This window comes from Sphingomonas sp. G-3-2-10 (assembly GCF_012927115.1).
Lineage (GTDB): Bacteria > Pseudomonadota > Alphaproteobacteria > Sphingomonadales > Sphingomonadaceae > Sphingomonas.
This window is the reverse complement of sequence record NZ_JABBFY010000002.1, coordinates 274,209-384,790: the sequence shown is the minus strand read 5'-3', so window position 1 is coordinate 384,790 and position 110,582 is coordinate 274,209. Positions and strand designations below refer to the sequence as shown.

Here is a 110,582-nt window from a genome sequence, read left to right as displayed (position 1 = left end):
CAGATTGACGATCGCGAGCAGGATGATCGCGCCGACCAGCGACACGATGAACGCCATCGGGTTGGTCGGGGTCTCGTTGATCGAGCCGCCGAACAGCAGCCCGCCGACAAAGGCGCCGATGACGCCGACGACGATGTTCAGGAAGATACCCTGCTGGCCATCGGTGCGCATCACGAGGCTGGCAAGCCAGCCGACCACACCACCGATAACGAGCCAGACAATAAGACCGATCATGTTCCGTCCCTCCGTTTAGCCCGTCACACCGGGCTTGCGGATGGGAAAAGTCGTAACGAGCCCGGTTGGTTCCATGAGGGTTTGTTCGATCTCGCGGCTTATGCGCTGCGCGCATGCCTCGGATGGGGCTGCCTTTCGGCCAGCGCGCTGTCGCGCTTGCGAACCCTGCGGGTTCGACGTTCCTCACATCAGGTAAGGATCGCACCCAACCGCGAAAACCGAAACGGCCCGCCTCCCTCGCGGGAAGCGGGCCGTTCCATTCCCGATGGGAGCGGGAAAATCAGTATTTCTGCTGGCGCTCGTAGAGCGAGCGGTAATGCTGGATGCGCGTCACGCGCAGTCCCGGCATCCCCGAGCGATCGATCGCGCGCTGCCAGCCGGCGAATTCCTCGACGGTCAGGCCGTAGCGGGCGCAAACTTCGTCCACGCTGAGCAGGCCGCCATTGACCGCCGCGACCACTTCCGCCTTGCGCCGCACGACCCAGCGGGTCGTCTCGGGCGGGGGAAGCGAATCCAGCGTCAGCGGTTCGCCGAGCGGGCCAATCACTTTCGCGGGACGGATTTTCTGGTTCTCAATCATCTACCAACCTCGATCGGGGCGGGGGGCCCCCTCTCACTCAACACTGAAACGACCGTAATTCACCTGACTTGAACATCGGCTAAAACGGCACGGTAAACGCGGTCTTCATTCCCGCTGCCAGCTTCTCAGCGCGGCAGCGACGGCACGGTGAAAGGATGCGTGCAGCGGAGCGAGCAGCGCTTCGGCCGGCGTCACCAGATCCAGCCGGGCCTGGGCCCGGGCGGTCGGGGACGACGCCTGCCGCGCGGCTACGCCGACCAGCAGAACCGCCAGCTCGGTGGGCATCGCGGTGACCGCGAAATCCCTGTCCAGCCTGGCGAAGCTCAAATCCACAAACACATCCAATCGAATTTCTATCGGATGGCCATTCCTAACGAGGATCAATGAAGGGCCGGTAAAGGGCATGAAAACGGGGGCTTAACGCTTGGTCCCATTCTGGGGCGGAAGCGTCCCGGACTGGCGCAAAACGCCGCGTGCCCCTATGTGCGCGCCCATGATGACCGGGGATTTCCAGCTGGCGGAGCCGCTCAAGGCACGACGCATCGTCGTTGCCATGTCGGGCGGCGTCGACTCGTCGGTGGTGGCGGGACTCGCTGCGCGGACGGGCGCGGAGACGATCGGCGTCACGCTCCAGCTCTACGATCATGGCGAAGCGGTGGGCCGTGCGGGCAGCTGCTGCGCGGGCCGCGACATTCGCGACGCGCGCGCGGTTTGCGACAAGCTGGGCATCGCGCATTACGTCTTCGACCACGAGAGCAGCTTCCGCGAGACGGTGATCGACGATTTCGCCGACGAATATCTCGCCGGGCGCACCCCGATCCCCTGCGTGAAATGCAATATGGGGCCGAAATTCACCGATCTGTTCAAGCTGGCGCGCGATCTCGGCGCGGATTGCCTCGCGACCGGCCATTATGTGCGGCGGGTGATGGGCGCGCAGGGGGCGGAGCTGCACCGCGCGTACGATCCGGCGCGCGACCAGAGCTATTTCCTGTTCGCCACCACTTCGGCGCAGCTCGATTTCCTGCGCTTTCCGCTGGGCGGCATGCCCAAGGCACAGGTTCGCGAACTGGCGGCCGAGCTGGGGCTGGGCGTGGCGGGCAAGCCCGACAGCCAGGATATCTGCTTCGTCCCCGACGGCGACTACGCCACGCTGGTGAAGAAGCTGCGTCCCGAGGCGGAGACCGGCGGCGCGATCGTCGATGAGGCCGGGCGCAAGCTGGGCGAGCATCGCGGCTTCATCCACTTCACCGTGGGCCAGCGCCGCGGCCTCGAGATCGGCGGCAGCCCCGAGCCGCTCTACGTGCTGCGCCTCGATCCCGCGACGCGCGACGTGATCGTCGGGCCGAAGCGCGCACTGGCGGTCCGCGCCGCGCGAGTCGAGAACGTCAACTGGCTGGGCGGCGACTATTCGGGCGAGATGACCGTGAAGGTCCGCTCGATGGCCAAGCCGGTCCCCGCGCGCTTCGATGGCGAGCGGCTGGTGTTCGACACGCCCGAATATGGCGTTGCGCCGGGACAGGCGGCGGTGCTCTATGCCGGCGAGCGTGTACTGGGCGGTGGCTGGATCGCCGAGACCGAACGGGCGGAGATGGCGGCCGTCTGACAAGGCAGAAGAGAGATCGGCGATGATCGGACCTTTGACGTGGAGCCTTGCGCAAATCGCCCTGTCGTCGGCCGAGATGCCGCCGGACCCTTATTTCCCGCCCGCTCTGGCCACGACCCCCCTCAGCTGCCGTGACAATGGCCGTCCGATGCCCATCCTCAGTGATTTCGAGAATGGCTGGTTCTCGAAGCATCTCCGCGCGGCGCAGGAGCCTTCGCTTTACGTGGCCGCAAGAAAGCCACCATCGGGCGACGACTTCATCCTTCGCTTCACCTGGCTGCGCACGTTCCACGCACCTGTCGTGATTCGCGTCGAGCCGGTGCCCGGCGGCGGCTTTCGTCTCGCCGCAAGGCAATTGTCCGGCGCCGGTGGCTATGATCCGGGGAAGATTGCCAAAAGGGTCGATCGGGCAATGACCGCGGCAGAGGTGCAAGGGCTGCGCGGCGTGATGGCGAGAAATGCGATCTTCGATCAGGCGCCGGCCAACTGCGAACTGGGCATGGATGGCTCCGAGTGGATCATCGAGGGCGTCGATCGCGCAGGCTATCGTTTCTTCAAGCGCTGGAGCCCGGACGATGGTGCCATCCGCGCGGTCGGCCTGCACCTGATCGGCCTGAGCGGCTGGTCGTTCAAGGACGTCTATTGACGCTTCACAGCGTGAACACGCCCTCGATCACCGTGACGCATTTCCCGCGCAGGATCGCGCGGTCGCCTGAGAGTTCGCAGCCGACATGGCCGCCGCGCCTGCTCGCCTGATAGGCCGTGAAGCGGGTGCGGCCCAATCGCGCGGCCCAATAGGGCGTCAGTACCGAATGCGCCGAACCCGTCACCGGATCCTCGTCGATTCCCGCCGCCGGGGCGAAGACGCGGCTGACCACGTCGGTATCGGTGCCCGGCGCAGTGACGATGTTGAGCGTGTCGCCGATCGCCGCCAGCGCCTTGAAATCGGGCTGAAGCGCCAGCACGGCTTCGGCGCTGTCGAGGACGACGAGGTCGTAGCCGTTCGGGTGGCGCAGCGTTTCGCCGCTGGTCACGCCGAGCGCGGCGAGGATCTCGGGCAATTCCGCGGGTTCGGGCGGATAGGCGGGCAAGGCCATCGCATAACCGTCGCCGTCCCGCGCCACTTCGAGGATGCCAGCCTTGCGGGTGCGGAAGGTTACCCGCTCGCGGTCTGGAAACTGGCCGAGGACATAGTGTCCGCTTGCCAGCGTCGCATGGCCGCACAGCGCGACTTCCACCGCAGGGGTGAACCAGCGCAGCTCGTAATCCGCCGCGCCGCTGGCGTCGGGGATGATGAAGGCGGTCTCGGCGAGATTGTTTTCCTCCGCGATTGCCTGAAGCACCGTATCGTCGAGCCACGCGTCGAGCGGCATCACCGCGGCCTGATTGCCGGTGAAGGGCCGGTCGGCGAATGCGTCGATCTGGACGAAGGGCAGCTTCATTGCGGGTCTTTCCTGAGCAACTCGGTCTCGTCGGTTTCGGTCAGCGGGTTGTCGGTATCGCTCTGGCCTTCGGGATCGACATGGATGAGGAATTCGGTGCCGGGGAATTCGGCTTCTAGATGGCGTTCGAGCGAGTCGGTGATGTCATGCGCTTCGGCGACGCTCATCGCCGGGTTGAGCCAGATGTGGAATTGCGCGAAGTCGCTCGATCCGCTGGTGCGGGTGCGCAGATCGTGCAGGCCCTTCAGCTGCGGATGACCCGAGGCGATCTCGACAAGGCGGCGGCGCTTCTCGTCGGGCCATTCGCGGTCCATCAACTGGTCGAGCGCGGCTTCGGAAGCCTTCCACGCGCCAAAGAACAGCCAGAAGGCGATCGCCACACCGAACAGCGCGTCCGCGCCGCGCAGGCCCACCACCGCATCGAGCAGCAGCGCGGCGATCACCGCGCCGTTCAGCAGCAGGTCCGACATGTAATGCACCCGGTCGGTGGTGATCGCGATCGATCCGGTGCGGCTGACGACCATCGCCTGATAGCGGGTGAGCGCCAGAGTGATGAAGATTGCCACCAGCGAAACGCCGATGCCGAACTCAGGCGCTTCGGTCGTGCCGCCGGCCATGAACTGCTCGATCGCGCGAACGAGGATCGCGAAGGCCGAGACCGAAATGACGACGACCTGAAACAGCGCAGCCAGCGCCTCGGCCTTGCCGTGGCCGAAGCGATGTTCCTTGTCCGCGGGCTGCGCGGCCCAGCGCACGCCGCCCAAAGTCACCAGCGAGGCGAACAGGTCGAGCACCGAGTCGGCCAGGCTGGCCAGCACCGCGACCGATCCGGTCATCCATGCCGCCCAGCCCTTGAGCAGGCCAAGGAAGATCGCCGCCGCGACACTGGCGATGGCGGCGCGCTGGGCGAGATTGCTCACGGGTACAGCAGGCCTTCGTTCCAGTCGTTCCCCCCGCGGGTGAAGACGCGGCGTTCGTGCAGACGGTGCGCGCGGTCCTGCCAGAATTCGATGCGGCCCGGCGTCACGCGGTAACCGCCCCAATGCGGCGGGCGCGGCACGTCGCCGCCTTCGAAGCGGGCGCGCATTTCCTCGAACCGCGCTTCGAACGTCTCGCGGTCGGCCAGCGGGCGCGACTGGTCGCTGGCCCAGGCGCCGAGCTGCGAATCGCGGTGGCGCGTGGCGAAATAGGCGTCGCTCTCCGCGTCGGCGGCGCGCGTGATCGTGCCTTCGATGCGAATCTGGCGGCGCAGCGACTTCCAGTGGAACAGCAGGGCGGCCTTGGGCACCGCCTCCAGCTCGCCTGCCTTGCGGCTCTCGCGATTGGTATAGAAGACGAAGCCGTCGGGCCCGTGCCCCTTGAGCAGCACCATCCGCACCGAAGGCTGGCCCGCCGCATCGACTGTCGCCAGCGCCATCGCGTTGGAGTCGTTGGGTTCGGTTTTCCGGGCTTCGGCGTACCAGCTGTCGAACAGGGCGAACGGATCGGTGGTCATGGGCGAGCCTCTACGCTCCCGCCGATTTGGTGTCGAGGAACGACTCCTTGGCTGGCGGCTTGCTCCGCTTCGTCCGGCGGACGCCGACGGCGCATTTCGCGCCGGTGTGACCGATGGGACACTGGGCGGTGTCCGAACCTTGTTGCATGGCAGCATCGTTTCCCCCATCAGCCGGATGGGGACCGAAGGGGCGATATGGCGAGCCAGGCCGCGATGGGATTGTTCGACGCAGGCACGATCGCCGGCCGCTGGATCGCGGATTATTGCGCGCCGGGCCGGGCGAGCGACGTGCTGTGCGCCGGACAGGGCGACGACGCGGCATGGACGGCGGTGTTCGAGGAACTGGCCGGGCTTTCGGGCGACACGCTGGAACATGCCCGTGAGCGCGCGCAGCGCCACGCCGACGATATCGGCACCGGCTTCCGTATCGCAGGCGAAGGCGAGGAGCGCCCCTGGCCGCTCTCGCCCGTGCCGCTGCTGATCGAATCGGACGAGTGGCGCGGAATCTCGGAGGGGATTTGCCAGCGCGCCGAGCTGATGGAGAAGATTCTCGCCGATATCTATGGCGAGGGCGCGCTGGTCCGCGAGGGCAATATCCCGGCCGCGCTCGTCACCGGCAGCCCGTTCTTTCTCCGTCCGCTGACGCATCTCGTCCCACCGGGGGGCTATCACCTCCAGTTCGTCGCGTTCGATCTGTGCCGTGGGCCTTCGGGCGAATGGCGCGTCCTTGCCGATCACCTCCGCGCACCGGCCGGCGCGGGCTATGCGCTGGAGAACCGGCTGGCGATGGCGCGCACGCTGGGCGGGTTGCAGAACCGGCTCAACATCGAACGCCACGCGCCCTTCTTCGCGGCGTTCAAGGCGGGGCTGGCCGAGCTGTGCCGCCGCACCGATCCGCGCATCGCGTTGCTCACGCCGGGTCGGCTCAACCCCAGCTATGCCGAGCAGGCGCATCTGGCGCGCTATCTCGGTTTCCTGCTGGTCGAGGGCGCCGATCTCGCTGTGCTCGACGATCAGCTTTACGTGCGCACGATCGCGGGGCTCAAGCGGATCGACGCGATCTGGCGGCGGCTCGATCCGCGGATGCTGGATCCGCTCGCGCTCGATTCGCATTCGGCGATCGGCGTGCCGGGCGTGGTCGATGCGATGGCGGCGGGCAATGTCGTGATCGCCAACGCGCCGGGCGTGGCGGTGCTCGAGGCGCCGGCCTTCTCTGCCTTCTTCCCAGCGCTGGCGCAGAGCATGCTGGGCGAGGGGCTCAAGCTGCCCAATATCGCGACCTGGTGGTGCGGGCAGGACGATGCGCGCTGCCACGTCGAAGGCGCGCTCGATACGCTGCTGATCTCGCCCGCCTTCGGGCCATCGCCGCTGGGGCTGCCGGACGGGGCGGCGCTCGGTTCGGCGATCACCGGCGATGCGCGCGCGGCGCTGATGGCGGACATGGCCCGCCGGCCGCAGGATTATGTCGGGCAGGAAGTGGTCACGCTTTCGACCATGCCGGTGGTGTCCGAAGATGCGCTGGCGCCGCGGCCCTTCACCGTGCGCGTGTTCGCCGCGCGCGGGGTGGATGGCGAATGGACGGTGATGCCCGGCGGCTTCGCGCGAATCGGCGAGCATCCCGACGTGCGCGCGCCGGTGATGGGCGAAGGCGTCTGGTCGGCCGATGTCTGCATCCACGGCCCCGATCCGGTAGCGCCGGTCTCGCTGCTCCCTTCGGGCGATTCGACCCAGTTGCGGCGCAATCCGGGCACCTTGCCCAGTCGCGTGGCGGACAATCTCTTCTGGCTCGGCCGCTATCTGGAGCGTGGCGAAGCGCAGCTGGCGGCGTTGCGCGTGCTCCTCGGTCATTCGATCAGCGCGGATACCGGCGCGGCGCTCGAGCCCGGAACGGTGCAGAAGCTGGTCAACCTCGTTGTCGCCAATGGCGCGGCGCCCGCGCCCAAATCGCTCCGCCGCGCCGATCTCCAGCAATTCGCGAAGACCGCGCTGGAGGACGAAGCCAGCTGGTATTCGATTCGCGCGATCAATCTTCAGGCGAAGGGCATCGGGGAAGTTTCGCGCGATCGCCTGTCGGCCGACATGATCCAGCTGCTCGATGCGCCCTTCCCGGCCAAGGGCTCGCTGCTCGACAAGGCGGGATCCCTCCAGCGGCGCTATTCGGCGCTGGCCGGGCTGTCCGCCGAGCATATGGGGCGTACCGATGCGTGGCGCTTCCTCGATCTTGGCCGCCGGATCGAGCGCGCCGTGGCCGCGGTGCGCATGGTCCGTGCGTTCGGCGGGGCCGAGGCGACCGCCGACGATCTCTCGACCCTGCTCGACCTTGCCGACAGCCAGATCAGCTATCGCCAGCGCTACCTGACCGGCATCGCGCGCGTACCCGTGCTCGATCTGGTCACGCTCGACAGTTATAATCCGCGCGCCATCGCGTTCCAGATCGGCAAGCTGACCGCGCATCTCAACAAGCTGCCGGTGTTGTCCGACGACGGCCTTGCCGAGCCGCAACAGGAACAGGCGCGCCAGCTTGCCGCGATCATGGTCACCGCGCGCGCGACCAGCATCGACACGCCGATGCTGTGGGATCTGGAGAACCGCCTCGGCGCATTGTCGCAGGAAATCGCGCGGCGATACTTCCTTCAGGGCGCCGAGCCGCTGCGCGAAGCAGGCATGATCCTCGCGTGATGCTTTATGCCATCAAGCATGTGACGCGGTTCGAATATGCCCAGCCTGTGGGTTTCTCGCGCTGCAATCTGCGGCTTCAGCCGATCCTGTGGTCGGGGCAGGAAGTCGAGGACTACAAGCTGACGATCCAGCCGGGCGGCCGCGTCTCGCCGGCCCGCGCCGAGGCGGGGCTGGCCAATGTCGTGCGGCTGGTGGTCGAGGTGCGCACGCGCACGCTGACGATCGAAAGCACCGCGCGGGTGCGGGTCGACCGCCCGATCCCGGTGCCCTCGCCGACCGATCCCACGCTGGCGCAGATCGCGCTATGGGCGCGGCAGAGCCGCGACATGTCGCCGGCCAGCCCCGCCAGCTATATCTTCCCTTCGCCGCTGATCCCGCTCGACCCGCAGATCGCGGCATGGTGCGCGCAGGAGCTGGATCCGTCGCGCGGCGTGCTCGACGCGGCGATCGGCCTTGCGCTGCGCATCCAGCGCGAGTTCGATTTCGATCCGGCCGCGACGCTGGTCGATACGCCGCCGCGTCAGGCGTTCGACAAGCGAAAAGGGGTCTGTCAGGATTTCGCGCAGATCATGATTTCGGGCCTGCGCGCCGCCGGGCTGCCCGCCGCCTATGTCTCGGGCTATCTGCGCACCTTGCCGCCGCCGGGCCAGCCCCGGCTGGTCGGCGCGGACGCCACCCATGCCTGGGTGCTGATCTGGTGCGGCCCCGCTCTCGGCTGGGTCGGCGTCGATCCGACCAACGGCATCTGGATGGCCGAGGATCATGTCGTGGTGGCGATCGGCCGCGACTATGCCGATATCGCGCCGATCGACGGCATCGTGCTCGGCTCCGGCGCGCAGAAGATGGACGTCTCGGTCGATGTGGAACCCTTGGAAGAAGTGACCGGATAGGGTTGCGATATTGCCCGGGCGCGCCGATGTACGGCGCGTCGAAGAGGGAAATAATGGCAGATCCGTACCAGACTTTGGGTGTTCCGCGCGGCGCGGCCGAAGCCGATATCAAAAAGGCTTACCGCAAGCTCGCCAAGGAGCTGCACCCGGACAAGAACAAGGATAATCCCAAGGCGACCGAGCGCTTCAGCACGGTGACGCAGGCCTATGACCTGCTGACCGACAAGGACAAGCGCGCCCGCTTCGATCGCGGCGAGATCGATGGCGACGGCAATCCGACCTCGCCCTTTGGCGGTTTCGGCGGCGGCGGCGGTCCGCAGGGCGGCTTCCGCCAGCAGGATTTCGGCGGCGACAGCGGCGATTTCGGCGACATTTTCGAGGGCCTGTTCGGCGGCGGCGCGCGTCGTGGCGCGCAGCAGCCCGGGGGCGGGTTCAGCGGCGGCTTTGGCGGCTTCGGCCGGCGTCAGCCTCCGCCCAAGGGCGCGAACGTCGCTTATCGCCTGTCGGTCGGTTTCGAGGATGCGGCAAAGCTCGCGCCGCAGCGGATCACGCTGCGCGACGGCAAGACGATCGACCTCAAGCTCCCCGCAGGAGTCGAGAGCGGCACCCAGATGCGGCTGAGCGGCAAGGGCGATCCCGGACAGGGCGGCGCGGGCGACGCGATCGTCACGATCGAGGTCCAGCCGCATGCTTTCTACAAGCGCAGTGGCGACGATATCCGCCTGGACTTGCCGATCACCCTTTCCGAAGCTGTGCTGGGCGAGCAGGTGCGCGTGCCCACTCCGGAAGGCGCGGTGATGCTGACCGTCCCCAAGGGCGCGACTTCGGGCAAGACACTTCGGCTGAAAGGGCGCGGTTTCCACAAGAAGGGCGGCACGCGCGGTGATCTGCTGGTCACGCTGATGGTCGATCTGCCCGCCGACGACGCCGAACTGCGCGCCTTTGTCGAGGGCTGGCAATCGCGCGATCAGGGGAACCCGCGCGCGAAGATGGGCGTCTGACCCCGCGTGGAGCCACAACAACCGCCAGGCATTTCGCCCGAATCTCCGGAGGCACGCCGCCGGGGATTCGGCACGGCGCTGACCGGCGGGCTGAAGTCGCTGGGCGTGAAGGACCGGTTCTTCGTCGTGCTGAAGCGGGTGGCGATCGGCACCTATACCGATGGGTTCACCTATGCCGGGAACCTCGCTTACCTATCGCTGATCACCCTGTTCCCCTTTTTCATCGTCGCGGCGGCGCTCGCCCGGCTGATCGGGCGGACGGGAGAGGGCCTCCACGCGCTCAACGCCTTCCTCCACACCGTGCCCCCCGAAGTCGCCAATGTGCTGCGCCAACCGGTACAGGACGTGCTCGAGGCGCGGACCGGCAATCTGCTGTGGTTCGGCGCGATCGTCGGGCTGTGGACCACCGCCGGCTTCATCGAAACGGTGCGCGGCATCCTGCGCCAGGCCTATGGCACCCAGTCGTCGACGCCCTTCTGGCGATACCGGCTGGGTGCGATCGGCGTGGCGGTGGGGTCGGTGATCCTCGCGATGGTCGCGTTCAGCTTTCAGGTGGTGCTGACCGGTGTCGAGCAGTTCATCTACAAGGTGTTCCCCTTCGCGGTCGAAGCGCAGCGGCTGGTCAGCTATACGCGTTTCGTGCCTGCGCTGGCGCTGTTCGGCGCGCTCTACATGCTGTTCTACTCGCTGACCCCGCGGAAATACCGCAAGGCGAAATGCCCCAAATGGCCCGGTCCCGCCTTCGTCACCGCATGGTGGATGGCGACCACCGCGCTGCTGCCGCGCGCGCTGTCGTCGCTGGGCAGCTACGATCTTACCTATGGCAGCCTGGCGGGGGTGATGATCGCGCTGATCTTCTTCTTCATCATCGGGCTTGGAGTCGTTGTGGGGGCGGAGTTAAACGCGGCACTGGCGGAAACGCCCGAGGAAGCGCTAGAGGGGCCTCAAGAGCAGGAGGTTAAGCCGACGTGACCGGATTGATGCAGGGTAAGCGCGGGCTGATCATGGGTCTGGCCAATGATCGTTCGCTGGCATGGGGCATCGCGAAGAAGCTGCGCGAGCAGGGCGCGGAACTGGCGTTCAGCTATCAGGGCGAGGCGCTGGAAAAGCGCGTGCGTCCGCTCGCCGAAGAGCTGGGCAGCGATTTCCTGATCGATTGCGACGTGTCCGACATGGCCGCGCTGGATACCGCGTTCGCGACGCTCGCCGAACGCTGGCCGACGATCGACTTCGTGGTCCACGCCATCGGCTTCTCGGACAAGAACGAGCTGCGCGGCGGCTATGTCGACACCAGTCTCGACAATTTCCTGATGACGATGAACATCAGCGTCTATTCGTTCGTCGCGGTGTGCAAGCGCGCGTCGGCGATGATGACGCCCTATGATCCGGAGACCGGCAAGGGCGGCGGCAGCCTGCTGACGCTGAGCTATTACGGTGCCGAAAAGGTGATCCCGCACTACAACGTGATGGGCGTCGCCAAGGCCGCGCTGGAGACCAGCGTGAAGTATCTCGCGGTGGATCTGGGCCGCGACAATATCCGCGTCAACGCGATCTCCGCCGGGCCGATCAAGACCCTCGCGGCTTCCGGCATCGGCGACTTCCGCCTGATCCTGAAGTGGAACGAGCTGAACTCGCCGCTCAAGCGCAACGTGACGATTGAGGATGTCGGCGGCGCCGGCCTCTACTTCCTCAGCGACCTGTCGAGCGGCACTACCGGCGAGACCCACCATGTTGACGCCGGCTATCACGTGGTCGGCATGAAGGCCGAGGACGCCCCGGACATCGCGCTGGCGTGAATCTCCCTCTCCCCCTGTGGGAGAGGGAAGGGGCCCGCGCCGCAGGCGTGGGAAGGGTGAGGGCCTTTTTGATTTGGACGCAGCAGAATGACCATCGCCATCCGCGGAGCGACCGGCGGGGATGTCGCGGCGATCGATGCGCTGCTGCGCATCAGCTTCCCCCAGCCCGCCGAAGCGCAACTTGTCCAGCAATTGTGCATCGATGGCGACATGGTGCTCACCCTCGTCGCCGATGACGAGGAAACCGGGATGCTTGCCGGAGTCGCGGTGTTCAGCCGGATGGCGGTGGAGATCGACGGCAAGCCGATCGCCGCGGTTGCGCTGGCCCCGGTGGCGGTCTCGCCGTCGCATCGCCGGCAGGGCGTGGCCGAGGCGCTGATCGGCGCGGGCTTGCGCCATCTCGGCGATGCCGGGGCGATGATCGCCTTCGTGCTGGGCGATCCCGATTATTACGAGCGCTTTGGTTTCTCTACTGAGTGGGCAAGCGGATTTGCGTCGCCCTATGCCGGTGACTATCTCATGGCGATGCCATTGCAGGACGGCAAAATGCCGTGCGGCGTGCGGGGCGAGGCGGTTCATGCCGCGGCCTTTGCGAGACTGGGCGGAGACCAATGAGCTTCAATACCTTCGGACGAGTCTTCCGCTTCACCACCTGGGGGGAGAGCCACGGGCCGGCGCTGGGCGCGGTCGTCGACGGGTGCCCGCCGGGACTGGCGCTGAGCGAAGCCGACCTTCAGCCGTTCCTCGACAAGCGCCGCCCGGGCACCTCGCGCTTCACCACCCAGCGGCAGGAGCCCGATCAGGTCCGCATCCTCTCCGGCGTGTTCGAAGGGCGCACCACCGGCACGCCGATCAGCCTGATGATCGAGAATGTCGACCAGCGTTCGAAGGATTATTCGGAGGTCGCCAAGGCCTATCGCCCCGGCCATGCCGATTATGCCTATGACGCCAAATACGGCTTTCGCGACTATCGCGGCGGCGGGCGTTCCTCGGCGCGCGAAACGGCGGCGCGAGTCGCGGCGGGCGGGGTCGCGCGGCTGGTGATCCCGGAAGTGAAGATCCGCGCATGGGTGGAATCGATCGGCGGCGACCGCATCGATCCGGGCAATTTCGATGCCGCCGAGATCGACCGCAATCCGTTCTTCTGCCCCGATGCCGCAGCGGCGATGCGCTGGGAGGCGCTGGTCGACAAGGCGCGCAAGGCCGGATCGTCGCTCGGCGCGGTGATCGCGTGCGAAGCGACCGGCGTGCCTGCCGGCTGGGGCGCGCCGCTCTATGCCAAGCTGGACAGCGAACTGGCAGCGGCGGCGATGTCGATCAACGCGGTGAAGGGCGTCGAGATCGGCGACGGTTTCGGCGCGGCTTTGCTTTCGGGCGAAGAGAATGCCGACGCGATGCGGCCGGGCACCAACCATCCCGAATTCCTCGCCAACCATGCAGGCGGGATCACCGGCGGGATCTCGACCGGTCAGCCGGTGACGCTGCGCGTGGCGTTCAAGCCGACCAGTTCGATCCTGACGCCGGTCGAGACGATCGACCGCGAGGGTAATGCCGCCGAGATCATGACCAAGGGCCGCCATGATCCGTGCGTTGGCATTCGCGGCGCGCCGGTGGTCGAAGCGATGATGGCGCTGGTTCTGGCCGATCAGAAGCTGCTCCACCGCGCGCAATGTGGCTGATGCGTAGGTGTTCGGTGGCGCAACCGGCCTGCTCGGCTCGATCTTCGCGGGACGGAAGGCACGGTTGAATGCGGACCGCGACCAGCATCACCTCGCTTCGATGCTGATCTCGATCGCCTCGGGCAGCGACGAAGTCTCGCGTGACGATATCCGCGACCTGCTGCGCGCGCGGGCGAAGGGCGCGCAGGTGACCGCGCGGGTCAATCATGCGGTGAAGCTCGCCGGAACGGCGGTGTCGGGCGAGCTCTACGACAAGGTCGTGGCGCTGGCGCGCGAGTTTGCCGCCTGAATACGACCGGGCGCGGCAGGGCTGCGTCGAGGGACGGAACGCTCGGCGCCGCTGCGGGCTTGTCTTCATGGACACCCCGTCCCGGAGGAATCCCATGCGTACCCGGATCATCATCGGCCTGACCGCCCTGTGCGGCGCGAGCGTCGCCATCGCCCAGAACGCGCCGACCCAAGGCCATTCGAACCACGGCGCGACTATCGTTCCCGCGCCCACGCCGACCCCGACCGAAAGCCCCACGCCGGGACCGGGCCCGCTGCCGTCGCCGCTGCCCAGCCCGACGGGCGAGCCCTCGCCCCAACCCGCGCCGCCGGGCCGCTAAGCGGCTTGCAACGTTGGATTTGGACTGATGAAATCGAGCGGCCGGAGATGCCCGGCCGCTCTTTGAAGTCCCGCTGAAGCCATTGCTTCGCTCCGGCGAAGGCAGAAGCCTTGGAAGGTGCGACTCTGCAAGGCCAATGCTCCGGCCTGCGCCGGAGCACGGTCAAGCCAGATCGACTTGGCCTCGCCCCGATAGTGTATAGTTGGTGTCGACTTCCGCCGGTCAGTCGGCGAAGGGATCTCGCACCAGGATCGTGTCGTCGCGCTCCGGGCTGGTCGAAACCAGCGCCACCGGGCACTGGATCAGCTCCTCGATGCGGCGGATATATTTGATCGCCTGCGCCGGCAGATCGGCCCAGCTCCGCGCCCCGGCGGTCGATTCGGACCAGCCCGGCATCGTCTCGTAGATCGGCAGAATCGCGGCCTGATCGGCCGCGTTGGACGGGTAATAGTCCAGCGTCTCGCCGCGCAGGCTGTAGCCGGTGCAGATCGACACTTCCTCGAACCCGTCGAGCACGTCGATCTTGGTCAGCGCGATGCCGGTGATGCCCGATACCGCGGCCGACTGGCGCACCAGCACCGAATCGAACCAGCCGCAACGGCGCTTGCGTCCGGTCACCGTGCCGAATTCGTGCCCGCGCGTGCCCAGCCGCTCGCCGGTTTCATTGTCCTGCTCGGTCGGGAAGGGGCCGGAACCGACGCGGGTGGTGTACGCCTTGGTGATGCCCAGCACGAAGCCGACGGCATTGGGGCCAAGGCCGGTGCCCGACGCGGCGGTGCCAGCGACGGTGTTCGACGAGGTGACGAACGGATAGGTGCCGTGATCGATGTCGAGCAGCACGCCCTGCGCGCCTTCGAACAGGATGCGGCGGCCGCGCGAGCGCGCTTCGTGGAGCATCCGCCATACCGGCTCGGCGAAGGGCAGGACGAAGGCGGCGATCTCCTTGAGCTGTTCGATCAGCGCGGCGCGGTCGATCGGGCCGACGCCGAAGCCGGCGCGCAGCGCGTCGTGATGCGCCAGCAGGCGGTCGAGCTGCGGCTCGAGTTCGTGGAGATGCGCCAGATCGCAAACCCGGATCGCGCGGCGGCCGACCTTGTCTTCATAGGCCGGGCCGATGCCGCGCCGCGTGGTGCCGATCTTGCCCGCGCCGCTGGCATCCTCGCGCAGCCCGTCCAGCTCGCCGTGCAGCGGCAGGATCAGCGGGCAGGTGTCGGCGATCTTGAGCGTGTCCGGAGTCACGTCGACGCCCTGGCCGCGCAATTTCTCGATCTCGGACTTGAGGTGCCACGGATCGAGCACGACGCCGTTGCCGATCACCGAAGGCGTGCCGCGCACAATGCCCGAAGGGAGCAGCGAGAGCTTGTACACCTTCTCGCCCACGACGAGGGTGTGGCCGGCATTGTGCCCGCCCTGGAAGCGGACCACGACATCGGCGCGCTCGGCGAGCCAGTCGACGATCTTGCCCTTGCCCTCGTCGCCCCACTGGGCCCCGATCACTGCGACATTTGCCATGAATACACGTCTCCGCCTGCCGGGCGGACCCAAAGCCGCCCTTCGACAGGACTCGGCGGCATGGGTGGTACGTGGTCGCCAGGGGCACCGCCCGAAGCCGCGGCGCGAATGGCCGCATGACGCGCGCCAGTCAAGAGGGTTTGGTTCAGCCGTCGAGCGCGGCGCGGATGCGGACGGCGAGCTGGTCGAGCGAAAATGGCTTGGCGAGCACCGTATCGGCCTCGGTGCCGGCGGCTTCGCGAGTATAGCCGCTGGTGAAGAGCAGCTTGAGGCCGGGCAGCTTGCGCGCGGCGCGGGCGGCCAGTTCGCGGCCGGTCATCTCGGGCATGACGATATCGGTGAAGAGCAGGGTGACCGGCTGGCCGCTCTCGATGATGCGCAACGCGGCGGGGCCGTCGGCGGCGTCGAGAACGGTGTAGCCAAGCTCGCGCAGCGCCTCGACCGAGTAATTGCGGACGCGTTCCTCGTCCTCCACCACCAGCACGATCTCGTCCGGCGTTCCTCGCGGCAGCTCGACGGGGCCCGCGGCGTGCTCCGATTCGGCGAGGTCGCCGTCATGGACCGGCAGATAGACGCGGACGATCGTCCCTTCGCCGGGTTCCGAATCGATGCGGACATGCCCGCCCGACTGGCGCGCGAAGCCGAAGACCTGGCTGAGCCCCAGACCGGTGCCCTTGCCGACACCCTTGGTGGTGAAGAAAGGATCGAAGGCGCGCGCGGCCACTTCGCTGGCCATGCCGACGCCGGTATCTGCCACCGCGATCATCACATAGTCGCCCGCCGCGATCCCGAACGCGATCGCTTCGCCGCCGTCGATCGTGCAATTGTCGGTCTCGATGATCAGCAGGCCGCCCTCGGGCATCGCGTCGCGTGCATTGACCGCGAGGTTGAGGATCATGTTCTCCAGCTGGTTCGGATCGGCCATCGCATGGCGGAGGCGGCCGGGCAGCCGCGTCTCGATCTTCACATCCTCGCCCAGCGTGCGGACGAGCAGCTCGGTCATTTCCGAGATGGTGCGATTGGCGTCGACCGCGACGGGAGCGAGCGGCTGCTGGCGCGAAAAGGCGAGCAGCCGCTGGGTCAGCGCCGCGGCGCGGGTGGCACCGTCGCGCGCGGCGGTCACATAGCGCTCGATATCGGTGCGGCCCTGCCCGATCCGCCGCTCCATCAGGTCGAGCGCGCCGATCACCACCGCGAGCATATTGTTGAAGTCGTGTGCGATCCCGCCCGTCAGCTGGCCCACCGCTTCCATCTTCTGCGCCTGACGCAATTGCTGCTCGGCGGCCATCAGCTGCCGCGTGCGCTCCTCGACGGCGCGTTCGAGTTCGCCGCGCGACCGGGCGAGCACTTCGCGGGCGTCGACGATATCCTGGATATCGGTGCAGGTGCCGAACCAGCGGGTGATCGTGCCCGCCTCGTCGCGCACCGGCTGGGCGCTGCCCAGCACCCAGCGATAGTCGCCGCTGCGGTGCCGCAGGCGATATTCGATGCGATAATGATCGCCGGTTTCGAGGCACGCGCGCCACACTGCCCAGGCGCGTTCCTGATCCTCGGGGTGGAACATGCCATTCCACGCCTCGCCGTCGGTGCTGCCGGGCGGCACGCCGGTATATTCGTACCAGCGGTCGTTATAATAATCGTGATAGCCGTCGGGCCGGGTCGACCAGACCATCTGGTCGATCGAATTGGCGATCGCGCGGAATTTCTCCTCGCTCTCGCGCAACGCCTGGGTCGCGCCGACGCGCTCCACCGCGTCCCACGAAATCTCGGCGGCGCCTTCGACGAAGCGCACTTCCTCGTCGGTCCAGTTCCGCGGCTCGGCGCTGTTGACGTAGAGGGTCGCCACCCAGATGCCGTTGCGCAGCAGGGGCACGCCGATCCCGGCGGGCGAGATGCGGCGCACGGCTTCGTCGGGATGCTCGACGGCGGTGTCGCGCATCACGACCGTCTGCCCCTTGCGGTAGCGTTGCGAGGTGTAGGCGACCTGCTCGGGGGGCATGGTGCCGGTCAGCGGGGGCAGCTTGCCGCTGACCCAGCTCGGGCCGAACTGGATGATCCCGTCGCCGAACACGCGGTAGAAGCCGACACGGTCGAGGCTCAGCCGCCGGGCCAGCGCCGCGGCGGTGAGGCGCATGATCGCGTCGGGTGTGTCGAGGCTGCGTTGCTGCTCGGCCAGCGAATAGATGAAGGCCTGTGCCTCCGTCGCGCGCCGCAATTCCTCGGCGGTGGCGCGCGCGACTTCCTCGGCATTGCGGCGTTCGGTGACGTCGAAGCTGAGACCGGAGAAGCGCGCCGGCTTGCCGTCCGCGCCGAAATGGCACCGGCCCTGCGCGCTGATCCAGCGGGGTTGGCCGTCGCTGCGCCGGATCCGGTATTCGACCGAATAGGGCGCGGCGTGCTCGACCGACTCGCGGATCGCTTCGCGCACGGCTTCGCGATCGTCGGGATGCACATAGTCGAAGAAGCGGTCCATCGACCCCTGACCGGCCGCGAGCCGCTCGGGCGAGACGCCGAACAGCCGGGAAAAGCTTTCGTCGCCGGTCACCAGTCCGGTGGAGAAATCCCAATCCCATGTGCCGACGCCCAGCGACGCGTCGAGCGCGAGCTTGAGCCGCTCCTGACTGCGGCGCAGTTCTTCCTCCGCGCGGGTGCGTTCGGTGACGTCGGCCGCTTCGACGAAGATGGCAATGGTCGCGCCATCGGCATCGCGGATCGGCTGATAGACGAAATCGAGGAAGCGCGTCTCCGGATCGGCGCCGGGCGTACGCTGGAGCGACACTGCGGTGCCCGACGCGCGAAAGGCTTCACCCGAGCGGAACACCTGATCGAGCAGATCGACGAATCCCTGCGCGACGACTTCGGGCAGGGCGTCAGCCAGCTTCTGCCCCAGCACTTCGCGCCGGCCGATCAGCTCCAGATACGCCGGATTGGCGATCTCGAAGATATGGTCGGGACCCGCGAGCAGGGCGACCGCGGCCGGCGCCTGTTCGAACATCGCGCGCAGCCGGTCGACTTCGGCGCCGCGTTGCCGTTCGGCCAGTACGAAGCGAGTCGTTTCGTTGCCCTGATTAAGCAGGCCGAGCACTGCGCCGTCCTCGTCGCGAATCGGCGTGAAGCTGTAGTTCCACCATGTGTCGCGAAGCTCGCCGCCGCGCGCCATGCGGAGCAGCTGGTCATAGGCCGCGAAGCCCTGTCCGCTCTCCACCGCGTCGCGCATCTGCGGGCCGACCACGTCCCAGATTTCGGGCCAGATCTCCGCGGCGGGCCTGCCCAGTGCTTGCGGATGCCGCTCGGCCGGGATCGGCGCCCAGGCGTCATTGTAGAGCAGATGGAAGTCCGGTCCCCAGTAGATCGCGGTAGGAAAGGTCGATCCCAGCGCCGTATCGAGCGCGAAGCGCAACGGTGTTGGCCAGCTTTCCGGCACACCCAGCGGATGAGCGGACCAGTCCAGCTCGCGGATTCGCCGGGCCATTTCGCCGTGGTGATCGAGAAATACCGGTCCGGAACGCATGGTTCGAGCGTTGCGGGTGACGACGGGGCTGTCAACCGCTCGACATATCGGCGATGCTGGCTATGGAGAGGCGCGAGGAGATCGTAACAAATGAAACTAGCCAGTCTCAAGCAGGGCCGCGACGGAAAGCTCGTGGTTGTATCCAACGACCTCGCCTGGTGCGCCGACGCCACCGCGATCGCGCCGACCTTGCAGGCTGCGCTCGACGACTGGGATCAGGTCGAAGGCGACCTGCGCAACCTCCAGACCGATCTGGAGCATGAGACGATCCCGATGCTGCGTTTCCACGAGCGCCAGGCCGCCGCGCCGCTGCCGCGCGCTTATCAATGGGCCGACGGATCGGCCTATGTGAACCATGTCGCGCTGGTGCGTCAGGCGCGCAATGCCGAGATGCCGGACAGCTTCTGGCACGATCCGCTGATGTATCAGGGCGGTTCGGACGGGTTCCTGGGCCCGCGCGACGCGATCCCGCTGCGCGACGAAGCCTGGGGCTGCGACCTCGAAGCCGAAGTGGTGGTGGTGACCGGCGACGTGCCGCTGGGCGCGACTCGCGACGAGGCGCTGGCGGCGGTGCGGCTGGTGGGCCTGACCAACGACGTGTCGCTGCGCAACCTGATCCCGGGCGAACTGGCCAAGGGCTTCGGCTTCTTCCAGTCCAAGCCGGCGAGCGCCTTCTCGCCGGTGTTCGTGACGCCCGACGCGCTGGGCGATTGGTGGAAGGACGGCAAGCTGCACCGCAAGCTGATGGTCGACCTCAACGGCCAGCCCTTCGGCCGCGCCGAAGCGGGCGAGGACATGACCTTCGATTTCGGCACGCTGATCGCGCACGCCGCCAAGACCCGCGCGCTGGGCGCCGGCACGATCATCGGATCGGGCACGGTCTCGAACCGCGACAGCGACGGCGGCCCGGGCAAGCCGATCGCCGATGGCGGCGTGGGCTATTCGTGCCTCGCCGAAGTCCGCACCGTGGAGACGATCCTGCGCGGCAAGCCCGAGACGCCGTTCCTCAAGGCAGGCGACACCGTCCGAATCTGGGCCGAGGACGACAAGCACCACCCGATCTTCGGCGTGATCGAGCAGACGGTGGTGGTGGGGTGAAACCGGACCGGGAGGATCGGCTTTACGACCGTGCCGAAGCGATCAGCGAAGGTCGCCTTAACGGACTCTATATGCCGATCCTCCGGGGCCTTGCGTTGCGAAAGCATCACCGCGCGATGCTTCGTCTGGCGGGGGTCTTCACGCAGGACAATTCGCGGGCCGATCTGGGATCGGCCGCGCGCGTCGGCGATCCTGCGTGGCTCTATCGGCGGGTATGGCGCTTAGGGGGCGAATATGCCCGTTTCGCGGCGCAAAACATGGCGATGTCGCTGTTCAACATCGGCGATCTGCAGGGCTACCGGTCATGGTTGCACCGCGGGGCTGAACTGGGTGATCAAGATGCCGGGCTCCAACTGGAATGTTTCGAAACGCGCTTGAGCCACGGTGCGGCACGTCAGATCGGCCGTGGACGACCGATGCGGCGTAACGGCAGCTGAGCGGTTAGAAGTCGAATACGCCCTGGCGAGGAGTCAGCCGCCATTCGCGGACCGGCTCGTGGCGGCCTTCGCCATGAATGCTGCGGATCAGCAGCAGGCGATCGGCGTGCCACGCGATCGGCGGAAAGCGAGCACTCCGGTTCGAGCGCTCGCCATAGGTGAGCGACAGGTGCGGGCGCAGGCGATAGTCGGGGAGCGCCATGCCCAGCGCCAGCAGTTGACGGACCAGCCGCTGTTGGACGCGGCACATGTTCGCGGCCCCCTTGCCGACTTGCATCGCGTTGCCGCTCAGCCGGGCGAGTTCGATGGGGAAGGGCTCAAGGTCTGCGGCGCAGATCGCCTGATGAAGCAGTTCGATTGCCGTCTCCGGGACATCGCGCGTATCGCCGAGCGGCAGGAAGGTCAGGTGGAAGCGATCGTCCCCATAGCGCTCATCGATGTCGAGTTGGCGGCGACGTTCGGCAATCGCTCGCGTCTGGCGCGCGGGCGGCTTGATCATCAGGGAGAGTGGCCGGTCCCCGATCATGGGATTCAATGAAAATCGTGCGACCGCACCGGGATGACGTCGTCGTCCCGATTGCCCGATCGCGGCGGCCAGCTTTCCAGTGCGCGCTGGCGGGGCAGGTGTAACCCGTCTCTTTGGCGGTCGCGCGGGTCGATCGTGCCGCCATGCGTCGCGCCGTCGCCGGGCATCGTCATGCGGGGCAGGTCGAGATCGCCGATGGTGCGCAGCATCGGGGTGAGGTCGGTCAGGCTTTCGGCGACGAGATGGATCACCAGCCCTTCCTTCTGCACCCGGCCGCGGATCGCGAGCATCGTCGCGGACATCACCGTCCGGCGGTTTTCCTCGAACCGGTCGCGCCACAATATGGCGTTGGCGATGCCGGTCTCGTCCTCCAGCGTGATGAACACGACGCCATTGGCGCTGCCGGGCCGCTGGCGCACGAGGATCAGTCCGGCGACTTCAATGAGGCTGCCGTCCTTGACCGACGCGAGATCGCCGCAGGGCCGGATGCCCTGCCGCGCGAGCTGGCCGCGCAGGAAGTGGATGGGGTGCGAACGCAGCGTCAGCTGGGTGGCGCGATAATCTTCCACCACTTCGCGGCCGTCGGTGAGCGGTTGCAGGATGACCTGAGGTTCATTTGCCTCCGGCGCGATCACGCCGCTGCGCTGGTCGGTTTCGAACATCAGTTGCAGCGGCGCGTCGCGAAGTCCCTTGATCGCCCATAAGGCCTGACGCCGGTCCAGCCCGAGCGCGTGAAAGGCATCGGCGCGGGCGAGATGCTCAAGCACGACCGGTTTCACCTTCGAACGGCGCCAGACCTGTTCGATCGAGGTGAAGGGGGTGCCGGCAAGGCGCGCTTCGACGATGGCCCCGGCATCCTCCGCGCTCAGCCCCTTAACGGCGCGCATGCCCAGCCGGAGCGGCAGGAGGTTCTGCCAATCCTCGGGCGTGCCGCAGAAGCCGGGATGCTGCCGGGTGCGGGGAAGGGCAGCATCATGCTCGACTGCCATATCCCATTGGCTGGCGTTGATGCAGACCGGGCGGATCTCGACCCCATGTTCGCGCGCATCGCGGACGATCTGCGCGGGGGCGTAGAAGCCCATCGGCTGCGAATTGAGCAGCGCCGCGCAGAAGATGTCGGGATGGCGGCATTTCATCCAGGACGAGGCCAGCGCGATCTTGGCGAAGCTGGCGGCATGGCTTTCGGGGAAGCCGTAATTGCTGAAGCCCTCGATCTGCTTGACGAGACGTTCGGCGAATTCGTCGCTGATCCCGTTGGCGTTCATTCCCGCGAGCAGCTTGGGCCGGAACTCGCCGATCGTGCCGTCGGCCTTGAAGCTGGCCATTGCGCGGCGAAGCTTGTCGGCTTCGTTGGCGGTGAATCCGGCGCCGACGATCGCCACCTGCATCGCCTGTTCCTGAAACAGCGGCACGCCCAGCGTCTTCTTGAGCACATGCTCCAGAGCGGGCGAGGGGTAATCGACCAGCTTCGGATTCTCGCGGCGCTTCAGATAGGGATGGACCATGTTCCCCTGAATCGGACCGGGCCGGACGATCGCGACCTGAATCGCGATGTCGTAGAAATTCAGCGGCTTCATCCGGGGCAGCATCGACATCTGTGCCCGGCTCTCGATCTGGAACACGCCGAGCGTGTCGGCTTTCCGGATCATCTCGAAGGTTGGGACGTCATCGTCCTGCAGGATGGAGGATGACAGGTTGAGCCTGACCTGCTTGCGTGTATCGAGCAGATCGAAGCAGCGCCGCATACAGCCGAGCATCCCGAGGCCGAGGATATCGACCTTCATGAAACCGAGTTCTTCGATGTCGAGCTTTTCCCATTCGACGACGCGCCGGTCGATCATCGCCGCAGGCTCTACCGGGATCAGATCGTGCAGTCGGTCGCGGGTCAGCAAGAAGCCGCCGGGGTGCTGCGACAAATGACGCGGCGTATCGATCAGTTCGCGCGCCAGTTGTAGCATCAGCGCGATGCGATGATCGTCCTTGTCGAGGTTCAGCGCATCGGCATGTTTCTCGTCAACATCGTTCGACCAGCCCCAGACCTGACCGGACAGAGCCGAAGTCAGGTCCTCGGGCAAGCCGAGCGCCTTTCCGACTTCGCGTAGCGCGCCGCGCGACCGGAAGCGGCTGACGACAGCGGTCAGCGCGGCATGATCATGGCCATAGCTCTGATAGATCCACTGGATCACTTCCTCGCGCCGCTCATGCTCGAAATCGACATCGATATCCGGCGGCTCGTGCCGCTCGGTCGAAATGAAGCGTTCGAACAGAAGCTGGTGCTTGATCGGATCGATGGAGGTGATGCCGAGCACGTAGCAGATCACCGAATTCGCGGCGCTGCCCCGGCCCTGACACAGGATCTGCTGGCTCAGTGCGAACTGCACGATCGAGTTCACCGTGAGGAAATAGGGCGCGTATCCCATCTGCTCGACGAGACCGAGTTCGTGGGTCAGCAGATCGCGATAGGGTTGGGGCGGGTTGCCCGCGAACTTCTGCTTGAGGCCGTTCCATGCGAGCGTGTGGAGGGCTTCCTGCGCCGACTTGCCGTTCAAGACATGCTCATCGGGATATTGATGCTTCAGTTCCCTGAGCGAGAAGGTGCATCGTTCCGCGATGGCCTCGACCGCCAGCAGTGCCTCGGGATAGCGCCGCATCCGCCGCGCCATTTCTTCGGGCGGCTTCAGGTGACGATCTGCATTGCGCTCGCGCCGGAAACCCAGTTCGTCGATCGTGCATTTCTCACGGATGGCGGTGACGACGTCCTGCAGCATGCGGTTGTCGGGATCGGCATAGAGCGTGTCGCCGGTGGCGAGCGGTGTCAGGCCGAAACGGATCGCGGCCTGATTGAGCATGTACAGGCGCATCGCGTCGCCGGGACGGCGGTGGTGCGTCAGGCAGAGATGGCCGCGATCGCTGCCGAAGATATCGGCCATCCATTGCAGCGACAGCGGATCGCCCATGTCCGCGATGCCGGGGACAAGGGCGGCGACGAGCCCCTCGGCGTGATCGGCGACATCTTCCCAATGGAGGAAGCATTGTCCTTTCTCGCCCTTTTGCGCATCGGCGCGGGACTTGCCGAGCGTGAGCAGGCGCGTGAGGCGGCTCCATGCCGGACGGTCTTCGGGCCAGACGAGCAGCGAGGTGCCATCGACCAGATCGAGGCGACAACCGGCGATCATCCGGATCGGCATGCCCAATGCGCTGATCGTTTCGGCAGCGACCAACCCGCGCACGACGCCGCCCACGGAGTTGCGATCGGTGATGCCGAGCGCGGGCATGCCCGCCAATGCAGCGGCCTCAAACAGATCCTGTGGCGACGACGCCCCGCGCAGGAACGAATAATGCGTGGTCGTCTGAAGTTCGCACCACGTCATCCGTACACGCCGTGCAGATACCAGCTCTGATCGCCGGTCACCGCGCGCTCGCCATCGCCCTTGCGGAACAGCCAATAGCGGTGACCCTCGTCATCCTCGACGCGGTAATAATCGCGGATGCTGTGCGTCTCGCTGCGGCGTTTCCACCATTCGCCATGAATGCGTTCGGGGCCGTCGGCGCGGACGACGCGGTGGGTGGCGCCGCGCCAGGTGAAGCGGCGCGGGGCATGATCGGGCAGCTCGGCCAGGACATGGTCGATCCGCTCGGGGCGGCGGAGCAGGCGCGCGGGCTTGGGCCAGTGCGGGTGCCACGGCTCGAGTTCGGGCGTGCGCGAAAGGTGGCGGACATCGCCCGGCCTGAGGCGGGGGGCGGCGCGGTCGGGCGGGTCGATCACGGGTGTGCGGACGGCGCTGCGTTCCGGCACATCGCTTTCGGCCGGGCTCATGCGCCACAACCGCGACAGGCCGATGCGAGTGGCGAGCGTATCGACCAGAGGCGCAAGATCGGGGGCCGCTTCCTCGTCGAGCCGTTCGACGAAGGGTTGCGGGCCGAGCACGTCCGATCGGCGGACATGGAGAGCGATGGCATCGATGCCATAGCCGGGCTCGACATCCTCGATCCGGCGGACGAGCAGGCGAAGCAGATGCGCGGGATCGCGGCTGGGGCGGGCGAGGCCGATGCGGATGCGCTGGGGCACGCCGTCGATCCGGTCGGCGACGAATTCGAGCCGCAGTGCGCCTTGCCCGGCCAGCGCGAGCGCTTCGGCGAGTTCGGGAACGAGCTGGCCCAGCCAGTGCCGGATCGCATCTTCGGTCAGGATCGGTTCGGCGAAGCGGCGGACGGCGGCGATCGGCTGGGGCGGGACGACCGGATCGAGCGGCTCGGGCAGCGCGCCCAAGGCCTGGTTGAGCCGCAGCGCGATGTGCGGGCCGAAACGCTTGACCAGCGGCGCGCGGGGAAGGGCGGCAAGCTGGCCGATCCGGTCGATGCCGAGACGCCGGAGCAATTCGACATGCTTTTCCTCGATGCGCAGCGCTGGCGTGGGGAGATCGGCGATGGCTGCGGTGGCGCTTCCGGAGGGGGAGAGGGTCACCCGCGCATCGGTGCAATGCACCAGCGCATAGGCAGCGCCGGGCGTGTCGGCGATGGCGATGCGCGCGGTGAAGCCGAGCCTGGCGAGCAGGCGGACGATGCGCCGGGCCATCGCCGCTTCGCCGCCGAAGAGATGATCGGTCCCGGTGATTTCGAGGAACAGCGTATCGCTGCCTTCAAGCGCGACGATCGGCGCGTAATGGCGCGCGAAGGCGACCGCGAGGCTGTGCAGCGCGGCGAGATCGCCTGCCGGATCCGCGGGGCGGATGTCGAGCCGGCGGACCTGCGCGCGCGCCTGCGTGACTGCCATGCCGGGGACGAGACCGAGCGCGCGGGCGTGCGGGCACGCGGCCGCGATCTGGATGCGGTTGCCTTCATGGATGCTGGTGATGAGGGGGTGAAATTCCTCCCCGGCAGGGGGAGGGGGACCGCGACGCGAAGCGGCGGGGTGGAGGGGGCTCTCCGCACGCGCCGACCTTCGAGGCGGGGCCCCTGCACCAGCTTCGCTGGTCCCCCTTCCCGTGCCGGGGAGGCGCTTTTCATCCCGCGCCCATCGCGCGCCCGGGCGCCAGCCGCCGTTGCGAGGCGCTGCGGCGAGGCCTGCAGCCGCGCGCTCAGGCGGCGCGGCGGTTGGCTCGGCCCGACGCAGCCGTTCGATCGGCCATTGCGGCAGGTAGAGCGCAGCGACCCGTTTCATCGCTGGCCTCCACGATTTGAGTGAAAGGCTCGCCGCCTTTCTGGCGGACAAGGGCGAGGTGCCAGCGCGCGCGACCGATCCCCTCGACCGGCAGCGGCGCCGAAGGGGCGCAGGTGATCCGCCAGCGCGTGACGGCAGCGGAGGGCGCGGCGAGCGGATCGTCGCCTTCGCGGGCATGGCGGCGCAGCAGCAGCGCGATGGTGCGCCCGCCTTCGGCCGCGAGCTGTAGGCGGCGCGTCGCTGTCATGTCGGCGCGCTTGGCTTCGCCGATCACCGCGCCCAGACCGCGATGGCGCAGCCCTTCCTCCATGATCGCCAGCATCTCGGCATCGTCGGCGGCTTCGGCATAGAGCAGCCTTTTGGCGTCAAGGCCTGCCTGCGACAGCCCGGGCGCGAACAGATCGTGGCGACGCACCACCCACAGTACCGGTCCCCAGGCGCGCGCGGCGATCCCGGCCATGAACAGGGTCGCCGCGCAATCGTCGGACATGTCGTGCGAACCGGCGGCGACTTCGTGGAGCGCGTCGAGCCGGAGCCCTTCATTGGCGAGGCGCGAATCGATCTTCTCGATGCCGAAGGGCAAGGCAGGGCGGCGGCGGAATCCGCCGGTTTCGAGACCGCTGAGCGTCTCGCGCAATTGCTTCAGGACGGCAGGATCGGCCATGATACAGCGACTCGTGGGGCGACTCGGGAACAACGCATGTTCCTACTTTGTTCCGAACCAGAATCCAACAGGGGAAAACCCGGCAAGGGGTATCGCCCTGCCTTGCCGCCAATGCGTGTTGGTGCGGGGCAGGGACGAGTTGCGGCAGGTTCGGTTGCCATCACGCGGTCAGGGGCTAAGCTGTGTTATCTCGATATCACGGAGCATTCATGACCCAGTTGACCCGGCGCCAGGCGCTGCTCGCCTCGGCCACCACCTTGGCCGCCGCGCAATTCTCCGGCGCGATCGCCGCGCTGGCCCAGACCGCCGGCGCAGTCGATCCCTCGCCGCTGCTCAAGCCCTGGCCGGGCAATTATGGCGGCACGCCGCCCTGGGACAAGTTCACTCCCGCCATGTTCCCGCCTGCCTTCGAAGCTGCGATGGCGGAGCTGCGCACCGAGATCCACGCGATCCGCGATGCCAAGGACAAGCCGACCTTCAAGAGTGTGTCGGAGAAGATGGAACTGGCCGGCGAAACGATGGACCGGGTCCAGTCGGTATGGGGCGTCTATACCAGCAACCTCGCCGGTAAGGACGTGCAGGCGATCGCCCGCGAATGGAGCCCGAAAATGGCGAAGTTCAACGACGAGCTGTTCCTCGATCCCAAGCTGTTCGCTCGCGTGAAGGGCGCATACGACACGCGCAAGTCGCAGGGGCTGAACGCGCAGCAGAACCGCATGCTCGAACGCAGCTATCGCGGTTTCGTGCGGCGCGGCGCGCTACTCTCGGACGCCCAGCGCGCCGAGGTTTCCAAGATCAACCAGACACTCGCCTCGGCCTATGCCGAATTCAGCCGCAAGGTGCTGGCGGACGAGGAAACCTGGATCGTCCTCGACAAGGAAGCCGATCTCGCTGGCCTGCCCGACAGTTTCAAGGCTTCGCTCAAGTCCGCCGCCGACGAGCGCAAGGTGGCCGGATGGGCGGTGGTCAACACCCGCTCGTCGGTTCAGCCTTTCCTGTCGGCCTCGACCAACCGGGCGCTGCGCGAGAAGGTGTGGCGCGCGTTCGTGAAGCGCGGCGACAATAACGATACGAACGACACCAAGGCAGTGATCGCGCAGATCCTCGCCCTGCGCCAGCAGCGCGCGGTGCTGCTCGGCTTCAAGAACCATGCCCTGTTCCGCATGGACGACACGATGGCCGAGACGCCCGAAAACGCGATGAAGCTGATGATGTCGGTCTGGCCCGCCGCCCGCGCGCGGGTGGCCGAAGAAGTCGCCGACATGCAGGCGATCGCCGATAAGGAAAATGCCGGCATCACCATCGAGCCGTGGGACTATCGCTTCTATGCCGAGAAGGTCCGCAAGGCGAAGTACGACCTCGATGAGAATGAGGTGAAGCCCTATTTCGAGCTGGGCAACATGGTGCAGGCGGCGCTCTATGCCTGCGGCCGGCTCTATGATCTCGACTTCCGCCCGGTGAAGGATGTGCCGGTGTTCGATCCGAACGTGATGACGTTCGAAGTGACCAACCGCGTCACGAAGAAGCATGTCGGCATCTTCTATTTCGACAATTTCGCGCGGTCGGGGAAGCGTTCGGGCGCTTGGGCGACGCGCTATCGCGGGCAGAAGAAGTTCGGCGGCGTCACCAACACGCTGGCGTCGAACAACAATAATTTCGTGAAGGGCGGCGCTGGCGAACCGACGCTGATCAGCCTCGACGACGCAACGACCCTGTTCCACGAATTCGGCCACGGCATCCACAGCCTGCTGCAGAACGTGACCTATTCGGGGCTGTCCGGCACGCCGCGCGACTTCGTCGAATATCCATCCCAAGTGAACGAGAACTGGCTGCTGACCCGCGACGTGCTCGACAAATACGCCAAGCACTACAAGACCGGCGAGCCGATGCCGCAGGCGCTGGTCGACAAGATCCAGAAATCGTCGACCTTCAACCAAGGCTTCGACACGGTCGAATATCTGTCGTGCGCGATCCTCGACATGCAGCTGCACAATCGAGAGACGCCGGTCGCCGATATCGACGCGTTCGAGAAGGAAGCGCTCGGCGCGCTGGGGATGCCGAAGGAAATCGCGCTGCGCCACCGTATGCCGCAGTTCAACCATCTCTTCTCGTCGGACGCCTATTCGGCGGGCTATTATTCGTATCTCTGGTCCGAGACGATGGCCGCCGACACCTGGGAAGCCTTCACCGAGACCGGCGACGTGTGGGACAAGAAGACGGCGGACCGGTTCCGCCTGACCCTGCTCTCCACCGGCAACGAAACCGACCGCAAGGTAGCGTACCGCGCCTTCCGCGGTCGCGATCCGGACGTGAAGGCGCTGTTCAAAACGCGCGGGTTTCCGGTCGCCTGAGACTTCTTAAGCCAGAGGAGGGAGCATCAGGCCGGCCGTCCCCCGGACGGCCTGAAACAGCCGGGGGCTGCTTCACCTGATGCTGGGTGGAGGCTATATTCTGGATACTGGTCGCTGCGAGGCTATGACTGCCCCACCCCAACCCCTCCCCTGAAGGGGAGGGGCTAGACTTTGTTGGACCCGCCCCGCCGTCCGCGCGTTGCCCGCCGAGACAGAAGAAGGATCGATCATGCCCAAGGCCCGCACCCTCCTCCCGGCGCTCGTGTTGCTTGCCGCCTGTACCGAGAGCAACGATGCCGTTGCCCAGTCCGCGAGCGGAGCGCTGCCCTTCACCGTCACCGAAGTCGCCGACTTCGATGCACCCTGGGCGATGACCTTCCTGCCCGACGGGCGGATGCTGGTGACCGAGAAGGCCGGGCCGATCCTGCTCGTTTCCGCGGACGGCAAGGAGCGCAAGGTCGTGGCCGGCACGCCCGCCGTGTCGAGCGCGGGGCAGGGCGCGATGATGGACGTGGTGCTCCATCCGAAGTTCGCACAGAACCGGCTGGTGTATTTCAGCTTCTCCGAAGCCAATGCCGAGGGTCTGAAGGGCGTTGCGCTGGCGCGTGGAACGCTGAAGGACGGCGCCGAACCGGCGCTGGAGAATGTCCAGGTGATCTTCCGCGCATCGCCCTATGTCTCCGGCGACGGGCACTTCTCGGGCCGGATCGCCTTTTCGAAGGACGGCCATCTGTTCTTCACCAATGGCGAGCGGCAGAAATTCGATCCGGCGCACGATCCCAAGGCGACCTTGGGCAAGGTGCTGCGCCTGAACGACGACGGCACTCCGGCGGCGGGCAATCCGCTCGCGGCGAAGGGCTTCCACCCGGCGGTCTGGTCCTACGGCCATCGCAATCTGCTCGGCATCGCCTTCGATGCGAAGGGCAATTTGTGGGAGCAGGAAATGGGTCCCAAGGGCGGGGACGAAGTGAACCTCGTCCTGCCCGGCAAGGATTATGGCTATCCCGCGGTTTCGAACGGCGATCATTATGACGGCCGTGACATCCCCGATCACAAGCCGGGCGACGGCTATGAGCCGCCCAAGGTGTGGTGGAACCCGTCGATCTCGCCGGGCGGTCTGATCGTCTATTCGGGCAAGCTGTGGCCGCAGTGGCGCGGCGACCTGTTCATCGGCGGGCTTTCGAGCAAGGCGCTGATCCGCGTCGATGTGGACGGCACCAATGCGACCAAGGGCGACCAATGGGGCATGGGCGCGCGTATCCGCGAAGTCGAGGAAGGCCCCGACGGCGCGATCTGGGTGCTGGAAGATGGTGGCAGCGGATCGAACGGGCGGCTGCTGAAGATCACGCCGAAGAAGTAAGCGCCAACATTACACCGATGTAACTGGCCCCGCGCTTCGCCACCGATAGCCTTTCGCGGGCGGGCATTCCTGCCCGCATCGCGAAGGGGACAAGGCGATGGGGCTGATCCAGATCGATATTTCGCAGGTGGCCGAACTCGGCACGCAGGTGGCGATGCATGGCGCGGCGCGCGCGGGCGAAGTCGCGGCCGACGATGTGTTCGAACTGATCGTTTCGCTGGTTTCGGTGGTGATCGAGATGGTGCCGGGCGGTTGAGCCTGCCCGAAACGGTCCGCGCCGCGATCCCTGCAGCCCGGGCGGCGTCGCGCGAGGCGGTGGCGCGATGGCGCGGGAGCGACGCCTGGCGGGCGGCGGCGGACGCTTTTACCGGGGACGGCGATGCCGTGGCCGGGGCGGAAGCCCTGTTGCGCGATAGCGGCTGGTGCGCGGCGTTGCTTGCGCCGCTGGTCGAGGCGCTGGCTGCCGACCCGCTGTTCGAGCCGCCTTTCCGGCTGAGCCGCGATGCGGTGCGTACTGGAGCGATACTCTTCGAATGCCCGGCGGTGTCGATCAGCGCGAGCGTGTTCGACGCGGCAGCGCTCGCGGCGATGCCGGTGCCTGCCACGGTCGTGTTCCCGGGTCGCGTGACGGTGACGCGCTATCACAAGGCGGGCGGCGCGACGCTGCGGCGCTGGGAAGTCGATCCGCTGGAGCCGGGTTTCCGCGCGGTGGAAGCTGCGCCTTGCCGATCCGTGGGAGCCATTCGGCTCTGCGATAGCGAAGTGCTGCGGGTCGATGGGCGGGTGCGGGCGCAACGGATCGGCGACGCGGCGTCGGACATCGTGCAACTCACCGCGACGATGCGCGAGGGCGATCCGCTGATCCGCGAATACCGGGCAAGCGACGGCGCGTTCGTTCGCGCGGTCAGCGCCGACGAAGGTGCGTCGCGGACCGAGATGCTGCTGACCTTCCTGCGCGTATCGGGCCGCGCCGATGCGAGCGAGCAGTTCGACGCGGCGACGCGCGATCCGGCCTTTCACTTGCGCTGGGCGGCGATGCGCGAATGGCTGGCGCTGGATGCGCGGGCGGCGCTGCCGCGGCTCGCGGAGATGGCCCGGAATGATCCCGATGGCGAGGTTCGCGACGCGGCGGCGCGGACGCTGGAGCCGGTTCGCGAAAAGGTGGCAGTGTGCCTCGCCTGATCGATCCCGGTGAGGGCGATGCGATCGGCCTCGACGAACTGGCCGAGGCGCTCGATGCGGCGCCGGTCGATGTGCGCGACGAGGATGCGTTCGCCAGCCTTGGGCCGCTGCTGGCGCGGCTCGGGCGCAACCGTGGCTTCCTCGCCGATCTGGCGATCGACGAGCTCAAGACGCGGTGCGCGGGGCAGGTGGCCGCGAACGGCTATGGCGCACAATCCTTCCTCCTGCGGCCGCCCAATGGCCGCTATCTGCTGCGCGCCAATTTCTGGCCGGCGCGGCGCGATCCGGTGGTGCGGGCGAGCGGAACGGCGGCGTTCTTCTACGATCTGCCGCACGACCATAATTTCCCGTTTCTCACCTGGGGCTATCTCGGGCCGGGCTATTGGAGCGACTATTACGAGTATGACGTCGCGCGCGTGACGGGGTTGCCGGGCGAGGATGCCGGACTGAGGTTCGTCGAACGGTCGCGGCTCGAGCCCGGGCGGCTGATGCTCTACCGGATGCGGCGCGACGTGCATGTCCAATTGCCGCCCGACAGCTTCTCGGTGTCGCTCAACATTCTCGGTTCCGATCCTGCCCAGCCCTGGCTGGACCAATATGTGTTCGATGTCGGCGGCGGAGCGATCGAACGGACGATCACCTGCACCGCATCGGAAGCGCTGGTAACGCTTGCGGTGCATTTCGGGGGGAACGGGATCGATCTCGCGGCCGAGTTCGCCGCGCGCCATCCGTGCGAGCGGATGCGGGTGACCGCGCTGGGGGCGCTTGCTTCGGCCCGCCCGGCGGAAGCGGTGCCACTGCTCGAGCGCGGCGCGGCGTCATCCAGCGCCTATGTCGCGGGTCATGCCCGGATGCGGCTGGCGGCGCTGCAGACTGATCCGTAACGGAGGCGGTTGCCTCCGAAACGGCAGGGATCGCGCTAGCCTTGGCAGGTGATCGTCGCCTGCGCGTCCGACGCGCCTCTTCCCTGGCCCGAGCTTGGCGCCGCAGCCCATGCGCGCGGGCTGAGCCTCGTGCCGATGGCCGAGCCGCGCGCGGACGCAGCGGCGCTGCTTGGCTGGCGGCCGGCGGAGGGCGATTGCTCGATCCGGATCGCCGACGCCCGCGCACAGGGCTGGCATGGCCCGCTGATCCTGTTGCTGAGCGAAGGGTGCGCGGCCAGCGTGGCGCGGGCGCTCGACGCCGGGGCGGACGATGCGGTGCTGTTGCCCGCCAGCGCCGGGGAGATCGCCGCGCGGCTCGCCGCCCGGCTGCGTCCGCGCACGATCCGGATCGGCGAACTGGTGATCGACACGGTCGAGCGGCGCGTCACGCGCGCGGGCCGGGCGATCGCGCTGTTGCCGCGCGAATATGCGCTGTTGCTCCACCTCGTCCGCGCCGGCGGGCACTGTGTCGACCGGACCGAGCTGCTCGGCGCGGTGTGGGGCTTGCGCTTCGATCCGGGGACCAATGTGGTCGAGGTCCATATGTCGCGGTTGCGCGCGAAGCTCGACCGGGGGTTCGCCGCGCCGTTGCTCCATACCGAGAAGCGGCGCGGCTATCGGTTCACGGCCTGAAGGCGATATCGGCGATATAGATGTGCGGCGCCTGCTGGCCGCTGTCGTTCATCACCTGCACGCCGTCGATCGTGACATTCTCCGCGCCGATCGCGCCGAGCGGGATCACCACCTTGGTCCAGCCGCCGGGGGCGAGCTTGACCAGCTTCATCTTCGCGACGGGGTGGCCATATTCCACCTTGTCGCCATCCTGGATCGGCTTGCCGCCAACGGTGACCATGATCCGCACCTGCGCCGGCTCGCCGACGACCTGGATCAGCATCTCGAGCGAGCGATAGGGCGCGGTGCTGAAGGGTTCGTGGTGGAGGAACACGCCGCCATAGCCCTGCGCATCCATCAGCAGCGGCTTGCGCGCGCCGGTTTCGGTGCTGACTTCGGTCTTGGCCCAGCTCCAGTTCTGCCAGCCCGGCGCGAGCGCCTTGTCGTACACGATCATGGCAGCGTTGTCAGTCGGTGCAGGCGCGTTTTGCGCGAATGCGGCGGGTGCGGCCAGCAACGCGGCCAGTGCAATCAGGGTCTTCATCTTCCTCTCCTCTGTCCCCTGCACGGGATCTGGCCTAATCATGCCTGAAAGCGAAGGAGAGGCAAGTGAGCGAGCAGCGGGTGACGATCGCGGTCGAGGATGGCGTGGCCGATGTGCGGCTGGCGCGGGCGGACAAGATGAACGCGATCGATCCGGAGATGTTCGCGGGAATCGTCGCCGCCATCGCCGAACTGGAAGCGACTCCGGGGCTGCGCGCGGTGGTGCTGTCGGGCGAGGGCCGCGCTTTCTGTGCCGGGCTCGACATGGCGAGCATGGCCAGCGGCGGATCCGGGATCGATATCCACACCCGCGCGCATGGCCCGGCCAATGTCGTGCAGCAGGTGGCCTGGGGCTGGCGCGCGCTGCCGGTGCCGGTGATCGCGGCGGTGCATGGCGTGGCGTTCGGCGGGGGCCTGCAGATCGCCAGCGGCGCGGATGTGCGGATTGCGGCGCCCGGCACGCGGCTGTCGGCGATGGAGATGAAATGGGGCATCGTGCCCGACATGGCCGGGTTCGGGCTGTGGAAAGGCAATGTCCGCGACGATGTGCTGCGCGAACTGGTCTATACCGCGCGGGAGTTCAGTGCCGAGGAAGCGATTTCGTTCGGTTTCGTCACGCGAATCGCCGAAAATCCCCAAGCCGAGGCAATGGCGCTCGCGCGGGCGATCGCCGGGCGCAATCCCCATGCGATCCGCGCCGCCAAGCGGCTGTGCAACCATGAAGGCGATGCCGCCTCGGCGCTGATGCTCGAAAGCGTGGAGCAGGCGAAGCTGATGCGGTCGCCCAACCAGACCGAAGCGGTGATGGCCAACATGCAGAAGCGCGCGCCGGTCTTCACGGATTGACCGGAATCGACTCCACCCGGTCGGGATAGAAAGCGAGGCAGCCCCGGATCGCGGCAACCGCCGCGTGCGGGGTCTCATAGCTCCACACCGCATTCGCCGCGCCGCCCCGGACCGAATAATAGGCCGCCTGGCCCTTGTACGGGCACCAGCTCGCATGGTCGCTGCGTTCGAGCAGCGCCATGTCGGCATCCTCGCGGGGAATGTAGAAGACCGGCGGATAGCTGGCCTCGCGCAGCACCAGCGCGCGGGCGGTGTCGGCGATGACTTGCCCGGCGGCACGGACAGTGACTCGCGCGCCGGCCGGCTCGATGGCGATGGGATGGCCGGGTCCCGGCACCCGGATGGATCGATCGGCCACAGGAATCTCCTTCGCCGCCGATATGGGGTGCCGGGACCGGCCCGCTAGGCCAGTGCGGCCGCGGCCTTCGCTTCGGCTTCGGCATGGAAGTCCCAGAAACTTTCGACCCGCTCGCCATCGATGCGCCGCACCAGCACCGCGAGATGGCTGCCCCAGCCGCCGCCGAAATTCTTCGCATCCGCTGGGCCGCGCAGCCCGCTATGGACCAGCACCAGCCGGGTTCGGCCCTCGTCCAGCTGCTCCAGGTCGAAGGTCACCGTGCCCGCATCGCCATTGTCCCAGCTATAGGCGAGGCGGCGGGGCGGGTCCCAGACGGTGATCGTCTCGTGCCATTTCTTCCCGCGATTCTTCGCGTATTTCTCGGGCATCGGCGCATCGCCGTCGGACAGGTTGTCGTGATCGAAGGTCATCCAGATCTTGCCGCCCGCCTGCGGTTCGATCTCGCCGCCCATGAACCAGCGGGCGCGCATCTCCGGATCGGTGAGGAAGCGCCACACCGTTTCCGCCGGCGCGTTGAGGGTGCGTTCGAAGCGCAGTTCCTGCGCGGTGATGACGTCGGTATCGGCCATGCTCACTCTCCAAGCGTGCGCGACAGGCTGGCGAGGATCATCGTCCAGCCCGAACGCGTCTGTTGTTCATAGGCGGCCCATTGCGGGTCCATTTCGTGGGTGAGGGTCAGCGTGCAGCCGTCCCCCTTCGCGGCGATGTCGATCGTCACGCGGGTCCATTCGCCTTCCTCCGCGGGATCGGCGGCGAAGCGGAAGACGAGGCGGCGAGGCCGGTCGATCGTTTCGTAGAGCAGCCGGTGCGCGGCATCGCCCGAAGCGCGGCGCTCGACGATGCTGGCGCGGCCGCCGACGCGCGCGTCGATCTCGACCTTCACCATTTCGCCGCCCGGCGTGGCGAAGAGGAAGCGGCCGGCGTCGGCCGGATCGAGCCAGGCGTCGAACACGCGTTCGGGCGAAGCGGCGAAATCGCGAACGATCCTGAGGATCACCGGGCCGGTCATTGCCAGTTGACCTGCCACGAGATGCCGAACCTGTCGGAGACCCAGCCGAACTTGCGGCTCCAGCCATAATTGTCGAGCGGCATCAGCACCTGCCCGCCTTCGCCCAGCGCGGCGAACAGCCGTTCGGCCTCGGCTTCCTCGCCGCATTCGAGGAAGAAGGACCATGAGGGCGTGAAATCGAACCCGTGAGTAATGAAGCTGTCGTGGATCATCACGCTTTGTCCGGCGATCTCGGCATGGCCGCGCAGCACCGTTCCTTCGGGACCGGGGCCTTCGGGGCCGAAAAGCTGAAGCTCGACGATGCGCGTACCCGGCACGGTGGCGACCCAGAAATCGAGCGCGGCCTGCGCCTTGCCGTGCTGGAACATGAGGAAGGGCGTGGCTTTGGTCATGCGTTCTTCTCCGCTTCGATGAGCGCTTCGAGCCGGTCGAGACGGACGGTCCAGAACTGCTCCCATTGCTTCAGCCACTGGTCGGCTTCGCGGAGCGGCCCGGCCCGGAGGCTGCACAATTGGGTGCGGCCGACCTTGCGGCGGGCCACCAGTCCCGCGCCTTCGAGCACCTTCACATGCTTGGACGCGCCGGCGAAGGTCATGGCGAAAGGCTCGGCGAGTTCGCCGATGCTGCGTTCGCCCAGAGCGAGATTGGCCAGCATCCCGCGCCGCGTCGGATCGGCGAGAGCGTGGAAAGTGGCGTCGAGTCGTTGTTCAACCATAAGGTTGAATTACGAGGCTCTCCGGCAATAGTCAACCAGATGGTTTAATTATATGCTGCGCACCGGTGTGGCGGCTTCCGCGCCGACGACAGTGGTCCAGCCGCGTACGCGCCATCCGGTGACGATGCCCGCGGTCACATAGGGATCGGCGCGAGCGAAGGCCTCAGCGGCTTCGGGGCTCTCGCCGGCGAAGATCAGCATGGCGCCGTCCACGGGATCGGCGAGCGCTCCGCCAAGGACCAGTTCCCCGCGTTCGACGGCAGCCCAGGCATGGGCCAGATGCGCGTCACGAAACATCGGGCGCCGCTCGAGATAATCGGGCGCGAGTTCGTAGCCGAGCAGATAATGCGCCATCAGATCTTCACCTCCCGCATCGCGCGGATCGAATCCCATGCGTAGAGCGCACAGCCCGTCCAGATCAGCGCGAAGGTGAGCAGATGGACGTTCCGCAGCGGCTCGCCGAACACCAGGATCGCCAGCACGAACTGGATGGTCGGGGCGATATATTGCAGCAGGCCGATGGTCGATAGCGGCATCCGGCGCGCGGCGGCGGCGAACATCAGCAGCGGCGCGGCGGTGACGACACCGGCCAGCGCCAGCAGCAGATCGAGCCGCAACGACGTGCCCCAGACATTGGTGCCGCTATGGTTGGCATAGACGAGCAGGGCGATGGCGAAGGGCGCGAGCAGCAATGTCTCGATCGCGAGGCCGCCCAGCGCGTCGATTGCCACGACCTTTCGAAGCAGGCCGTACAGGCCGAACGTGACCGCCAGCGACAGCGCGATCCAGATCGCGCCGCCATCGCTGACCGCCATCACCGTGACACCTGCGGCGGCGATGCCGATCGCCACGCCCTGAACCCGCCGCAGCCGTTCGCCCAGCACCATCATCCCGAGCGCGACATTGACCAGCGGGTTGATGAAATAGCCCAGGCTCGCTTCCAGCACATGCGAATGCTGGACCGCCCAGATATAGATCAGCCAGTTGAGCGCGATCATCGTTGCGCTGCCGATAAGCAGCAACAAGGTGCGCCCGCGCGCGGCGGCGAGCACGGCGCGGCCACGCCGCAGCAGCAGGATGACCACCGCGAGCAGCGCGACCGACCAGAGGACGCGCTGGGCGAGAACCTGTTCGGCGGGAACGCTCTTGAGCAGCCACAGATAGAGCGGGAGGATACCCCAGAAGGTATAGGCGCCGATGCCGAGAGCGAGTCCGCCGGTGGCGCGCGGGGGTGTTGGTTCCATGCAAGCGCCATTGCCCGGCGTGGCGGGCGGGGCAAGCAAGGATCGCTACGGGACGGGAAACGATCCGTCTTCCCTTGCGCCGCAATTGCGCGTGTCGCGAGCATTGCTAAACAAGGCGCGGGGAACAGGGGGGAATGGAATGAGCGACGCGACGCCCGGACCGGTCGAGGAATTTCCGGATGTGGAGGAAGCGCCCGACGGCCAGCCGCTGGTCGCGGTGTTCTTCGCCGTGGCGGCGATCATCGCCGGCACCATCTTCATGCCCGTCCCGCCGCTGGAAGGCGCCTTTGCGCGGATCGTCGCGGTGGGCGTGGGCACGGTCGCGGCTGCGATCCTGTGGGGCGTCGCCTGGTTTGCCACCATCCGCCATTCGAGCCTTGGCTGGAAGCTGGGTTCGTTCGCGCTGATCTGGCTGGCGGGCGTGGTCACGCTCGATCGCTGCATCGACCGGTCGTACCGGGCGATGAAGAACGAGATGGGGGCCGTTTCGGATATCAAGCTGGATCCCGAAGGCCGCCCGGCCCTGCCCGAAAAGACCGGCAACCTGGGTCCGATCACGTCGATGCTGTCGGGGTTCTTCAAGGCCACCAACGACGACATGATCAAGACCGAGAGCCAGATCGGCGAACTCAATCTCGAGATATTGAACGACGCGTACCGCACCCAGGCGGATCCCAGCGTGGTCGAGGATTGCGAGCGGGCGGACAAGGGCAAGCCGCTGGTGCGCGATTTCGCCAAGCGCCAGACGAAGCGCGCGGCCGACCTCAAGGCACAGGCCGAGGCAATGTGGCTGCCCGAGGCGGACAAGGAAGCGTTGTTGAAGACGGTGGCGCAGCATAGCGGCGCGAACCGGTTGACCGAGCAGGCCGAAATTCAGGCGAAGATGTTCGACGAATGGCGCATCCGCTGCACGATCCTCCAGCGCGGCAAGTGGAAGGCGTGGGGGCCGATATTCCAGTTCACCAGCCCGTCCGATCTTGCCGAGATGCGCGTCGCGGCGGAGCGGCACACCGCGTTGCGGATCGAATATAATGCGCTGTTCGGCAAGGCGTTGCGCGAAGTGAATGCGCTGAACATGGGTCTGCGGATGCCGTGATGCGGGTCAGCCGGCGATACGCAGCCACAGCGCGGTCGCATCGTCGGAAGCCTTGAACCGGGGAAAGCGGGTGCAGGCCGAATCCTCGATCTCGATGCTGCGCAGACGCAGCGCGAGACCGGCCAGCCCCTCGGTTTCGAGCAATGCGGCCAGCCCCTCTTCGTCGAGCACCCCGTAGGAATCGACGGGCGCGGCAAAGCCGTCGGTCATCAGCAACAGTTCGTCGCCGGGCGCGCAGGGGACGCGCATCGTTTCCAGATGCGCCATCATCTCCGGCTCGACCGACAGGATGCGGATGCCCGGGCGGCCGCGGCGTGCGCGCAGGCTTTCGAGGATCGGCGCGCTCTTCTTCGGTGCGCCGAGGCCGTGTTGCGCAAGGCTGGACGCGAGCGCGGTTTCCGCATCGCGAAGTTCGGGCACGGGGCCTAGCCGCATGACTCTGTCGCCGCGCACGAGCAACGCGGCGCAATCGCCGAGCCATGCGACTTCGAGCATGTCTCCCGCGATGCGGACCGCGAGGAACGAGGCGAGGGGCAATTCCCAGCGGCCCTCGGGCTCGCGCGTCTTTGCCGCCTCGAACGCAGCGGCAAGATGGTCGCCGACTGCGCGCGACATGGTTTCGATCGGCGCGTCGGCGGCGGCGGTGAAGGCGGCATGCGCTTCGGCCGCAAGCCACGCCGCGCCGCCGCGCGGGCCGACCAGCCCGGGCGGGCCGAGGTCGGTCGCGCCATCGATCACCCAGGCATGGGCATGACCGGCGCCGGTGCGGTCGTCATTGGGGACGGCATGGTCGCCGGCAAGGCTGAGCGACTGGATCAGATCGAAATGCATGACCGCCGACTAACGCGCACATGTGACACGCGCCAGTCGGCCGGGCATCAATCTGCGAAGAGCAGCACCGGGGTTTCGAGGAACTTCTTCAGTGCCTGGACATAGGACGCCGCGTCCCAGCCATCGACGACGCGGTGGTCGCAGCTGATCGACAGGTTCATCAGTTTGGCGCGGACGATGTCGTCGCCGTGGAACACCGGGCGCTCGACGATCTTGTTCGGGCCGATGATCGCGACTTCCGGGCGGTTGATCACCGGGGTGGTCGCGATGCCGCCCAAGGGTCCGAGCGAGGTGACGGTGATCGTGCCGCCACCCATTTCCTCGGGCTTCAGCTTACCTGCGCGCGCGGCTTCGGCGAGGCGGCTGATCTCGGCGGCGAGCTGCCACACATTCTTGTCCTGCGCATCGCGGATGACCGGGACGGTCAGGCCCGCATCGGTCTGCGCCGCCATGCCGAGATGGACGCGGCCCGAACGCGTGACCACGCCCGCCTCGTCGTCATAGCGGGCGTTGAGCATCGGGAATTGCGGCAGGCTGCGGCAGATCGCGACGATCATCAGCGGCAGCATCGTCAGCTTGGGCCGGTTGCCGCGATTGTCGTTGAGGTCGGCGCGCATCGCCTCCAGCGCGGTAACGTCGATCTCGTCGACATAGGTGAAGTGCGGGATCGCCCGCTTCGACGCGGCCATATTCTCCGCGATCTTGCGGCGCATGCCGATGACCTTGACGGTCTCGTCCTCGCGCGCGCGGCTGGCGTGCGGGGCGTGATAGCCCTGGCCCGAACCATAGCGGAGATAGGCATCGAGATCGGAATGGCGGACGCGGTCGCTCTCGGTCTTCACCGAAGCGAGGTCTATGCCGAGATCCTTCGCGCGCTGGCGGACGGCGGGCGAGGCGAGGGCGTGCTTGTCAGCGACCGGCGCGGGCGCGGGGGCTGGAGCCGGAGCCGGGGCGGGTGCCGCGACCGGGGCAGCGGCGGGCGCGGGCTCGGCTTCGGCAGGCGCGGCTTCCTCGACGCCGGGCGTCTCGGCCGCGACCTGCTGTTCGACCTCAGGCTCGACCGCGGGCGCATCCTCGCCTTCGGTCTCGATCACCACCAGCGTCGATCCGATCGCGATCTGGTCGCCGACTTCGCCGGCCAGCTCGATCACCATGCCGGCGACGGGGGATTCCATCTCCACCGTGGCCTTGTCGGTCATCATGTCGGCGAGGCGGCCGTCCTCCTCGACGCGATCGCCGATCTTGACATGCCATTCGACGATTTCGGCCTCGGCAATGCCTTCGCCGATGTCCGGCAGACGGAAACTGAAGCGTGCCATGTCAGACCTTCATCACTTTCTTGAGTGCCTCGCCGATGCGGACCGGGCCGGGGAAATAGGCCCATTCCAGCGAATGCGGATAGGGCGTGTCGAAACCGGTGACGCGCTCGATCGGCGCCTCCAGATGGTAGAAGCAGCGCTCCTGGACGAGGGCTGCGAGTTCGGCGCCGAAGCCCGCGGTGCGGGTGGCTTCATGGACGATCATGCAGCGGCCGGTCTTCTTCACCGAGGCTTCGATCGTCTCGATGTCGAGCGGGAGCAGCGTGCGCAGATCGACGATCTCGGCATCGACATTGCCGAGCTCCTCGATGGTCGAGGCGACGACATGGACCATCGCGCCGTAGCACAGGATGGTGACGTCGCTGCCTTCGCGGACCACCGCGGCCTTGCCGAGCGGGATGCGGTAATAGCCTTCGGGCACTTCGCCGCCGGGATGACCGGCCCAGGTGCTGGCGGGGCGATCGTAATGGCCGTGGAACGGGCCGTTATAGATGCGCTTCGGCTCGAAGAAGATCGTCGGATCATTGTCCTCGATCGCCGCGATCAGCAGGCCCTTGGCGTCGTACGGGGTCGACGGGATCACGGTCTTCAGGCCCGAAACGTGCGTAAAGATGCCCTCGGGCGACTGCGAGTGGGTCTGCCCGCCGAAGATGCCGCCGCCGAAGGGCGAGCGCACGGTGATCGGCGCGATGAACTCGCCGGCCGAGCGATAGCGCATCCGCGCGGCTTCGGAGACGAGCTGATCGAGCGCGGGGTAGATATAGTCGGCGAACTGGATCTCGGGGACCGGGCGCAGGCCGTACGCGCCCATGCCCACCGCGACGCCGATGATGCCGCATTCGGTGATCGGGGTGTCGAATACGCGGGTCTTGCCGTACTTTGCCTGAAGCCCGGCGGTGGCGCGGAACACGCCGCCGAAATAGCCGACATCCTCGCCCATCACGACGACGCCGGAATCGCGCGCCATCATCACATCCATCGCCGAATTGATCGCCTGGATCATGTTCATGCGGACGGTGGCGCCGGCTTCGGTGCCGGTGTCGCTGTCGATCGCGCCGCTCAGAATATCGCCGCTCACAGGCCTGCCGCCTTCTGCTCGTCCAGCATCTGCTGGCATTGTTCCTTGAGGTGCCACGGCGTCTCTTCGAACACGCCCTCGAACATCGTTTCGAACGGCTGGTGCATACCGTGGCCGAGGATGCCGTTCTTCTCGGCTTCCTTCTGCGAGCGCTTCACTTCCTCGGCGAGTTCGAGATCCTGCGCCGCGTGGCGTTCCTCGTCCCATTCGCCGAGCGCGATGAGGTGATTCTTCAGCCGCACGACCGGATCGCCCATCGGCCATGCGGTCGGCTCGCCGGCCGAGCGATATTGCGTCGGGTCGTCCGAGGTCGAATGGCCTTCGACGCGATAGGTGAAATGCTCGATCAGGGTCGGCCCCTGATTGGTCCGCGCACGCTCCGCCGCCCATTGGGTGGCTGCATAGACGGCGAGGATGTCGTTGCCGTCCACCCGGATGCCCGCGATGCCATAGCCGATCGCACGCGCCGCGAAGGTGGTCGCTTCCGCACCGGCAAAGCCCGAGAAGGACGAGATCGCCCACTGATTGTTGACCACGTTGAAGATCACCGGCGCGCGATAGACCGTCGCGAAGGTGAGCGCGGAATGGAAGTCGCCTTCCGCGGTCGAGCCTTCGCCGCACCAGGTCGCGGCGATGCGGCTGTCGCCCTTCGCGGCGCTGGCCATCGCCCAGCCCACCGCCTGCGGATATTGCGTGGTGAGATTGCCCGAGATCGAGAAGAAGCTGGCGTCCTTCACCGAATACATGATCGGCAACTGGCGCCCTTGAAGCCGGTCGCCCTTGTTCGAATAGATCTGGTTCATCATGTCGACGAGGGACCAGCCGCGCGTCAGCAGGATGCCCTGCTGGCGATAGCTGGGGAAGCACATGTCGTCATAGGCCAGCGCCGATGCAGCGCCGACCGACACGGCCTCTTCGCCGGTGGACTTCATGTAGAAGCTGGTCTTGCCCTGCCGCTGGGCGCGGAACATGCGTTCGTCGAACGCGCGGACCAGCGCCATGCTGCGCAGCATCTTGCGGAGCGTATCGGGATCGAGCTTGGGATCCCAGGGACCGACGGCGCGGTGATCCTCGTCCAGCACGCGGACCATCGTATAGGCCAGTTCGTGGAAACTCGATGCCTTGTCTGCCGTATCGGGCCGCCGCTGCGCGCCCGCGGGCGGCACCTCGATCTCGCCGAAGTCGACCGTATCGCCGGGCCGGAACCTGGGTTCGGGCACGTGCAGCGAAAGCGGCGGCAAATTGGATCGATCGCGCTCGACCGTCATGGGCTCTCCGGACTTGTTGTCCCCGCAACGGATAACGCGCGGGACTCGTGTTGGAGCCTTGTTATAAAATTTCAACGGGCGTGGCAACAAGGTCAGTGATGCTGACCTGAAATGCCGGGCGGATCACAGGCTGTGCAGGGCGGAAAATAGCGATTTTCCGCCGCTTTACTCGCAACGAAGCTGACGATCCGAAGCGAAGCTGAAATCGGCGAGCCGAATCGCGGGAACCGGCCCGGGCCAGCGCTCGATCGCGGTCCGCTCGCCGTTCATCAGGGTGCAGACGCTGGTGCGATTGCCCTTGTGGCCGGGCTTGGAGACGATGAAGGCGCGATAATTCCACCAGACTTCGTCGTTGCTGGTGACCGCCATGACCGACGCGCCGCCTTCAAATTCCAGCGTGACGAAAATTTCGCCCTTGGCGGGTTTGTCGTTCCGGGCCGCAGGGCGCGCATCGGCGGGCAGGCCGTCCTTCACGGTGAAGATCCAGCTTTCGCCGGCGCGGACGACAAGGCCCGGCGGCCCGGATTGCAGCAGATCCGGTTGACACGGTTGACACCTATATTCGGAAAAAGCGGCCCCGCCCGATGGCGGCGAATAGGGCGCGGCCGCGGGCAGCAGCAGGAAGACGATCGCGGCAATCTTCACGGGCTTCCTCGCTTCCGACGCGGTTTCGGGTCACGCGGAGAATTTCACGCGATCTCCAACATTGGAAGCGGATTCGAGCCGCGGGACGAAAGGTCAGGCGGCGTCACCCTCGTCCGCATCATCCTCCAGATCGCGCGCCACCTTGGGGTCGCGGAGGATCTGGTCGATGCGGGTGCCTTCGTCGAAGCTGTCGTCGGCGAGGAACTTCAGCTTCGCGGCGTATTTCGTGTTCACTCGCCCGGCGACTTCGCGCTGGAGATAGGCGGTGTTGGTGCGCAGCGCCTTGAGCACGACCTCCTCGTCCTTGCCGAGCAGCGGCTTCACGAAGACGGTGGCGTGCTTGAGATCGGGCGACATGCGGACTTCGGTGATCGAGACGAGATGCTTCGACAACACATCGTCATGCACGTCGCCGCGCTGGAGAATGTCCGAGAGGACGTGACGCACCTGCTCGCCCACCTTGAGCAGGCGGACGGAGCGGTTTTCGGGGGTTTCGGCGTGTTTCATGTTTCTTCTGCTTCCTCTCCCCTCCGGGGAGAGGGCCGGGGAGAGGGGCAGTTGCGTACTGCCGACACTGCCCCTCTCCCGGCCTCGCTTTGCTCAGCCACCCTCTCCCCGGAGGGGAGAGGGAATTTAGTTACAGAGTCCGTTCGCGCAGTTCGACTTCGAAGGTTTCGAGATAGTCCCCGGCCTTGATGTCGGTGAAGTTCTGCGTGAACGTCACACCGCATTCCAGACCGGCGCGGACTTCGGCCACATCGTCCTTGAAGCGGCGCAGCGACGCGATCTCGCCCTGATAGATGATGACATCCTCACGGGTGATGCGCGCCTTGAGCGCCTTGCGGATGACGCCTTCGGTGACCAGCAGACCGGCGGCCTTGCCGGTCTTGCCCGCCGAGAAGACGTCGCGGATCTCGGCGCGGCCGACGACGGTTTCGAACGCTTCCGGACCGAGCTGGCCGGCCATGCCGGCGCGGATCTCGTCCGTCAGATCGTAGATCACGTCGTAATATTTCAGCGCCACCTTGTTGCGATCGGCAATCTCGCGCGCCTTCGAATTCGGACGCACGTTGAAGCCGATGATCGGAGCGCCCGAAGCAGCCGCCACGTTCACGTCGCTCTCGGTGATGCCGCCGACGCCCGAGTGCAGGATTCGCACCTTGATGTCGTCGGTCGAGATCTTGTTGAGCGAGCCGATGATCGCCTCGACCGTACCCTGGGTATCCGCCTTGATGACCAGCGGATATTCCATTGCCTGCTTTTCCTTGAGCGCGCTGAACATGCTCTCGAGGCTGGCGGGGGTGTTGGTGGTGCGCTTGGTCTGGATGACGCCGGCGCGATAGGCGGCGACTTCGCGGGCGCGAGCCTCGTTCTCGACGACCTGCAGCGGATCGCCCGCCATCGGCACGCCGGAGAGGCCGAGGACCTCCACGGGCATCGACGGACCGGCTTCCTTCATCTGGCGGCCCTTGTCGTCGACCAGTGCACGAACCTTGCCGCTCTCGGCGCCGACGACGAACACGTCCCCGACTTTGAGGGTACCGCGCGTGACCAGCACCGTCGCGACCGGACCGCGGCCCTTGTCGAGCTTGGCCTCGATCACGGTGCCTTCGGCGTCGCGATCGGGGTTGGCCTTCAGCTCGAGCAGTTCGGCCTGAAGCTGAATCTTCTCGATCAGCGTGTCGAGGCCGGTCTTCTTGAGTGCCGAGACTTCGACGTCCTGGGTTTCGCCGCCCATCTCCTCGACCTGCACGTCATGTTCGAGCAGACGTTCGCGGACGCGCTGGGCGTTGGCTTCGTGCTTGTCGATCTTGTTAATCGCCACGATCATCGGCACGCCGGCCGCCTTGGTGTGGTTGATCGCCTCGATCGTCTGCGGCATCAGCCCGTCATCGGCGGCCACCACCAGCACGACGATATCGGTGACGTTGGCGCCGCGCGCGCGCATTTCGGTAAAGGCTTCGTGGCCCGGCGTGTCGAGGAAGGTGATCTTCGACTTGTCCTTCAGCGTGACCTGATAGGCGCCGATATGCTGGGTGATGCCGCCGGCTTCACCGCGCACCACATCGGTGCCGCGAAGCGCGTCGAGCAGCGAAGTCTTGCCGTGATCGACATGACCCATGATCGTCACAACCGGCGGACGCGTCTTCAGCGTGTCCTCGGCATCTTCCGCCGTGTCGACGGCCAGATCGATGTCGGAATCGCTGACGCGAACGATGTTGTGGCCGAATTCGGTCACCAGCAGTTCGGCGGTGTCCTGATCGATCGTCTGCGTCATCGTGACGGGCATGCCCATCTTGAACAGCGTCTTGACCAGATCCGCACCCTTTTCGGCCATGCGGTTGGCGAGTTCCTGGACGGTGATCGCCTCAGGCACCTGCACATCGCGGACCTGCTTGGCCTGCGGCTCGCGCGGACCGCCGAGGCGGCGGTTTTCCTTCTCGCGGGCGCGCTTCAGCGCAGCAAGCGAGCGGGCGCGGGCGCCGTCATTGTCGCCGAGCGCACGGTTGACCGTGAGCTTGCCCGACTGGCGGCGATCGTCGCCGGGACGGCCGGCGCCGCGGCTGGGACGCGCGGGCGGTTCGGGGCGCTTGGGCGCACCGGCGCCGCCGCCCGGAGCCGGACGTGCGGTCTGGCCGCCGGCCGGCGCGGCCGCGCTCGCGGTTTCGCGTTCCGGCGCGGGCGCCGGAGCGGGCTTGGGCGCGGGGCGCGGGATTTCGGGGCGCGCGACCGGCGTGAACAGGCGCGGCGCGGGGCGGCTCGGATCGAGCTGGATGCCGACCGGCTGCGGTGCCGGGGCCGGGGCCGGTTCGGGCTCGGGGGCCGGCGCCGGGGCAGGCGCGGGTTCCGCGGCCTTGGGCTCGGGCGCCTTGGCCTCGACCTTGGGCGCAGCGGCGGCTTCGGCTTCGGCGCGAGCCTTTTCCTCGGCGCGGCGGGCGTCGGCTTCAGCCGCTTCGGCGCGTTCGCGCTCCTCGCGGCGGCGCGCTTCCTCGAGCGCCTGCATGCGCTGTTCGTCGGCTTCGCGCAGCAGGCGGGCCTGACGCTCCTGCGCGGTCTCGCCAGCGGCAGCTGCCGGGCGGGGCGCGGGGGCCGGGGCCGGTGCGGGCGCTGGAGCGGGCGTCGGCTCAGGGGCGGCTTCCACCACCTCTTCCTGGACGCGGTCCTGCGGGCCGAGGATACGGCGGCGCTTCACTTCCACGACCACGGTGTTCGAGCGGCCGTGGCTGAAGCTCTGCTTCACCTTGCCCGTCTCGACCGTGCGCTTGAGGCCCAGCGGCGCGCGCATGCCCAGTTTCGGCTTTTCGTTTTCGTTGTCGCTCATGCGCTCGCTCAAAGTCCTTCGGTCAATTCATCATGTTCGTCCGGCGTTCCGTCTCGTGGGAGCGCCGTTCTGGATTTCGGCTCACCCGCAGGCGGGAACGCCGATGCGCCCTGCGAGCCAGTTTCGCAAGACACGGGATAGGGTTCGGGTCCGATAAAGTGCAGCCAGCGGTCGAGCGCTTCGCTCACCCGCTTCGCCGCCCGGGAGTCGGTAAGGCCGGCATGTACCACATTTTCGCGTCCAAGCGACATTGACAATATGGTGCGCGGGACGGGCAATGTTAAGCCCTTGAGGCCCGATCCTTCGGCATCGCGGCCGACGCGCCATGCCTGGGCCAGTTTCCCGGCCCCGTCCGCACCCGCATCGGCGGCGTGCAGCAGCAGGTGGAGCTTGCCCGAGCGGGCGGCCTTGTCGAGCTTTTCGCCGCCGGTGACGACCGCGCCGGTCTTCGATTCCAGCCCCAGCCGGTCGAGCGCGTTGCGCTGAAGCTGGGTGGCGATGCGTTCGCCCAGATCCACGGGAATGCGGATGTCGCCGGTCTTGAACGCGCGCGACAGCGCACCCTTCAGCTTGCCCTTGGCCTGCGCGGCTTCGAGTTCGCTGCGAGTCACGCCGATCCACGCGCCACGGCCGGGAGCCTTGGCGCGGATATCGGGCAGCACTTCGCCGTCGGGGGAGAGGACCAGCCGGATCAGCTGGCCGCGCGCCTCCCTGTCGCCCGAAAGTATGCACTTCCGGACGGCACCTTCTGCGGTGTCGGCGTCGGGGGTTAGCCGGCGAGTATCATTGCTCGGAGTCCGCAACAGCGTCCTCCGTGCCGGCAGCAGCCGGCTCTTCGTCCGCGAACCAGTGCGCGCGGGCTGCCATGATGATCTCGTTGCCCTGCTCGTCGCTCAGGCCATATTCGGCGAGGACACCGCCCTTGTGCTCGGGACGCTTCGGGGCGTCTTCGTTGCGGCGGCGCGGTTCCTGGCGCTTCTTCTCGACCAGTTCGTCGGTCGCGAGATCGGCGAGGTCGTCGAGCGTCTTGATGCCTGCCTTGCCGAGCGTGACCAGCATCGCTTCGGTGAGGTAGGGCATGGTCGCCAGATCGTCTTCGACGCCGAGTTCGCGGCGCAGCGCGCGATTGGCTTCCTCGCGGCGCTCGAGCGCTTCGGCGGCGCGGCTCTGCAGCTCCTGGCCGAGCTCCTCGTCAAAGCCCTCGATCGTGGCCAACTCGTCGAGCTCGACATAGGCGACCTCTTCGAGCGACCCGAAGCCTTCGGCGACCAGCAGCTGGGCCAGCGTCTCGTCGACGTCGAGCTCGTTCTGGAACATCTCGGAGTTCTGGACGAACTCCTTCTGGCGCTTCTCGCTGGCGTCGGCTTCGGTCAGGATGTCGATCGCCTTGCCGGTCAGCTGCGAGGCCAGACGGACATTCTGGCCGCGGCGGCCGATGGCGAGCGACAGCTGATCGTCGGGAACGACGACTTCGATGCGGTCATCCTCCTCGTCGATCACGACGCGGCTGACATTCGCGGGCTGAAGCGCGTTCACCACGAAGGTCGCGGTGTCCGGCGACCAGGGAATGATGTCGATCTTTTCGCCCTGCATTTCCTGCACGACGGCCTGAACGCGGCTGCCCTTCATGCCGACGCAGGCGCCGACCGGATCGATGCCGCCGTCATGGCTGATGACGCCGATCTTGGCGCGCGAACCCGGATCGCGGGCGGCGGCCTTGATCTCGATGATGCCGTCGTAGATTTCGGGCACTTCCTGCGCGAACAGCTTCTTCATGAACTCGGGGTGCGCGCGGCTCAGGAAGATCTGCGGACCGCGGTTCTCGCGGCGCACGTTGAGGATGATCGAGCGGACGCGATCGCCGACGCGGACGATTTCGCGCGGGATCTGCTGGTCGCGGCGGATGACGCCTTCGGCGCGGCCCAGATCGACGACGATGTGGCCGAACTCGACGCGCTTCACCACGCCGGTGATGATCTCGTTGACGCGATCCTTGAATTCTTCGTGCTGGCGCTCGCGCTCGGCGTCGCGGACCTTCTGGAAGATGATCTGCTTCGAAGCCTGGGCCTGGATGCGGCCGAATTCGATCGGGGGCAGCGGGTCGACGATGAAGTCGCCGATCGCGGCGTCCTTCTGGAGCTTCTGCGCGCCCTTGAGGTCGACCTGCTTGAAATAGTCGTCGACCTGCTCGACCACTTCGACGACGCGCCACAGGCGGAGGTCGCCGGTGTTCGGATCGAGCTTCGCGCGGATGTCGTTCTCGATGCCGTAGCGGTTCTTGGCGGCGCGCTGGATCGCGTCTTCCATCGCCTCGATGACGATGGCGCGGTCGATCAGCTTTTCCTTCGCGACCGAATCGGCGATCGCGATCAGTTCGGCCTTGTTCGCGGAAATGGCAGTGGCCATCCTCTTACCCTTCTACTTCGATGATCTTGTCCGCGCCCTCGGCAGAGAGCGGGGCGGTTGCGGCAATGAGCTTGTCGGTCATGGCGAGCTTGGCGTCCTCGATCAGATCGAAGGGGACGCTGTGCTGCACTTCCTGCGCGTCGACGATGAGGACGTTGCGGTCGGCGATGCCGGCCAGGTCGCCCTTGAACTGCTTGCGGCCGTCCAGCTTCTCGGACAGCGTGATACGGCCTTCATGACCCTTCCAGTCCTCGAAATCCTGCAAGCGGGTCAGCGGCCGATCGATGCCCGGCGAGCTGACTTCCAGCCGGTAGGCATAGTCGATCGGATCTTTGCCCTTCGCTTCCAGCTCGTCGAACACGTCCGAGATGCGGCGCGACAGATCGGCGCAATCGTCGATCGTCAGCTGGCGCGTGTCGGGACGCTCGGCCATCACCTGCAGCGTCGGATCGCTGGCGCCGCCGAACATCTTGACGCGTACGAGGTCGAGCCCGAGCGCCCTGGCTTCGGGTTCGATCAGCGCGGTCAGTGCGGCGAGGTTCGCCATGCGGGTCCCTTGATACGAATATGCGTCTTCGCTTGCCGGACCCTTGCGGGACCGGCTCGGCATGTTTGACGATGTCGAGAAAGCAGGGGCGATATACGTCGCCCGTCGTCTGTCGGCAAGTCCCGTGATTACGAAGGGTTGTGCCTGTCGAGGAACGCGCCCACGCGGTTCATGAAATCGATCTCGTTGGCGGGCGTTTCCAGCTGGTGCGTCTCGCCGGGATAGGTGACGAATTCGTGCGGCACGTCCAGCTTGTCCAGCGCTTCGTGCATCCGCAGCGACTGGCTGACCGGCACGATATCGTCGGCGGTGCCATGCGCGATCAGCAGGGGGATGCGGACCCGCGCGGCCTGCCGCAGCGGCGAGATCGAATCGAGCGGGAAGCGCGCATCGCCCTGGATCCGCGCCTGCCAGTCGCGAAATGCCCGGCCATTCTCGAAGGTCGGGCGGTCGAACGCCAGCTGGCCGGCAATGTCCGATACGCCGGCATAGCTGATCGCGCAGCGATAGAGTTCGGGATTGCGGATCGCGCCCCACATCGCGGCATAGCCGCCGAACGACGCGCCCATGATGCACACGCGCTTCGGATCGATCGTGCCGCGCGCGGCGAGCCATTTCACGCCGTCGTCGATATCGTCCTGCATCGCCCGGCCCCATTCGCCGTCGCCCTTCGCCTCATAGGCGCGGCCGAAGCCGGTCGAGCCGCGGAAATTGGGCTGGAGCACGGCATAGCCCTTCGACGCCAGATACTGGACCCAGGAATCATAGTGCATCACGTCGCGGGCGAACGGCCCGCCATGCGGCATGACGATCAGCGGAAGGTCCTTCGGATCGCGTCCGGCGGGGAGCGTCAGATAGCCGGGCACTTCGAGGCCGTCGCGCGCCGCGTAGCGCACCGGCGTCACCGCCGAGAGCCGCTTGCCGGTCAGGGTGGCGCGCGGCCGGACGAACAGATCGGCGCGGCCCGAAGCGCGATCGAAGACATACCATGCCCCGGCATCGCCGCCCGCGCTGCTCCAGATCAGCGCGCGCGGATCGCTGGTGGAAAGGATGCGGTTGGCGCGGCCGGGCAGGGCGGCGTCGACTCGCTTCTGCAGGCTCTTGCGGACCGGATCGATCCACGTCGTTTCCTCATGGTCCGCGGTGTAGATCACGCCCAGCAGCCGGCCGTCGGGCGCAGCTTCGAAGCCGTCGAGATCGACGCGCGGATTTTCGAATACCAGCTCGCCCAGCCGGTCGCCGGTAAAGTCGTAGCGATACAGGCCGAAGCGCCCGCGCCCGTTATCGGCGATGGCATAGCCGCGATCGCTGCCCTGCACCGGCACGATCTGGTCGATTTCCGGCCCCTCACCGGCTGTGCGGGGCGCGCGGACGAACTTCTGGCCGTCTCCGGCGCGGTAGAGCAGCGACCGGCGGCCGCCGTCCCACGAAATGCCCGCGCGGATCACGCCTGCGCTGTCGGCGTGCCAGCTCTGCACATTGGCTTGCGGCTTCACGACGAGGGTCGCCGCGCCGGTGGCGAGATCGATGCGATAGACTGCCGGCGCGCGTTCGCTGCCGCCGCTCAGCAGCAGGAAGCGGCCGGCGCGATCGACATGGAGGATCTCGCCGCCCTGTTCGAGCGGCGTCTGCGCGCCGGTCGCGACATCATGGATGACCATGCGGCGCTTGCGGCCGTCGATCAGGCCGAGGATCAGGCGATCGCTGCCGGCCCATTGGAAGAAGTCGAGCACCTGTCCCCGGGGAAGGCCGACCGGCGCGGCGCGATGCTCGGGCGTGGTCACATCGGCGAGCACCAGCATCGGCACGCCCTGCACCAGTCCGCGCGCCGCGATACGGGCACCGTCGGGCGAAAGCAGCGGATCGGACAGGATCGGCGCCGCGCCAAGATCGGCCGCGGTCGGAACGTCATTGCGCGGCGGATCGCTCGCCAGCGCCGCGCCGGTGGACATTCCGGTGAACACAAGGGCGCAAACGGCAAGCGCCGCGCCGAACAAGCCACGATTCATGGATTGGCCCCCGCCAACTCTATGACGGCGAGGATGCCAGAGCTGCGCGGACGTGCAAGCTCGGGCTACCCCGTATCGCGAGCGTTCCGACTGCCCCGTAACGAATGGCTGGACCGGCGGCGCGAGGGCGCTACCAAGCGGAAATGGCCAAGCTCTATTTCTACTATGCCTCGATGAACGCGGGCAAATCGACCACGCTGCTGCAAGCCGATTTCAACTATCGCGAACGCGGGATGCGCACCCTGTTGTTCACTGCGGGGGTGCATGACCGGGGCGGGCGCGGCGTGATCGATTCGCGCCTGGGGCTGCAGGCTACCGCGTTCCCGTTCGAGGAAGATACCGATCTGCGGGTGATCGCCGAGGAGGAGCATTTCAAGGCGACGCTCGCTTGCGTGCTGGTCGACGAATCGCAGTTCCTGTCGGGCGATCAGGTGCGCCAGCTCGCGCATCTCGCCGACGAAGTGGGCATCCCGGTGCTCTGCTACGGCCTGCGCACCGATTTCCAGGGCGCGCTGTTCCCCGGCAGCGCGGCGTTGCTGGCGCTGGCCGACGCGCTCATCGAGATCAAGTCGGTGTGCGAATGCGGGCGCAAGGCGACGATGAACCTGCGCGTCGACGGCGAAGGCAATGCGATCCGCGAAGGCGAGCAGAAGGAGATTGGCGGGAACGAGCGTTATGTGGCGCTGTGCCGCCGCCACTTCATGCAGCGTACAGGTAGCGTGGCGTAAGGGCGGGGCCACAAGGGGATAAAGCGAGGAAAGCCATGTCCGCACGTTTCGCCGCCGCCCTTGTCCCCGCGCTGCTGATCGCGGGCGCCGCCGCCGCCCAGACCGCCGGCCCGAAATCGGGCGAGCAGGCCGACATCCCGTTCGCCACCAATGGCGGCATCCGCACCTTCACCCCGGACGACCGGGGCAATGGCGTCTATCTGCAGGACCGCCGCAACAACTGGTATTATGCCAGCCTGGCCGGGCCCTGCATGGACCTGCCCTTCGCCACGCGCATCGGCTACCGCACCTTCGGCGGATCGAGCACGCTGTCGCGCGGCGACACGATCTTCACCGAGCGCGAACAATGCCTGATCACCGATCTGGTCCGCAGCGGCCCGCCGCCGAAGAAAGAGCGCAAGCCCAAGGCGAAGAAGAAGGGCTGAGGGCGCTGGCGGCGGATGCGCCGCCGCGCTATGGCCGCGCGGAGTTTCGCGGGGAGTGACGCCGTTTGGGCGACCTGATCTATTCGATTGCGGCGTGGATCCTGCCGCTGATGTTCGCACTGGTGCTGAGTTCGCTGGTCCCCGCGCTGCTCGCCGGGATGCTGGGCGACGGAACCGCGCGCGAGATGGGGCGACTGTCGCTCAATCCGCTGAAGCATGTCGATCCGCTTGGTACGATCCTCGTCCCGCTGGTGCTGATCATCGCGCAGGCGCCGGTGCTGGGCTGGGCCAAGCCGATTCCGATCAACCCCAACCGGCTGCGCAACCCGCGGCTCGACATGATCCTCGTCGCGCTGAGCCGGCCCGCGACCAACCTGTTCCTCGCTGCGCTGGCCGCGGCGTTGCTGGGGCTGGTCATCGCCGGCAACGGCGATGTCGAGATGGGGCCCCTTGCCTATTTCGTGGCGCGGAACCTGTATAATTTCCTCGCGATCAACCTGTTCCTGCTGGTGTTCAACCTGCTGCCGATCCCGCCCTTTCCGGGCTATCAGATCGTCGAGGCGCTATGGCCCGCGCCGCCCGAGCATCAGGAGAAAGTGTATCGCTACAGCTTTGCGATCGTGCTGCTGCTGGTGTTCGTGCTGCCGCTATTGTCGCCCCAACTCGACATACTCGGCCGGGTGATCGCGCCCTTCGTCCAGGCGATGATGCAGCTTTTCCTTGGGAGCGTGGGCATCAGCACGTAAGGGCGCGCGATGCACGGATGGATCATCATCGACAAGCCGCTGGGACTGGGCTCGACGCAGGGTGTGAGCGCGGTGAAGCGTGCGCTGCGCGAAGGCGGATACGCGCAAACGAAGAAGGACATGCCCAAGGTCGGGCATGGCGGGACGCTCGATCCGCTGGCGACCGGCGTGCTGCCGATCGCGGTGGGCGAGGCGACCAAGCTGGCCGGCCGGATGCTCGACAGCGACAAGGTGTACGACTTCACGATTCGCTTCGGGACGGAGACCGCTACGCTCGACCTTGAAGGCGCGGTCATCGCGGAATCGGATGTCCGCCCCGTGCTGGCGCAGATCGAAGCGGTGTTGTCCCGTTTCACAGGCCCGATCGAACAGGTCCCGCCGGCCTATTCCGCGCTGAAAGTCGATGGCGAACGGGCCTATGATCTGGCGCGCAAGGGCGAGGTGGTCGAGCTCAAGAGCCGAGCGGTGACCGTTCATTCCCTTATACTTCGTCACCCGGAACAAGTCGGGGATGACGGATTGGAAAGCGTCACTCTCACCGCCCACGTCTCGAAGGGCACGTACATCCGCTCCCTTGCGCGCGACATCGCACTGGCGCTCGGCACGGTCGGCCATGTCACCATGCTGCGCCGGGTGAAGGCGGGTCCGTTCACCCTCGATTCCGCGATTTCGCTGGACAAACTGGCGGATGCCGCTAAGGCGCGCACGCTTGAAGACTTACTCCTGCCGTTGAGGGCGGGGCTGGACGACATCCCGGCTCTATCCCTCACCCCCGACCAGGCAGGGCTGCTCCGCAAGGGACAGGTCTTGGCCGGGATCGCCGCTGATGATGGCCAACATTTCGCGCTGCTGGACGATGTGCCGATAGCGCTGGTGGAGGTTCTATCCGGAGCAGTCCGGGTCGTCCGCGGGTTCAATCTGTAAGATGTCGAAGGAAAAGACATGACGATCACTATCGAGCGCAAGGCTGAGCTCATCAAGGAACACGCCCGCGCTGAAGGCGACACCGGCAGCACCGAAGTCCAGGTCGCGATCCTCACCGAGCGCATCGTCAACCTGACCGAGCACTTCAAGGGTCACGCCAAGGACAACCATTCGCGCCGCGGCCTGCTCATGATGGTCAACAAGCGCCGCTCGCTGCTCGACTATCTCAAGAAGTCGGACAATGAGCGCTATACCGCACTCATCGCGAAGCTCGGCCTTCGCAAGTAACCAAAGGGCGCCTTCGGGCGCCCTTTTCTCATTCCCGTCACATCGGTGGCGGAACGACGGGCAGCGGCAATTCGGTCGCAAGCCCATGAGCCACAATCGGCTCCTCTCATAGGCCCCCCGCGCATCGGGCGCGGGGAGTGAAGGAAATAAAATGTTCAACACGAAGAAAGTAGAAATCCAGTGGGGCGGACAGACCCTCACGCTGGAAACGGGCAAGGTTGCCCGCCAGGCTGACGGCGCCATCATGGCGACGCTCGGCGAGACCGTGGTGCTTTGCGCGGTGACCGCCGCCAAGTCGGTGAAGGACGGGCAGGACTTCTTCCCGCTCACCGTGCACTATCAGGAAAAATATTCGGCAGCCGGCCGTATCCCGGGCGGCTTCTTCAAGCGTGAGCGCGGCGCGACCGAGAAGGAAACGCTGGTTTCGCGCCTGATCGACCGTCCGATCCGTCCGCTGTTCCCCGAAGGCTTCTACAACGAGATCAACGCGATCGCGCAGGTCCTGTCGTATGACGGCGAGAACGAGCCGGACATCCTCGCGATGGTCGCCGCTTCGGCTGCGCTCACCATCTCGGGCGTGCCCTTCATGGGCCCGATCGGCGCCGCGCGCGTCGGTTACGTCAACGGCGAATATGTCCTGAACCCGACCGACAAGCAGGTCGCCGAGGGTGACCTCGACCTGGTCGTCGCCGCCACCCACGACGCCGTGATGATGGTCGAATCCGAAGCCAATGAGCTGTCGGAAGAGATCATGCTGGGCGCCGTCCTGTTCGCGCACGACGCGTGCCGCGAAGTCGTCAAGGCGATCATCGCGCTCGCCGAGCAGGCTGCCAAGGATCCGTGGGAAGTCGCTTCGGGCAACGAGAATGCCGCGATCAAGGACAAGCTGAAGAAGCTGATCGGCAAGGATATCGAGGCGGCCTACAAGCTGACCGACAAGTCCGCCCGCTCGAACGCACTGAACGAAGCCCGCGCCAAGGCGAAGGCCCAGTTCACTGCCGACGGCCTGTCGCCCCAGGAAGTCATGGCCGGCATCAAGCTGACCAAGAAGCTGGAAGCCGATATCGTCCGCGGCGCGATCCTCAAGACCGGCAAGCGCATCGACGGCCGCTCGACCACCCAGATCCGTCCGATCGTGGCCGAAACGCACTTCCTGCCGCGCGCGCACGGCTCGGCGCTGTTCACCCGCGGCGAGACCCAGACCATCGCCACGGCGACGCTGGGCACCAAGGATGCGGAGCAGATGATCGACGGCCTGAACGGCCTGTCGTACCAGAACTTCATGCTGCACTATAACTTCCCGCCCTATTCGGTCGGCGAAGTGGGCCGCTTCGGCGCCCCGGGCCGTCGCGAAGTCGGTCACGGCAAGCTGGCATGGCGCGCGCTGCACCCGGTGCTGCCGACCAAGGAAGAGTTCCCCTACACGATCCGCCTGACCAGCGACATCACCGAGTCGAACGGCTCGTCGTCGATGGCGTCGGTCTGCGGCGGTTCGCTCGCGATGATGGACGCCGGCGTGCCGATCAAGCGTCCGGTCTCGGGCATCGCGATGGGCCTGATCCTCGAAGGCAAGGATTTCGCGATCCTGTCGGACATCCTGGGTGACGAAGATCACCTCGGCGACATGGACTTCAAGGTGGCCGGCACGTCCGAGGGCATCACCACGATGCAGATGGACATCAAGATCGCGGGCATCACGCGCGAGATCTTCGAGAAGGCGCTGAACCAGGCCAAGGAAGGCCGCGCGCACATCCTCGGCGAAATGGCCAAGGCGCTGGGCGAGACCCGCTCGGAGCTGTCGGCTCATGCGCCGCGCATCGAGACCTTCACCATCGACAAGTCGAAGATCCGCGACGTGATCGGTACCGGCGGCAAGGTGATCCGCGAGATCGTCGCCACCACCGGCGCCAAGGTCGACATCGACGACGAGGGCGTGATCAAGGTTTCGTCGTCGGACGTTTCGCAGATCGAAGCCGCGATCAACTGGATCAAGGGCATCGTCGAGGAAGCCGAAGTCGGCAAGATCTACACCGGCAAGGTCGTCAACCTGGTCGATTTCGGTGCGTTCGTGAACTTCATGGGCGGCAAGGACGGTCTCGTCCACGTCTCGGAGATCAAGAACGAGCGCGTCGAGAAGGTCGCGGACGTCCTGAGCGAAGGCCAGGAAGTCAAGGTCAAGGTCCTCGAGATCGACCAGCGCGGCAAGGTTCGCCTGTCGATGCGCGTCGTCGATCAGGAAACCGGCGAAGAACTGGAAGACACCCGCCCGGCGCGTGAACCCCGCGAAGGCGGCGACCGCGGCCCGCGCGGCGATCGTGGCGATCGCGGCGGCGACCGTCGTCGTGACGGCGGCGGCGGCCGTGACCGTGGTCCGCGTCGCGATGGCGGTGGCGGCCGTGGCGGCGATCGCGATGGTGGGCGCGGCCCGCGCCGCGAGCGTTCGGAAGGTGAGGACAAGGGCGGCGAGGACATCGGCCTCCCCGCATTCCTGACCGGCGACCGCGACTAAAAGCTACCGGCGAAAGCCCGGAGAGGATGGAGGGGCCCGGCGGAAACGCCGGGCCCCTTTTCCGTTCCTGCGAAAGGGGCCGAACTTCTCTCAGCAGCGACGGTGGGCTTTCTGGTCGCGGCGGCGGGCCGGGCAGGGCTATTCGCACTGCCCGAATTCACCGAGGACAATCGCCGCTTGCCGGAAGGGCGGGTCCGCGCGGGGCGATGCGATCTGTGGATCGCCAGCGAGGACTGGGAGATCAACTGGCTGATCGAGTTCAAGCTGGGATGGTATGGCCCAAGGGCCCGGGACGGCCTCGTCACGCCGATGAATGCGGCCATCAAATGCGCGTTCGACCGCGATCGCTCCGAAGCCGACGATCGCTGGGCCTGTGTCGTCTATGCGCCGGGCCGGCGCTGGGTCGACGAGACGCCGGCGAAGCGCAAGGCGTGGCGGAGCCATGCGGAGGTCGAACGGCTGGCGGAGTCGGTCGACATCGCGTTCGAGATCAACGGCCCCGCCGGTCCCGCGCACCTGCTGATGAAGAAAATCCCCCGCGGCGCGCGCAAGCTGGAACGCTATCTCCTCGCCAAGGACCTGCTGGGCCCGGAGGAAGAATAGGCGGCGCGACGGACCGGGCGCGTCCCGGCCGGCGCCTCAGTTGATGTCCTGCCGCCGGAACGCGAAGAAGGTCAGCCCGGCGAGCCCGGCGATCCATGCCGCCAGCGCCAGCAGCGACACCGTCTGCGAACAGGCGATGACGGTGCCGGTCGCAAGCTTGTACTGGAAGCCCGCGCCGGTCCGGATCCAGCTCGACAGATTGTCGAGGTGATAGCCCGGCAGGACGCGGTACAGCGCGGCCGGCCATTCCATGCCGAAGGTGCTCAGCCAGAGGACGATCTTGCCATAGAGCTCGTCCAGCGTGATCAGCACCAGCGAGACGATGAACGCCGCGAGGGTCGACCGCGTCAGCACCGCGACGAGGCTGGCATAGGTGGCCGCGATCAGCAGCGGTGCGATCCCCAGCACCATCAGGCTGAGATGCCCGTTCAGCAGCGCGCCGAAGGTGACGCCGGCCGGCACCGCTTCGCCGACAATGGCGGTGCGGACATATTGCATCACGATCGACAGCAGGGCCGTCGCGATCCAGGCGATGTAGAGCAGTCCGAGCGCCACCAGATATTTCGACGCGACCAGCTTCCATCGCGCGGCGTGCGGCACCACCAGCTTCCACGTGTTCCAGCCATATTCGCCCGCGAACACGAGCGCGAAATAGGCGGCGATGAAATAGCGGCCCAGCGTGATGGTGGGCGTGTACCAGATCATCGTGGTGTCATCGATCCAGCCTTTCGCGGTCATCGCATCGGGATTCTTGCCCTCGGCGAAGATCGCGATGGTCAGCACCACGAAGAACAGCGCCGGATAGATCCACACCAGCATCCACGTGCCCTTGTGGGGCAGCATCTTGGTCCATTCGGCGGAGACCAGGTTACGCATGGGCCGTCTCCGTTCCGGTGATGGCGAGGAAGGCTTCCTCGAGGGTGCGCTGGTGCGGCGCGAAGCTGAAGATGTCGATATTGGCGGCCACCAGCCGCCGGAGGATTTCGGGCGCATCGGCGGTTTCCGCGCGTACCTGCAGCGCTTCGCCTTCGATTTCGCAGGGCCAGGTTTCCGCCAGCGCGGCGCGGGCGGCCTCGAGCGGCGTCGCCACGAGGTGGAAGCGTTGCTCGGTCTTGAGGATGCCTTCCACCGTATCTTCGCGGATCAGCACGCCGCGATCGATGATCGCGATGCGGTCGCACACCTGCTGCACTTCGTTGAGCAGATGGCTGGACAGGAACACCGTCTTGCCATGCACCTCGGCGAGCGAGCGGATCAGCTGGCGCATCTCCTGAATGCCCGCGACGTCGAGGCCGTTGGCGGGTTCGTCGAGGATCACCAGATCGGGGTCGTTGAGCAGCGCCGCCGCGACGCCGAGCCGCTGGCGCATCCCGGTGGAATAGCCCTTCACCTTGCGCTTGCCCGCGCCCTCCAGCCCGACCTGCACGAGCAGATCGTCGATCCGTTCCGGCCCGAGGCCCTGGGTGCGCGCCAGCACGTCGAGATTCCGGCGGCCCGAGAGGAAGGGATAAAAGGCCCCGCCATCGACCAGCGATCCGAGGCGGCGCGAGGGCTGGCCGTATTTCAGATCCTGTCCGAACAGCCGGATCGAACCCGAGCTGGGCGTGATCAGCCCCAGCAGCATCCGGATCGTCGTGCTCTTGCCCGCTCCGTTCGCGCCGAGGAACCCATAGACTTCCCCCGCGCGCACGCTCAGCGACACGTTCGACACCGCCCGGACGCCGCGCCTGCCATAGGTCTTGCTGAGGTCCGTAATTTCCAGAACCGGATCGTCATTCGTCATCGGCACTGTCCCGTCATCGATCGGCTGCACTGTTTTACATGGCTAAAACACCTCGGGCGGTTGCGTCAAGCCGTTCGTCCGTTGGCGGGGATTGACGGCCGATACATCCAGGGTGTATTAGATCAATAATACAGGGAGGCATTTCATGGTCACGATCAGACCGCAACCGACGGATACCGCGCCACCGGCCTGACGCGCCGGCCGCTCGGTTTTCAGCAAAATCTCACCCGATGCTCATGCCGCTCACCCGCGTGGATGGCAGGGGACCGGTGCGTCCACCGAACATCCATTTGCACAGGCAGTGTCCACCATGAACAGTCGTCAGCTTCGCTTCTACCTTACCGGCGTGCTCCTCGCCGCCATCCCCGCCGCTCCGGCGCTGGCGCAGAGCGCGCCTCCGGCGGGCGAGCGTCCCGCCCCCCAGACACCGCCCGCGCGGCAGGATGCCGGCAAGCCGAACGAGATCGTCGTCAGCGGCGCGCGCGCCGAGGTTACCGCGTCGCCCGACCGGACGAGCTTCAACATCGCCAACGATCTGAACGCGCAGAACGGGACGCTGGCGGATGCGCTGCGCGGGGTTCCGGGCGTCGAGGTCGATCTGCAGGGCAATGTCAGTCTGCGCGGCGATGCGGGCGTCACCATCCTGATCGACGGCCGCCCGGCCGCGGTGATGCGCAGCGACGCGCGGGGCGATTATCTGCTGGCGACCCCGGCATCGAATATCGAGCGGGTGGAAGTGATTACCAATCCCTCGGCGGCGATGAGCCCGGAAGGGTCGGGCGGGGTCATCAACCTGGTGACCAAGCAGGCCAAGAAGGACACGCGCTTCGCCACGCTGCGCGGCACGATCGGCAATCAGGGGCGCGCGGCGCTCGGCGCCAGTGGCGGCCTGTCCAAGACCGGCCTGAGCCTGAACGGCGACTTCAACTGGCGCCGCATGGACAATGACGGCGAGCTCGAGCAGATCCGCTCTCGCTACGACAGCGGCAGCGGTACCTTCCTCACCAGCCGCCAGGATTCGACGCAGGATGCGCATGGGCGATCCTATACCGCCCGCGCCGGTATCGATTACGATCCGGACAAGAAGAACCGCATCAGCGGCGAATTCACCTATCGCAACAATGCGATGTATGCGCGGCGGGACGACCATGTCGCGGGCCCGGGCGGCGTGGGCTCGTACGATCGCGTTTCGGATACCGATGCGTCGAACAAGGGCGTCGGCTTTCGCGGATCGTGGCGGCGCACCTTGCCGGGCAACGGGCACGAGCTGGTCGCCGATTTCAGCGTCGATACCGGATCGCAGCGGCGCATTCTCGACGGCGTGACCACGCCGGCCGGCGGGGCTGCCGCTTATGAGCGCATCGGCAATCGGTTCGACCGCACCGATTACGGCGTGAAGATCGATTACAAGCGGCCCACGGGTGAGGGCCGGTCGCTCAATATCGGCTATCAATATGATCTGATCACCACCGAGTTCGACTTTTCGGGTGCGCGCGGCACCAGCGCCGGCGCGTTGCTGCCGGTCGCGGCACTGACCAACCGGTTCGATTTCGAACAGGGGGTACACGCGGTCTATGGCACCTGGTCGCTCGATCTCGGCAAGGTCGAGCTGCAGCCGGGCGTGCGGTTCGAACAGGCCGATATCCGGATCGACCAGATCACCAGCGGCGTGCGCGTCGAGAACGACTATTTCCGGGTCTATCCGAGCCTGCATGTCGGCTATGAGCTTTCCGCCAAGCAGAAGCTGCGCGCCAGCTACAGCCGCCGCATCCAGCGGCCGTCGCCGACCGACCTCAATCCCTACACGCTCTATATCGATCCGCTGAACCAGCGGCGCGGCAATCCTGCGCTCCGCCCCGAAGTGACCGACTCGTTCGAGCTTTCGTGGCAGCTGCGCAGCGGCGGGAGCTTCTATTCGCTCACCGGTTTCTATCGCCGCTCGCAGGGCGGCGTGACCGATGTGGTGCAGGATCTGGGCGGGGGCGTATTCCTGACGACGCGCGCCAATCTGGCGACGTCCCAGCGCGCCGGGATCGAAGCGATCGCCAACGGCAAGTTCAGCAAGACGCTGGGCTACAACGCGTCGGCGACCTTCCAGTGGAACGAGATCGATCCGCGGCTGGGCGGCGCTTCGACGCCGCGATCGGGAACGACGGGTACGTTCCGCGCGAACCTGACCTGGCAGCCGACGGCCAAGGACTATTTCCAGATCAACGGCTTCTATTCGGGCGACCAGCTGGTGGCGCAGGGCTATCGCCAGTCGGGCGGGATGCTGAACCTCGGCTATCGCCGCAAGGTCAACGATCGCTTCAGCCTGGTGCTGACCGCGCAGAACCTGCTCGACAGCGCGCAGCAGCGGTTCGTGGTCGATACGCCGCTGATCCGCGATCGCATCACCCAGCGCGGCATGGGCCGGGTGTTCATGCTGACGCTGAACTATACGCTGGGCAGCCAGGGCAACCGGCGCCGCTCGGATGCGATCGAGTTCGAGGGCGGTGGCGGCGGGGGTGTGCAGTAACGCCCCTTCTTTCTCCCCCGCCTACCCCATCCGGGGCGCGGCAATGTCCGGTTTGTCCTATCCGCTCCGATAACCACGGATTAGAATGCGGAGTTGACCCGTTTAAGTGCAGGAAACGGGTGAGGGGGCCAATACGGAGTCATGGCGGGGCAGGCGATCCAGGACCGGAACGAAAGCTGGGTCGAGCGCCTGCCGCTCGCGGCAGGGCGGCCGTGGCTGGCGCTGGGCGTCACGCTGGCCGTGGTTGCCCTCGCCTTCGTGCTGCGCATCGCGATCCGGCCCGCGATTCCCATCGGGTCGCCCTTCGTCACATTCTTCCCCGCGGTTTTGCTCGTCAGCTTCCTGCTGGGCGTGCGGATGGGCGTGGTCGCGGCGCTGGCGGGCACCGTGCTGGGTGTGTTCTTCTTCATGTCCGATCCGGCCGCGCCGGGCTATTTCGTCACTTCCGTGCCGTCCGCGCTGGCGTTCGGCATCCTGGTCTCGCTGAACCTGTCGATCTTCCACTGGATGCAGCGCGCCAATGCGAAGCTGCGGGCGGAGCGCGAGCGTTCTTCGGCGCTGGCCGAGACGCGCGAACTCTTGTTCCGCGAGCTTCAGCATCGCGTCTCGAACAATCTGCAGGTCGCGGCCGGGCTGCTGGCGTTGCAGAAGAGCCGGGTGAGCGACGCGAATGCGCGGACCGCGCTGGACGAAGCGGCGCGGCGGCTGGCGGTGATCGGGCGGATCAGCCGCCAGCTCTACGAAGCCGAAGGCGTGACGCGGAACCTGCGTGCGTTCCTCGAGCCGCTTTGCGCGGACGTGGTGGATGCGGGGGGCAAGCCCGGGGTGACACTGACCATCGCGGGCGGCGAGGACATGACCCTGCCGTCCGATGCGGCGATCCCGGTGGCGCTGATCGTGGCCGAAGCCGTGTCGAACGCGATCGAGCATGGCTTCGCCGATCGCGATCTCGGCCGGATCGAAGTCGAACTGGTGCGTGACGCGCGCGGCATCCGGGTCGAAGTACGCGACGACGGGCATGGCCTGCCCGAATCGTTCGACATCGCCGGGCGCAGCAGCCTGGGCCTGAGCATCGCGACGGTGCTGGCGGGGCAGCTGAAGGGCCGGTTCGAACTGGTGCCGCGTGGCGATGGCGCGCAAGGTTCGGCGGCGCGGCTGATGATGCCGGAGCGCTGATGCGCGCCTGAATGAAGTGGGAGGCTTCTGTTGCCCGGTGCCTCCCGTACCGCTGGATTCCCCTTCTGTTGCCCGGTGGGGTCCGACCGCGCATTTTAGAATAACCTTAGGCCGTTAAGCCTTGGGGTTACGCCGCAATAGCGAGTGCTTCGTTATCGTTGGCACTTGTGTAACGGACCGTCGCAGTGGCCCACGCTGAGAGATAGTCGGCGCTTTTCAACACACGTCGATCCTGGTTCGGCCCCGTCAGAAACGGTGTCCAGATACACCACCATTTATGGTGGAGCCGCCGGGTACTGCCCCCGGGTCCGCTGCGTCTATTGCACGCCGTCGTTTATCCCCATAGTCGACCCGAAGGCCGACAATCCCGATATAAGCGCTTGGCGCAGAATGAAAAGGGGTGCGCGGGCCTTCACATTGCCGCAAAGACTTGGCATGGGGCGCTCACGATGCTGACCCAGCGTTCCCGTTACGCGCTTCGCGCGATGCTTTTCCTGGCGACGCAACCTGCGGACGGCAAACCCATTCCGATGAACCGCATCGCGGCCGAGGCGAATGTGCCGCGCAAGTTCCTCGAACTGATCCTCGCCGATCTGCGCGAAGCGGGCTTCCTGCACAGCCATCGCGGCAAGATGGGCGGCTATCTACTGTCGCGATCGACGCACCTGATTTCGCTGGGCGAGATCATCCGCGTGATCGAAGGGCCGCTGGCGCTGGTGCCCTGCGTCAGCCGTACCGCCTATCGCCCGTGCAACGATTGCAAGGACGAAGCCGCCTGTGCGATCCGCGCGGCGATGGCGCGGGTCCGCGACGAGACCGCGCGCATCCTCGACGGCACCAGCCTGGCCGATGCGGTGGCCGAGGATCTCGCGGCCGCCTGAGCCCCGGCCTCTTCCGCTGACGGGTGTCCGCACCATATAAGACACTCATCACCGGATCCCGGAGGGTCTCATGAAGCTACGTGCCGCATTCGTCCTGATGTCCGCGCTGCTGCTGTCGGCATGTGGGATCAACAGCGTCCCCAAGGCCGAGGAAGGCGCCAAGGCGCGCTGGGCCGATGTCCAGAACGCCTATCAGCGCCGTGCGGACCTGATCCCCAACATCGCCGCTACGGTAAAGGCGGCAGCGGGTTCCGAAGGCAAGATCCTGACCGACGTGACGAATGCCCGTGCCCGCGCGACATCGGTCCAACTGGCACCGGGCGACCTGACCGATCCGGCCAAGGTCGAAGCCTTTCGCGCCGCGCAGGATCAGCTGAGCGGCGCGCTCGGCCGGCTGCTCGTGAGCGTCGAAGCCTATCCGCAGCTCAAGAGTCAGGATGGCTGGACCATGCTGATCCGCGAGCTTGCGGGTAGCGAGAACCGGATTTCGGTCTCGATCACCGATTATAACAAGGCGGTCGAGGCCTATAACGTCCGCGTACGCACCTTTCCCGACGCGATCGGCGCGCGGATCTTTTACGGTGCCAAGCCGATCGTACCGTATCAGTCGCGGGCGGGTGCGGAGCTGCCGTCCAACCTCGAAGTCATTCTCGGGAACGCAAACTGATCCTTCGCCTCGCCCCGATGCTGGCGCTGGTCCTGCTCGCCGGTTGCGGCGGGCAGGCGCCCGCGACGAACGAAGCCGTGGCCAACGACGTCGCGGCCAACGCGGTGGCGACTCCCGAACCCGAGCCGGCCCAGCACGTGATCGACGAGGCGCAGTTATTGGCGCCCGCCACTGCGGCGTCCATCCAGTCTCGGCTGGCGGTGCTGGAACGCAATTCGGGCAAGCGCGTGCTCATCGTGACGCTGGCGACGCTGGGCGGGCGGAATATCGACGCCGTTTCCGAAGAGATCGGCGCGCGGCTGGGCCTGGCCGACGGGGTTCTGCTGCTGATCGCCTCGCAGGACCGCCAGATGCGGCTTTCGGTCGGGCGCGGGTCGATGGGGCTGCTGAACGACCGCGAGGCGAAGCATATCGTCGAGCAGGTGATGCGGCCGGACCTGCGCGCGAACCGGTTCGAGGCGGGTATCGTCAAGGGCGTGGACCGGATCGCGTCGGAGCTTTCGGCGGTGGTCGCATGAAGGCGCTGCGGCTTCTGCTGGCGCTGCTGCTGCTGCTCGCGCTTCCTGCGAGTGCGTTCGCGCAGACCTTTCCCAAGCTGACTGGCCGCGTGGTCGATGCCGCGAATCTGCTCGATCCGGCGCAGGAAGCCGAGCTGACCAAACTCTCCGAGGATATCCAGAAGGCGTCGACGCGCCAGTTCGTGGTGGCGACGATCCCCGATCTGCAGGGCTATCCGATCGAGGACTATGGCTACCGGCTGGGCCGCGCGTGGAAGATCGGCCAGTCCGAAGCGAATAACGGCATCATCCTGATTGTCGCGCCCAAGGAAAGGCTGGTGCGGATCGAGGTCGGATACGGGCTGGAGCCTATCATGACCGATGGGTTCTCTGGGCTGATCATCGACCGGGAAATCAGGCCGAGATTCCGCGCCGGCGACATGGGCGGCGGGATCATGGCCGGCGCGGCCGCGATCGCCGAGCAGATGAAATTGCCGCTCGAGGCCGGTGAGGCGCGCGCCAAGGCGAAGCTGGATGCCGAACGCAAGACGACGGTGCAGCAGGGCGACACACGCCCGCGCCGGACCGATGACGGGTTCGATCTGGGCAGCCTCGGCTTCCTGTTCGTGATCGTCGTGATGGCGATCATCTTCGCTGCGATGCGCGGCGCGTCGCGGCGGGGACGCCGCTATCGCGGCGATGGCACAGGCGTGGCCGGGGAGATCGGCAACATCCTGCTCTGGACGGCAGTCGACGCAGCGCTGCGCAGCGGCGGACGCCGTTCGGGTGGTGGCTGGTCCGGCGGCTCCGGATGGGGCGGCGGCAGCAGCGGCGGTGGCGGTTCGTCATGGAGTGGCGGCGGTGGCGGCTTTTCCGGCGGTAGCGGATCGTTCGGCGGCGGCGGCGCGACGGGGAGCTGGTGATGACGCGAATCGGGTTCAGCGAAGCGGATCATCAGCGCGTCAGCGAAGCCGTGGCCGCGGCCGAGCATTCGACCGCAGGCGAGATCGTGACCATCGTCGCGGAACGATCGGACGCCTATCACGATGTCGGGCTGCACTATGCAGTGGCTGCGATGCTGATCGCGGCGGTGCTGGTGGCGGCGTGGCCCGGGCCGCTGGAACATATGCTGGGCTGGACCAGCGGGCCCGAAGTGGCGCGCACCGCCTATTGGCTGGCGATCGCGCAGGCCGTGCTGTTCCTCGCGGTGCGCTATGCGCTGGCATGGATGCCCGCGCGGATGGCGCTGACGCCGGGGGCGACCAAGACGCGGCGGGTGCGGCGGCGCGCGTTCGAGCTGTTCCGCGCCAGCGCGGAGAAGCGCACGCGCGGGCGAGTGGGCATCCTGCTCTACCTCAGCCTGGCCGAGCACCGCGCCGAGATCATCGCCGACGAAGCGATCCATTCGAAGGTGCCGGAAGATCGCTGGGGCGAGGCGATGGCCGCTTTGCTCGCGAAGCTGCGCCAGGGCGATGCGGCGGGCGGCATGGTCGACGCGGTTGCGAAGATCGCCGCGATCCTCGAAGAGCCGTTCCCGCGCGGTGCGCATGACGTGAACGAACTCCCGGACAGGCTGATCGAATTGTGAGCGAAGACACCGTCGAGATCGCCTGGCAGGGCAAGTGGATCGTCGCCAAGAAGCAGGGCAAATGGGAATATGTGTCGCGCAATCGCGGCATTCGCGCGGTGGTCATCATCGCGATCGACGAGGACGATCACGTTCTGCTGGTCGACCAGCATCGCGTACCGATCGGCCGGCGCTGCCTCGAACTGCCCGCCGGTCTGGTCGGCGACGATCATGCCGACGACACGCCCGAAAGCGCGGCGGTCCGCGAGCTTGAGGAAGAGACGGGCTACACCGCCGCCGACATCCAGAATCTGGGCGAATATTTCTCCTCGCCCGGGCTGGTGAGCGAAGGCTTCACGCTGGTGCGGCTGCGCGGGCTGACCAGGATCGGCGAAGGCGGCGGGATCGATGGTGAGGATATCATTGTCCACCGCGTGCCGCTGGCGGAGGTGCCGGCATTCGTCGCGGCGAAGCGGGCGGAGGGCATGGGGATCGACGTGAAGATCCTGATGCTGCTGGCGGAGACGTTTCTGGGCTAAGAAGCGCCGTAGAGCTTCTCGAAGCTCAGCCGGTCCCAATAGCCGCGCTGGAAGGCGATGCGGCCACCGGTCACCTGGAAGAAGCCGCAGCCGCGCATCCCCTTGGGATCGCGCCATTCCATGATCGCCCAGTCACCGTCAGCGAACTTGCTCTCGGGGATGCAGACCATCTCGGCCGCCGCGAATTCGGCATCGAACATCGCGCGGATCGCGGTGCGGCCTTCGACGGGATCGTTGGCGACCTGATGATTGACCGCATCCTCGTGATAAAGGGCGGTCAGCGCGTCGAGATCGGCGGCGTTGAAAGCCTCGATCCAGCGGTCGAGGACTTCCGCCGGGGTCACCGGAAATTGTCGGCGTAGGCCTGCAGCTTGAGCTTGCGTTCGGGCGCTGCGATCACATGATAGGCAAGGCCCGTGCGATCGGCATAGCCCTGCGCCGCTTCGAGCGTGGGGAAGTTCATCCGCAGCTGGGTCGAGGTGTCGCCCGAACCGGCCCAGCCGGTGAGCGGATCGGGGCGCTGCTGCTCGCCCGGCTCGAATTCGAGGATCCAGCGATCGGTCCGCGCGCGGCCGGACTGCATGGCGTTCTTGGGGCGCTGATAGATGCGTGCGGTGCTCATGGAGGCGTTCCTTAGCGCTTGCCCGCAGCCCTTGCATCAGCATTTTTGGTGCGCAGCGTTGCATTGGCGCATGCGGGATCGTCGGGCCAGGGGTGACGAGGATAACGGCCGCGCATTTCCTTCGCGACCGCGGCCCAGCTGCCCGCCCAGAAACCCGGCAGGTCGCGTGTGGTCTGGATCGGGCGGCCAGCGGGCGAGGTCAGGCTGAGCACCAGCGGCGTGGTGCCCACCATCGGATGAGTCGCGAGGCCGAACAGCGCCTGCGGGCGCAGCTCGACGGTCGGCCCGGCTTCGGCGGCATAGTCGATCTCGTGGGAGGAACCTGCGGGGCTTTCGAAGCGGGCGGGAGCGACCCGGTCGAGCGCCTGCTGCCCGTCCCAGCCGAGGCGGTTGTTGAGCGCGGTGGTGAGCGCGCCGGATTCGATCGCGTCGAACCGGCGCTTGCCCGCGAGTGCGGGGGGCAGCCAGTCGTCGAGATCGGCGAGCAGCGACTCGTCGGAAAGCTCGGTGAGGTTGGCATAGCCCGCGCGGGTGCGCAGCGCCTGCGCGGTACCCGACCAGGGGAGCAGGGCGAGGCCATGCTGGCGGACGGCTTCGAGCAGGGCGGCCTCGATCTCGCGCGGATCGGCATCCGAATCGGGACCGGAGGACAAGCGGATGCTGCCGAGTCGGCGCTCGCGCCGGGTCTCGATCCGCGCGGTGGCGGGATCGAAGCGGACAGTGCGATGCGTCGCGATGCGATCGGCGAACAGCGTTTCGACGGTGGCCGGGTCGATCTGTGCGGCCGAGAGGATGCGCGCGCCCGATGCCATGCCCTGCGTCTCGGCGACCGCGAGCCACTCGGCACGGGCCAGCGGCGATGTCGGATCGAGCCGGAACCCGCGCCCGCCGGCCGACGCCCAGGTCTCGCCCGACGCATCGCGGCGTTTGGCGATCCGGTCGGGGAAGGCGAGGGCGATGGCGGTGGCCACTGCCTGCTCTCTCTCTCCGCTTGCGGGGAGAGGGCTGGGGAGAGGGAGAATCTTGGCCCACCGCTCGGCCAGTTTCCACGCATTGTCGGCGCGCGGCCCGCGTTCGCTCTTCCACCGGCGCAGGCGCAGTTCGAGGTCGGCATCCTGTCCGCCAAGTCCGCGCTCGCCGAGCAGCACCGCGACTTGCGCAGCGGTCTTCGCCAGCCCGATCTCGCCCGCGCGCACCAGCATATGGCCCAGGCGCGGGGGGAGCGGCAGCTTCGCGATCGCCTTGCCATGCGCGGTCGGGCGGCCATTCTCGTCGAGCGCCTCCAGCACCGTCAGCCGCTTCCGCGCTTCGCTGACAGCGGCTTCGGGCGGCGTATCGAGCCAGCGCAATTCGCGCGGATCGCTGACGCCCCACAGCGCGCAATCGAGCGTCAGCGCCGACAGGTCGGCTTCGAGGATTTCGGGCGGGTCGAAGCGGGGCAGGCCGGCGGTCGCTGCGGCTTCCCACAGGCGATAGGCGACACCCGGACCCTGACGCCCGGCGCGGCCCGCGCGCTGGGTGACCGACGCCTGGCTGGCGCGCTCGGTGACGAGCCGCGTCATCCCCGCCGCGCGATCGTAGCGCGGGCGGCGGGCCAGTCCCGAATCCACCACCACGCGGATGCCGTCCAGCGTCAGGCTGGTCTCGGCGATCGAAGTGGCGAGGACGATTTTGCGGCGCCCTTCCTTGTCCGGGGCGATCGCGGCGCGCTGGGCGGAGGGCTCGAGACTGCCGTGCAGCTTGTGGAGCGCGATGCCGGGCAGGTCGCCAAGCCGATCGGCGGTACGCTCGATCTCGGCCACGCCGGGCAGGAAGGCGAGGATGCCGCCGTCCTCGTCGCGCAATGCCTGCCGGATCGCGGCGGCGACCGAGTCCTCGATACGCGCCTCGGCGGCACGGCCGAGATGGCGCAGCTCGAGCGGATAGCTGCGCCCCTCGCTTTCGATCACCGGGCTGTCGCCCATCAATGCCGAGAAGCGCGCGCCGTCGAGCGTAGCGGACATCGGCACGATCCGCAGATCGGGCCGGAGCGCTTCCTGTGCGTCGAGCGCGAGCGCGAGGCCGAAATCGCTGTCGAGGCTGCGTTCATGGACTTCGTCGAACAGCACCGCCGCGACGCCTGCCAATTCGGGATCGGCCTGGATGCGGTTCACGAAAATGCCCTCTGTGACGACTGTGACGCGGGTTTCGGACGAGCGCTTGCTGTCCATCCGCGTCGCATAGCCGAAGATCCGGCCGACGCTCTCGCCCGCAAGGCTCGCCATCCGCTCGGCGGCGGCGCGCGCGGCGAGGCGGCGGGGCGAGAGCAGCAGGATTTCGCGCCCCTCGACCCAGGGCTCGGCGAGCAGGGCAGGTGCGACGGCCGTCGTCTTGCCAGCACTCGGCGGCGCGACCAGCACCGCGCTCGACCTGGCCCGCAGCGTAGCGAGCAGATCGGGCAGGACGGCGTGGATCGGCAGGTCGGTCATCGGCGTACGGACCCTTAGTCCAGCCGGGTCACGCCGTCATCTCCTGCACCGAAACCACCACATTCTGGCACGCGCCAAAGCCATAGGCGGTCATGAACGAGACGTCGGCCGCGTCCCGGCCCACGCCGATCTTGGCCATCTCGGCTTCGGTCGCCATGCCGGTGGCATCGATCAAATGCCATTCGCCCGCCAGGAAGATTTCGGCGACCGCGTGGAAGTCCGGCGGCGTGACGTTCGGCGCATAGACGCTGGCCATACGCGCCGGAATCGCAGCTGCGCGAGCGAGGGTGATCAGGACATGCGCATAGTCGCGGCACACGCCCTGCCGCCGCACGAAACTGTCGAGCGCGGTGGTGTCCGAATTGCTGACGCCGGAGACATAGGTGAAATTGTCCGCGATCCAGTCGCGCATCGTCATCACCAGCGCGCCGCCCTTCAGCCCGTCAAACTCGGTTTCGACAAAGCTGTGAAAGTGATCCGCCGGGCAATAGCGCGAGGGCATCAGATACTGGACCGCTTCGCCGGGCAGCTCGCGCGGATCCATATGGGGCAGAGCGCGGGCGTCGCGCAGGATGCGGTTGATGGTGACATGGGCATCATATTCGACCGCCATCCGCCCCTCGGCGCGGATCCAGATACGATCGCCGATCCCGTCCTGCGCCGGCACACGCGCGAAATCGGTTCCGGTCACATGGGTGTGCGACCAGTCGACCGACTGTTCGGGAATGGCCGCCGCTTCGAACTGGAGCAGCACATCGGCGGGCTGGGCGAACTGGTAGTCGAGGCGAGTGCGGATCGAGAGCTTCATGGCGCCGCCAACGTACTGCAGCGGCCAAGGTGCCGATAGCGTCGCATTCTTTTTGGTTCAGCGATGCTGAACCGGGAGCGGCTGGTGCCGAGAATCAAACGAGCCATGCGCCCTTTTCGCCGATCGTGCGTTGGCGGCGGCGAAGGAGAAGTCCGATGGCGCGCACCCTGAACCAGTTCACCATCACTCCCGACGGCAATGGCGATTATGTTCTGAGCCTGGAGGATGATGACGGCGAGACGATCGATTTCACCGCGAGCTACGAGCAGCTCGACCTCATTACCGAAGCGATCGACGAACTGCTCGACGAGGATGAAGATGATCTGCTCGGCGTGGACGAGGACGAAGCGGAACCCGCCGAAGAGTAAGGTTCAGAACGCCCGGGCGACCGCGAACTCGACGGCTTCGACCATCGCGTCCTTCGCCTTGCCGGCAGGGAAGGCGCCCAGCGCGTCGATCGCGCGCTGGCCGTAATGGCGGGCGCGAGCGAGCGTGTCGTCCACCGCGCGACTGGCGCGGACGAGGCGGATCGCTTCGGCGAAATCCTCGTCCGAATTGCGGTGCCCGGTGACCGCGGCCTTCCAGAAGGCGCGTTCCTCGTCATTGCCGCGCGCATAAGCGAGGATGACCGGCAGGGTCATCTTGCCTTCGCGGAAATCGTCGCCCGCGTCCTTGCCCATCGTACCGGCGTCGGAAACATAGTCGATCGCATCGTCGACCAGCTGGAAGGCGATGCCGAGATTGCGGCCATAGGCGTCGAGCGCAGCCTCGTCGGCCTCGCCGCGTTCGGCGACGACTGCGGCGATCTTGCACGCCGCGGCAAACAAAGTCGCGGTCTTGGCGTCGATAATGTCGAGATAGCGCGCTTCGGACAGGTCGAGGCGGCGCACGGCGGTCAGCTGATTGACTTCGCCCTCGGCGATCGTCGCGCTGGCGCCCGAAAGGATCTTGAGCACCTTCAGGCTGCCATCCTCGACCATCAGCTCGAAGCTGCGGCTGAACAGGAAGTCGCCGACCAGCACGCTGGCGGGATTGCCCCAGATGATATTGGCGGTGCGACGGCCGCGACGCAGGTCGGACGAATCGACCACATCGTCGTGCAGCAAAGTCGCGGTGTGGATGAACTCGACCGACGCGGCCAGCTTGTGATGGCGCGTGCCCGAATAGCCGAGCAGTTCCGCGCTCGCCAGCGTCAGCATCGGGCGCATCCGCTTGCCGCCCCCGGCGATCAGGTGACCGGCCAGCTCGGGGATCAGCGGAATGTCGGACTGCATGCGGTCGAGGATCACCGCGTTGACCGCGTTCATGCCCGGCGCGACCAGCGTCAGCATCGGCTCCAGCGAAGGCTCGCGGGAGTTGAGGCGATGGATCGTAGCGCTCATTGGCGCGCTCTGGCCCGTGCTGCGGGCAAAGGCAAGCCTGCATCCGGAAACTCAGGGTTGCGCGGTGTCAAATCGCGGGCAAAAGGGGCGCGAAGGAGTATCCGATGCCCGACGAGACGCTGAGCCGCTACCGCCAGAGCATCGACAATATCGATGCATCGCTGGTGTTCATGCTGGCCGAGCGTTTCAAGATCACCCAGGCGGTGGGCGAGTACAAGGCCGCCAACGCGCTCCCCCCCGCCGATCCGGGCCGCGAGGAACGCCAGATCGAGCGGCTGCGCGCGCTGGCCAAGGATGCCGATCTCGATCCCGAATTCTCCGAGAAATTCCTGCGCTTCATCATCGATGAGGTGATCCGGCACCATGAGAAGGCGCGCGGAGGAACTGGCTGAGGATAGCGGCCGTTCGTCATGCACTGCTGAAGGGGATCGATCCGTGTCTGCCGACGACTATCTGATCTTCCGCCCCGATGACGTCGACCTCTCGCAATCCCCGCTGCGCAAGTCGCTGGGCGAGCCAACCTATGTGCTGGGCGCGTTCAATCCGGGATTGGCGCGGCTGCCGGGCGGCAATCTGCTGCTGATGGTCCGCGTGGCCGAAGCGCTGCGCGAGCCGGTCGCGGGCGGCTTCGCGCGAACGATTCGCTGGACCCCCGAAGGCTATGGGCTCGACCGGCATCCGCTCGCCGGGGTCGAGATGAGCGATCCGCGCACCTTCGCGCTGAAGGGTCGCCATCCGCCCTTGCTCGGGCTGACGTCGCTGTCGTGGCTGTTGCCCGTAGAGCTGACCGGCGATGCGCGCGAAGTGGTCAAGGTCCACTACGACAAGGCGATCGAACCCTCCGCCAGCTGGCAGGATTACGGGATCGAGGATGCGCGGATCAGCCTGGTCGGCGGCAGCTGGTGGATGACCGTCTGCTCGGTTTCGGCCGAGCGGCATTGCACCGCGATGTACCATTCGGTGAACGGGCTGGATTACAAGCCGCTCGGCATCGTGCTCGATCACCAGAACAAGGACATGCTCCTGTTCGAAGGCAAGCCGGGCGGCAAATATATGGCGCTCACCCGCCCGCTGGGGGAGCAATATTTCGCCTATCCCGACGAAAGCCCTTGGGCCGGCGGACCGGCGATCCAGATGGCGACGTCGCCCGATGGGCTGCACTGGCGACCCTCCGAAGCGCCCGGCATCCGCGCGCGCAAGGGCACCAGCACCAGCCTGAGAATGGGCGGCGGCGCGCAGCCGATCCTGACGCCCGAAGGCTGGCTGGTGCTGTATCACGGCGTCGAGAAGCGCGAGACGGTGGGCGTATATCGCACCTTCTGGGCGCTGCTCGACCGCGACGATCCGACCCGGGTAATCCGGCAGGAGGACGGCGCGCCCCTGCTGGAAGCCGCCCCCACGCTGACCGCCGACATCGCGCATCAGATGTATCTGCCGACACCAGTGGTGTTCACCACGGGGATCGCCGATGCGGGGGATCACTATGTCGTGGCCTCGGGCGAGGCGGACCTGGCGTGCCGGATCACGCACATCCCGAAACTGGTGTTTCGCTAACTTCCCTCTCCCCGGAGGGCAGAGGGCTTTCAATCACTCCGCCGCCAGCACGTCCAGCGCGCCGCCCAGATCCACCGACACGAGCCGGCTAACCCCGCGCTCCACCATCGTCACGCCGAACAGGCGGTGCATGCGGCTCATCGTCGCGGCATTGTGCGTGACGATCAGGTAGCGGGTGCGCGTTTCCTCGGTCATGCGGTCGAGCAAGTCGCAGAAGCGCTCGATATTGGCGTCGTCGAGCGGGGCGTCGACTTCGTCGAGGACGCAAATCGGCGCGGGGTTGGTCAGGAACAGCGCGAAGATCAGCGCCACCGCAGTCAGCGCCTGTTCGCCGCCCGAGAGCAAGGTCAGCGACTGGAGCTTCTTGCCCGGCGGCTGGGCCATGATCTCGAGACCGGCTTCGAGCGGATCGTCCGAATCGACCAGTTCGAGATGCGCGGCGCCGCCGTTGAACAGCGTCGTGAACAGCCGGCGGAAATGCTGGTCGACCGCTTCGAACGCGGCCAGCAACCGCTGACGCCCTTCGCGGTTGAGCATGCCGATCGAGCCGCGCAGCCGATGCACGGCCTGAGTCAGTTCGTCGCGTTCCTTGGCACTGGCTTCGGCCGACGTAGTCAGTTCGGCCAACTCGGATTCGGCGACCAGATTGACCGGACCGATCCGCTCGCGTTCGGCGATCAGCCGGTCGTGCGACGAGGATTCGGCTTGCGGATCGCCGACGCTATCTTCCTTGAAGCCAGCCCGTTCGGGCAGCAGCGGGGGCGGGCATTCGAAGCGTTCGCCTGACAGGCGGCCCATTTCGACGCGGCGCATTTCCTGATTCTCGGCGCGAGCCAGCGCACCGGCGCGCGCTTCGCGAGCCTGCGAGAGCGATTCGTTCGCGGCCCGAACATCGCCTTCGGTGGCGCGCAGCGCGGCTTCCGCGTCACGCTCGGCGGATTGCGCGGCGGAGGATTCAGCGCGGGCGGATTCCCCGGCCTGTTCGGCTTCGGCGACTTTCGCGTCGAGTTCGGCGGGTTTGCCGGCGAGCGTTTCGCTTTCCTCGGCGAGGTCGATCGCGCGCTGGTCCATCTCGGCCGAGCGGCGGGCGGCTTCGCCGGCGCGGGCGTTCCAGCTCTTGCTCTCGGCTTCGGCAGCGGCGCGGCGTTCGCGCGACTGCGAGATTTCGCGCTCCAGCGTGCCCCGTTCGGCGCGCGCCGATGCCGATGCGGCGCGGCGCGTTTCGGCTTCGGACGAGAGGCGGGCGACCTTGTCGCGCGTGGCGCTGCCATCGGGAAGCGCGGCCTTGGCCGCTTCGGCCCGCGAGAGTTCGCCCGCAGCTTCGTCCTGTTCGGTCAGGATGCGCGCGCGGCGCGAGTCGAGATCGGCGCGCTGCGAATCCAGCCGTTCGAGCTGCCCGGCGGCGCGATCCTCGGCGCGGGCGGCGTCGCGCGCGGCGGTGTCGCTGTGATCGAGCAGGCGGCGGCAATCCCCGGCATTGCGGCGCGCCTCGGCGATGGTCTCGTCGATCCGGGCGAGCTCGGCATCGGCGGCATCGACCCCGCGAACCGCAGCGGGACGCGCCTTTTCGATCGCGGCTAGGCGATTGATCCGTTCGAGCCGCTCGGCTGCCGCAGCCCCGCCCGACTTTGCGACATAACCGTCCCAGCGGCGCAGCGTGCCGGAGAGCGTGACGAGACGCTGGCCCACCGCGAGCGGCTGTCCGGTATCGGCTTCTGCGACGAGGATTTGCGAGAGGCGGCGGGTAAGTTCGCCCGGAGCCTGTACATGGCGGACCAGCGGCGTGGTGCCCGAAGCTGCACCGGGATCGCCGGGCAGCGCCTCGGCGCCCGCCCAATAGCGTTCGGCTTTCGCGTCCAGCCCGGCTTCGAGATCGTCGCCAAGCCCTGCCGCGAGCGCGCGCTCATACCCGGCATCGACCTTCAGCTTGTCGAGGATGCGATCCTTGTCCGATGGCCGCGTCGATTTGGTCAGCGCCTGCGCTTCGCTGTCGAGCGCGCTGAGTTCGGCATGGGCGGCGGCGCGGGCGGATTGGGCGCGGTCGCGGCCGTCGATCGCGCCGCGCTCGGCCGCATCGGCGCGGGCCAGTCCGGTGCGCGCGGTTTCGGCCTGCGCCAGCGCCTTGGCGCGCGCGTCGGCGGCGCGGGCTTTCTCGGCCTTGAGCGGTTCGGCGTCGGGCAGCGCGCGCAGCTCGGCATCGATCCGGGCGAGATCGCGAGTCGATCGCTCCACGCGGGTACGCGCGGCGGCCAGCGCGGCTTCGGCGACGCGCGCTTCGGCGGCTTCGCTGGCTTGCGCGGCGAGCGCCTGCGCCAGCGCCACTTCGGCGTCGCGCGCGGCGCGTTCGGCTTCGGCCAGCGCAGCGTCGAGATTGGGCATGCGCGTCGCGGCGGTCTCGATCCGCTGGTCGAGCGCCGCCATTTCGTCGCTGAGGCGGGCCAGCGCTTCGGCGGCGTCGCGGGCCAGCGCGCCTTCGCGTCCGCGATCCTCGGCCAGCCGCAGTTCGGCGTGCTTCAGGTCGGCGATGCGCCGCTCGACCGTCGCGCGTTCGCTGCGCAGCGTGGCCAGCGCGTGCATCGTCTCGGTCGCCTTGTCCCGCACCATCAGCGCACTGGCGCGCAGCCCGGCAAGCGTTTCCGCCGCCGCCTGTTGCACGGCGGCGGCATCGTCATGCGCCTTCGCCCGTTCGGCGACCAGCGCCTCGGCGGCCTGGGCTTCCTTCTTCGCCACATCCGCCGCCGCCGCCGCGTCGCGCCAGCGGGCGAAGATCATCCGCGCTTCGGCGACGCGGATCTTGTCGGATAGCTCGCGGTAGCGCTCGGCCTGCCGCGCTTGACGGCGCAGCGCCTGCGCGCGGGCTTCCTGATCGGTGATGACTTCGTCGAGCCGGGTCAGATTGGCTTCGGTCGCGCGCAGCTTCTGCTCGGCATCCTTGCGCCGCACATGAAGCCCCGCAATCCCCGCCGCTTCCTCCAGCATCGCGCGGCGCTCGGCCGGCTTTGCCGAGATGATCGCGCCGATCCGGCCCTGGCTGACCAGCGCCGGGCTGTGCGCGCCGGTCGCCGCGTCGGCGAAGGCGAGGCTGACATCCTTGGCGCGGACGTCGCGGCCGTTGATCCGATAGGCGGAGCCGGCGCCGCGTTCGATCCGGCGGACGACTTCCATCTCGTCCATTTCGCCCACGCCGTCGGCCAGGATCGAGACTTCGGCGAAATCACGCTGCGGGCGCGTCGCCGTGCCCGCGAAGATCACGTCTTCCATGCCCGCGCCGCGCATCGACTTCGGGCTGTTCTCGCCCATCGCCCAGCGCAGCGCTTCGAGCAGATTGGATTTGCCGCACCCGTTGGGGCCGACGATCCCCGTCAGCCCGGGTTCGATCCGCAGGTCGGCGGGATCGACGAAGCTCTTGAACCCCGTGAGACGGAGCCGTTTGATCTGCATCGATGGCCCCGCCGGACCCTAGAGGATCAGCGCGCGCCGGCTGCGCGAAGCGCCGGCTCGACCTGATCCCAGGTGATCGCGTCGTTCACCTTCTCGCCATTGACGTAGAAGCTCGGCGTGCCGCTGACCTTCATCGTGTCGGTCGCATACTTCATCCGTTCGGCCAGCTTCTCCAGCGCGGCCTGATCGCTCAGGCACTGGTCGAGCTTCGCCTGCGGAACGCCGCGCTGCTTCATGAAATCGAGATAGCCGAACAGCTCCATGAAGCGGCGCGCCTGGCCGAGCGGGGACAGGCCCTGCATCGACTGCCATTCGGTCTCGGGGATCGCCTGACCGCGCTGGGTGAACTCGGGCTGCTTGGCGTACATCTCGTCGAGGATCGGGAAGAAGGCTTCGTCGGGAACGCACTTGCCGATCAGCGCGAGGCCCACGTCCTGCGGGTGGATCATGAATTCGCGGAATTCCCAGCTGACCTGGCCGGTCGCGATATATTTGGCGCGGAGCGGCTCGGGACCGGTCATCGCGAAGGCGGCGCACGCCGGGCAGCTGCGCGAACCATATTCGAGCAGCTTGATCGGCGCGTTGGGATTGCCCTGCATTACGCCGCCTTCGGGCGTCTGGGTGATGACGTCGGTCCATGCCTTGCCCGCGGGGGCGGCGGTGTTGGCGACCGGAGTGTCGCTGGTCACGGGGGTCGATCCATTCCCTTCGCCGCCGCCGCATCCGGCGAGCGCGAAGAGGGCGAGAGCGGCAATCACGATACGCATTTCAGGTCTCCGTCGATATTCGATGCACCGGCTTCAGCGGCCGGCCTTGAGAAGCGGTTCGAGCCGGCCCCAGGTGACGACATTCACCGGCTGGCCGTTGAGGAAGAAGGTGGGGGTGCCGCCCACGCCCATCTGTTCGGCGCCCTCGGCGATCTTGACCAGATCGTCATACACCGCGCGGTTGCTGAGGCACGCCGTCATCGCGGCTTCGGTCATGCCGTGGCGCTTCATGAAGGGCGTATAGCCCAGCGCGTCGGCATAGGCGCGCGATTGCGCCGAAAGCGGCATGTTGCGGATTTCCTCGGCGCGTTCGGGCGAGATCGACGCGACGCGGCCGTTGAATGCCTGCTGTTCGGCGAACATGCCGTCGAGCACGCGGAAATAGGCGCTCGTCGGCACGCAGCGGCCGAGCATCGAGATGGCGATGTCCTGCGCATGGACCGGATAGTCGCGGAATTCCCAGCTCACCCGGCCGCTGGCGATATAGGTGGTGACCAACGTCTTCGAATCGGCGGCGAAGCGGCCGCAGGTCGGGCAGCTGCGCGAGCCATATTCGATCAGCTTGAGCGGCGCGTTGGGATTGCCCATGCGATAGCCTGCCTCGGGCGTCTTCACGATGGTCGCGGTCCAGTTCGGACGCGCGGCGGGGCGCGCGGGCGCCTTCTTCGCGGCGGCGGGAGCCGGTTTCTTCTTGGCCTGCGCCGCGGCGGGCGAGGCCGTCACGAACAGCGCGAGGACAGCGAGCAATAGGAAGCGCATCAGTCGATCCTGCCGATCTTGGGAAAGTTGGCCGCGGCGACGCCGGAGGCGAGGGATTCGAGCACGGCCTTGAGTTCGGGATCGGCGATCCCGCGAAGGCTTTCGCCCATTTCCTCGGTCAGCGGCTTGAGTTCGGGCGGCGGCGCGGCGGGCTTGGGCTTCTTCACTTCGCCGTGACGGATCTGGAGCCGGGCGACGGCGGTATAGCCGAAGAAGCGATTGACCCGCTCGACGATCTCCGGCGCGATGTGCTGCATCATCGGCGCATGGGCGCCCGACACGACGAGGCTCAGCACGCCCTCGGCACGCTTGCCCTGCGGAAAGCGGATCGATTCGGGCGAGGAAACGCGGGCATATCGATCGCCGACGATCTCGGCCCAGCGGCTGACCACGGCGTGCTGGACGAAGCCGAACTTGCGGAACGCGGCGCGGCCGACATCGGGCAGCAGCTCGGAAACCGGGCGCGCGCGGTTGCTGCGCGCCGGCTCGGGCTTCGGCTGCCGGATCGTGGCGCGCGCTGGATTCTTGGCCGGGGTCTTCGGGGGCTTCGTCATTCCGGCCTACCCATGCCATAGGGGCCTGTGCCCGACAACATCGCCGCGAAATTGCTCCCCTGGTACGACGCCAATGCCCGCGACCTGCCGTGGCGCGCGCGGCCGGGCGCGAACGCCACCGAACCCTATCGCGTCTGGCTTTCCGAAGTGATGCTGCAGCAGACCCAGGTCGCGACGGTGAAGCCCTATTTCGAGAAGTTCACCTCGCGCTGGCCGAGCTTCGAGGCGCTGGCGGCGGAGGAGGATGCCGAAGTGATGAGCGCCTGGGCCGGCCTCGGCTACTATGCGCGGGCGCGCAACATGCTGGCCTGTGCGCGGGCCGTCGCGGCGGGCGGGATGCCGGATACCGAGGAAGGGCTGCTCAGGCTGCCGGGCGTCGGCGGCTATACCGCTGCGGCGGTGGCGGCGATCGCGTTCGGGCGGCGCGCGGTGGTCGTCGACGGCAATGTCGAGCGGGTGGTGTCGCGGCTGTTCGCGGTGCGCGAGGCGCTGCCGGGGGCGAAGGGCAGGATCCGGGACCTGACCGATTCGATCACCCCCGATACGCGCGCGGGCGATTTTGCGCAGGCGATGATGGATCTGGGCGCGACGGTCTGCACCGCGCGCGGTCCGCGCTGCCTGTTGTGCCCGCTGCGCGCCGATTGCGCCGGGTTCGCGACGGGCGAGCCGGAAACCTTCCCGGTGAAGACGAAGAAACCCGAACGCCCGCAGCGCTATGGCACGATGTTCTGGGCCGAACGCGACGGGCAGGTGCTGCTGGTGCGGCGGCCGGACAAGGGGCTGCTCGGCGGGATGCGCGCATTGCCGACCGGGCCGTGGCGCGAGTCGCCGCCGGGGCTGGAAGACGCGCCGGTCGCGGGCGACTGGCGCCTGCTCGGCGATACGGTGAGCCACGGCTTCACCCATTTCCGTCTCGATTGTGCGCTTGCGGTTGCCACAATCGGAGCGCAGGAAATCGCGCACGGCGAATGGTGGCCGGTGGCGGAGATCGAGTCGGCAGGGCTGCCGACCGTGTTCGCCAAGGCAGCGAGAGCGATACGGAGAGACACATGACGGCACGGCGGACCTGGGTGAGACTGGCGCTTGGCGGCGCGATGATCGCGATGGCGGCGGCGGGCGGCCATGCCGCGCTTCAGCCGGTTTCGATCGTCAAGACGAACCTGCCCGCCACGCAGGCGCTGGCCGATCGCTATGTCGCCGAGAACAAGGTGCCCGGCATCGTCATGTCGATCGGCTATCGCGACACGCCGACCCAGTTCGTGTCCGCGGGCCGGATCGCGGCCGAAGCCGATGCCCCGATGGCCGGGCCGGACAGCCTGTGGCGCGTCTATTCGATGACCAAGCCCGTCACCGGCATCGCGGCGATGATCCTGATCGAGGAAGGCAAGCTGAAGCTGGACCAGCCGATCAGCGACTTCATCCCGGCGTTCAAGAATGTGCGGGTGCTCGACGATCCCAACGGCACCACGCTGGCGAGCCACCCGGCAAAGGGACCGATCACGGTGCGGCATCTGCTGACGCACACCGCGGGCCTCGGCTATTCGATCGTCACCAAGGGGCCGCTGCTCGACGAATATAACAAGCTCGGGCTCAATCCCGCCGCGGTCGGTCCGGCGATGGAGCCGCAGATGGCGGCGGCGCGCGCGCCCAGCCTCGAGGAATTCGCCAACCGGCTGGCGACGCTGCCGCTGATCGCCGAGCCGGGGACCAAGTGGAGCTATTCGGTCAGCCTCGATCTGCTGGGGCGGGTGATCGAAGTGGCCTCGGGCCAGAAGTTCGACCAGTTCCTCAAGTCGCGCCTGTTCGATCCGCTCAAGATGAATTCGACCGGTTTCGTGGTGGAAGCCGGCAATGCCGGGCGGCTGGCGACCAACTATTATTATATGGGCGAGACGCGGGTTCCGGTGGATGCCGGCAAAAGCTCGATCTGGTTGAGCCCGCCGACCTTTCCCTATGGCGGGGCCGGACTGGTTTCGTCGGCGCGCGACTATGATCGCTTCCTCCACATGCTGCAGAATGGCGGGACGCTGGACGGGGTGCGCATCCTGAAGCCGGAAACGGCGGAACTGGCGATGTCGAACCTGCTCCTGCCCGGCACCGATACGACGATGCTCGGCGCGCTGAGCGGGCTGGCGGGCAAGCTTGGTTTCGGCGCGGGCGGTTCGGTCTATCTGGTCGATGTGCCAGGCGCGGCGGGCAAGGGCACGTTCGGCTGGGCCGGCGCCGCCGGCACGCTGGCCTGGGTCGATCGCGGACGCGGCATTCGCGGCACGGTGATGGTCAATTACATGCCGGGCGAGAAATGGCCGCTGCGCGCCGATGTGAACCAGTCGATCCATACCGACTTCGCGCGCTGAGCCGTACATCATGAGGGCACCGGGGTTTACCGGCGGCACGTTCGATCGCGCCGACGCGCTGCGGACCGATCTCGATCGGCTCGCGGCGGCGACCGCCGATCCGCGCGCGCGGCTGCTGCGGCTCAACGCGCTCGATCCCGAACTCACGCCCGAGGGGCGGCTGGGCTGGGGATCGCTGGCCGAGGCGGGGGACGAGGATGACCTGATCTTCCTCGGCTTCATCGACGGCGTGCCGCATTTCGCGTCGGTCGATCCGAAGGCAACGCCGGTGACGGGCCGTTCGCCCGCGATCTTCCGTGCGCTCGACATTCTGCCGGCGGAGGAAGCCGCCAATTATGCCGCGGCGCGCAGCGTGGTCGACTGGCATATGCGGCACCGCTTCTGCGCGGTATGCGGCACGCCGAGCACGCCGTTCCGAGCGGGCTGGGGCCGCAAATGCCCCGTGTGCGACGCCGAACATTTCCCGCGCACCGATCCGGTGGTGATCATGATCGCCGAACATGACGGCCGCGCGCTGCTGGGGCGGCAATCGCCCTGGCCGCGCGGGCGCTATTCGGCGCTGGCGGGATTTCTCGAGCCCGGCGAATCGATCGAGGAAGCCGTTGCGCGCGAGACGCTGGAGGAAACCGGCGTGCGGGTGCGCGGCGTCCGCTACGTCGCCAGCCAGCCCTGGCCTTTCCCGTCGTCGCTGATGATCGCGTGCATCGGCATGGCCGAGAACGACGCGCTGGATATCGACCGCAACGAACTGGAGGACGCTCGCTGGTTCACCCGCGACGAGGTTCGCGCCTCGCTGGCGGGGGATCCGGACGCGCTGTTCGGCGCGCCGCCGCCTTATGCGATTGCGCATACGCTGCTGACGGCTTGGGTGGGCGATTGATTTCTTCGGCCGATTGAACCGGTCGGCATAAGCGGCGCACCTTGTTTCCGAACCGAGTGGGGATGGATCATGGTCGCCGAGACCGCCCGTATCCTGGACGAATATATCCTGGCCTCGGCAAAGGCGGGGGACCGGGCGGCGTTAGCGTTGCTGGCGCGACGCTGGCACCGCCGACTGGTCGCGCATGCCTGGCGGCTGACCGGGGACCCGGAGCTGGCGTGTGACGCCGCCCAAGCCGGATGGATGGAGATCCTGCGCTGCCTTCCGCGCCTGAACGACGAGCGGGCCTTTCCCGCCTGGGCCTATCGGATCGTGTCGCGTGCCTGCGCGAAGCAGATCGGCAAGTCGGTGCGGCGGCGCAAACTGGTCGATGCGCTTGCGCACGAACCCGAAGCCGAGCCGGCCGATCCCGGCGCGCCGATCGACGCGCAACGGGTTCGCGCGGCGGTGCGCATGCTCCCCCCGGGACAGCGGGCGGCAGTGGCGCTGTTTCATTTCGAGGATCTGAGCGTCGCGGAAGTCGCGGTGGCGCTCGATGTGCCGGTCGGCACGGTGAAGACGCGGCTGATGCACGCGCGGCTCAAGCTGCGCGCAGCCTTTGAAGGAGACGAATGATGCGTGATCTCGATCGCATGGTCGACGAAGCCCTGAACGAAGAGGAGCGCGCCCTGCTGCGCAGTATCGGCGAGGAGCCGCGCTTCATCGCACAGACATTGGGCATTTTCGGCGGGCGGACCGGCTGGGTTTCGGGGCTGATGCTGTTGGCTCAGGCGCTGTTGTTCGCAGGCGGCGTGTGGGCGGCGTTCGGGTTTTTCCAGGCGGGCGATGCCCTTGCCGCGCTGCGCTGGGGCGTGCCTGCCGCGACGCTGCTCCTGATGTCGCTCATCATCAAGATGTCGATGTGGCCGACGCTGGAGGCCAACCGCGTGATTCGCGAACTGAAGCGGATCGAGCTTCAGATCGCGCATTCCGCCAATCGCACCGCGGGACGCTGAGCCGCCCCGCTCGGCGGGCGCGCGTGTTCGGACCTCAGCCCCGTTCGCGGGCCTGGCGATAGGTACCCAGCACGCGCGCCCATTTGGTGTGGAAGGTCAGTTCCTCGAGCGCGCGGTCGAGATGCGGTTCGCCCGGGCGGCCGGTGACATCGGCATAGAATTCGGTCGCCGCGAAGGTGCCGCCGCGCTGGTAGCTTTCCAGCTTGGTCATGTTCACGCCGTTGGTCGCGAAGCCGCCCAGCGCCTTGTAGAGCGCGGCGGGGACGTTCTTCACCTCGAAGATGAAGGTGGTCATGAACTGGCCGTCTGTCGGCAGCGGCGCGGCTTCGCGCGCCAGCACGACGAATCGGGTCATGTTGTGATCGGCGTCGGCAAAATCCTCGGCGAGGATGTTGAGGCCATAGAGCTGGCCCGCCCCCGGCGGCACCAGCGCGGCGATCGCGGGGTCGTTGAGCTCGGCGACCACGGCGCCCGCGCCGGCGGTGTCGGGATAGGCGACCGGGGCGATGTTATGCATCTTGAGCCAGTTGCGGCACTGGCCCAGCGCCTGGGGATGGCTCATCGCTTCCTTCACTTGCGTGATCGCGCCGGTGCCGACCAGATCGTAGCGAATCGGCAGGAAATGTTCGCCGGTGATGACCAGCCCCGATTCGGGCAGCAGGAAGTGAATGTCGGCGACGCGGCCGTGGAGCGAATTCTCGATCGGGATGATCGCGCAATCGGCTGCGCCTTCCTTCACCGCGTCGATCGCATCCTCGAAGCTGAAGCAGGGCAAGGGGAGGCCGTCCGGAAAGGCCTGCATCGCCGCGATATGCGAATTCGCGCCCGGCGCGCCCTGATAGGCGACGGCGCGATGCGGCTCGGCGGCGGCCGCTTCGACCATGCGAGCGACGATGGGACGGGCGGGGGCGGCGAAATTCTCCATAGGGTGCGCGCGCTAGCTGTCTCCTCGGCGGGCGGCAAGCCTGTCCGGGTTTCGGCGTTGTCCCGGATGATCCGAACCCGGCTTGCGGTGTGCAAAGTGCCGCACTAGAGGGGTCTCGAAATTTTCCCAGGGGCGTCACAGTATGGACGATCGGACGAATACGATTGCAGGTTGGGTTCTGGCCGGCGGCATTGCCGCGCTGGGCCTGTCGATCGTCAGCGGCATGGTGTTCAAGACGCACGCACCCGAGAAGCCCGGCTATGCGGTCGAGGGCGCGGCGGAAGGCGGCGGCGACGCTGCTGCTGCGGACCTGCCGATCGCGGCGCTGCTCGCCACCGCCGATCCGGCCAAGGGCGCGGAAGTCTTCAAGAAGTGCGCCGCGTGCCACACGATCAATCAGGGCGGCGCGAGCGGCATCGGCCCGAATCTGTGGAATGCCGTCGGCAAGCCGCACGGCCATGTCGCCGGCTTCGCCTATTCGGACGCGCTCAAGGGCGTTCCGGGCAACTGGGACTTCGACGCGCTCGATCACTGGCTGAAGAACCCGCGCAAGTACGCGCCGGGCACCAAGATGACCTTTGCCGGCCTGCCCAACCAGCAGGACCGCGCGAACCTGATCGTCTATCTCAACAGCCAGGGTTCGAACCTGCCGCTCCCCGCCGCTCCGGCGCCGAGCGCGGCGCCGGCCGCCGAGGGCAATGCAACCGAAGCGGCTCCGGGCGGCGACCTGTCGAATCAGGCAACCCCGGCAGCGGGCGCGCCTTCGGTCGATCCGAACGCTGCGGTTCAGGCGGAGAAGAAGGGCCACTAAGGCTCGTTCCACCCGACCAGAACAATGAAAGCGCCGCGGGTCATTCCGCGGCGCTTTTCGTTTGAACCTGTCAGTTGGGGCACATGCTCGCAGCGGACTTACGGTACAGGATATAGTGGCCGTCATCTGCGAGCATGACGAACTGGACCAGCGCGTCCTCGTCGAAAACGCCATAGGTCCGGCCGTCACGCTCTACGGTGAATGACAGGAACCGGCCGATCCCGGGTGGCTTGATCGCGTAGCGGTAGCCGGCGCCCTGTGGCGAGGCTTCGATCGGCGCCTCCGCGGTCAGCTCAATACCGGTCTTGTGAAGTTCGAGATGGAAGCCGATCTGGATCGGTTCGGGCTGGAGTATCCGCATGCCCTGCGCATCGAGGCGGATCGGCGATGCGTTCGCTGCCGTAAAGCAGCCATAGGCCTTCCGCTTGTCGGGATCCGCTTTGACCGGAGCGAAAGCGACGAGGCCAATCATCAGGGCTGCCAGCAATGCGACGCCCCACGGCGCGAACCGGCTAACCAAGGCTTCGTAGTCGTTGCCGCCATCATAGCTCATGACATCAGGCTAGCGACTTCCCGCCAATCCGCGAGCCATGCTTGCGATGGGCCGCACGGACGTTCGAACAGCGAGGCGCTCAAACGTCCGTACGGCCCGTCGAGCCTTTACTGCTGGTGCCCGGTGATGCGGCTGCGCGGGCGGTCGATCTTGGTGTGATCCTTGTCGCGCCAGAAATCCTTGACGATTTCCCAGCCCTCTTCGGCGGTTTCGACGAAGTGGAACAGGTCGAGGTCGCGCGGCGAGATCACGCCTTCCTCGCACAGCGCTTCGAAGTTCACGACGCGGTTCCAGAAGTCCTTGCCGTAGAACAGTACCGGGATCGGCGCGATCTTGCCGGTCTGGATCAGCGTCAGCAGCTCGAACGATTCGTCGAACGTGCCGAAGCCGCCCGGGAACACTGCCACCGCGCGCGCGTGCAGCAGGAAGTGCATCTTGCGCAGCGCGAAATAATGGAACTGCATCGACAGGCCCGGCGTGACGTACGGGTTCGGCGCCTGCTCGTGCGGCAGGACGATGTTGAGGCCGACCGTATCGGCGCCCACGTCACGCGCGCCGCGATTGGCGGCTTCCATGATCGAAGGGCCGCCGCCCGAGGTGACGACGAAATGCTGCTTGCCCGCTTCGTCGCGCGGGAAGTTGCTGGCGAGGCGCGCGAGTTCGCGGGCGACGTCGTAATATTTCGACTTCTCGATCAGCCGTTCCGCGATCTTCTTCGCTTCGGGCGTGGTGGCGAGTTCGCGCAGCGCCACTGCCTTGCTCGGCTCGGGGATGCGCGCCGAGCCATAGACCACGAAGGTCGAGGCGATGTTCGCTTCGTCGAGCACGACCTGGGGCTTGAGCAGCTCAAGCTGGAACCGGATCGGCCGCAGGTCGTCGCGCAGCAGGAAATCTAGGTCCTGAAAGGCGAGCCGGTAGGCGGGATGCTCGGTCTGCGGGGTGATGCCGTGGTCCTTGGCGACTTCGGCTTCCTGCTTCGCGGGCCGGAATACCCGCGACGGTACTTTTGTGTCTGTCATTTGAACCAGCCTAGGCCAATCCGCCGGCGAAACCAAGATCAGGGCTTCGCGGCGAGGCGGCGGCGGATCGGCTCGAATTGCGGCGTGGGTCCGCGCGGGACCGAGAAGGGGGCATCCCAGTGGCGCCACGGCACCGGGCCACCGCCCAGCTCATAGTCCATCCCGTCCCACACATCCTCGCGAAAGGCGTAGAAGGCCCAATGGACGCCGGCCCCGTCGAGCGCGGTCAGGACATCCTCCAGATAGGCGGGGCAGAAAGGCAGGCGGCGCATACAGCCGAATTCGCCCGCCACCATCCGGCTGCGCGGGATACCGTGCGAATCGGCCCAGGCGAGCGGACGGGCGAGATAGGCGGCGACTGCGGCACGGTCCCAATTCACCGTCTTGCCGCCGAACGCGACAGGGCCCGGATAGGGCACCGGCCTCGCACGCCTGAGGTTCGGCGCGCTGGTCGCCTCGTACGGCTCGTACATATGGTAGGCGTAGAGGAGCGAGGCATCCTCGAGCGGGCCGGGCCAATAGTCGAAGGCATCGGCAGCGGCGTACCAGCCGGCATCGAGCATGACCGGCGTGTCGCGATCGGCTTCGCGAATCGCGGCGATCACGGTGCGGTAGAAGAGCGGCAGATCGCGCGCGGTGCCGCGATTGGCGGCATACCAGTCGCGCATCGTCTTGGTGTCGCTATGCTCGGGCAGGCCGAACCCCTTCTCGGGCGTGGGCTCGTTGATCAGGTTGTATCCGGCGACCGCAGGGTGATCCGCCAGCTCGCGGGCGAGGTCGCGCCAGAAGGCGGCGGCATCGGCCCAATGCGCCTTGTCCTGCCACAGCCGTCCGTCCTGCTTGTCGCCATTCTGCTGGACCCAGCGGTTCCACGGCAGGGACAGCGGCGAGATCACGACCTTGAGGCCGGCGCGATCCGCCCGGTCGAGCGCGGCGCGCAGGATCGCGAGATCCTCGGCGACCAGTCCGCGATAGTTCGCCACGTCGCCGATCAGGAAGTCGCGCTGCTTGCCCTTCCACTTGGTGAAGGTCAGCCGCACCCAGTCGGCGCGATAACCGGCCAGCGCATCGAACCAGGCCTGATCGGGTGGCGTCCCGTTGAAGCTGTTGCCGCCGTGGCGGGGCGTATCCCACCAGGTGATGGTCGGCGACGATGCGGCGGTCAGGCCGAACAGGCAGGCGATCAGCAGAAGGATGCGCATGACGGAAGCCTAACGGCACCGCTCAGCGGCAGAAAGGCCCCTTGCCCATGTCGAGATGCAGATGGTTGTAATGCGCTGCGTTATAATCCGGGCTGAGCACGGTGCGGAACCGTTTGCAGGCCGATTTGTGGATCGTCTCGAGGAACTGGCGCACGTCCGGATCTCCCGATCGCCAGTCATGCTCGATCGTGATGCGGCGGCCGTCCTTCAGCACGAACGCCGAGATGTCGACGGCGTTGGCGAGGCCGTGTTCGGAGATCGTCTTCGCGCCCTCGGCGCCGCGCCCCACCACGCCGCGACAGGCATAGGTGCCATAGGTCTCGACCTTGGCCAGTTCGCTGCCGAGGATCTGCGCCGAGGCGGGCGCGACGGCGAAGCGGACCCAGCCGGTGAAGGTACGCGCCAGCGGGCATTTGATCGCCTTCAGGTTCGTCACCGGCACGCCGATGTCGAGCAACTGGACCGATCCGGTGACGAGGCAGCCGCCGCCATAATCGCGATCGGGCAGCGGATTATAGACGATCTGTTCGCGCGTGAGCTCGGTGAAGCATTGCTGCGTCTCGCGCGGATCGGGATCGGCGAGGCTGATCGGACCGGTGGGACGTTCGCGGATGACCGGCGCGGACGGGCGCGCGGGGCGCGGGTCGTAATCGTCGTCGCCGAACACGCAGCCCGAAAGCGCGAGGGGCAATACGGCCAGACTGAACCACCGGATACGCATGGCGCGGGCGTAAGCCGGTTGTGGTTAACGCGGGCCTAATGCGCCGATTGACTATGAAACTGGTAGCGCTACCAATAAGGCTGCGGGCACCCATCAGGCGTGTCGCGATCCGGAGAGGCAGATGCTGAGAGCCGTGCTTGCCGCAATCGCGATGCTGTTCGCGAACCTCGCTTTCGCGCAGGCGCCAGCAACGCCGCCGCTGCGTATTTCGCTCTGGGCGAACGGCGCGCCGGGCTTCGAGGCCCGGGCGAAAATTCCCGAACAGTCCGAATTCTACTGGACCCGCAATATCAACGATCCGAGCATCACCTATTTCCCCGCCCGTGCCGAGCGGCGGACCGGCGCGGCGGTGCTGATCATGCCCGGCGGGGCGCACGAGTTCCTCGTCATCACCAGCGAAGGCGACGATGTCGCGCGCTGGTTCGCCGATCGCGGGGTGGCGGCGTTCGTACTGCGCTACCGGTTGTTCCGGGGGAAGGAATCGCCGGGCATCTATACGTTCGATCATGCGCGGCAGGACGCCGAGCGCGCGATGCGGACGATTCGCGGGCGGGCCGGCGAATGGCTGATCGATCCCGGGCGGATCGGCGTGGTCGGATTTTCTGCGGGCGGAGAACTGGCGCGGGTGACGGCGCTGAGCCCGCCGGTTGCCGCGCCGGGGGCGGGCGATGCGATCGACCGGATCTCGTCGCGGCCCGATTTCGGCATCCTCGTCTTCCCCGGACCGCTGCATGGACCGGAAGCGATCACGAAGGAGTCGCCGCCGCTGCTGCTGGCCGCGACCAATGACGACGAATGCTGCTCGCAGCCGATCATCGACTTGATGGCGGCCTATCGGCAGGCAGGCGCGTCGGCCGAGATGCACATGTATGCAGCGGGCGGTCACGCCTTCAACATGGGCGAACGGACGCCGTTCGTGAGTCTGCGCCACTGGCCCGACCGGATCACCGACTGGATGACCGATCGCGGCTTGCTGGCGCTGTGGCGGCCGGCGCCCACAGGATAATTACGCTGCGCTGCGGCAATCCGTAATTGACTTTCAACCTCGCGCCGCTAGGGCCGTCGACGGGCCACGCGGTCCCAACGCCGCGCGTGCTCTCTGCAAGGAGAGACTGACATGACTGATACGACTCTACCCGACGCCACCATTGCGTCCGTTGCCAAGCCCGCCACCAAGCCGGCTCGCCCCCATTTTTCATCCGGCCCCTGCGCCAAGCCTCCCGGCTGGGATGCATCGAAGCTCGCGGTCGAGGTCCTTGGACGCTCGCACCGTTCGAAGCTCGGCAAGACCCGCCTGCAATACGCCATCGATCTGATGCGCGAGATGCTGGCGCTTCCCGATACGCATCGCATCGGCATCGTCCCCGGTTCGGATACCGGCGCGTTCGAAATGGCGATGTGGACGATGCTCGGCGCGCGCGGCGTGACGACTTTGGCGTGGGAATCGTTCGGTGAAGGTTGGGTCACCGATGCGGTCAAGCAGCTCAAGCTCGATCCGACGATCATCCGCGCCGATTACGGCCAGCTTCCCGATCTTGCCCAAGTGAACTTCGCCGACGACGTGCTGTTCACCTGGAACGGCACCACTTCGGGCGTGCGCGTTCCCAATGGCGACTGGATTCCGGCGGACCGCGAGGGCCTGACCTTCGCCGACGCGACCAGCGGGGTGTTCGCCTACGACCTGCCGTGGGACAAGATCGATGTCGCGACCTTCTCGTGGCAGAAGGTGCTGGGCGGCGAGGGCGGCCACGGCGTGCTGATCCTCGGCCCGCGCGCGGTCGAACGGCTGGAGCAGTACACCCCGGCATGGCCGCTGCCGAAGGTGTTCCGCCTGATGGCCAAGGGCAAGCTGGCCGAGGGCGTGTTCAAGGGCGAGACGATCAACACCCCGTCGATGCTGGCAGTCGAAGATGCGATCTTCGCGCTCGAATGGGCAAAGGGTCTGGGCGGCGGCGCCGGCCTGATCGCGCGCAGCGACGCCAATGCGGCGGCGCTCGACAGGATCGTGCAGGAGCGCGACTGGCTCGGCCATCTCGCGGCCGACGAAGCTTCGCGTTCGAAGACGTCGGTGTGCCTCACGGTCGAAGGCGCGGACGAAGCTTTCATCAAGAAGTTCGCCTCGCTGCTCGAGAAGGAGGACGCGGCCTACGACGTCGCCGGATATCGCGATGCCCCCGCGGGCCTGCGTATCTGGTGCGGCGCGACGGTCGAGACCGCCGATATCGAAGCACTCGGGCCGTGGCTCGACTGGGCCTACGCGACCGCCAAGGCGTCGTAAGTCTCCCTCTCCCCTTCAGGGGAGAGGGTCGGGGAGAGGGGCATATCGCGAGCCGCTCCCCTCCATGACTGCCCCTCTCCCTCGCTTCGCTACGCTCGCTTGCCCTCTCCCCTGAAGGGGGGAGGGAATGGAGAATAAAATGCCCAAGGTACTCATCAGCGACAAAATGGACCCCAAGGCCGCCGAGATCTTCCGCCAGCGCGGAGTCGAGGTGGACGAGATCACCGGCAAGACCCCGGAAGAGCTCAAGGCGATCATCGGCAATTATGACGGCCTCGCCATTCGCAGCTCGACCAAGGCGACCAAGGAAATCATCGACGCCGCGACCAACCTCAAGGTGATCGGCCGCGCCGGCATCGGCGTGGACAATGTCGACATCCCCTATGCCTCGTCCAAGGGCGTGGTGGTGATGAACACCCCGTTCGGCAACTCGATCACCACCGCCGAACACGCCATCGCCCTGATGTTCGCGCTCGCGCGCCAGCTGCCCGAGGCCGATGCTTCGACCCAGCAGGGCAAGTGGGAGAAGAACCGCTTCATGGGCGTCGAGCTGACCGCGAAGACGCTGGGCCTGATCGGCGCGGGCAATATCGGCGGTATCGTCGCCGACCGCGCACTGGGTCTGCGCATGAAGGTCGTGGCCTACGATCCGTTCCTGACGCCCGAGCGCGCACTGGAAATGGGCGTCGAGAAGGTCGAGCTGGACCAGCTGCTGGCGCGTGCCGACTTCATCACGCTGCACACGCCGCTGACCGACCAGACCCGCAACATCCTGAGCCGCGAGAATCTGGCCAAGACCAAGAAGGGCGTGCGGATCATCAACTGCGCGCGCGGCGGCCTGATCGACGAAGCAGCGCTGAAGGATGGCCTCGATTCGGGTCATGTCGCGGGCGCGGCGCTCGACGTTTTCGTGACCGAGCCGGCGAAGGAATCGCCGCTGTTCGGCACCGCCAACTTCATCTCCACGCCGCACCTTGGCGCATCGACCAGCGAAGCCCAGGTCAATGTCGCGATCCAGGTCGCCGAGCAGATGGCCGACTTCCTCGTGTCGGGCGGCGTCACCAACGCGCTCAACATGCCTTCGCTTTCCGCCGAGGAAGCGCCGCGCCTGAAGCCGTACATGGCGCTGGCCGAGAAGCTCGGCAGCCTGGTCGGCCAGCTGGCGCATGGCGGGATCAACCGCGTTTCGATCCACAGCGAAGGCGCCGCCGCCGATCTGAACCAGAAGCCGATCGTCAGCGCGGTGCTGGCCGGGTTCCTGCGGGTCCATTCGGACACGGTAAACATGGTCAACGCCCCCTATCTCGCCAAGGAGCGCGGGATCGAAGTGCGCGAAGTGCGCAACGAGAAGGAAGGGGACTACCACACGCTGATCCGCGTCTCGGTGAAGACCGAAGCGGGTGAGCGTTCGGTGGCCGGCACGCTGTTCGGTAATGCCGCGCCGCGTCTGGTCGAGCTATTCGGGATCAAGGTCGAGGCCGATCTGGCCGGCGACATGCTCTACATCGTCAACGAGGACGCGCCGGGTTTCATCGGCCGTCTGGGTTCGACGCTGGGCGCGGCGAACGTCAATATCGGCACCTTCCACCTCGGCCGCCGCGATGCCGGTGGTGAAGCGGTGCTGCTGCTGTCGCTCGACGAAGCGGTGACCCCGGAACTCCTCGCCACTGTCCGCGCGCTTCCGGGCGTCAAGACGGCGATGGCGCTGAAGTTCTAGGCTGTATCGGCATTCTGCCCATACCGGCCTGCAAATGGCGGTTTCACCCGCTTCCGGTGCTCACGTGCTTTAAGCACGCTGCGCTCCGGGTCGGGTGAAACCACCATTTTCGACTCGGCCTGAGCAGAATGACGACACAGCCCGGTGAGTATGTGCCCCGTATCCAGCCGGGAGCGGAGCGCGTAAGGCGCCGGGCGAAAGGACCTTGCTACGATGACCGGCCTGCTTCCCGAAGGGTTTCACGATCGTCTTCCTCCGTCCGCCGATGCGGCGGCGCGGGTGGAGGGGCGGGTGCTCGGCGTGGCGCATGGCTATGGCTATGAGCAGGTCGATCCGCCGCTGGCCGAATTCGCCGAGGCGCTCGCTTCGCGATTGAAGGCGGGCGGGATGCGCGACGCGGTGCGCTTCGTCGATCCCGTGTCGCAGCAGACGCTGGCGATCCGGCCGGACATTACCGCGCAGGTCGGCCGGATCGCGGCGACGCGGATGGCGCACCATCCGCGGCCGGTACGGCTTTCCTACGCGGGTCCGGTGCTCAAGCTGCGCGCGAGCCAGCTGCGGCCCGAGCGGGCGATGCGGCAGATCGGGTGCGAGCTGATCGGGCTCGATTCGGTCGCCGCGGCGAGCGAAGTCGTGCGGGTCGCGGTCGAGGCGCTGCGGGCTGCCGGAGTCGAGGGGATCGCGATCGATTTCACCTTGCCCGATCTGGTCGACACGCTGGCAGGCGACAGCCTGCCCGCGGCGAAGCTGGCCGAGCTGCGCGAGCGGCTGGATGGCAAGGATGCCGGTGGAGTCGCGGCGATTGCGCCGGAGTATCTGCCGCTGATCGAAGCGGCGGGTCCGTTCGATGCAGCGATGGCCAAGCTGCGCGGAATCGCGGCGCTGGCCTCGCGGCTCGACGGACTGGCAGCAGTGGCGGCGAGCCTGCCGGGCGATGTTGCGCTCACCCTCGACCCGACCGAGCGGCACGGGTTCGAATATCAGAGCTGGATCGGCTTCTCCATCTTCGCGCGCGGCGTGCGCGGCGAGATCGGGCGCGGGGGCAGCTATGCGGTGGTCCATGAGGATGGCCGCGAGGAACCGGCGGTAGGCTTTTCGCTCTATGCCGATCCGATCCTCGACGCCGGAATCGGCGGCGGCGAGCGGCGGCGGCTGTTCCTGCCGTTCGGGACCGACGCCGCGAAGGGCGCCGAACTGCGCGCCGAAGGCTGGGTCACCGTCGCGGCGCTGGAAGCGGACGATACGCCGCAGGCGCAATTGTGCAGCCATGTGCTGGGAGCCGATGGACCTGAAAAGGTCGGGTAAGTCGCGCAGATGGTGACCTTTGCCCGAGGGCAATTGCGTCATTCGGGCGTCTGGCGCGGCGCCGCGATCAACCGGGTCAAAGAGCGGCCGTCATGGTAACGGCGCACCCGGTTGAGCAGGCGAAATCCTACATTGCAAGCAGCGGCGCGGGCTGGTGGGATGGGGACGGCTCAAGGATATCCCTCAATCTGTTCGTGCTGAGCTTGTCGAAGCACCGCTCTTTCTTCTGACCGCCGGTCGAAGAGGAGAACTGCCCTTCGACAAGCTCAGGGCGAACGGGGATTATCTGGCAAGCAGCGGCGCAATCTCGTCCGCCTCGAACCCGGCTAGTGCTTCCGCCACAGCGTCGCGATAGCCCGCATCCTGCGCGATCCGTTCCGGGAACACCTGCCGCAGCGCCAGCATCGCATCGAGATCGCCAGATGCCGCCGAGAGCGTGTCGGCGAGCGGATCGGTGATCTTCTCGCCCGCAGCCGTCTTGCGCCGCAGGAATGCGATCCAAGCCGCGATCGGCACGGCGAGGCGATCGACCGGACGCCCGGCTTCTAGCGCGGCGAGCGTCGTGTCGAGCAGGCGATAGGGCAGCTTCTGCGAGCCGTCCCATGCGATCTGCGACAGCAGGTGGCGGATCGCGGGGTTGCGGAAGCGGTTGAGCACGGCGTTCGCATAGCTCTCGCTGTCGAGGCCTTCGACCGTAGGCAGCGAGGGGCGGATATCATCATGCGCGAGGCGCGTGATGAACGCCTCCAGCGACGGATCGCTCATCGCCTCGAACACCGTCTCATGGCCCAGCGCGAGGCCGATATAGGCGAGCGAGCTGTGCGTGCCGTTGAGGATGCGCAGCTTGGCCTGTTCATAGGCGCGGACATCGTTGGTGAGGGTGACGCCGACCGATGCGAGATCGGGCGCGCCGTCGAAGCGCTGGAGCACCCATTGGGTGAAACTCTCGCGCTGGACCGCTGCATTGTCGGTCACGCCGAGTTCGCCAGCGACCTTGGCGAGGAACGCTTCGTCGCTGGCCGGGGTGATCGAATCGACCATCGAATCGGGGAAAGCGACCCGGGTTTCGATGAAGGTGGCGAGATCGGCGTCATACTGGCGGGCCAGCGTGGCGCAGGCCGCGCGGAGCTTGCCGCCATTGCCGGTCATATTGTCGCAGCAGAGCATCGCGAAGGGCGCGATGCCGGCGGCGCGGCGATCGGCGAGGCCGGCGACGATCCAGCCGATCACGCTTCGCGGCTCCGCCGGGCGCGTCAGGTCATGGACGATGTCGGGGTGCGACAGATCGAGGCTGCCGTCGCCCGAGAGGCAATAGCCCTTTTCGGTGACGGTGCTGGTCGCGATGCGGATCGCGGGATCGGCGAGCAGCGCGCGCAGCTTCGCGCCTTCGCCGGGGCCGATCCAGTCGCTGTGCGCGGCGATGATCCGCGTCGAAGGCTCGCGATCGATTACCGCCAGCGTGTACAGCCCGTCCTGCGCCCGCAGCGCATCGACCGTGCCCGGCGTGCGCAGCGAAACCGCAGCGATGCCCCAGCTCGGATCGCTGTCCAGCAGCCGGTCGATACAATCGGCCTGATGCGCGCGATGGAACGCGCCGGGGCCGAAATGGACGATGCCGGTGGTGACATTGGCGATGTCGTGGCCGGGCCGCGAAACGGCGGCGGGGAGCGAAGCGAGGCTGGCGCGGGAAAGCGTTGTCATCGCGCCCGGCTCAGCCTTCCGGGCGTTGCAAAGTCAATAGTCAGATCAATCTAATCTGCGGCATGGTCCCGGCGTTTGTGGCCCATGCCGCGACGGCGCTTCAGCGGCGGTTCGGCCGGACCGAAAGCGGGCCGCTCTGTTCGATGCGGATCGTGTCGGAAATGGTGAAGCGAACCTCCCGATTGGGAAAATCGATCTCGACCTTCCGGAAATTGCGCAGCGCATCCATGCCGAGCAGCAATGCGGGCCGGTCCATAAGGCCGAAATGCTCGAACGGCGCGGCATCGACAAAGGCGACGGGCATCCATTCGAAACGGATCGGCCCGATCCTCACCGCCGGCACGAACATATAGTCGACCTGCGCGGTGCCGCCGGTGACGCTGGTCAGCACCGTGGTGTGCATATCGCGCTTGCGGGTGCGGACGCGCTTGCGCAGCGCATTGTTGCCCACGCTGACCTGCGAGCCGGTGTCGAGAATGACCTGGATCCGCGTGTCGCCATAATAGGCGTCGGTCACGATCAGCTGTCCGAAGCGGCTGCGCGCGGTGACGACGATCTCGTTCGGACTGTAGGAACCGCTGCGGTTTTGCTTGGTCGACGGCATCACCGCCATCTGGTCTTTTTCGAAATCGATGATGACGCGATGGTTTTGCAGCGTATCGATCCCGAGCAGGCCGGCGGCGCCGAGATTCATCCCGTCGAGCGCCGGCGCGCGGATGGTGTGGCGCTGGCCGATCGACTTGATGAACAGTTCGGGCACGATCACCGTGTCCACGCTGCTGCGCTCGGTCATCGAGGTCATGTTGATCGGCGAGGAGGGGGCGAGATTGAGCACGCCCGCGAGCTGGCGCGACACGACGGTGCGTTCGGCGCCGGTGTCGATGATGAAGTTATAGGGCTTCGAATTGCCGATGCCGACGGGAACGGTCAGCCGCTGATCCTGCTGGCCGAGCTGGAGCAGCACGGCTTCGTTGCTGGGGGCGATCTTTTCGGGATCCTGCGGCGTGCTGGCGCCGGCTGCGGCCGCGACCGGCAGGGTGAAGAGCAGCAAGGCGCGAAATCCGAGCATTGCGAAACGATATACCTGCACATGTTGCGCAGCAATCGAAATGTTTCCGATTGTTTCCAGCAGGTTCCTGTGCGGTTCAGCGGGGCGGACCGGCACCGCAAGACCATAGGACCTAATCCAGCCGCATCGCTTCCTGCGCAATCTGTTCGGCTTCCATCAGCATCGCATCCTCGGTCAGGCCCTGGGCCACATTCTCGCGCCCGATCATGATCAGCACCGGGACGGCGAGCGGGCTGACGCGGTCGAGATCGACGTGCAGCATCGTATCCGCCGCGGTGTCGAGCAGGCGGGCGAGGCGGCCGACATCGGTCATCCGCGCGCGGGCGTCGGCCCATGCGGCGCGCAGGAGGAGATGGTCCGGCTCGTATTTGCGCAGCACGTCGTAGATCAGATCGGTCGAGAAGGTGACCTGACGGCCGGTCTTCTTCTTGCCGGGCACCTGCCGCTCGACGAGGCCGCCGATGATCGCGACTTCGCGGAAGGCGCGCTTGAGCAAAGCCGATTGCTGGACCCATTCGACGAATTCATGTTCGAGGATGTCGGGGGAGAAGAGCGCGGCGGGATCCTCGATCTTCTCCAGGCCATAGACGGCGAGGGCATAATCATTGGCGACGAAGCCGATCGGCTTGAGGCCGAGCGCTTCCATGCGGCGGGTGATCAGCATCCCCAGCGACTGGTGCGCGTTCCAGCCTTCGAAGCTGTAGGCGATCATGTGATGGCGGCCTTCGTGCGGGAAGGTTTCGACCAGCAGCTGATCGGGCGCGGGCAGGGCCGAGCGCTGGTCCTGCACCTCCAGCCATTCGCGGACATCGTCGGGGAAGCGTTTCCATTGCTCGCGATCATGGAGAAATTCGCGGACGCGGTGCGCGAGGCCCGACGTGATGGCGAGGCGCGCGCCCATATAGCTTGGGATGCGCGCGGTCTTCGAGGTGGCGCGGACGATCAGGTCGGTCAGTTCGACCCGCTCGACTTCCAGCGCGACGCCGGCGAAGAAGAAGGTGTCGCCGGGGCTGAGCGAGGTGCCGAACGCTTCCTCGACCTTGCCGAGGCGGCGGCCATTCTTGAAGCGCACCTCGAGCATCGGCGATTCGACGATGATCCCGGCATTGAGGCGATGCTGCGCAACAAATTGCGGATGGCTGACGCGCCACAGGCCATCCGGACCCTGGGTCAGCCGCTTGAACCGGTCATAGGCGCGCAGGGCATAGCCGCCGTCCGCGATGAAGTTCAGCACGCGGTCGAATGTCTCTTCGGTAAGCGCCGAATAGGGCAATGCTGCGCGAATCTCCTGCAGCAATTCGGGGCCGGCGAAGGGCGCGGCGCAGGCACAGGCCATGACGTGCTGGGCGAGGACGTCGAGCCCGCCGGGGCGGAAATTGTCGGTGTCGAGCTCGCCGGCTTCGACTGCGTCGAGTGCCGCGCGGGCTTCGAGATATTCCATGCGGTTGCCGGGGACGAGCACGGCTTCGCTTGGTTCGTCGAGCCGGTGATTGGCGCGGCCGATGCGCTGGAGCAGGCGCGACGATCCCTTGGGCGCACCCATCTGGATCACGCAATCGACATTGCCCCAGTCGACCCCGAGATCGAGGCTGGCAGTGGCGACGAGGGCGCGGAGGCGTCCGTCTGCCATCGCCGCTTCGGCGCGGCGGCGCGCTTCGAGGCTGAGGCTGCCGTGATGGACGCCGATGGGGAGGCCGAGCCGGTTTTCCTTCCACAATTGCTGGAAGATCAGTTCGGCGAGGCCGCGGGTGTTGCAGAAGACGATGGTGGTCCGGTGGGTCTCGATCTCGGCCATCACCTGGGGAATGGCGTACATGCCCGAATGGCCGGACCACGGCACGCGGCCTTCGGGGAGGAGGATCGCGATGTCCGGGTCCGCTCCCTTGTCGCCCTGCACCAGCGTTACCGAATCGATGTCGCCATAGGGCGCGAGCCAGGCGCGATAGCCGTCGGGGTCTGCGACAGTGGCGGACAGGGCGACGCGGCGGAAGTTCGGCGCGATGGTCTGGAGCCGGGCGAGGCAGAGCGAGAGCAGGTCGCCGCGCTTGCCGGTGGCGAAGGCGTGGACTTCGTCGATCACCACGGTGCTCAGCTGTTCGAACAGCATCAGGCTGTCGGGATAGGACAGGAGCAGGCTGAGGCTTTCGGGCGTGGTCAGCAGGATCTCGGGCGGGCGCGCGCGCTGGCGGGCCTTGCGATCCGAGGGAGTGTCGCCGGTGCGGGTCTCGACGCGGATCGGCAGGCCCATCTCGGCGATGGGGGTGAGGAGGTTGCGCTGGACGTCGACCGCGAGCGCCTTGAGCGGGGAGATGTAGAGGGTGTGGAGGCGATCGGTGGGCGCTTCGATCAGTTCTGCGAGGCTGGGGAGGAAGCCGGCGAGCGTCTTGCCCGCGCCGGTGGGGGCGACGAGCAGCGCGTGGTTCCCGGCGCGCGCAGCGGCGAGCATGTCGCGCTGATGGCGGCGCGGGCTCCAGCCGCGTGACGCGAACCAGTCGTCAAGTATTTGGGGAAGCTGGGAACCGGCGGGCATCCCGACCATATAGGCATGATGGTGAAGCTCGGCGACTGGATCGATCCGCAACCTTCGGGAATCTATATCCCCGCCGCCGACGCGTGGGTGGATCCCTCGCAACCGGTGCCGAGGGCGCTGGTGACGCATGGCCATGCCGATCATGCGCGCGGCGGGCATGGCGAGGTGTGGGCGACGCCCGAAACGCTGGCGATCATGGAAGCGCGATACGGACCGCAGACCGGGCGTCCGGTGGGCTATGGCGAGCAGATCGCGCTGGGGACGGTGAATGTGCGATTCGTGCCCGCCGGGCATGTGCTGGGATCGGCGCAGGTGGTGCTGGAGCATCGCGGCGAGCGGGTGATCGTCTCGGGCGACTACAAGCGGCGCGAGGACCCGACCTGCGCGCCGTTCGAAGTAACGCCGTGCGACGTGTTCATCACCGAGGCGACCTTCGGGCTTCCGGTGTTCCGCCATCCCGAGACGCATGACGAGCTGGCCAAGCTGCTCGCCTCGCTGCGCGCCTTTCCCGAGCGATGCGTGCTGGTCGGCGCCTATGCGCTGGGCAAGGCGCAGCGGGTGATCCGCGAGCTTCGGGTGATGGGGTATGACGATCCGATCTACATCCACGGCGCGCTGCAGCGGCTGTGCGACCTCTATGTCGAGCATGGCGTCGATCTGGGCGATCTGCGCCCCGCGACCGGGGTGGCCAAGGCCGAACTGGCGGGGCGGATCATCCTGTGCCCGCCCGGCGCGCTCAACGATCGCTGGTCGCGGCGGCTGCCCGATCCGGTGACGGCGATGGCCTCGGGCTGGATGCGGGTGCGCCAGCGAGCGCGGCAGCGCAATGTCGAGCTGCCGATCATCCTCTCCGATCATGCCGACTGGGACGAGCTGACCCGCACCATCCAGGACGTCGCGCCCAGGGAGGTGTGGGTGACGCATGGGCGCGAGGATGCGCTGGTCCACTGGTGCCGCCAGCGGCAGATCAAGGCGCGGGCGCTGGAGCTTGCCGGGTTCGAGGACGAGGATGATTAGGCAGGGACGGCCGGTTGGGATTCTCGACCTGGCCGCGATTGCCAATACTCAGTGTTAGCGATACCATCTTCGTAAAAGGAGAGGTCTCATGAAGATGCTGAAGGCGCTGGCGCTGGTCTTTGCGCTGACGATTGGCGGCGGCGTGGCGCATGCGCAGGGGCCGGGCAATCCGGTGCTGGTCGGATCGGAGAATTCGCCCGATCTGCGCGGACCCGATGACCGCGCCAAGAATATCGACAACGCCCGCGACGCCGCGACCGCTCAGCCTCGCCGCAGCAGTTCGAGCCGGGCGCGCGCGGCCAGGCCGGAGGATATCGTCGCCGGAGCCGAGGTGCGCGATTCGAAGGGCGTGGTGGTCGGCACGATCGAATCGGTCAGCATGGCCGCAGCGGTGGTCGTGAGTCCCGGCGGCAAGGTCGAGGTGCCGCTCGAAGCGTTCGGCGTGAACAGCAAGGGGCTGCTGATCGGGATGACCAAGGCAGCGTTCGATGCCGTGGTTGCGGGCGCGAACAAGCCTTCCGGATAAGCTCAGGCGGCGCGGGCGTCCGCATCCGCGCTGAACAGCCAGGCTTCGGCCGAAGCGGGATCCTCGAACAGCCGGGCATGACGCGCGTCTATTGCCCGCATCAACTGCGAACGGGCGAGCGTCGGGCTGACGACGAAGGCGAGACGCCGCGAGGCATGGCTGGGCTGGGACAGCATCGCGCGGAAGGAATCGACCGCTTCCTGCGACTGTATCTTCATGTCGCGCACGTCGTTCAGCGTCACATGCCGGTTGCGCCCGCAGGTGAGCTTCTCGTGCGCTTCCTCGCGGGCTTGCAGGAAGGCAGTGATGTCGGCGGGCGTGAAGAAGCCGCCCATACGGATACGGATGAGATCGCGGGCGGGATCGGCTTCGATCTGGAAATGGGCGCTCATGAGTCGAGTCGCTACCGGAATTCGCCTACCAAATTCTAAAAGCAGACAAATCGATTGAAGTTGTAAGTAATTGTCCCGACGCGATTGTTGGGTGTTTCTGGTCGTTTCGGAGAAGCTGAAACGAGGCGGTGCGGGCTGCCTCAGCGAAGCCGAAAACGAATCAGCCGACGCCTTCCAGCGCCTTTTGCCGCCGCCGCTGGACCGAGCTGCCGATGCCCATCGCCTCGCGATATTTGGCGACGGTGCGCCGGGCGATATCGAAACCCTTGGCGTTGAGCATCTCGACGAGCGTGTCGTCGGACAGGATCGCCTTGGCGCTCTCGGCCGCGATCAGCGTCCGAATCGCGTCCTTCACGGCATTGGCCGACACCGCCTCGCCGCCGTCGGACGACTGGATCGCGCTGGTGAAGAAATATTTCAGCTCGAACAGGCCGCGCGCGCAGCTGAGATACTTGTTCGACGTCACGCGGCTGACGGTCGATTCGTGCATCTCGATCACTTCGGCGACCTGACGCAGCGTCATCGGCTTGAGATGCGCGACGCCGTGGAGGAAGAAGGCTTCCTGCTGCTTCACGATCTCGCTGGCGACCTTGATGATCGTCCGCTGGCGCTGGTCGAGCGCCTTCACCAGCCAATTGGCGCTGGCGAGCATGTCGGACAGCCAGGCCTTGCTGTTCTTGTCCTGCGGGCCGGCCGACACCTCGACATAATAAGCGCGGTTGACCAGCACGCGGGGCAGGGTGGCGGCATTGATCTCGACCGCCCAGCCGCCCGCGCGCTTCGCCACGAAGATGTCGGGGGTGACCGCCAGCGTGGGTTCGCCGCCATAGCGCAGGCCGGGCTTGGGATCGTAATTGCGCAGCTCGCGGATCATGTCCGCCATATCCTCGTCATCCACATTGCAGATGCGCCGGAGGCGGGCGATGTCGCCGCGCGCGACCAGTTCGAGATTGTCGATCAGCCGCGCCATGCACGGATCGTAGCGATCGGCTTCCTTCGCCTGCAGCGCGATGCATTCGGCGAGATTGCGTGCGCCGACGCCGGTGGGGTCGAAGGTCTGGATCGTCGCCAGCACGTCCTCGACGCGCGCGAGCGGCACGTTGAGCCGATTGGCGATTTCGAGCAGCGATACGGTGAGATAGCCGGTCTCGTCGATCTGATCGATCAGGTGCGCGGCGATGAACTGGTCGATGCCCGAAACGCTCTGGCCCGCCTGGGTGAGCAAGTGATCGGCGAGGCTCAGGCTGGTATCGGTGAAATTGTCGAAATCCGGACCGTCTTCCGATCCGCCGCCGCCGGTGCCGGCCATGCCGAGGCCGCCATCGAGCCCGCCGATCGAATCGGCCGCGCTGTCATGGTGGAAGGTCTCGGCAGTGAAATCGACGTCGAGCGCAGCTTCGCCATTGGCATCGCCGCCGGTCGAGAGCAGCTGGCTGGCGTCGGGCAGGGCGTCGCCGCCTGCGAAATCGCCATCGAAGTCGCCATCGAAATCCTGCTCGCGCTCGGCGGCGAGTTCGGCGGCAACGTCGCCATCGCGCTCGCGCGGGCCGTCATCGTCGCCGCTCTGCGATTCGAGCAGCGGGTTCTTTTCGATCTCCTCGGCGATGAAGGTCTCGATCTCGAGGTTCGACAACGCCAGCAGCTTGATCGCCTGCTGGAGCTGTGGCGTCATCACCAGCGATTGCGACTGGCGAAGGTCCAGACGCGGGGCGAGGCTCACGAAGCTACCCTCCAGCCTCCATTCGCCCTGAGCTTGTCGAAGGGCCGCTCTTCCTTCTCGAACCTTCGGAGAAGAAAGAACGGTGCTTCGACAAGCTCAGCACGAACGGTGAGAGGGTGTTGCCCCATCGCAGACTACAGCTCGAAGCTCTCGCCGAGATAGAGGCGACGGACATTCTCGTCCTTCACCAGATCGTCCGGCGCGCCCGCGAACAGCACACGGCCGTCATAGATGATGTAGCCGCGATCGACGATGTCGAGCGTTTCGCGGACATTGTGATCGGTGATCAGCACGCCGATGTCGCGCTGCTTGAGCTGTTTGATCAGGTCGCGGATGTCGGCGATCGACAGCGGATCGATGCCCGCGAACGGCTCGTCGAGCAGCATGATCGTCGGATCGGCGGCCAGCGCGCGGGCGATCTCGGCGCGGCGGCGCTCGCCGCCCGACAGCGCCATCGCGGGCGCATCGCGCAGGCGGGTGAGGCCGAATTCCTCGAGCAGCTGATCGAGCCGGCGCTGGCGCGCGCTCTTGTCCGGCTCGGCGAGCTCGAGCACCGCGAGGATGTTCTTTTCGACGCTGAGGCCGCGGAAGATCGAGGTTTCCTGCGGAAGATAGCCGAGACCCAGGATCGAGCGGCGATACATCGGCAGCGCGGTGATATCCTCGCCATCCAGCATGATGCGGCCCGAATCGGGCTTCACCAGGCCCATGACCGAATAGAAGCTGGTGGTCTTGCCCGCGCCGTTCGGGCCGAGCAGGCCGACGACTTCGCCGCGGGCGACCGACATCGAAACATCGGTAAGCACCACGCGCTTGTCATAGGACTTGGCGATCGAGACGACCGCCAGCCCCTTTTCGGGCGGCGGCACCACGTCGGCGATCGGCGTTTCAAGGCTGGCAACGTCGGTCATACAGGTCCTCTGATGGACTTGACGGGTTAGCGGAGCCTTAGCGAAAGGCCGGTTGGCAGGATTCGTGCATGAGAATGGCGCGCAAGGGAAGGCCCTGCGCGCCGATCCGAGGAAAAACCGGGATTATTGCTTGGGTGCGGGAGTCGCTGGCGCGTCGTTCGCGCGCTTGGGCACCGAGAATCGGCCGGTGACGCGACCGCCCTGATTCTGGACGCCGCTGCCCGGCGTCGCCGATCCGCCGACGCCCGAGCCGTCGATCGTCGCGCGGCCGGAATCGAGGTTGATCGACAGTCGCGCGCCCTGGATCACGTTCGGACCCTGCCGCAGCGTGACGCCGCCGAGCATGGTGATGACCCGGCGATTGAGGTCATAGACCGCATATTGGCCGCGCGCGCTCTGATCCGGCCGGGAAACGGTGACGCCGCCCGATGCATCGAGGCGCGAGACCGACGGCGATCCGTCGGTGATCTGGCCGGTATAGGTGACCGTCGTCCGGGCCGCGGTAAGCGTCATCTCGGCCTGGGTGATGCGGACATTGCCGGTCAGCAGGACGCGGTTCTGGCGATCCTGCAGTTCGAAATGATCCGAAGCGAAGTCGATCGGCGCGCTCGAATCGTGCCGGGTCTGCGCCGCCGCGGGAACGGACGCGGTGAGCGTCATCGCCAGCGTCAGCGAAAATCCGAACGGGAGCAGGGCGAAAGCGCGCATCATTTCTGCCTATTCGCGCGCTTGGGGTAGATCCGCAAGCGGGCATTGCCGTCGATCCGGACGGTTCGTTGTTCCAGGTCGGCGGTGAGCTTGTTGCCGCTGAACACGCCCATCGGGGTGCGTCCCGTCACCGCGCCGCCGCTCTGCATCCGCCGGGTCTTCAGATCGACAGTCGCATCGTGGGTTTCAAGGGTATAGCCGTCGCTGGTCTTGAAACTGACCGGGCCGTCGACCGCGACCTGATCGCGCGCCATGTCGTAACGGCCCTTGTCCGCGCGCAGATTGGCCGGCCCCTCAGGAAAGGCGATCTGGGCCGCGAGATCGTTCAGCTGGACGATCGGCTCGGCCGAGCTTTTCTGCACCGCGCTGCCGGCGGTCAGCTTGAACGCCTGACCCTTGGCGTCCTCGCCGCGATATTCGGCGGCCTGGATGCGCAGCCGCTCGCTGGCGACATCGACCTTGTTCTTGTCGAGCACGAAGCTGACGTCGCCGCCGGAGAACAAAGGCGACAGGACGAGGAAGGCGGAAAGGACGCCGATGATCACCGGCAGGACGTAAAGCGCACCGCGCACCATCTTGTCGTGGCTCGACCCGGGATGCGCCCAGGCCCGCCGTTGCGACTGGAGGCGGTCCGCCACCTCAGACATGCGCGAAAATATCCGTTTCGGGCCAGCCGGCGAGATCGAGTTCGGCGCGGAAGGGCAGGAATTCGAAACAGGCCTGGGCCAGTTCGGTCCGGCCTTCGCGTTCGAGGCGCTTGTCGAGTTCTTCCTTCATGCCGTGCAGGTAACGCACGTCGGACGCTGCGTATTCACGCTGGGCGTCGGAAAGTTCGGGGCCGCCCCAGTCGGACGATTGCTGCTGCTTCGAAATCTCGGCGCCGACCAGCTCGCGGGCGAGGTCCTTCAGGCCGTGGCGATCGGTATAGGTGCGGACCAGCCGCGACGCGATCTTGGTGCAATAGACCGGCCCGGCGGTGACGCCGAGATAGAAGCGGATCGCCGCGAGATCGAAGCGGGCGAAGTGATAGAGCTTCAGCCGCTCGGGATCGGACAGGACGGCGCGCAGATTCGGCGCGTCATAGGTCGAATGCGGGCCGAAGCGGACGAGATGCTCGTCCCCCGAACCATCGGACAGCTGCACGACGCACAGCCGGTCGCGCATGGTGATCAGGCCCATCGTTTCGGTATCGACGGCGATCGAGGCGCCCGGAGCGAACAGGCCTTCGGGAATGTCTTCTTCGTGAAAATGCACAGTCATCGCCTGCGCCTAGTCCCGTTCGTCCCGAGGCTCAATGCCCCAAGGCTCAATGGTTGCCCGCATCCTTCGCCGCCGCTTCCTTCTTTGCCTTCGACCGGCGCGACCAGATGTTGAGGCATTCGACACCCGCCGAGAAGGCCATCGCGGTGTAGATATAGCCCTTGGGGATATGCGCGCCGAAGCCTTCGGCGATCAGCACCATGCCGATCATCAGCAGGAAGCCGAGCGCGAGCATCACCACCGTGGGGTTGCCGTTGATGAAGTTCGCCAGCGGATCGGCGGCGAGCAGCATCGTCAGCACCGCGACGATCACGGCGATGTACATGATCTCGACATGCTCGGTCATGCCCACCGCGGTGAGGATCGAATCGACCGAGAAGACGATGTCGAGCAGCAGGATCTGGACGATCGCCGAGGTGAAGTTCAGGCCGACCTGGCTGCCCTTGTCCTTGTCGAGCAGTTCGCCGCTGTCGCTGGTGTCGACCGAATGGTGGATTTCCTTGGTCGCCTTCCACACCAGGAACAGGCCGCCGGCGATCAGGATCAGATCGCGCCACGAGAACTGGGTCTCGAACGCCACTTCGCCATGCGCGCCCATCGGGCCGGTGATGCCGAGGTCGAAGACCGGGGCGGTGAGGCCGACGATCCACGCGATCATGGTCAGCAGGCCGAGGCGCATCACCAGCGCGAGGCTGATGCCGATGCGCCGCGCTTTCTGGCGCTGCTCGGGCGGAAGCTTGTTCGAGAGGATCGAGATGAAGATCAGATTGTCGATCCCGAGCACCACCTCCATCACGATCAGGGTGACGAGCGCAGCCCATGCTGCGGGGCTGGCGAGAAGCTCGAAAAGACTGTCCATAAGCCCTGATGTGCCGTGAGCGCAGCGTATCGGCAAGAAGCGAAACGAGTTTCTGCCGCAATCAAGACGAATTTCGTTCGCGCCCTGTCCGGTTTTGGGCTATTAGCGATTCTAGCCGCATCTCATTTTGGGTGCGCGAAGACCTGCGTTCTCGTCCGGCGCTTGGGTTTCGATGGTACTTAGGGCGAACCGGGAAGACGAACAGGGCATGAGTTTCGATAGAGGGCGCCGTGGGGATCGCGGCGGGCGCGGCAGAGACAAGCGCGACGGTTTCGGCGACGACAGCTACGGTGGTTATTCGGATCGCGGCGGCTTCGGCGGCGGTGATCGGGGCGGCTTCGGCGGCGGCGGCGATCGCTTCGGCGGTGGCGGCGGCGGCGGTGGCGGCGGCTATCGCGGTGGCGGTGGTGGCGGCGGCTTCGGCGGCGGCGGCGGCGGTGGTTTCCGCGGCGGCGGCGGCGGTGGCGGCGGCATGCCCCCCCAGGTCGTTGGCGAAGCGACCGGCGTGGTCAAGTTCTTCAACGCCCAGAAGGGCTTCGGCTTCGTCGTCCGCGATGACGGCGGCGAGGACGTGTTCGTTCACATTTCGGCAGTCGAGCAGGCTGGCCTGACCGGTCTGGCCGAAGGTCAGCCGATGGGCTTCACCCTCGTCGATCGCGGCGGCCGTATCTCGGCCACCGAACTGAAGATCGATGGCGAGCCGCTTCCGGTCGAAGATCGCGGTCCGCCGCGCGACCGTGACGCCGGTCCGGGTGCCCCGCGCGGTGGCGCCGGTGGTCCGCAGCGCCAGCTGACGGGTGAGAAGGCGACCGGCACGGTCAAGTTCTTCAACGCGATGAAGGGCTTCGGCTTCATTCAGCGCGACGATGGCCAGCCCGACGCGTTCGTTCACATCAGCGCCGTCGAGCGCGCCGGCATGCCGACGCTCAACGAAGGCGACCGGCTCGAGTTCGAGCTCGAGGTGGACCGTCGCGGCAAGTACGCGGCAGTGAACCTGACGCCGGGCAGCTGATCTTTCAGCTGAACGATGAAACAAGGGGCCGGGGGGAAACCTCCGGCCTTTTTGTTTTTGGCAGCCGTATCGATTGCAAACACAATATTGCATGTGCTCCGGCACCTTCGGCGGCCGTGTTTGCAATCGATATCGTTGTCCGTTGCCTTCGGGCGGGAACGGATCGTTTCGATCCGTCACGACAACAACTGGCGGCTTGCAGCCGGTGTGCTTTCCCGTGGAAATCGTGCGATTGAAGGCAAATGGGTGCGCTACACAAATCTGCTGCTTCAATCGGCTTCTTTGGGGATGATCTCAACCCCGCCGAAATAACGGCGGCGCTGGGCGCCGAGCCGGACGTCGGTGTGCGTAAAGGCGGCCTGTGGAAGACCGCTTCCGGGACGGAGAAGCTGGCAGCGCGAGGATATTGGCGCATCGAGGGGCAGCGATGTGAGCCGGGGGATCTGGATGGCCAGATCAACGATCTTCTCGACCGCCTGTCTGACAATTTCACCGCATGGCGCTCCTTCTCGGAGCGGTTTCGCGGGCGGATCTTTTGTGGCCTGTTTCTCGCGAGCGGGAACGAGGGCCTGACGCTGCGATCCGATACGCTGGCTCGAATGGGTGAACGCGGCCTCCTGCTTGATATCGACATTTACGGTTCGGACGCATGACCAGATTGCTGATCGCCGGCGCGACCGGCCTTGTCGGGAAGCTGGCGCTGGAACGGGCGCTGGCCGATTCGCGGGTGACGCAGGTGATCGCGCCGACGCGGCGGCCGATCGCGCCGCATGAGAAGCTGGAGAATGTCGTCGTCGATTTCTCCGATCTGCCCGATTCGGCGGCGTGGTGGCGCGTCGATGGCGTGATCTGCGCGCTGGGGACGACGCGGGCGGTGGCCGGGTCGGCGGCGGCGTTTCGCGCGGTCGATTATGACTATCCCCTCGCGATGGCGCGGCTGGCGCGTGCTCATGGCGCGACGCGCTTTGCGCTGACGTCATCGCTTGGCGCCGATCCGCGCTCGCGGCTGCTCTATCCGCGCACCAAGGGCGAATTGGAGGTCGCGGTCAGGCAGCTCGATTATCCGTCGCTGACGATCCTTCGTCCCAGCGTATTGGGCGGGCTTCGCGAGCCGGCGCGTGCAGGCGAGCGCATGGCGCAGATCGGGTTCCGGATTCTGGCGCCCTTGCTGCCGCGCCGGTTGCGGGTCAGCCCGGCTGGCGCGGTAGCGGCTTGCCTGATCGAAGCGGCAATCGCGGGCGCGCCGGGGGTTCATGTCCTGCACAATCAGGACATGGCCTAGGATCGGTGCTCAGAAAGGCGTGGGGCCGAGCAGCTTGATGTCATGG

The 110,582-nt window shown here is 66.8% G+C and carries 112 protein-coding genes and 1 other RNA gene (2 of these 113 cut by a window edge); 54 read left to right on the top strand and 59 right to left on the bottom strand.

From position 1 onward, the window contains the following. The 3 genes from HHL13_RS18485 to HHL13_RS18475 form a co-directional block, all read right to left on the bottom strand. Window positions 1-231, bottom strand: the 5' portion of a protein-coding gene (locus HHL13_RS18485; RefSeq protein ID WP_169557846.1) for a GlsB/YeaQ/YmgE family stress response membrane protein. 24 nt of this gene lie to the left of the window's left edge; the window shows 231 of its 255 coding nt (coding positions 1-231); its start codon is at window positions 229-231; the stop codon falls past the left edge of the window. Window positions 232-514: 283 nt separating this feature from the next. Continuing rightward, complete coding sequence (locus HHL13_RS18480; protein ID WP_169557411.1) at window positions 515-814, bottom strand: DUF1153 domain-containing protein; 300 nt, start codon at window positions 812-814, stop codon at window positions 515-517. A gap of 105 nt (window positions 815-919) precedes the next feature. Beyond that, window positions 920-1,153: a hypothetical protein gene (locus HHL13_RS18475; RefSeq protein WP_346775615.1), complete on the bottom strand. Its 234-nt coding sequence runs from the start codon at window positions 1,151-1,153 to the stop codon at window positions 920-922. A gap of 154 nt (window positions 1,154-1,307) precedes the next feature. Here HHL13_RS18475 and mnmA point away from each other — a divergent pair, with 154 nt between their 5' ends. After that, complete coding sequence (gene mnmA, locus HHL13_RS18470) at window positions 1,308-2,417, top strand: tRNA 2-thiouridine(34) synthase MnmA (protein WP_206377121.1); 1,110 nt, start codon at window positions 1,308-1,310, stop codon at window positions 2,415-2,417. Between the two features lie 22 nt (window positions 2,418-2,439). After that, window positions 2,440-3,063 carry a hypothetical protein gene (locus tag HHL13_RS18465; RefSeq protein WP_169557410.1) on the top strand — a complete coding sequence of 208 codons (624 nt, stop codon included), beginning with the start codon at window positions 2,440-2,442 and terminating at the stop codon, window positions 3,061-3,063. 4 nt (window positions 3,064-3,067) lie between these two features. On the opposite strand, the gene HHL13_RS18460 is transcribed toward HHL13_RS18465, so the two are convergent. From HHL13_RS18460 to pdxH, 3 genes are read right to left on the bottom strand one after another with little or no spacing between them, the layout of a single operon-like run. Continuing rightward, complete coding sequence (locus HHL13_RS18460; protein ID WP_169557409.1) at window positions 3,068-3,859, bottom strand: PhzF family phenazine biosynthesis protein; 792 nt, start codon at window positions 3,857-3,859, stop codon at window positions 3,068-3,070. Further along, window positions 3,856-4,779 carry a cation diffusion facilitator family transporter gene (locus HHL13_RS18455; RefSeq protein ID WP_169557408.1) on the bottom strand — a complete coding sequence of 308 codons (924 nt, stop codon included), beginning with the start codon at window positions 4,777-4,779 and terminating at the stop codon, window positions 3,856-3,858. Before HHL13_RS18455 ends, HHL13_RS18460 begins: the two co-directional genes overlap by 4 nt. Then, window positions 4,776-5,354 (bottom strand): pyridoxamine 5'-phosphate oxidase, encoded by a 579-nt coding sequence (pdxH, locus tag HHL13_RS18450; RefSeq protein ID WP_240953895.1) that lies wholly within the window; start codon window positions 5,352-5,354, stop codon window positions 4,776-4,778. Before pdxH ends, HHL13_RS18455 begins: the two co-directional genes overlap by 4 nt. A 195-nt stretch (window positions 5,355-5,549) precedes the next feature. On the opposite strand from pdxH, the gene HHL13_RS18445 reads away from it, so the two are divergent. From HHL13_RS18445 to HHL13_RS22770, 9 genes are all read left to right on the top strand, one after another. Next, window positions 5,550-8,033 (top strand): circularly permuted type 2 ATP-grasp protein, encoded by a 2,484-nt coding sequence (locus HHL13_RS18445; protein ID WP_169557407.1) that lies wholly within the window; start codon window positions 5,550-5,552, stop codon window positions 8,031-8,033. After that, window positions 8,033-8,923 carry a transglutaminase family protein gene (locus HHL13_RS18440; protein WP_169557842.1) on the top strand — a complete coding sequence of 297 codons (891 nt, stop codon included), beginning with the start codon at window positions 8,033-8,035 and terminating at the stop codon, window positions 8,921-8,923. Before HHL13_RS18445 ends, HHL13_RS18440 begins: the two co-directional genes overlap by 1 nt. Before the next feature lie 53 nt (window positions 8,924-8,976). Beyond that, window positions 8,977-9,924, top strand: a complete 948-nt coding sequence (locus HHL13_RS18435) for a J domain-containing protein (protein ID WP_169557406.1) — start codon at window positions 8,977-8,979, stop codon at window positions 9,922-9,924. Between the two features lie 78 nt (window positions 9,925-10,002). Then, entirely contained in the window at window positions 10,003-10,896 is an 894-nt protein-coding gene (locus tag HHL13_RS18430; protein ID WP_206377156.1) for a YihY/virulence factor BrkB family protein, read from the top strand. Further along, window positions 10,893-11,720: an enoyl-ACP reductase FabI gene (gene fabI / locus HHL13_RS18425; RefSeq protein WP_169557405.1), complete on the top strand. Its 828-nt coding sequence runs from the start codon at window positions 10,893-10,895 to the stop codon at window positions 11,718-11,720. Before HHL13_RS18430 ends, fabI begins: the two co-directional genes overlap by 4 nt. Window positions 11,721-11,807: 87 nt before the next feature. After that, window positions 11,808-12,335, top strand: coding sequence for an N-acetyltransferase (locus HHL13_RS18420; RefSeq protein ID WP_169557404.1), 528 nt, complete (start codon window positions 11,808-11,810; stop codon window positions 12,333-12,335). Continuing rightward, entirely contained in the window at window positions 12,332-13,399 is a 1,068-nt protein-coding gene (gene aroC, locus HHL13_RS18415) for a chorismate synthase (protein ID WP_169557403.1), read from the top strand. The genes HHL13_RS18420 and aroC overlap by 4 nt, the downstream gene beginning before the upstream one ends. A 7-nt stretch (window positions 13,400-13,406) precedes the next feature. Further along, window positions 13,407-13,688, top strand: coding sequence for a hypothetical protein (locus HHL13_RS18410; RefSeq protein WP_169557402.1), 282 nt, complete (start codon window positions 13,407-13,409; stop codon window positions 13,686-13,688). A gap of 94 nt (window positions 13,689-13,782) precedes the next feature. Continuing rightward, window positions 13,783-14,007 (top strand): hypothetical protein, encoded by a 225-nt coding sequence (locus HHL13_RS22770; RefSeq protein ID WP_169557401.1) that lies wholly within the window; start codon window positions 13,783-13,785, stop codon window positions 14,005-14,007. 222 nt (window positions 14,008-14,229) lie between these two features. Here the strand turns inward: HHL13_RS22770 and HHL13_RS18400 are convergent, their stop codons facing one another. Next, window positions 14,230-15,519: an adenylosuccinate synthase gene (locus HHL13_RS18400; protein ID WP_169557400.1), complete on the bottom strand. Its 1,290-nt coding sequence runs from the start codon at window positions 15,517-15,519 to the stop codon at window positions 14,230-14,232. Between the two features lie 145 nt (window positions 15,520-15,664). Then, on the bottom strand, window positions 15,665-19,030 hold the full coding sequence (locus tag HHL13_RS18395; RefSeq protein WP_240953894.1) for a PAS domain-containing protein: 3,366 nt from the start codon (window positions 19,028-19,030) through the stop codon (window positions 15,665-15,667). 90 nt (window positions 19,031-19,120) lie between these two features. On the opposite strand from HHL13_RS18395, the gene HHL13_RS18390 reads away from it, so the two are divergent. Further along, window positions 19,121-20,128 (top strand): fumarylacetoacetate hydrolase family protein, encoded by a 1,008-nt coding sequence (locus HHL13_RS18390; RefSeq protein ID WP_169557399.1) that lies wholly within the window; start codon window positions 19,121-19,123, stop codon window positions 20,126-20,128. Then, window positions 20,125-20,565 (top strand): hypothetical protein, encoded by a 441-nt coding sequence (locus tag HHL13_RS18385; RefSeq protein ID WP_169557398.1) that lies wholly within the window; start codon window positions 20,125-20,127, stop codon window positions 20,563-20,565. Before HHL13_RS18390 ends, HHL13_RS18385 begins: the two co-directional genes overlap by 4 nt. 4 nt (window positions 20,566-20,569) lie before the next feature. On the opposite strand, the gene HHL13_RS18380 is transcribed toward HHL13_RS18385, so the two are convergent. The 4 genes from HHL13_RS18380 to HHL13_RS18365 form a co-directional block, all read right to left on the bottom strand. Beyond that, the gene (locus HHL13_RS18380; protein ID WP_169557397.1) at window positions 20,570-21,064 is read right to left on the bottom strand and encodes a 2'-5' RNA ligase family protein; all 495 of its coding nucleotides are present in this window, start codon (window positions 21,062-21,064) and stop codon (window positions 20,570-20,572) included. 32 nt (window positions 21,065-21,096) lie between these two features. Then, window positions 21,097-24,462: an error-prone DNA polymerase gene (locus HHL13_RS18375; protein WP_169557396.1), complete on the bottom strand. Its 3,366-nt coding sequence runs from the start codon at window positions 24,460-24,462 to the stop codon at window positions 21,097-21,099. Next, window positions 24,459-25,913, bottom strand: coding sequence for a DNA polymerase Y family protein (locus HHL13_RS18370; RefSeq protein ID WP_346775614.1), 1,455 nt, complete (start codon window positions 25,911-25,913; stop codon window positions 24,459-24,461). Before HHL13_RS18370 ends, HHL13_RS18375 begins: the two co-directional genes overlap by 4 nt. A gap of 256 nt (window positions 25,914-26,169) precedes the next feature. Further along, window positions 26,170-26,916, bottom strand: a complete 747-nt coding sequence (locus tag HHL13_RS18365) for a protein ImuA (protein WP_169557394.1) — start codon at window positions 26,914-26,916, stop codon at window positions 26,170-26,172. 209 nt (window positions 26,917-27,125) lie between these two features. On the opposite strand from HHL13_RS18365, the gene HHL13_RS18360 reads away from it, so the two are divergent. From HHL13_RS18360 to HHL13_RS18335, 6 genes are all read left to right on the top strand, one after another. Then, the gene (locus HHL13_RS18360; RefSeq protein WP_169557393.1) at window positions 27,126-29,267 is read left to right on the top strand and encodes a M3 family metallopeptidase; all 2,142 of its coding nucleotides are present in this window, start codon (window positions 27,126-27,128) and stop codon (window positions 29,265-29,267) included. A gap of 229 nt (window positions 29,268-29,496) precedes the next feature. Next, on the top strand, window positions 29,497-30,627 hold the full coding sequence (locus tag HHL13_RS18355; protein WP_169557392.1) for a PQQ-dependent sugar dehydrogenase: 1,131 nt from the start codon (window positions 29,497-29,499) through the stop codon (window positions 30,625-30,627). A gap of 97 nt (window positions 30,628-30,724) precedes the next feature. Further along, window positions 30,725-30,883, top strand: coding sequence for a hypothetical protein (locus HHL13_RS18350; RefSeq protein WP_169557391.1), 159 nt, complete (start codon window positions 30,725-30,727; stop codon window positions 30,881-30,883). Beyond that, window positions 30,880-31,809, top strand: a complete 930-nt coding sequence (locus tag HHL13_RS18345; RefSeq protein WP_169557390.1) for a hypothetical protein — start codon at window positions 30,880-30,882, stop codon at window positions 31,807-31,809. The genes HHL13_RS18350 and HHL13_RS18345 overlap by 4 nt, the downstream gene beginning before the upstream one ends. Further along, entirely contained in the window at window positions 31,797-32,693 is an 897-nt protein-coding gene (locus HHL13_RS18340; RefSeq protein ID WP_169557389.1) for a transposase, read from the top strand. The genes HHL13_RS18345 and HHL13_RS18340 overlap by 13 nt, the downstream gene beginning before the upstream one ends. A 48-nt stretch (window positions 32,694-32,741) precedes the next feature. After that, a complete protein-coding gene (locus tag HHL13_RS18335) occupies window positions 32,742-33,365 on the top strand; it encodes a response regulator transcription factor (protein ID WP_346775586.1) in 624 nt (207 codons plus the stop codon). Here the strand turns inward: HHL13_RS18335 and HHL13_RS18330 are convergent. Beyond that, window positions 33,355-33,888 carry a hypothetical protein gene (locus tag HHL13_RS18330; protein WP_169557388.1) on the bottom strand — a complete coding sequence of 178 codons (534 nt, stop codon included), beginning with the start codon at window positions 33,886-33,888 and terminating at the stop codon, window positions 33,355-33,357. The genes HHL13_RS18335 and HHL13_RS18330 overlap by 11 nt on opposite strands. A gap of 65 nt (window positions 33,889-33,953) precedes the next feature. On the opposite strand from HHL13_RS18330, the gene HHL13_RS18325 reads away from it, so the two are divergent. Next, window positions 33,954-34,733 (top strand): crotonase/enoyl-CoA hydratase family protein, encoded by a 780-nt coding sequence (locus HHL13_RS18325; protein WP_169557387.1) that lies wholly within the window; start codon window positions 33,954-33,956, stop codon window positions 34,731-34,733. Here the strand turns inward: HHL13_RS18325 and HHL13_RS22765 are convergent. Genes HHL13_RS22765 through rarD form a run of 7 tightly spaced genes read right to left on the bottom strand, consistent with a single transcriptional unit; the run spans window position 34,723 to window position 38,059 of the window. Further along, window positions 34,723-35,091, bottom strand: coding sequence for a DUF427 domain-containing protein (locus HHL13_RS22765; protein WP_169557386.1), 369 nt, complete (start codon window positions 35,089-35,091; stop codon window positions 34,723-34,725). The genes HHL13_RS18325 and HHL13_RS22765 overlap by 11 nt on opposite strands. Window positions 35,092-35,135: 44 nt before the next feature. Further along, a complete protein-coding gene (locus tag HHL13_RS18315; protein ID WP_169557385.1) occupies window positions 35,136-35,660 on the bottom strand; it encodes an SRPBCC family protein in 525 nt (174 codons plus the stop codon). A gap of 2 nt (window positions 35,661-35,662) precedes the next feature. Beyond that, complete coding sequence (locus HHL13_RS18310) at window positions 35,663-36,118, bottom strand: SRPBCC domain-containing protein (RefSeq protein ID WP_206377120.1); 456 nt, start codon at window positions 36,116-36,118, stop codon at window positions 35,663-35,665. After that, window positions 36,097-36,492 carry a VOC family protein gene (locus tag HHL13_RS18305; protein ID WP_169557384.1) on the bottom strand — a complete coding sequence of 132 codons (396 nt, stop codon included), beginning with the start codon at window positions 36,490-36,492 and terminating at the stop codon, window positions 36,097-36,099. Before HHL13_RS18305 ends, HHL13_RS18310 begins: the two co-directional genes overlap by 22 nt. Further along, window positions 36,489-36,815: a metalloregulator ArsR/SmtB family transcription factor gene (locus HHL13_RS18300; RefSeq protein ID WP_169557383.1), complete on the bottom strand. Its 327-nt coding sequence runs from the start codon at window positions 36,813-36,815 to the stop codon at window positions 36,489-36,491. Before HHL13_RS18300 ends, HHL13_RS18305 begins: the two co-directional genes overlap by 4 nt. A gap of 48 nt (window positions 36,816-36,863) precedes the next feature. Then, window positions 36,864-37,169 (bottom strand): YciI-like protein, encoded by a 306-nt coding sequence (locus tag HHL13_RS18295; RefSeq protein WP_169557382.1) that lies wholly within the window; start codon window positions 37,167-37,169, stop codon window positions 36,864-36,866. Beyond that, window positions 37,169-38,059, bottom strand: a complete 891-nt coding sequence (gene rarD, locus HHL13_RS18290; RefSeq protein ID WP_169557381.1) for an EamA family transporter RarD — start codon at window positions 38,057-38,059, stop codon at window positions 37,169-37,171. Before rarD ends, HHL13_RS18295 begins: the two co-directional genes overlap by 1 nt. 139 nt (window positions 38,060-38,198) lie before the next feature. Between rarD and HHL13_RS18285 the strand changes: the two genes are divergently transcribed. After that, window positions 38,199-39,155, top strand: a complete 957-nt coding sequence (locus HHL13_RS18285) for a hypothetical protein (RefSeq protein WP_169557380.1) — start codon at window positions 38,199-38,201, stop codon at window positions 39,153-39,155. 6 nt (window positions 39,156-39,161) lie between these two features. Here the strand turns inward: HHL13_RS18285 and HHL13_RS18280 are convergent, their stop codons facing one another. The 11 genes from HHL13_RS18280 to HHL13_RS18230 all read right to left on the bottom strand — a co-directional run bounded on the left by HHL13_RS18280 (window position 39,162) and on the right by HHL13_RS18230 (window position 52,580). After that, on the bottom strand, window positions 39,162-39,986 hold the full coding sequence (locus HHL13_RS18280; RefSeq protein WP_169557379.1) for a protein phosphatase 2C domain-containing protein: 825 nt from the start codon (window positions 39,984-39,986) through the stop codon (window positions 39,162-39,164). 47 nt (window positions 39,987-40,033) lie between these two features. Continuing rightward, window positions 40,034-41,305 carry a dihydrolipoamide acetyltransferase family protein gene (locus HHL13_RS18275; protein ID WP_169557378.1) on the bottom strand — a complete coding sequence of 424 codons (1,272 nt, stop codon included), beginning with the start codon at window positions 41,303-41,305 and terminating at the stop codon, window positions 40,034-40,036. A 1-nt stretch (window position 41,306) separates the two neighbouring features. Then, window positions 41,307-42,314 carry an alpha-ketoacid dehydrogenase subunit beta gene (locus HHL13_RS18270; RefSeq protein ID WP_169557837.1) on the bottom strand — a complete coding sequence of 336 codons (1,008 nt, stop codon included), beginning with the start codon at window positions 42,312-42,314 and terminating at the stop codon, window positions 41,307-41,309. A 65-nt stretch (window positions 42,315-42,379) separates the two neighbouring features. Next, a complete protein-coding gene (locus tag HHL13_RS18265) occupies window positions 42,380-43,651 on the bottom strand; it encodes a 3-methyl-2-oxobutanoate dehydrogenase (2-methylpropanoyl-transferring) subunit alpha (RefSeq protein ID WP_169557377.1) in 1,272 nt (423 codons plus the stop codon). Between the two features lie 165 nt (window positions 43,652-43,816). Continuing rightward, entirely contained in the window at window positions 43,817-44,296 is a 480-nt protein-coding gene (locus HHL13_RS18260) for a hypothetical protein (RefSeq protein ID WP_169557376.1), read from the bottom strand. Window positions 44,297-44,389: 93 nt separating this feature from the next. Then, on the bottom strand, window positions 44,390-44,803 hold the full coding sequence (rbfA, locus tag HHL13_RS18255) for a 30S ribosome-binding factor RbfA (protein ID WP_169557375.1): 414 nt from the start codon (window positions 44,801-44,803) through the stop codon (window positions 44,390-44,392). A 130-nt stretch (window positions 44,804-44,933) separates the two neighbouring features. Beyond that, a complete protein-coding gene (gene infB, locus HHL13_RS18250) occupies window positions 44,934-47,618 on the bottom strand; it encodes a translation initiation factor IF-2 (protein ID WP_169557374.1) in 2,685 nt (894 codons plus the stop codon). 8 nt (window positions 47,619-47,626) lie between these two features. Next, entirely contained in the window at window positions 47,627-48,346 is a 720-nt protein-coding gene (locus HHL13_RS18245) for a DUF448 domain-containing protein (RefSeq protein WP_346775613.1), read from the bottom strand. 55 nt (window positions 48,347-48,401) lie between these two features. Further along, complete coding sequence (gene nusA, locus HHL13_RS18240; protein WP_169557372.1) at window positions 48,402-50,024, bottom strand: transcription termination factor NusA; 1,623 nt, start codon at window positions 50,022-50,024, stop codon at window positions 48,402-48,404. Window positions 50,025-50,028: 4 nt separating this feature from the next. Further along, window positions 50,029-50,571 carry a ribosome maturation protein RimP gene (gene rimP, locus HHL13_RS18235; RefSeq protein WP_169557371.1) on the bottom strand — a complete coding sequence of 181 codons (543 nt, stop codon included), beginning with the start codon at window positions 50,569-50,571 and terminating at the stop codon, window positions 50,029-50,031. 128 nt (window positions 50,572-50,699) lie between these two features. After that, the gene (locus HHL13_RS18230) at window positions 50,700-52,580 is read right to left on the bottom strand and encodes a S9 family peptidase (RefSeq protein ID WP_169557370.1); all 1,881 of its coding nucleotides are present in this window, start codon (window positions 52,578-52,580) and stop codon (window positions 50,700-50,702) included. A 143-nt stretch (window positions 52,581-52,723) separates the two neighbouring features. On the opposite strand from HHL13_RS18230, the gene HHL13_RS18225 reads away from it, so the two are divergent. The 7 genes from HHL13_RS18225 to HHL13_RS18195 all read left to right on the top strand — a co-directional run bounded on the left by HHL13_RS18225 (window position 52,724) and on the right by HHL13_RS18195 (window position 58,803). Beyond that, window positions 52,724-53,308: a thymidine kinase gene (locus tag HHL13_RS18225; protein ID WP_169557369.1), complete on the top strand. Its 585-nt coding sequence runs from the start codon at window positions 52,724-52,726 to the stop codon at window positions 53,306-53,308. A 35-nt stretch (window positions 53,309-53,343) separates the two neighbouring features. Next, window positions 53,344-53,733: a DUF6491 family protein gene (locus tag HHL13_RS18220; RefSeq protein ID WP_169557368.1), complete on the top strand. Its 390-nt coding sequence runs from the start codon at window positions 53,344-53,346 to the stop codon at window positions 53,731-53,733. A gap of 65 nt (window positions 53,734-53,798) precedes the next feature. After that, on the top strand, window positions 53,799-54,479 hold the full coding sequence (locus tag HHL13_RS18215; RefSeq protein WP_240953893.1) for a site-2 protease family protein: 681 nt from the start codon (window positions 53,799-53,801) through the stop codon (window positions 54,477-54,479). A 9-nt stretch (window positions 54,480-54,488) separates the two neighbouring features. Next, window positions 54,489-55,403, top strand: coding sequence for a tRNA pseudouridine(55) synthase TruB (gene truB / locus HHL13_RS18210; protein WP_169557367.1), 915 nt, complete (start codon window positions 54,489-54,491; stop codon window positions 55,401-55,403). An 18-nt stretch (window positions 55,404-55,421) separates the two neighbouring features. Next, complete coding sequence (rpsO, locus tag HHL13_RS18205) at window positions 55,422-55,691, top strand: 30S ribosomal protein S15 (protein ID WP_169557366.1); 270 nt, start codon at window positions 55,422-55,424, stop codon at window positions 55,689-55,691. 151 nt (window positions 55,692-55,842) lie between these two features. After that, the gene (pnp, locus tag HHL13_RS18200; protein ID WP_169557365.1) at window positions 55,843-58,200 is read left to right on the top strand and encodes a polyribonucleotide nucleotidyltransferase; all 2,358 of its coding nucleotides are present in this window, start codon (window positions 55,843-55,845) and stop codon (window positions 58,198-58,200) included. Window positions 58,201-58,302: 102 nt separating this feature from the next. Then, window positions 58,303-58,803 carry a hypothetical protein gene (locus HHL13_RS18195; protein WP_169557364.1) on the top strand — a complete coding sequence of 167 codons (501 nt, stop codon included), beginning with the start codon at window positions 58,303-58,305 and terminating at the stop codon, window positions 58,801-58,803. A 36-nt stretch (window positions 58,804-58,839) separates the two neighbouring features. Here the strand turns inward: HHL13_RS18195 and HHL13_RS18190 are convergent, their stop codons facing one another. After that, the gene (locus HHL13_RS18190; protein WP_169557363.1) at window positions 58,840-59,679 is read right to left on the bottom strand and encodes an ABC transporter permease; all 840 of its coding nucleotides are present in this window, start codon (window positions 59,677-59,679) and stop codon (window positions 58,840-58,842) included. Further along, entirely contained in the window at window positions 59,672-60,616 is a 945-nt protein-coding gene (locus HHL13_RS18185; RefSeq protein WP_206377119.1) for an ABC transporter ATP-binding protein, read from the bottom strand. Before HHL13_RS18185 ends, HHL13_RS18190 begins: the two co-directional genes overlap by 8 nt. Before the next feature lie 280 nt (window positions 60,617-60,896). On the opposite strand from HHL13_RS18185, the gene HHL13_RS18180 reads away from it, so the two are divergent. Next, window positions 60,897-63,104, top strand: a complete 2,208-nt coding sequence (locus tag HHL13_RS18180; RefSeq protein ID WP_169557362.1) for a TonB-dependent receptor — start codon at window positions 60,897-60,899, stop codon at window positions 63,102-63,104. A 141-nt stretch (window positions 63,105-63,245) separates the two neighbouring features. Next, complete coding sequence (locus HHL13_RS18175) at window positions 63,246-64,280, top strand: histidine kinase dimerization/phosphoacceptor domain -containing protein (RefSeq protein ID WP_169557361.1); 1,035 nt, start codon at window positions 63,246-63,248, stop codon at window positions 64,278-64,280. A 15-nt stretch (window positions 64,281-64,295) separates the two neighbouring features. Here the strand turns inward: HHL13_RS18175 and ssrA are convergent. Next, window positions 64,296-64,681: a transfer-messenger RNA gene (ssrA, locus tag HHL13_RS18170) on the bottom strand. A gap of 48 nt (window positions 64,682-64,729) precedes the next feature. Here ssrA and HHL13_RS18165 point away from each other — a divergent pair. The 6 genes from HHL13_RS18165 to HHL13_RS18140 all read left to right on the top strand — a co-directional run bounded on the left by HHL13_RS18165 (window position 64,730) and on the right by HHL13_RS18140 (window position 68,431). Beyond that, the gene (locus HHL13_RS18165; RefSeq protein ID WP_169557360.1) at window positions 64,730-65,161 is read left to right on the top strand and encodes an Rrf2 family transcriptional regulator; all 432 of its coding nucleotides are present in this window, start codon (window positions 64,730-64,732) and stop codon (window positions 65,159-65,161) included. A gap of 70 nt (window positions 65,162-65,231) precedes the next feature. Then, the gene (locus tag HHL13_RS18160; RefSeq protein ID WP_169557359.1) at window positions 65,232-65,828 is read left to right on the top strand and encodes a LemA family protein; all 597 of its coding nucleotides are present in this window, start codon (window positions 65,232-65,234) and stop codon (window positions 65,826-65,828) included. Between the two features lie 17 nt (window positions 65,829-65,845). Further along, window positions 65,846-66,346 (top strand): TPM domain-containing protein, encoded by a 501-nt coding sequence (locus tag HHL13_RS18155; RefSeq protein WP_169557358.1) that lies wholly within the window; start codon window positions 65,846-65,848, stop codon window positions 66,344-66,346. Then, window positions 66,343-67,248, top strand: a complete 906-nt coding sequence (locus HHL13_RS18150) for a TPM domain-containing protein (RefSeq protein ID WP_169557357.1) — start codon at window positions 66,343-66,345, stop codon at window positions 67,246-67,248. The genes HHL13_RS18155 and HHL13_RS18150 overlap by 4 nt, the downstream gene beginning before the upstream one ends. After that, window positions 67,248-67,913 (top strand): TPM domain-containing protein, encoded by a 666-nt coding sequence (locus tag HHL13_RS18145; protein WP_169557356.1) that lies wholly within the window; start codon window positions 67,248-67,250, stop codon window positions 67,911-67,913. Before HHL13_RS18150 ends, HHL13_RS18145 begins: the two co-directional genes overlap by 1 nt. Further along, window positions 67,910-68,431, top strand: a complete 522-nt coding sequence (locus HHL13_RS18140) for an NUDIX hydrolase (protein WP_169557355.1) — start codon at window positions 67,910-67,912, stop codon at window positions 68,429-68,431. The genes HHL13_RS18145 and HHL13_RS18140 overlap by 4 nt, the downstream gene beginning before the upstream one ends. Here HHL13_RS18140 and HHL13_RS18135 read toward each other — a convergent pair. From HHL13_RS18135 to HHL13_RS18120, 4 genes are read right to left on the bottom strand one after another with little or no spacing between them, the layout of a single operon-like run. Further along, window positions 68,428-68,775 carry a nuclear transport factor 2 family protein gene (locus HHL13_RS18135; RefSeq protein WP_169557354.1) on the bottom strand — a complete coding sequence of 116 codons (348 nt, stop codon included), beginning with the start codon at window positions 68,773-68,775 and terminating at the stop codon, window positions 68,428-68,430. The genes HHL13_RS18140 and HHL13_RS18135 overlap by 4 nt on opposite strands. After that, window positions 68,772-69,053, bottom strand: a complete 282-nt coding sequence (locus tag HHL13_RS18130; protein ID WP_169557353.1) for an ETC complex I subunit — start codon at window positions 69,051-69,053, stop codon at window positions 68,772-68,774. Before HHL13_RS18130 ends, HHL13_RS18135 begins: the two co-directional genes overlap by 4 nt. 11 nt (window positions 69,054-69,064) lie before the next feature. Then, entirely contained in the window at window positions 69,065-71,521 is a 2,457-nt protein-coding gene (gene hrpB / locus HHL13_RS18125; protein ID WP_169557352.1) for an ATP-dependent helicase HrpB, read from the bottom strand. 28 nt (window positions 71,522-71,549) lie between these two features. Beyond that, window positions 71,550-72,329 (bottom strand): transglutaminase family protein, encoded by a 780-nt coding sequence (locus HHL13_RS18120; protein ID WP_169557351.1) that lies wholly within the window; start codon window positions 72,327-72,329, stop codon window positions 71,550-71,552. 155 nt (window positions 72,330-72,484) lie between these two features. On the opposite strand from HHL13_RS18120, the gene HHL13_RS18115 reads away from it, so the two are divergent. Then, window positions 72,485-72,697: a hypothetical protein gene (locus HHL13_RS18115; RefSeq protein ID WP_169557350.1), complete on the top strand. Its 213-nt coding sequence runs from the start codon at window positions 72,485-72,487 to the stop codon at window positions 72,695-72,697. A 3-nt stretch (window positions 72,698-72,700) separates the two neighbouring features. Here HHL13_RS18115 and HHL13_RS18110 read toward each other — a convergent pair whose 3' ends face one another. Further along, entirely contained in the window at window positions 72,701-73,711 is a 1,011-nt protein-coding gene (locus tag HHL13_RS18110; RefSeq protein WP_169557349.1) for a polyprenyl synthetase family protein, read from the bottom strand. A 104-nt stretch (window positions 73,712-73,815) separates the two neighbouring features. On the opposite strand from HHL13_RS18110, the gene HHL13_RS18105 reads away from it, so the two are divergent. Next, window positions 73,816-74,103, top strand: coding sequence for a chorismate mutase (locus HHL13_RS18105; RefSeq protein ID WP_169557348.1), 288 nt, complete (start codon window positions 73,816-73,818; stop codon window positions 74,101-74,103). Window positions 74,104-74,146: 43 nt separating this feature from the next. Further along, window positions 74,147-75,265, top strand: a complete 1,119-nt coding sequence (locus HHL13_RS18100; protein WP_346775585.1) for a glycosidase — start codon at window positions 74,147-74,149, stop codon at window positions 75,263-75,265. A gap of 33 nt (window positions 75,266-75,298) precedes the next feature. Here the strand turns inward: HHL13_RS18100 and smc are convergent, their stop codons facing one another. The 4 genes from smc to HHL13_RS18080 are packed head-to-tail and all read right to left on the bottom strand — an operon-like array spanning window position 75,299 to window position 80,786. After that, window positions 75,299-78,706, bottom strand: a complete 3,408-nt coding sequence (gene smc, locus HHL13_RS18095; RefSeq protein WP_169557346.1) for a chromosome segregation protein SMC — start codon at window positions 78,704-78,706, stop codon at window positions 75,299-75,301. A gap of 26 nt (window positions 78,707-78,732) precedes the next feature. Then, on the bottom strand, window positions 78,733-79,473 hold the full coding sequence (locus tag HHL13_RS18090; RefSeq protein ID WP_169557345.1) for a thioredoxin domain-containing protein: 741 nt from the start codon (window positions 79,471-79,473) through the stop codon (window positions 78,733-78,735). A 33-nt stretch (window positions 79,474-79,506) separates the two neighbouring features. Further along, on the bottom strand, window positions 79,507-80,232 hold the full coding sequence (locus HHL13_RS18085) for a thioredoxin domain-containing protein (protein WP_169557344.1): 726 nt from the start codon (window positions 80,230-80,232) through the stop codon (window positions 79,507-79,509). Next, window positions 80,232-80,786, bottom strand: coding sequence for a DciA family protein (locus tag HHL13_RS18080; RefSeq protein WP_169557343.1), 555 nt, complete (start codon window positions 80,784-80,786; stop codon window positions 80,232-80,234). The genes HHL13_RS18085 and HHL13_RS18080 overlap by 1 nt, the downstream gene beginning before the upstream one ends. Window positions 80,787-80,837: 51 nt before the next feature. Here HHL13_RS18080 and HHL13_RS18075 point away from each other — a divergent pair, with 51 nt between their 5' ends. The 5 genes from HHL13_RS18075 to HHL13_RS22600 all read left to right on the top strand — a co-directional run bounded on the left by HHL13_RS18075 (window position 80,838) and on the right by HHL13_RS22600 (window position 85,018). Continuing rightward, window positions 80,838-81,839 carry an A/G-specific adenine glycosylase gene (locus HHL13_RS18075; protein ID WP_169557834.1) on the top strand — a complete coding sequence of 334 codons (1,002 nt, stop codon included), beginning with the start codon at window positions 80,838-80,840 and terminating at the stop codon, window positions 81,837-81,839. Then, window positions 81,836-83,143 carry a serine hydrolase domain-containing protein gene (locus HHL13_RS18070; protein ID WP_169557342.1) on the top strand — a complete coding sequence of 436 codons (1,308 nt, stop codon included), beginning with the start codon at window positions 81,836-81,838 and terminating at the stop codon, window positions 83,141-83,143. Before HHL13_RS18075 ends, HHL13_RS18070 begins: the two co-directional genes overlap by 4 nt. A 10-nt stretch (window positions 83,144-83,153) precedes the next feature. After that, window positions 83,154-84,023, top strand: coding sequence for an NAD(+) diphosphatase (nudC, locus tag HHL13_RS18065; protein ID WP_169557341.1), 870 nt, complete (start codon window positions 83,154-83,156; stop codon window positions 84,021-84,023). 69 nt (window positions 84,024-84,092) lie between these two features. Continuing rightward, window positions 84,093-84,638: an RNA polymerase sigma factor gene (locus HHL13_RS18060; protein WP_169557340.1), complete on the top strand. Its 546-nt coding sequence runs from the start codon at window positions 84,093-84,095 to the stop codon at window positions 84,636-84,638. Further along, window positions 84,638-85,018 carry a DUF6768 family protein gene (locus HHL13_RS22600; RefSeq protein WP_240953892.1) on the top strand — a complete coding sequence of 127 codons (381 nt, stop codon included), beginning with the start codon at window positions 84,638-84,640 and terminating at the stop codon, window positions 85,016-85,018. The genes HHL13_RS18060 and HHL13_RS22600 overlap by 1 nt, the downstream gene beginning before the upstream one ends. A 34-nt stretch (window positions 85,019-85,052) precedes the next feature. On the opposite strand, the gene HHL13_RS18050 is transcribed toward HHL13_RS22600, so the two are convergent. Beyond that, entirely contained in the window at window positions 85,053-85,943 is an 891-nt protein-coding gene (locus HHL13_RS18050; RefSeq protein WP_169557339.1) for a prephenate dehydratase, read from the bottom strand. Between the two features lie 142 nt (window positions 85,944-86,085). Between HHL13_RS18050 and HHL13_RS18045 the strand changes: the two genes are divergently transcribed. Beyond that, a complete protein-coding gene (locus HHL13_RS18045; RefSeq protein ID WP_169557338.1) occupies window positions 86,086-86,754 on the top strand; it encodes a cytochrome c family protein in 669 nt (222 codons plus the stop codon). A gap of 70 nt (window positions 86,755-86,824) precedes the next feature. Here the strand turns inward: HHL13_RS18045 and HHL13_RS18040 are convergent, their stop codons facing one another. From HHL13_RS18040 to HHL13_RS18025, 4 genes are all read right to left on the bottom strand, one after another. Further along, window positions 86,825-87,307 carry a hypothetical protein gene (locus HHL13_RS18040; RefSeq protein WP_169557337.1) on the bottom strand — a complete coding sequence of 161 codons (483 nt, stop codon included), beginning with the start codon at window positions 87,305-87,307 and terminating at the stop codon, window positions 86,825-86,827. A gap of 107 nt (window positions 87,308-87,414) precedes the next feature. Further along, on the bottom strand, window positions 87,415-88,326 hold the full coding sequence (locus tag HHL13_RS18035) for an LOG family protein (RefSeq protein ID WP_169557336.1): 912 nt from the start codon (window positions 88,324-88,326) through the stop codon (window positions 87,415-87,417). A 38-nt stretch (window positions 88,327-88,364) separates the two neighbouring features. Continuing rightward, window positions 88,365-89,528, bottom strand: coding sequence for a cellulase family glycosylhydrolase (locus HHL13_RS18030; RefSeq protein WP_169557335.1), 1,164 nt, complete (start codon window positions 89,526-89,528; stop codon window positions 88,365-88,367). Window positions 89,529-89,550: 22 nt separating this feature from the next. Beyond that, complete coding sequence (locus HHL13_RS18025) at window positions 89,551-90,249, bottom strand: extensin family protein (protein ID WP_169557334.1); 699 nt, start codon at window positions 90,247-90,249, stop codon at window positions 89,551-89,553. A gap of 121 nt (window positions 90,250-90,370) precedes the next feature. On the opposite strand from HHL13_RS18025, the gene HHL13_RS18020 reads away from it, so the two are divergent. From HHL13_RS18020 to HHL13_RS18005, 4 genes are all read left to right on the top strand, one after another. Further along, a complete protein-coding gene (locus HHL13_RS18020) occupies window positions 90,371-91,255 on the top strand; it encodes an alpha/beta hydrolase (protein ID WP_169557333.1) in 885 nt (294 codons plus the stop codon). A gap of 111 nt (window positions 91,256-91,366) precedes the next feature. Then, window positions 91,367-92,527 (top strand): phosphoserine transaminase, encoded by a 1,161-nt coding sequence (locus HHL13_RS18015; RefSeq protein ID WP_169557332.1) that lies wholly within the window; start codon window positions 91,367-91,369, stop codon window positions 92,525-92,527. Window positions 92,528-92,666: 139 nt separating this feature from the next. Beyond that, window positions 92,667-94,244, top strand: a complete 1,578-nt coding sequence (gene serA / locus HHL13_RS18010) for a phosphoglycerate dehydrogenase (protein WP_169557331.1) — start codon at window positions 92,667-92,669, stop codon at window positions 94,242-94,244. Between the two features lie 213 nt (window positions 94,245-94,457). Beyond that, complete coding sequence (locus tag HHL13_RS18005; RefSeq protein WP_169557330.1) at window positions 94,458-95,549, top strand: ATP phosphoribosyltransferase regulatory subunit; 1,092 nt, start codon at window positions 94,458-94,460, stop codon at window positions 95,547-95,549. A 282-nt stretch (window positions 95,550-95,831) separates the two neighbouring features. Here HHL13_RS18005 and HHL13_RS18000 read toward each other — a convergent pair whose 3' ends face one another. From HHL13_RS18000 to HHL13_RS17990, 3 genes are all read right to left on the bottom strand, one after another. Further along, window positions 95,832-97,250, bottom strand: coding sequence for a mannitol dehydrogenase family protein (locus HHL13_RS18000; protein WP_169557329.1), 1,419 nt, complete (start codon window positions 97,248-97,250; stop codon window positions 95,832-95,834). Between the two features lie 100 nt (window positions 97,251-97,350). After that, complete coding sequence (locus HHL13_RS17995) at window positions 97,351-98,319, bottom strand: retroviral-like aspartic protease family protein (protein WP_169557328.1); 969 nt, start codon at window positions 98,317-98,319, stop codon at window positions 97,351-97,353. A gap of 112 nt (window positions 98,320-98,431) precedes the next feature. Beyond that, a complete protein-coding gene (locus tag HHL13_RS17990; RefSeq protein WP_169557832.1) occupies window positions 98,432-100,849 on the bottom strand; it encodes a ligase-associated DNA damage response DEXH box helicase in 2,418 nt (805 codons plus the stop codon). Between the two features lie 18 nt (window positions 100,850-100,867). Here HHL13_RS17990 and HHL13_RS17985 point away from each other — a divergent pair, with 18 nt between their 5' ends. Beyond that, window positions 100,868-101,866, top strand: coding sequence for a ligase-associated DNA damage response exonuclease (locus HHL13_RS17985; protein WP_169557831.1), 999 nt, complete (start codon window positions 100,868-100,870; stop codon window positions 101,864-101,866). Window positions 101,867-101,954: 88 nt separating this feature from the next. After that, window positions 101,955-102,392: a hypothetical protein gene (locus tag HHL13_RS17980; RefSeq protein ID WP_169557327.1), complete on the top strand. Its 438-nt coding sequence runs from the start codon at window positions 101,955-101,957 to the stop codon at window positions 102,390-102,392. A gap of 2 nt (window positions 102,393-102,394) precedes the next feature. On the opposite strand, the gene HHL13_RS17975 is transcribed toward HHL13_RS17980, so the two are convergent. From HHL13_RS17975 to HHL13_RS17945, 7 genes are all read right to left on the bottom strand, one after another. Next, the gene (locus tag HHL13_RS17975) at window positions 102,395-102,784 is read right to left on the bottom strand and encodes an STAS/SEC14 domain-containing protein (protein WP_169557326.1); all 390 of its coding nucleotides are present in this window, start codon (window positions 102,782-102,784) and stop codon (window positions 102,395-102,397) included. 160 nt (window positions 102,785-102,944) lie between these two features. Further along, window positions 102,945-104,504 (bottom strand): RNA polymerase factor sigma-54, encoded by a 1,560-nt coding sequence (gene rpoN / locus HHL13_RS17970; protein ID WP_169557325.1) that lies wholly within the window; start codon window positions 104,502-104,504, stop codon window positions 102,945-102,947. Between the two features lie 134 nt (window positions 104,505-104,638). Next, window positions 104,639-105,415, bottom strand: a complete 777-nt coding sequence (lptB, locus tag HHL13_RS17965; protein WP_169557324.1) for an LPS export ABC transporter ATP-binding protein — start codon at window positions 105,413-105,415, stop codon at window positions 104,639-104,641. Window positions 105,416-105,538: 123 nt separating this feature from the next. Continuing rightward, window positions 105,539-106,075, bottom strand: coding sequence for an LptA/OstA family protein (locus HHL13_RS17960; protein ID WP_169557830.1), 537 nt, complete (start codon window positions 106,073-106,075; stop codon window positions 105,539-105,541). A 47-nt stretch (window positions 106,076-106,122) separates the two neighbouring features. Further along, a complete protein-coding gene (gene lptC, locus HHL13_RS17955; protein WP_169557323.1) occupies window positions 106,123-106,770 on the bottom strand; it encodes an LPS export ABC transporter periplasmic protein LptC in 648 nt (215 codons plus the stop codon). Continuing rightward, window positions 106,763-107,383 carry a ribonuclease D gene (locus tag HHL13_RS17950; protein ID WP_169557322.1) on the bottom strand — a complete coding sequence of 207 codons (621 nt, stop codon included), beginning with the start codon at window positions 107,381-107,383 and terminating at the stop codon, window positions 106,763-106,765. The genes lptC and HHL13_RS17950 overlap by 8 nt, the downstream gene beginning before the upstream one ends. Window positions 107,384-107,429: 46 nt before the next feature. After that, window positions 107,430-108,242, bottom strand: coding sequence for a TerC family protein (locus HHL13_RS17945; RefSeq protein WP_169557321.1), 813 nt, complete (start codon window positions 108,240-108,242; stop codon window positions 107,430-107,432). A 208-nt stretch (window positions 108,243-108,450) separates the two neighbouring features. Here HHL13_RS17945 and HHL13_RS22760 point away from each other — a divergent pair, with 208 nt between their 5' ends. The 3 genes from HHL13_RS22760 to HHL13_RS17930 all read left to right on the top strand — a co-directional run bounded on the left by HHL13_RS22760 (window position 108,451) and on the right by HHL13_RS17930 (window position 110,536). After that, on the top strand, window positions 108,451-109,254 hold the full coding sequence (locus HHL13_RS22760) for a cold-shock protein (RefSeq protein WP_169557320.1): 804 nt from the start codon (window positions 108,451-108,453) through the stop codon (window positions 109,252-109,254). Window positions 109,255-109,496: 242 nt separating this feature from the next. Further along, entirely contained in the window at window positions 109,497-109,907 is a 411-nt protein-coding gene (locus HHL13_RS17935) for a DUF4279 domain-containing protein (protein WP_169557319.1), read from the top strand. Further along, a complete protein-coding gene (locus HHL13_RS17930; RefSeq protein WP_169557318.1) occupies window positions 109,904-110,536 on the top strand; it encodes an NAD(P)H-binding protein in 633 nt (210 codons plus the stop codon). Before HHL13_RS17935 ends, HHL13_RS17930 begins: the two co-directional genes overlap by 4 nt. 9 nt (window positions 110,537-110,545) lie before the next feature. Here HHL13_RS17930 and HHL13_RS17925 read toward each other — a convergent pair whose 3' ends face one another. Further along, window positions 110,546-110,582, bottom strand: the 3' portion of a protein-coding gene (locus HHL13_RS17925; protein WP_169557317.1) for a cupin domain-containing protein. 482 nt of this gene lie beyond the right edge of the window; only the last 37 of its 519 coding nucleotides appear in the window; its start codon lies beyond the right edge, outside the window; it ends in the stop codon at window positions 110,546-110,548.

Excerpts from the sequence above, each read along its gene's own strand:
- smc (WP_169557346.1), bottom strand. The coding sequence starts at position 78,706 with ATGCAGATCAAACGGCTCCGTCTCACGGGGTTCAAGAGCTTCGTCGAT.
- HHL13_RS18275 (WP_169557378.1), bottom strand. The coding sequence starts at position 41,305 with ATGGCACGCTTCAGTTTCCGTCTGCCGGACATCGGCGAAGGCATTGCC.
- HHL13_RS17960 (WP_169557830.1), bottom strand. The coding sequence starts at position 106,075 with ATGACGCTCACCGCGTCCGTTCCCGCGGCGGCGCAGACCCGGCACGAT.
- HHL13_RS18120 (WP_169557351.1), bottom strand. The coding sequence starts at position 72,329 with ATGAAGCTCTCGATCCGCACTCGCCTCGACTACCAGTTCGCCCAGCCC.
- HHL13_RS18230 (WP_169557370.1), bottom strand. The coding sequence starts at position 52,580 with ATGAATCGTGGCTTGTTCGGCGCGGCGCTTGCCGTTTGCGCCCTTGTG.
- HHL13_RS18130 (WP_169557353.1), bottom strand. The coding sequence starts at position 69,053 with ATGAGCACCGCACGCATCTATCAGCGCCCCAAGAACGCCATGCAGTCC.
- truB (WP_169557367.1), top strand. The coding sequence starts at position 54,489 with ATGCACGGATGGATCATCATCGACAAGCCGCTGGGACTGGGCTCGACG.
- HHL13_RS18175 (WP_169557361.1), top strand. The coding sequence starts at position 63,246 with ATGGCGGGGCAGGCGATCCAGGACCGGAACGAAAGCTGGGTCGAGCGC.
- HHL13_RS17930 (WP_169557318.1), top strand. The coding sequence starts at position 109,904 with ATGACCAGATTGCTGATCGCCGGCGCGACCGGCCTTGTCGGGAAGCTG.
- HHL13_RS17935 (WP_169557319.1), top strand. The coding sequence starts at position 109,497 with ATGGGTGCGCTACACAAATCTGCTGCTTCAATCGGCTTCTTTGGGGAT.
- HHL13_RS18005 (WP_169557330.1), top strand. The coding sequence starts at position 94,458 with ATGACCGGCCTGCTTCCCGAAGGGTTTCACGATCGTCTTCCTCCGTCC.
- nusA (WP_169557372.1), bottom strand. The coding sequence starts at position 50,024 with ATGGCCACTGCCATTTCCGCGAACAAGGCCGAACTGATCGCGATCGCC.
- HHL13_RS17945 (WP_169557321.1), bottom strand. The coding sequence starts at position 108,242 with ATGGACAGTCTTTTCGAGCTTCTCGCCAGCCCCGCAGCATGGGCTGCG.
- HHL13_RS18440 (WP_169557842.1), top strand. The coding sequence starts at position 8,033 with ATGCTTTATGCCATCAAGCATGTGACGCGGTTCGAATATGCCCAGCCT.
- HHL13_RS18105 (WP_169557348.1), top strand. The coding sequence starts at position 73,816 with ATGCCCGACGAGACGCTGAGCCGCTACCGCCAGAGCATCGACAATATC.
- HHL13_RS18480 (WP_169557411.1), bottom strand. The coding sequence starts at position 814 with ATGATTGAGAACCAGAAAATCCGTCCCGCGAAAGTGATTGGCCCGCTC.
- nudC (WP_169557341.1), top strand. The coding sequence starts at position 83,154 with ATGAGGGCACCGGGGTTTACCGGCGGCACGTTCGATCGCGCCGACGCG.
- serA (WP_169557331.1), top strand. The coding sequence starts at position 92,667 with ATGCCCAAGGTACTCATCAGCGACAAAATGGACCCCAAGGCCGCCGAG.
- HHL13_RS17985 (WP_169557831.1), top strand. The coding sequence starts at position 100,868 with ATGGTGAAGCTCGGCGACTGGATCGATCCGCAACCTTCGGGAATCTAT.
- HHL13_RS18060 (WP_169557340.1), top strand. The coding sequence starts at position 84,093 with ATGGTCGCCGAGACCGCCCGTATCCTGGACGAATATATCCTGGCCTCG.
- HHL13_RS18050 (WP_169557339.1), bottom strand. The coding sequence starts at position 85,943 with ATGGAGAATTTCGCCGCCCCCGCCCGTCCCATCGTCGCTCGCATGGTC.
- HHL13_RS18085 (WP_169557344.1), bottom strand. The coding sequence starts at position 80,232 with ATGCGCTTCCTATTGCTCGCTGTCCTCGCGCTGTTCGTGACGGCCTCG.
- HHL13_RS18030 (WP_169557335.1), bottom strand. The coding sequence starts at position 89,528 with ATGCGCATCCTTCTGCTGATCGCCTGCCTGTTCGGCCTGACCGCCGCA.
- HHL13_RS18070 (WP_169557342.1), top strand. The coding sequence starts at position 81,836 with ATGACGGCACGGCGGACCTGGGTGAGACTGGCGCTTGGCGGCGCGATG.
- HHL13_RS18395 (WP_240953894.1), bottom strand. The coding sequence starts at position 19,030 with ATGCGTTCCGGACCGGTATTTCTCGATCACCACGGCGAAATGGCCCGG.
- HHL13_RS18000 (WP_169557329.1), bottom strand. The coding sequence starts at position 97,250 with ATGACAACGCTTTCCCGCGCCAGCCTCGCTTCGCTCCCCGCCGCCGTT.
- pdxH (WP_240953895.1), bottom strand. The coding sequence starts at position 5,354 with ATGACCACCGATCCGTTCGCCCTGTTCGACAGCTGGTACGCCGAAGCC.
- HHL13_RS18270 (WP_169557837.1), bottom strand. The coding sequence starts at position 42,314 with ATGAACATGATCCAGGCGATCAATTCGGCGATGGATGTGATGATGGCG.
- HHL13_RS18350 (WP_169557391.1), top strand. The coding sequence starts at position 30,725 with ATGGGGCTGATCCAGATCGATATTTCGCAGGTGGCCGAACTCGGCACG.
- HHL13_RS18295 (WP_169557382.1), bottom strand. The coding sequence starts at position 37,169 with ATGGCGCATTATCTGCTCGGCTACGAACTCGCGCCCGATTATCTCGAG.
- HHL13_RS18150 (WP_169557357.1), top strand. The coding sequence starts at position 66,343 with ATGAAGGCGCTGCGGCTTCTGCTGGCGCTGCTGCTGCTGCTCGCGCTT.
- infB (WP_169557374.1), bottom strand. The coding sequence starts at position 47,618 with ATGAGCGACAACGAAAACGAAAAGCCGAAACTGGGCATGCGCGCGCCG.
- HHL13_RS18400 (WP_169557400.1), bottom strand. The coding sequence starts at position 15,519 with ATGGCAAATGTCGCAGTGATCGGGGCCCAGTGGGGCGACGAGGGCAAG.
- HHL13_RS22760 (WP_169557320.1), top strand. The coding sequence starts at position 108,451 with ATGAGTTTCGATAGAGGGCGCCGTGGGGATCGCGGCGGGCGCGGCAGA.
- HHL13_RS18190 (WP_169557363.1), bottom strand. The coding sequence starts at position 59,679 with ATGCGTAACCTGGTCTCCGCCGAATGGACCAAGATGCTGCCCCACAAG.
- HHL13_RS18145 (WP_169557356.1), top strand. The coding sequence starts at position 67,248 with ATGACGCGAATCGGGTTCAGCGAAGCGGATCATCAGCGCGTCAGCGAA.
- HHL13_RS18090 (WP_169557345.1), bottom strand. The coding sequence starts at position 79,473 with ATGCGTATCGTGATTGCCGCTCTCGCCCTCTTCGCGCTCGCCGGATGC.
- HHL13_RS18360 (WP_169557393.1), top strand. The coding sequence starts at position 27,126 with ATGACCCAGTTGACCCGGCGCCAGGCGCTGCTCGCCTCGGCCACCACC.
- HHL13_RS17990 (WP_169557832.1), bottom strand. The coding sequence starts at position 100,849 with ATGCCCGCCGGTTCCCAGCTTCCCCAAATACTTGACGACTGGTTCGCG.
- rbfA (WP_169557375.1), bottom strand. The coding sequence starts at position 44,803 with ATGAAACACGCCGAAACCCCCGAAAACCGCTCCGTCCGCCTGCTCAAG.
- HHL13_RS18330 (WP_169557388.1), bottom strand. The coding sequence starts at position 33,888 with ATGAAGACCCTGATTGCACTGGCCGCGTTGCTGGCCGCACCCGCCGCA.
- rpsO (WP_169557366.1), top strand. The coding sequence starts at position 55,422 with ATGACGATCACTATCGAGCGCAAGGCTGAGCTCATCAAGGAACACGCC.
- mnmA (WP_206377121.1), top strand. The coding sequence starts at position 1,308 with ATGATGACCGGGGATTTCCAGCTGGCGGAGCCGCTCAAGGCACGACGC.
- HHL13_RS18445 (WP_169557407.1), top strand. The coding sequence starts at position 5,550 with ATGGCGAGCCAGGCCGCGATGGGATTGTTCGACGCAGGCACGATCGCC.
- HHL13_RS18045 (WP_169557338.1), top strand. The coding sequence starts at position 86,086 with ATGGACGATCGGACGAATACGATTGCAGGTTGGGTTCTGGCCGGCGGC.
- HHL13_RS18220 (WP_169557368.1), top strand. The coding sequence starts at position 53,344 with ATGTCCGCACGTTTCGCCGCCGCCCTTGTCCCCGCGCTGCTGATCGCG.
- HHL13_RS18300 (WP_169557383.1), bottom strand. The coding sequence starts at position 36,815 with ATGGTTGAACAACGACTCGACGCCACTTTCCACGCTCTCGCCGATCCG.
- HHL13_RS18180 (WP_169557362.1), top strand. The coding sequence starts at position 60,897 with ATGAACAGTCGTCAGCTTCGCTTCTACCTTACCGGCGTGCTCCTCGCC.
- HHL13_RS18025 (WP_169557334.1), bottom strand. The coding sequence starts at position 90,249 with ATGCGTATCCGGTGGTTCAGTCTGGCCGTATTGCCCCTCGCGCTTTCG.
- HHL13_RS17950 (WP_169557322.1), bottom strand. The coding sequence starts at position 107,383 with ATGACTGTGCATTTTCACGAAGAAGACATTCCCGAAGGCCTGTTCGCT.
- HHL13_RS18115 (WP_169557350.1), top strand. The coding sequence starts at position 72,485 with ATGGCGCGCACCCTGAACCAGTTCACCATCACTCCCGACGGCAATGGC.
- rimP (WP_169557371.1), bottom strand. The coding sequence starts at position 50,571 with ATGGCGAACCTCGCCGCACTGACCGCGCTGATCGAACCCGAAGCCAGG.
- HHL13_RS18355 (WP_169557392.1), top strand. The coding sequence starts at position 29,497 with ATGCCCAAGGCCCGCACCCTCCTCCCGGCGCTCGTGTTGCTTGCCGCC.
- HHL13_RS18035 (WP_169557336.1), bottom strand. The coding sequence starts at position 88,326 with ATGACAGACACAAAAGTACCGTCGCGGGTATTCCGGCCCGCGAAGCAG.
- HHL13_RS18390 (WP_169557399.1), top strand. The coding sequence starts at position 19,121 with ATGAAACTAGCCAGTCTCAAGCAGGGCCGCGACGGAAAGCTCGTGGTT.
- HHL13_RS18375 (WP_169557396.1), bottom strand. The coding sequence starts at position 24,462 with ATGACGTGGTGCGAACTTCAGACGACCACGCATTATTCGTTCCTGCGC.
- HHL13_RS17975 (WP_169557326.1), bottom strand. The coding sequence starts at position 102,784 with ATGAGCGCCCATTTCCAGATCGAAGCCGATCCCGCCCGCGATCTCATC.
- HHL13_RS18080 (WP_169557343.1), bottom strand. The coding sequence starts at position 80,786 with ATGACGAAGCCCCCGAAGACCCCGGCCAAGAATCCAGCGCGCGCCACG.
- HHL13_RS18020 (WP_169557333.1), top strand. The coding sequence starts at position 90,371 with ATGCTGAGAGCCGTGCTTGCCGCAATCGCGATGCTGTTCGCGAACCTC.
- pnp (WP_169557365.1), top strand. The coding sequence starts at position 55,843 with ATGTTCAACACGAAGAAAGTAGAAATCCAGTGGGGCGGACAGACCCTC.
- HHL13_RS18380 (WP_169557397.1), bottom strand. The coding sequence starts at position 21,064 with ATGATCAAGCCGCCCGCGCGCCAGACGCGAGCGATTGCCGAACGTCGC.
- HHL13_RS18265 (WP_169557377.1), bottom strand. The coding sequence starts at position 43,651 with ATGACGGTCGAGCGCGATCGATCCAATTTGCCGCCGCTTTCGCTGCAC.
- HHL13_RS18465 (WP_169557410.1), top strand. The coding sequence starts at position 2,440 with ATGATCGGACCTTTGACGTGGAGCCTTGCGCAAATCGCCCTGTCGTCG.
- HHL13_RS18155 (WP_169557358.1), top strand. The coding sequence starts at position 65,846 with ATGCTGGCGCTGGTCCTGCTCGCCGGTTGCGGCGGGCAGGCGCCCGCG.
- HHL13_RS18165 (WP_169557360.1), top strand. The coding sequence starts at position 64,730 with ATGCTGACCCAGCGTTCCCGTTACGCGCTTCGCGCGATGCTTTTCCTG.
- HHL13_RS22600 (WP_240953892.1), top strand. The coding sequence starts at position 84,638 with ATGCGTGATCTCGATCGCATGGTCGACGAAGCCCTGAACGAAGAGGAG.
- hrpB (WP_169557352.1), bottom strand. The coding sequence starts at position 71,521 with ATGACCGACCTGCCGATCCACGCCGTCCTGCCCGATCTGCTCGCTACG.
- HHL13_RS18460 (WP_169557409.1), bottom strand. The coding sequence starts at position 3,859 with ATGAAGCTGCCCTTCGTCCAGATCGACGCATTCGCCGACCGGCCCTTC.
- HHL13_RS18160 (WP_169557359.1), top strand. The coding sequence starts at position 65,232 with ATGAAGCTACGTGCCGCATTCGTCCTGATGTCCGCGCTGCTGCTGTCG.
- HHL13_RS18285 (WP_169557380.1), top strand. The coding sequence starts at position 38,199 with ATGAGCGACGCGACGCCCGGACCGGTCGAGGAATTTCCGGATGTGGAG.
- HHL13_RS18225 (WP_169557369.1), top strand. The coding sequence starts at position 52,724 with ATGGCCAAGCTCTATTTCTACTATGCCTCGATGAACGCGGGCAAATCG.
- HHL13_RS18110 (WP_169557349.1), bottom strand. The coding sequence starts at position 73,711 with ATGAGCGCTACGATCCATCGCCTCAACTCCCGCGAGCCTTCGCTGGAG.
- aroC (WP_169557403.1), top strand. The coding sequence starts at position 12,332 with ATGAGCTTCAATACCTTCGGACGAGTCTTCCGCTTCACCACCTGGGGG.
- HHL13_RS18015 (WP_169557332.1), top strand. The coding sequence starts at position 91,367 with ATGACTGATACGACTCTACCCGACGCCACCATTGCGTCCGTTGCCAAG.
- HHL13_RS22770 (WP_169557401.1), top strand. The coding sequence starts at position 13,783 with ATGCGTACCCGGATCATCATCGGCCTGACCGCCCTGTGCGGCGCGAGC.
- HHL13_RS18305 (WP_169557384.1), bottom strand. The coding sequence starts at position 36,492 with ATGACCAAAGCCACGCCCTTCCTCATGTTCCAGCACGGCAAGGCGCAG.
- HHL13_RS17980 (WP_169557327.1), top strand. The coding sequence starts at position 101,955 with ATGAAGATGCTGAAGGCGCTGGCGCTGGTCTTTGCGCTGACGATTGGC.
- HHL13_RS17995 (WP_169557328.1), bottom strand. The coding sequence starts at position 98,319 with ATGCTCGGATTTCGCGCCTTGCTGCTCTTCACCCTGCCGGTCGCGGCC.
- rarD (WP_169557381.1), bottom strand. The coding sequence starts at position 38,059 with ATGGAACCAACACCCCCGCGCGCCACCGGCGGACTCGCTCTCGGCATC.
- HHL13_RS18040 (WP_169557337.1), bottom strand. The coding sequence starts at position 87,307 with ATGAGCTATGATGGCGGCAACGACTACGAAGCCTTGGTTAGCCGGTTC.
- HHL13_RS18435 (WP_169557406.1), top strand. The coding sequence starts at position 8,977 with ATGGCAGATCCGTACCAGACTTTGGGTGTTCCGCGCGGCGCGGCCGAA.
- HHL13_RS18280 (WP_169557379.1), bottom strand. The coding sequence starts at position 39,986 with ATGCATTTCGATCTGATCCAGTCGCTCAGCCTTGCCGGCGACCATGCC.
- lptB (WP_169557324.1), bottom strand. The coding sequence starts at position 105,415 with ATGACCGACGTTGCCAGCCTTGAAACGCCGATCGCCGACGTGGTGCCG.
- HHL13_RS18365 (WP_169557394.1), bottom strand. The coding sequence starts at position 26,916 with ATGGCCGATCCTGCCGTCCTGAAGCAATTGCGCGAGACGCTCAGCGGT.
- lptC (WP_169557323.1), bottom strand. The coding sequence starts at position 106,770 with ATGTCTGAGGTGGCGGACCGCCTCCAGTCGCAACGGCGGGCCTGGGCG.
- HHL13_RS18420 (WP_169557404.1), top strand. The coding sequence starts at position 11,808 with ATGACCATCGCCATCCGCGGAGCGACCGGCGGGGATGTCGCGGCGATC.
- HHL13_RS18315 (WP_169557385.1), bottom strand. The coding sequence starts at position 35,660 with ATGGCCGATACCGACGTCATCACCGCGCAGGAACTGCGCTTCGAACGC.